Source organism: Parabacteroides sp. AF18-52, assembly GCF_003479145.1.
In the GTDB taxonomy this organism is placed as follows: Bacteria; Bacteroidota; Bacteroidia; order Bacteroidales; family Tannerellaceae; genus Parabacteroides; species Parabacteroides faecis.
The window spans coordinates 1-115,343 of the sequence record NZ_QUGR01000009.1 but is presented as its reverse complement, the minus strand read 5'-3'; the positions used below and the strand labels follow the sequence as shown (position 1 = coordinate 115,343).

At 43.4% G+C, this 115,343-nt stretch carries 87 protein-coding genes and 1 tRNA gene (1 of these 88 running past the window's edge); 48 read left to right on the top strand and 40 right to left on the bottom strand.

Annotated features, from left to right (window positions below):
* Positions 1–776 carry the 3' portion of a bifunctional 2-polyprenyl-6-hydroxyphenol methylase/3-demethylubiquinol 3-O-methyltransferase UbiG gene (locus DWX23_RS15760; protein ID WP_122375167.1) on the top strand. Its footprint begins 7 nt before the window's first position, so 776 of the gene's 783 nt are visible here — the last part of the coding sequence; the start codon falls outside the window, past its left edge; the stop codon is at positions 774–776.
* Here the strand turns inward: DWX23_RS15760 and DWX23_RS15755 are convergent.
* Complete coding sequence (locus tag DWX23_RS15755) at positions 756–1,760, bottom strand: PAS domain-containing sensor histidine kinase (RefSeq protein ID WP_122375166.1); 1,005 nt, start codon at positions 1,758–1,760, stop codon at positions 756–758. The two genes, DWX23_RS15760 and DWX23_RS15755, sit on opposite strands and share 21 nt — an antisense overlap.
* A gap of 201 nt (positions 1,761–1,961) precedes the next feature.
* Here DWX23_RS15755 and DWX23_RS25170 point away from each other — a divergent pair, with 201 nt between their 5' ends.
* Positions 1,962–2,777 carry an ABC transporter permease gene (locus DWX23_RS25170; RefSeq protein WP_233587633.1) on the top strand — a complete coding sequence of 272 codons (816 nt, stop codon included), beginning with the start codon at positions 1,962–1,964 and terminating at the stop codon, positions 2,775–2,777.
* Between the two features lie 53 nt (positions 2,778–2,830).
* On the top strand, positions 2,831–4,330 hold the full coding sequence (locus tag DWX23_RS25165) for an ABC transporter permease (protein ID WP_370450102.1): 1,500 nt from the start codon (positions 2,831–2,833) through the stop codon (positions 4,328–4,330).
* Between the two features lie 69 nt (positions 4,331–4,399).
* Here DWX23_RS25165 and DWX23_RS15745 read toward each other — a convergent pair.
* Positions 4,400–4,483 (bottom strand) — tRNA-Leu (locus DWX23_RS15745).
* A 175-nt stretch (positions 4,484–4,658) separates the two neighbouring features.
* On the opposite strand from DWX23_RS15745, the gene DWX23_RS15740 reads away from it, so the two are divergent.
* Positions 4,659–5,741 carry a mannose-1-phosphate guanylyltransferase gene (locus tag DWX23_RS15740; RefSeq protein ID WP_122351982.1) on the top strand — a complete coding sequence of 361 codons (1,083 nt, stop codon included), beginning with the start codon at positions 4,659–4,661 and terminating at the stop codon, positions 5,739–5,741.
* Here DWX23_RS15740 and DWX23_RS15735 read toward each other — a convergent pair.
* The 5 genes from DWX23_RS15735 to aroQ form a co-directional block, all read right to left on the bottom strand.
* Positions 5,734–6,957, bottom strand: coding sequence for an ABC transporter permease (locus tag DWX23_RS15735; protein WP_122375165.1), 1,224 nt, complete (start codon positions 6,955–6,957; stop codon positions 5,734–5,736). The genes DWX23_RS15740 and DWX23_RS15735 overlap by 8 nt on opposite strands.
* Before the next feature lie 12 nt (positions 6,958–6,969).
* Positions 6,970–7,305, bottom strand: a complete 336-nt coding sequence (gene rbfA, locus DWX23_RS15730; RefSeq protein ID WP_122351980.1) for a 30S ribosome-binding factor RbfA — start codon at positions 7,303–7,305, stop codon at positions 6,970–6,972.
* 12 nt (positions 7,306–7,317) lie between these two features.
* Positions 7,318–7,944 (bottom strand): O-methyltransferase, encoded by a 627-nt coding sequence (locus DWX23_RS15725; RefSeq protein ID WP_122351979.1) that lies wholly within the window; start codon positions 7,942–7,944, stop codon positions 7,318–7,320.
* Between the two features lie 126 nt (positions 7,945–8,070).
* Positions 8,071–9,522: a pyruvate kinase gene (pyk, locus tag DWX23_RS15720; protein WP_122351978.1), complete on the bottom strand. Its 1,452-nt coding sequence runs from the start codon at positions 9,520–9,522 to the stop codon at positions 8,071–8,073.
* A gap of 148 nt (positions 9,523–9,670) precedes the next feature.
* Positions 9,671–10,105 carry a type II 3-dehydroquinate dehydratase gene (gene aroQ, locus DWX23_RS15715; protein ID WP_122375241.1) on the bottom strand — a complete coding sequence of 145 codons (435 nt, stop codon included), beginning with the start codon at positions 10,103–10,105 and terminating at the stop codon, positions 9,671–9,673.
* Between the two features lie 99 nt (positions 10,106–10,204).
* Between aroQ and xerD the strand changes: the two genes are divergently transcribed.
* Positions 10,205–11,110, top strand: coding sequence for a site-specific tyrosine recombinase XerD (gene xerD / locus DWX23_RS15710; protein ID WP_122351977.1), 906 nt, complete (start codon positions 10,205–10,207; stop codon positions 11,108–11,110).
* Positions 11,111–11,122: 12 nt separating this feature from the next.
* Here xerD and DWX23_RS15705 read toward each other — a convergent pair whose 3' ends face one another.
* Together DWX23_RS15705 and hflX are read right to left on the bottom strand one after the other, a co-directional pair.
* Complete coding sequence (locus tag DWX23_RS15705) at positions 11,123–13,123, bottom strand: DUF4954 family protein (protein ID WP_122375164.1); 2,001 nt, start codon at positions 13,121–13,123, stop codon at positions 11,123–11,125.
* Between the two features lie 36 nt (positions 13,124–13,159).
* Entirely contained in the window at positions 13,160–14,371 is a 1,212-nt protein-coding gene (hflX, locus tag DWX23_RS15700; RefSeq protein WP_122351975.1) for a GTPase HflX, read from the bottom strand.
* Positions 14,372–14,441: 70 nt separating this feature from the next.
* Between hflX and DWX23_RS15695 the strand changes: the two genes are divergently transcribed.
* The 12 genes from DWX23_RS15695 (at position 14,442) to DWX23_RS15640 (ending at position 29,639) form a co-directional block, all read left to right on the top strand.
* Positions 14,442–16,214 carry a T9SS type A sorting domain-containing protein gene (locus DWX23_RS15695; RefSeq protein ID WP_122375163.1) on the top strand — a complete coding sequence of 591 codons (1,773 nt, stop codon included), beginning with the start codon at positions 14,442–14,444 and terminating at the stop codon, positions 16,212–16,214.
* A gap of 55 nt (positions 16,215–16,269) precedes the next feature.
* Positions 16,270–16,482 carry a hypothetical protein gene (locus DWX23_RS15690; RefSeq protein ID WP_122351973.1) on the top strand — a complete coding sequence of 71 codons (213 nt, stop codon included), beginning with the start codon at positions 16,270–16,272 and terminating at the stop codon, positions 16,480–16,482.
* Positions 16,483–16,752: 270 nt separating this feature from the next.
* The gene (locus DWX23_RS15685) at positions 16,753–17,115 is read left to right on the top strand and encodes a BlaI/MecI/CopY family transcriptional regulator (protein ID WP_122351972.1); all 363 of its coding nucleotides are present in this window, start codon (positions 16,753–16,755) and stop codon (positions 17,113–17,115) included.
* 21 nt (positions 17,116–17,136) lie between these two features.
* Positions 17,137–19,143: a M56 family metallopeptidase gene (locus tag DWX23_RS15680; RefSeq protein WP_122375162.1), complete on the top strand. Its 2,007-nt coding sequence runs from the start codon at positions 17,137–17,139 to the stop codon at positions 19,141–19,143.
* A 21-nt stretch (positions 19,144–19,164) separates the two neighbouring features.
* Positions 19,165–20,730: a tetratricopeptide repeat protein gene (locus tag DWX23_RS15675; protein ID WP_122375161.1), complete on the top strand. Its 1,566-nt coding sequence runs from the start codon at positions 19,165–19,167 to the stop codon at positions 20,728–20,730.
* Between the two features lie 15 nt (positions 20,731–20,745).
* Entirely contained in the window at positions 20,746–22,272 is a 1,527-nt protein-coding gene (locus tag DWX23_RS15670) for a tetratricopeptide repeat protein (protein WP_233587629.1), read from the top strand.
* 54 nt (positions 22,273–22,326) lie between these two features.
* Entirely contained in the window at positions 22,327–23,502 is a 1,176-nt protein-coding gene (locus DWX23_RS15665; RefSeq protein ID WP_122351967.1) for a 6-bladed beta-propeller, read from the top strand.
* A 34-nt stretch (positions 23,503–23,536) separates the two neighbouring features.
* Positions 23,537–24,754: a TlpA disulfide reductase family protein gene (locus DWX23_RS15660; protein WP_122375239.1), complete on the top strand. Its 1,218-nt coding sequence runs from the start codon at positions 23,537–23,539 to the stop codon at positions 24,752–24,754.
* A gap of 25 nt (positions 24,755–24,779) precedes the next feature.
* A complete protein-coding gene (locus DWX23_RS15655; protein WP_122375238.1) occupies positions 24,780–25,976 on the top strand; it encodes a 6-bladed beta-propeller in 1,197 nt (398 codons plus the stop codon).
* 1 nt (position 25,977) lies between these two features.
* Positions 25,978–26,547, top strand: a complete 570-nt coding sequence (locus tag DWX23_RS15650) for a hypothetical protein (RefSeq protein WP_122375160.1) — start codon at positions 25,978–25,980, stop codon at positions 26,545–26,547.
* Between the two features lie 982 nt (positions 26,548–27,529).
* Positions 27,530–28,504, top strand: a complete 975-nt coding sequence (locus tag DWX23_RS15645; RefSeq protein WP_122375159.1) for an Rpn family recombination-promoting nuclease/putative transposase — start codon at positions 27,530–27,532, stop codon at positions 28,502–28,504.
* A gap of 619 nt (positions 28,505–29,123) precedes the next feature.
* Entirely contained in the window at positions 29,124–29,639 is a 516-nt protein-coding gene (locus DWX23_RS15640; protein WP_122375158.1) for a hypothetical protein, read from the top strand.
* Here the strand turns inward: DWX23_RS15640 and DWX23_RS15635 are convergent.
* The gene (locus DWX23_RS15635) at positions 29,583–33,605 is read right to left on the bottom strand and encodes a glycoside hydrolase family 2 TIM barrel-domain containing protein (protein WP_122375157.1); all 4,023 of its coding nucleotides are present in this window, start codon (positions 33,603–33,605) and stop codon (positions 29,583–29,585) included. The genes DWX23_RS15640 and DWX23_RS15635 overlap by 57 nt on opposite strands.
* A 159-nt stretch (positions 33,606–33,764) precedes the next feature.
* Between DWX23_RS15635 and DWX23_RS15630 the strand changes: the two genes are divergently transcribed.
* From DWX23_RS15630 to DWX23_RS15620, 3 genes are read left to right on the top strand one after another with little or no spacing between them, the layout of a single operon-like run.
* The gene (locus tag DWX23_RS15630) at positions 33,765–35,975 is read left to right on the top strand and encodes a patatin-like phospholipase family protein (RefSeq protein ID WP_122351965.1); all 2,211 of its coding nucleotides are present in this window, start codon (positions 33,765–33,767) and stop codon (positions 35,973–35,975) included.
* 51 nt (positions 35,976–36,026) lie between these two features.
* Positions 36,027–37,436 (top strand): sialate O-acetylesterase, encoded by a 1,410-nt coding sequence (locus DWX23_RS15625; protein WP_122375156.1) that lies wholly within the window; start codon positions 36,027–36,029, stop codon positions 37,434–37,436.
* 40 nt (positions 37,437–37,476) lie between these two features.
* Complete coding sequence (locus DWX23_RS15620) at positions 37,477–38,148, top strand: DUF2461 domain-containing protein (protein WP_122375155.1); 672 nt, start codon at positions 37,477–37,479, stop codon at positions 38,146–38,148.
* A gap of 104 nt (positions 38,149–38,252) precedes the next feature.
* On the opposite strand, the gene DWX23_RS15615 is transcribed toward DWX23_RS15620, so the two are convergent.
* From DWX23_RS15615 to DWX23_RS15580, 8 genes are all read right to left on the bottom strand, one after another.
* On the bottom strand, positions 38,253–39,848 hold the full coding sequence (locus tag DWX23_RS15615; RefSeq protein WP_122375154.1) for an alpha-L-fucosidase: 1,596 nt from the start codon (positions 39,846–39,848) through the stop codon (positions 38,253–38,255).
* Positions 39,849–39,951: 103 nt separating this feature from the next.
* Positions 39,952–42,453, bottom strand: coding sequence for a PQQ-binding-like beta-propeller repeat protein (locus DWX23_RS15610; protein ID WP_233587628.1), 2,502 nt, complete (start codon positions 42,451–42,453; stop codon positions 39,952–39,954).
* Positions 42,454–42,498: 45 nt separating this feature from the next.
* Positions 42,499–43,560 (bottom strand): alkaline phosphatase, encoded by a 1,062-nt coding sequence (locus DWX23_RS15605; RefSeq protein ID WP_122375153.1) that lies wholly within the window; start codon positions 43,558–43,560, stop codon positions 42,499–42,501.
* A 107-nt stretch (positions 43,561–43,667) separates the two neighbouring features.
* Complete coding sequence (locus DWX23_RS15600) at positions 43,668–45,446, bottom strand: RagB/SusD family nutrient uptake outer membrane protein (RefSeq protein ID WP_122375152.1); 1,779 nt, start codon at positions 45,444–45,446, stop codon at positions 43,668–43,670.
* Positions 45,447–45,473: 27 nt separating this feature from the next.
* Positions 45,474–48,902, bottom strand: a complete 3,429-nt coding sequence (locus DWX23_RS15595) for a TonB-dependent receptor (RefSeq protein ID WP_122375151.1) — start codon at positions 48,900–48,902, stop codon at positions 45,474–45,476.
* Positions 48,903–49,088: 186 nt separating this feature from the next.
* A complete protein-coding gene (locus DWX23_RS15590; protein WP_122375150.1) occupies positions 49,089–50,072 on the bottom strand; it encodes a FecR family protein in 984 nt (327 codons plus the stop codon).
* An 89-nt stretch (positions 50,073–50,161) separates the two neighbouring features.
* The gene (locus tag DWX23_RS15585; protein WP_122375149.1) at positions 50,162–50,743 is read right to left on the bottom strand and encodes an RNA polymerase sigma factor; all 582 of its coding nucleotides are present in this window, start codon (positions 50,741–50,743) and stop codon (positions 50,162–50,164) included.
* A gap of 166 nt (positions 50,744–50,909) precedes the next feature.
* On the bottom strand, positions 50,910–52,118 hold the full coding sequence (locus DWX23_RS15580) for a hexokinase (protein WP_122375148.1): 1,209 nt from the start codon (positions 52,116–52,118) through the stop codon (positions 50,910–50,912).
* Between the two features lie 367 nt (positions 52,119–52,485).
* On the opposite strand from DWX23_RS15580, the gene DWX23_RS15575 reads away from it, so the two are divergent.
* Positions 52,486–52,893, top strand: coding sequence for a DUF3836 domain-containing protein (locus tag DWX23_RS15575; RefSeq protein ID WP_122351954.1), 408 nt, complete (start codon positions 52,486–52,488; stop codon positions 52,891–52,893).
* Positions 52,894–53,002: 109 nt separating this feature from the next.
* On the opposite strand, the gene DWX23_RS15570 is transcribed toward DWX23_RS15575, so the two are convergent.
* The gene (locus tag DWX23_RS15570; protein ID WP_075559306.1) at positions 53,003–54,367 is read right to left on the bottom strand and encodes a TrpB-like pyridoxal phosphate-dependent enzyme; all 1,365 of its coding nucleotides are present in this window, start codon (positions 54,365–54,367) and stop codon (positions 53,003–53,005) included.
* A gap of 156 nt (positions 54,368–54,523) precedes the next feature.
* Between DWX23_RS15570 and DWX23_RS15565 the strand changes: the two genes are divergently transcribed.
* The 9 genes from DWX23_RS15565 to DWX23_RS15525 all read left to right on the top strand — a co-directional run bounded on the left by DWX23_RS15565 (position 54,524) and on the right by DWX23_RS15525 (position 68,035).
* Positions 54,524–55,750: a hypothetical protein gene (locus DWX23_RS15565; protein ID WP_122351953.1), complete on the top strand. Its 1,227-nt coding sequence runs from the start codon at positions 54,524–54,526 to the stop codon at positions 55,748–55,750.
* A gap of 15 nt (positions 55,751–55,765) precedes the next feature.
* Positions 55,766–56,995, top strand: coding sequence for a DcaP family trimeric outer membrane transporter (locus DWX23_RS15560; RefSeq protein WP_122375147.1), 1,230 nt, complete (start codon positions 55,766–55,768; stop codon positions 56,993–56,995).
* A complete protein-coding gene (locus DWX23_RS15555) occupies positions 56,992–57,879 on the top strand; it encodes an SDR family oxidoreductase (RefSeq protein ID WP_199673301.1) in 888 nt (295 codons plus the stop codon). The genes DWX23_RS15560 and DWX23_RS15555 overlap by 4 nt, the downstream gene beginning before the upstream one ends.
* Positions 57,880–57,899: 20 nt before the next feature.
* Entirely contained in the window at positions 57,900–59,087 is a 1,188-nt protein-coding gene (locus DWX23_RS15550; protein WP_122351950.1) for a phosphoribosylaminoimidazolecarboxamide formyltransferase, read from the top strand.
* A gap of 155 nt (positions 59,088–59,242) precedes the next feature.
* Positions 59,243–59,785, top strand: coding sequence for an RNA polymerase sigma-70 factor (locus DWX23_RS15545; RefSeq protein ID WP_158583151.1), 543 nt, complete (start codon positions 59,243–59,245; stop codon positions 59,783–59,785).
* A 74-nt stretch (positions 59,786–59,859) separates the two neighbouring features.
* Complete coding sequence (locus DWX23_RS15540; protein ID WP_122351948.1) at positions 59,860–60,837, top strand: FecR family protein; 978 nt, start codon at positions 59,860–59,862, stop codon at positions 60,835–60,837.
* A gap of 136 nt (positions 60,838–60,973) precedes the next feature.
* On the top strand, positions 60,974–64,390 hold the full coding sequence (locus tag DWX23_RS15535) for a TonB-dependent receptor (RefSeq protein WP_122351947.1): 3,417 nt from the start codon (positions 60,974–60,976) through the stop codon (positions 64,388–64,390).
* Between the two features lie 6 nt (positions 64,391–64,396).
* On the top strand, positions 64,397–66,316 hold the full coding sequence (locus DWX23_RS15530; RefSeq protein ID WP_122375145.1) for a RagB/SusD family nutrient uptake outer membrane protein: 1,920 nt from the start codon (positions 64,397–64,399) through the stop codon (positions 66,314–66,316).
* Between the two features lie 168 nt (positions 66,317–66,484).
* Entirely contained in the window at positions 66,485–68,035 is a 1,551-nt protein-coding gene (locus DWX23_RS15525) for a sulfatase-like hydrolase/transferase (RefSeq protein ID WP_122375144.1), read from the top strand.
* A 32-nt stretch (positions 68,036–68,067) separates the two neighbouring features.
* Here DWX23_RS15525 and DWX23_RS15520 read toward each other — a convergent pair whose 3' ends face one another.
* The 3 genes from DWX23_RS15520 to DWX23_RS15510 form a co-directional block, all read right to left on the bottom strand.
* On the bottom strand, positions 68,068–68,253 hold the full coding sequence (locus DWX23_RS15520; protein ID WP_229801203.1) for a hypothetical protein: 186 nt from the start codon (positions 68,251–68,253) through the stop codon (positions 68,068–68,070).
* Between the two features lie 67 nt (positions 68,254–68,320).
* Complete coding sequence (locus tag DWX23_RS15515) at positions 68,321–68,506, bottom strand: hypothetical protein (RefSeq protein WP_122375143.1); 186 nt, start codon at positions 68,504–68,506, stop codon at positions 68,321–68,323.
* A gap of 169 nt (positions 68,507–68,675) precedes the next feature.
* On the bottom strand, positions 68,676–69,686 hold the full coding sequence (locus DWX23_RS15510) for an aspartate-semialdehyde dehydrogenase (protein WP_122375142.1): 1,011 nt from the start codon (positions 69,684–69,686) through the stop codon (positions 68,676–68,678).
* Between the two features lie 130 nt (positions 69,687–69,816).
* Here DWX23_RS15510 and DWX23_RS15505 point away from each other — a divergent pair, with 130 nt between their 5' ends.
* On the top strand, positions 69,817–72,189 hold the full coding sequence (locus tag DWX23_RS15505; RefSeq protein ID WP_122375141.1) for a lamin tail domain-containing protein: 2,373 nt from the start codon (positions 69,817–69,819) through the stop codon (positions 72,187–72,189).
* A gap of 160 nt (positions 72,190–72,349) precedes the next feature.
* Positions 72,350–72,688: a hypothetical protein gene (locus DWX23_RS15500; protein ID WP_122375140.1), complete on the top strand. Its 339-nt coding sequence runs from the start codon at positions 72,350–72,352 to the stop codon at positions 72,686–72,688.
* 59 nt (positions 72,689–72,747) lie between these two features.
* On the opposite strand, the gene DWX23_RS15495 is transcribed toward DWX23_RS15500, so the two are convergent.
* On the bottom strand, positions 72,748–73,899 hold the full coding sequence (locus DWX23_RS15495) for a clostripain-related cysteine peptidase (RefSeq protein WP_122375139.1): 1,152 nt from the start codon (positions 73,897–73,899) through the stop codon (positions 72,748–72,750).
* 120 nt (positions 73,900–74,019) lie between these two features.
* Between DWX23_RS15495 and DWX23_RS15490 the strand changes: the two genes are divergently transcribed.
* Together DWX23_RS15490 and DWX23_RS15485 are read left to right on the top strand one after the other, a co-directional pair.
* On the top strand, positions 74,020–74,580 hold the full coding sequence (locus DWX23_RS15490; protein WP_122351940.1) for a DUF3575 domain-containing protein: 561 nt from the start codon (positions 74,020–74,022) through the stop codon (positions 74,578–74,580).
* Between the two features lie 7 nt (positions 74,581–74,587).
* Entirely contained in the window at positions 74,588–75,118 is a 531-nt protein-coding gene (locus tag DWX23_RS15485) for a DUF3868 domain-containing protein (protein WP_122375138.1), read from the top strand.
* Between the two features lie 630 nt (positions 75,119–75,748).
* Here DWX23_RS15485 and DWX23_RS15480 read toward each other — a convergent pair.
* The 5 genes from DWX23_RS15480 to DWX23_RS15460 form a co-directional block, all read right to left on the bottom strand.
* On the bottom strand, positions 75,749–76,645 hold the full coding sequence (locus tag DWX23_RS15480) for a fimbrillin family protein (RefSeq protein ID WP_122375137.1): 897 nt from the start codon (positions 76,643–76,645) through the stop codon (positions 75,749–75,751).
* A 92-nt stretch (positions 76,646–76,737) separates the two neighbouring features.
* Positions 76,738–77,673 carry a fimbrillin family protein gene (locus DWX23_RS15475; protein ID WP_122375136.1) on the bottom strand — a complete coding sequence of 312 codons (936 nt, stop codon included), beginning with the start codon at positions 77,671–77,673 and terminating at the stop codon, positions 76,738–76,740.
* 49 nt (positions 77,674–77,722) lie between these two features.
* Positions 77,723–78,658, bottom strand: coding sequence for a DUF5119 domain-containing protein (locus DWX23_RS15470; RefSeq protein ID WP_233587626.1), 936 nt, complete (start codon positions 78,656–78,658; stop codon positions 77,723–77,725).
* A gap of 104 nt (positions 78,659–78,762) precedes the next feature.
* Positions 78,763–79,614, bottom strand: coding sequence for an AraC family transcriptional regulator (locus DWX23_RS15465; RefSeq protein ID WP_122375135.1), 852 nt, complete (start codon positions 79,612–79,614; stop codon positions 78,763–78,765).
* A gap of 9 nt (positions 79,615–79,623) precedes the next feature.
* Complete coding sequence (locus DWX23_RS15460; protein WP_122375134.1) at positions 79,624–81,153, bottom strand: glycoside hydrolase family 10 protein; 1,530 nt, start codon at positions 81,151–81,153, stop codon at positions 79,624–79,626.
* A 146-nt stretch (positions 81,154–81,299) separates the two neighbouring features.
* Between DWX23_RS15460 and uvrA the strand changes: the two genes are divergently transcribed.
* Positions 81,300–84,086 carry an excinuclease ABC subunit UvrA gene (uvrA, locus tag DWX23_RS15455; RefSeq protein WP_122375133.1) on the top strand — a complete coding sequence of 929 codons (2,787 nt, stop codon included), beginning with the start codon at positions 81,300–81,302 and terminating at the stop codon, positions 84,084–84,086.
* 137 nt (positions 84,087–84,223) lie between these two features.
* Positions 84,224–85,183 (top strand): Fic family protein, encoded by a 960-nt coding sequence (locus DWX23_RS15450; protein ID WP_233587625.1) that lies wholly within the window; start codon positions 84,224–84,226, stop codon positions 85,181–85,183.
* Positions 85,184–85,260: 77 nt separating this feature from the next.
* Here DWX23_RS15450 and DWX23_RS15445 read toward each other — a convergent pair whose 3' ends face one another.
* Positions 85,261–85,824: a DUF4840 domain-containing protein gene (locus tag DWX23_RS15445; protein ID WP_122375131.1), complete on the bottom strand. Its 564-nt coding sequence runs from the start codon at positions 85,822–85,824 to the stop codon at positions 85,261–85,263.
* Between the two features lie 219 nt (positions 85,825–86,043).
* A complete protein-coding gene (locus DWX23_RS15440; RefSeq protein WP_122375130.1) occupies positions 86,044–88,461 on the bottom strand; it encodes an ABC transporter permease in 2,418 nt (805 codons plus the stop codon).
* A 214-nt stretch (positions 88,462–88,675) separates the two neighbouring features.
* On the opposite strand from DWX23_RS15440, the gene DWX23_RS15435 reads away from it, so the two are divergent.
* Complete coding sequence (locus DWX23_RS15435) at positions 88,676–89,887, top strand: MFS transporter (protein ID WP_122375129.1); 1,212 nt, start codon at positions 88,676–88,678, stop codon at positions 89,885–89,887.
* A 9-nt stretch (positions 89,888–89,896) separates the two neighbouring features.
* Here the strand turns inward: DWX23_RS15435 and DWX23_RS15430 are convergent, their stop codons facing one another.
* Positions 89,897–90,790, bottom strand: coding sequence for a PfkB family carbohydrate kinase (locus DWX23_RS15430; RefSeq protein WP_122375235.1), 894 nt, complete (start codon positions 90,788–90,790; stop codon positions 89,897–89,899).
* A 108-nt stretch (positions 90,791–90,898) separates the two neighbouring features.
* On the opposite strand from DWX23_RS15430, the gene DWX23_RS15425 reads away from it, so the two are divergent.
* Entirely contained in the window at positions 90,899–91,864 is a 966-nt protein-coding gene (locus DWX23_RS15425; RefSeq protein ID WP_122375234.1) for a hypothetical protein, read from the top strand.
* 46 nt (positions 91,865–91,910) lie between these two features.
* Positions 91,911–94,286 carry a DUF2339 domain-containing protein gene (locus DWX23_RS15420; RefSeq protein ID WP_233587624.1) on the top strand — a complete coding sequence of 792 codons (2,376 nt, stop codon included), beginning with the start codon at positions 91,911–91,913 and terminating at the stop codon, positions 94,284–94,286.
* Between the two features lie 135 nt (positions 94,287–94,421).
* On the opposite strand, the gene murF is transcribed toward DWX23_RS15420, so the two are convergent.
* Positions 94,422–95,705, bottom strand: coding sequence for a UDP-N-acetylmuramoyl-tripeptide--D-alanyl-D-alanine ligase (gene murF, locus DWX23_RS15415; RefSeq protein ID WP_122375127.1), 1,284 nt, complete (start codon positions 95,703–95,705; stop codon positions 94,422–94,424).
* 119 nt (positions 95,706–95,824) lie between these two features.
* Here murF and folP point away from each other — a divergent pair, with 119 nt between their 5' ends.
* The 5 genes from folP to DWX23_RS15390 all read left to right on the top strand — a co-directional run bounded on the left by folP (position 95,825) and on the right by DWX23_RS15390 (position 101,083).
* The gene (folP, locus tag DWX23_RS15410) at positions 95,825–96,685 is read left to right on the top strand and encodes a dihydropteroate synthase (RefSeq protein ID WP_122375126.1); all 861 of its coding nucleotides are present in this window, start codon (positions 95,825–95,827) and stop codon (positions 96,683–96,685) included.
* Positions 96,686–96,689: 4 nt separating this feature from the next.
* Positions 96,690–97,475 (top strand): diadenylate cyclase CdaA, encoded by a 786-nt coding sequence (cdaA, locus tag DWX23_RS15405; RefSeq protein WP_122351924.1) that lies wholly within the window; start codon positions 96,690–96,692, stop codon positions 97,473–97,475.
* Between the two features lie 128 nt (positions 97,476–97,603).
* Complete coding sequence (gene pta / locus DWX23_RS15400; RefSeq protein ID WP_122351923.1) at positions 97,604–98,620, top strand: phosphate acetyltransferase; 1,017 nt, start codon at positions 97,604–97,606, stop codon at positions 98,618–98,620.
* A 22-nt stretch (positions 98,621–98,642) separates the two neighbouring features.
* Positions 98,643–99,842, top strand: a complete 1,200-nt coding sequence (locus DWX23_RS15395) for an acetate/propionate family kinase (RefSeq protein WP_122351922.1) — start codon at positions 98,643–98,645, stop codon at positions 99,840–99,842.
* 77 nt (positions 99,843–99,919) lie between these two features.
* Positions 99,920–101,083 carry a hypothetical protein gene (locus tag DWX23_RS15390; protein ID WP_122375125.1) on the top strand — a complete coding sequence of 388 codons (1,164 nt, stop codon included), beginning with the start codon at positions 99,920–99,922 and terminating at the stop codon, positions 101,081–101,083.
* Positions 101,084–101,234: 151 nt separating this feature from the next.
* Here the strand turns inward: DWX23_RS15390 and DWX23_RS15385 are convergent, their stop codons facing one another.
* The 6 genes from DWX23_RS15385 to DWX23_RS15360 form a co-directional block, all read right to left on the bottom strand.
* A complete protein-coding gene (locus DWX23_RS15385) occupies positions 101,235–102,002 on the bottom strand; it encodes a UDP-2,3-diacylglucosamine diphosphatase (protein WP_122351920.1) in 768 nt (255 codons plus the stop codon).
* Entirely contained in the window at positions 101,999–102,316 is a 318-nt protein-coding gene (locus tag DWX23_RS15380) for an SUF system Fe-S cluster assembly protein (RefSeq protein ID WP_009859980.1), read from the bottom strand. Before DWX23_RS15380 ends, DWX23_RS15385 begins: the two co-directional genes overlap by 4 nt.
* Positions 102,317–102,387: 71 nt before the next feature.
* Positions 102,388–103,074 carry a DNA repair protein RadC gene (gene radC, locus DWX23_RS15375; protein ID WP_122375124.1) on the bottom strand — a complete coding sequence of 229 codons (687 nt, stop codon included), beginning with the start codon at positions 103,072–103,074 and terminating at the stop codon, positions 102,388–102,390.
* Positions 103,075–103,142: 68 nt separating this feature from the next.
* A complete protein-coding gene (gene efp, locus DWX23_RS15370; protein WP_122351918.1) occupies positions 103,143–103,709 on the bottom strand; it encodes an elongation factor P in 567 nt (188 codons plus the stop codon).
* Between the two features lie 167 nt (positions 103,710–103,876).
* A complete protein-coding gene (locus tag DWX23_RS15365; protein ID WP_122351917.1) occupies positions 103,877–104,575 on the bottom strand; it encodes an LrgB family protein in 699 nt (232 codons plus the stop codon).
* Positions 104,568–104,918, bottom strand: a complete 351-nt coding sequence (locus tag DWX23_RS15360) for a CidA/LrgA family protein (protein ID WP_122351916.1) — start codon at positions 104,916–104,918, stop codon at positions 104,568–104,570. The genes DWX23_RS15365 and DWX23_RS15360 overlap by 8 nt, the downstream gene beginning before the upstream one ends.
* Before the next feature lie 797 nt (positions 104,919–105,715).
* Between DWX23_RS15360 and DWX23_RS25280 the strand changes: the two genes are divergently transcribed.
* Complete coding sequence (locus DWX23_RS25280) at positions 105,716–109,165, top strand: DUF6383 domain-containing protein (protein WP_147382544.1); 3,450 nt, start codon at positions 105,716–105,718, stop codon at positions 109,163–109,165.
* Positions 109,166–109,519: 354 nt separating this feature from the next.
* On the opposite strand, the gene mgtE is transcribed toward DWX23_RS25280, so the two are convergent.
* Together mgtE and rsmA are read right to left on the bottom strand one after the other, a co-directional pair.
* Positions 109,520–110,866, bottom strand: a complete 1,347-nt coding sequence (gene mgtE / locus DWX23_RS15350; RefSeq protein ID WP_122351914.1) for a magnesium transporter — start codon at positions 110,864–110,866, stop codon at positions 109,520–109,522.
* A gap of 12 nt (positions 110,867–110,878) precedes the next feature.
* Complete coding sequence (rsmA, locus tag DWX23_RS15345; protein WP_122375122.1) at positions 110,879–111,664, bottom strand: 16S rRNA (adenine(1518)-N(6)/adenine(1519)-N(6))-dimethyltransferase RsmA; 786 nt, start codon at positions 111,662–111,664, stop codon at positions 110,879–110,881.
* A gap of 96 nt (positions 111,665–111,760) precedes the next feature.
* On the opposite strand from rsmA, the gene DWX23_RS15340 reads away from it, so the two are divergent.
* The 3 genes from DWX23_RS15340 (at position 111,761) to DWX23_RS15330 (ending at position 115,294) form a co-directional block, all read left to right on the top strand.
* Complete coding sequence (locus DWX23_RS15340; RefSeq protein ID WP_122375121.1) at positions 111,761–112,780, top strand: lysylphosphatidylglycerol synthase transmembrane domain-containing protein; 1,020 nt, start codon at positions 111,761–111,763, stop codon at positions 112,778–112,780.
* Positions 112,781–112,922: 142 nt separating this feature from the next.
* Positions 112,923–114,377 carry an aminoacyl-histidine dipeptidase gene (locus DWX23_RS15335; protein WP_122375233.1) on the top strand — a complete coding sequence of 485 codons (1,455 nt, stop codon included), beginning with the start codon at positions 112,923–112,925 and terminating at the stop codon, positions 114,375–114,377.
* Between the two features lie 218 nt (positions 114,378–114,595).
* On the top strand, positions 114,596–115,294 hold the full coding sequence (locus DWX23_RS15330; protein ID WP_233587623.1) for a DUF4143 domain-containing protein: 699 nt from the start codon (positions 114,596–114,598) through the stop codon (positions 115,292–115,294).
* Positions 115,295–115,343: the final 49 nt, after the last annotated feature.

Sequence of the window (115,343 nt, the reverse complement as noted above, 5' to 3'; positions counted from 1 at the left end):
AACGACATATCAACCGTGAGCGTTATTTTGAAGAACAGGCACGGACTTCTAAAAAATATTATATTCCGTATATAGAAGAAATAATAGGAGATCTTCCCGATAAAGTGCTGGAAGTAGGTTGTGGAGAAGGAGGTAATTTGCTTCCTTTTGCCGAACAGGGTTGTGAAATTGTCGGAGTGGATATTGCTACTTTGCGAATTGAGCAGGCCCGGACTTTCTTCTCCCGAAAGAATCAAAAGGGACTATTTATAGCCTCTGATATTTTTCAGTTAAGAGACTTGAGAAAACATTTTCCTCTTATTCTGATACACGACGTGATTGAACATATCGGGGATAAATCTCAATTCCTGTCCGATATGAAAAGTTATCTGGTCTCTGATGGGATACTCTTTGTCGCTTTTCCCGCCTGGCAGATGCCGTTCGGTGGACATCAGCAGATTGCAGAAGGGAGAATTATTTCACATTTGCCTTTTATACATTTACTTCCTGAGATTCTCTATCGATGGCTGATGATACTATGTGGTGAAAAAGAAGATACAATAAAAGAACTATTGAGTATCAAGGAAACGAAATGTACCATTGAAATGTTTCGTAACGTTGTGCGACAGGCCGGGTACCGGATTATCGATCAACAATTGTATTTTATAAATCCGCATTACGAGACTAAGTTCGGGTTATCACCGAGGAAGTTGGGTAAACTTATTTCTTCTGTCCCGTATCTAAGGAATTTTTTTAGTACGAGTTGCTTTTATATATTAAGAAAAGCTGGTTTGTAGATGAGCCGGAAACGTCATGCTAAATACGGTTTTCTCTCCCGGTTCCGAGTTCACGGTAAGTTCTCCGCCGTGAAGCTGCATGATGCGTCGGGATAACGGAAGTCCTATGCCGCTTCCCTCTTTCTTGGTAGAATAGAACGGAGTGAATATATCATCCAGCCGGTCCTGCGGAATACCATCTCCGTTATCGGTTACTTGTATGAATGAACAGGCTGCTCCTTTTTCTGCTTCAACCTTGATCTCCGGCTGCGGATTATTTACCGTTGCCTGCAGGGCATTGCGGATCAGGTTGATCAATGCCAATGTTATCAAATTGGGATCGAGTGGAATCTCTACATTCTCCGATGAAATATAGCGGACATTCTCACTGCCCGGTTCCGAGTTCAATAATCGGTTGAGTTTATCGAACAGAGTACAGATCTTTACTTTGCTCTTGACCGGATCGGGTAAATGTGTTAACCGGTGATACGCATTCAGAAATGTGTTCAGTTGCTGTACCTGCTGGTTGATGGTTTGCAGGCCGTCGATCATTCCTTCTTTCCCATATTCATCGCTGTATTTGATCAGATCGGCAGACAAAGAGGCTATCGGTGTAATGGAATTTCTTATCTCATGTGTCAATACCCGGATGATACTCTCGTAATAAAAACGGCGTTCTTCCAGTTCGGTATGATTGTTTTCGAATTGAGCTATGATTCGGTTCATTTCCTGAAATAACTTGTTCAGGAATTTGTCATCATTCTTTTCCGTGAAGTGAGCATTGAAATCGTTATTATTGATTGCGCTGAAGAAGCTTTCCAGTTGTCGATCGGTTTTCTCCATTTTCCTCACCAGCATAATCGCCAGGGCTATAATTATGCAGATACAGACAAAAGCAAAAAAAAGAGAAGTCAGGCTGACCAAAAGCCATGCTCCTATAACCGAGAATAACACAATTCCTGTTATCCCGCCAACAATAGTCCGGTGTAGTCTGCGATTCAGCATATTTCTCGTTACAAATGTATAATTAAAATCTGTACAAAAAATGTAAAGCCTCCAGGTTTTAGCCGGACGTGTCATTTATAAATGAACCATTGGGGAAAATGTCTAAAAATTAGACGATTTAGACCTGCTTCAAGTAAAGTAGCGTTTTTTTGTTGGCAGGCAGGCGGAGACAGATTAGTTTTGGCAAAAAATAAGCGTATCATGAAGAATATCTCATTCAAAATAATCTTCCGGAGCTGGTGGCGTAACAAAACATTTACTGTTATCTCCATCCTCAGTCTTGCTGTTGGTATTGCTTGTACCAATCTGTTGGTAGCTTTTGTTATTCATGAGTATAATATAGAGTCGGAGAATCCGAACAAGGACAAAATGGTTGTGGTTAAACAGACCATTTCGGGAGCAGGAATGACGGCCTTTAATACTGTATCGCAGGATATTACTTCTCAATTACTCGAACATGTTTCGGAACTGGATAGAGTATGTCGTATTCATCCTTACTTCATGGTAAGCTACTGTAAGGTAGGAGAGAACTTTTTCAAAGACATTAAGGTGATAGAGTCGGATAGTTCTTTTCTTTCGTTTTTTCCTCAGGAAATAATAAGGGGGAGTTTTAAAGATGCCGAGCTTGGTCCGGATCGGGTAATCCTGTCAGAATCTTTTTCCAAACGTTTGTTCGGAGGGAGTGATCCGATAGGAGAAACAGTTCAGATGTTATTCGGACCTGGTGATTTTGGAGATGAAAAAGGTTTATTGACTTTTACCGTTTCCGCAGTAGTAAAGGATAACAGCCAGGCTGCTTTAGGCTTTGATGCTTTGTTTTTTGATAACCCCTCGTCAGGATTGAACTTCTTTCTGCTTAAGAATAATGTATCTGTACCTGACTTGCAGGCTAAAACAGCGAATCTGATCCTTCAAAGAAATGATGGGAGGGAAGAAATGATGGGAGGGATTTTAAGAATGAGTTTCTCACTATCAGGCAGGCTTGTTTTGATACGGTTTCGATCCCATCGTCTCTGAAGAAGCCAAATACGACTTTACTGTTTATTGCTCTTTTTTCAGCTATTCTGATCTTGGTTATTGCCTGCTTCAATTATATAAACCTAAGTTTTTCCCGTGTTTTTAAGCAATTATACTCCATGCACGTGCAAAAGTTGATGGGAGCAGGAAGTGGACAATTAAGTATGCAATTGTTTGCCGATACATTTATGACCGTAGGTTTCGGTTTTCTGATTGCACAATTGATACAGTTTGATCTGTTGGGGTTAATGAATCGCATCATGTCTATTCAGGTTCCGGTCAACTTCTTGTATAGTAACCAGATGTTGCCGGTTACGTTCGGATTTATTCTTCTGTTGGCATGTATCCCGGCTTTGTATATGAGTAGGCGCTTGCCAGAAATGTCGATTTCTATGTATAACAACTTTTACCGGGGAAAAGCCAGACGACGGATCATCACTTCATTGGCTGTTGCACAGTTTGCGATCTCGTTCATCCTGATAATCGGAAACTTTTCCGTACGGCAGCAGATATCGCTTTTATATGGTAAAGCTGAAAATTATAAAGATATTTATACTTTTTCGGTGGGTGATAATAAGACTTCCATGCTACGGTTGAAAGAAAATATCTCTCTTATTCCGGGCATACAGGCTGCGACATTGAGCAACGAGACGTATGAATGGCCTATCAGTGACTTTGCAGCAGATGGAAGTTATGAATCTTATACTTCTGAAGATGGAGGAGAGGAAATAATGGAAGTGATGGGGTATAAGCTATTGCAAGGTTTACCCTGGAAAGAGGCTGTAAAGCGATATCCGCATCCGGTCTATCTGAACCAAACGTGGGCTCAAAGTCTGTTCCCCGATGGAGAGATTCCTGTAGGCGGTCTTGTAAAAGAGTATGAACCCAGGTTGAAGGATCGTCCTCCTTTCGGTGACGATTATGTGATTGCCGGGGTAGTTGAGGATTATTTTAAACTTAATATATCTAATAGTCTTGAAACGCCTATTGATAAGGGGATCATCAGTTATGCCAGGGATGGTGTTCGCTTAAGTGTCCGTATCGATCCGGGGAATATTTCTGCAATAAAGCAAATCTATGGAGAATGGAATAAGTTATATCCCGGGAAGTATTTGGAACATGAGAGCTTGTATAATAAAGTATTAGGCAATAACAAAAAACTTTTTGAGTTATCCGACTTATTAATGATGTATTCCGTTATCAGTATCCTGCTTACCTGTTTCGGACTTTTCGGAATGGCATTGTATGCTATCGAACAACGGACAAAAGAGATCGGCATACGGAAAGTGAATGGTTCGACTACATGGCAGATCATGAAGTTACTCAACAGTCAGTTTATTATATGGATCGGAATCGCATTTGCCATTGCTGCCCCTGTTGCCTGGTGGTTGATCGGCGAATGGATGAAAAGCATTGTTTACCGGGCTGATTTTAGCATCTGGACATATATCCTCTCATTGTTTATTGTGTTAGTTATCACATTGTTGACTGTAAGCTGGCATAGTTTCAGAGCCGCATCCGGAAATCCGGTAAAGGCTTTGAGGGATGAGTAAGAAAGTAATTCTGTACAACAAAGAGGGGTAAAAAGAAAAACGGAGAAAGTTAAAAACTCTCTCCGTTAGTACCCAGAGCCGGGATCGAACCGGCATGGAAGTGAATCCACTGGTGTTTGAGACCAGCGCGTCTACCAATTCCGCCATCTGGGCATTTGTTTTTTTCTAATGCGTTGCAAAGGTACGCATATTTTTTATTTGTGCAAGCATTCAGCGCTTTTTTTTCAAATAATATATACGGAAAGGCTAATAATACTTTATAGGAGAATAAATCCCGGATTATTTCGTTAACTTTGTAAGAGTATAATTAAAAAACAACCTGTATATCATGAAAGATAATTATTGCGTTATCATGGGTGGAGGGATTGGCAGTCGCTTCTGGCCTTTTAGCAGAGAAAGTTATCCAAAACAATTTCTTGATTTTTTCGGAACCGGACGTTCCCTGTTGCAAATGACTTTCGATCGTTTTTCCAAGATCATCCCGATTGAAAATATTTTTATTGTAACGAATGAAACTTACGCAGACCTGATCAAGGAACAATTACCCGAATTGAAGGAAGATCAGATCCTGTTGGAACCGGCTCGTAGAAATACGGCTCCCTGTATTGCATACGCAGCCTACCATATAAAAGCATGTAATCCGAATGCCAATATCGTTGTTGCTCCTTCCGATCATCTGATACTGAAAGAAGATGTTTTTCTGAAAGATGTTCAGAAAGGGTTGGACTTTGTAAAGAATAATAACGCACTGGTTACGTTGGGTATCAAACCGAGCCGTCCGGAAACAGGTTATGGCTATATTCAAAGCAGTGATTCCATGTTAGGTGAGTTTACCAAGGTTAAGACCTTTACGGAAAAGCCAAACCTGGAATTGGCAAAAGTCTTTTATGAAAGTGGAGAGTTTTTCTGGAACTCTGGCCTGTTCCTGTGGAATGTAAATGCGATACTGGATGCATTTGCCAAATATCTTCCTGATATTGCCGTTCGTTTTGATTTGGGAAAAGACAAATTCAATACTGAAAACGAACGTGACTTTATACGTGAGAATTTCCCTTATTGCCTGAAGATATCTATCGATTACGGAATCATGGAAAAGGCTGATAACGTTTATATGTTGTGTACGGATTTCGGTTGGGCTGATCTGGGGACCTGGGGGTCGTTGTTCGATCTGGCACCGAAAGATGAAAACAATAATGCTGTATTGAAGAACAGTAATGCATTGCTCTATGAAAGTTCAGGAAATGTGATTGCCGTGGGTAATTCAAAAAGACTGGCTGTCATCCAGGGAGTAGAGGACTGTATCGTTGCTGAATCAGGAAATGTATTGCTTATCTGTAAAAAAAATGACGAACAGCGTATCAAGCAGTTTGTGGCGGATGCGCAGATAAAATACGGGAAAGAGTTTAATTAAACCATTTCTTCCCAAGATAATGTACGGGATACCAGGCGGCCATAAATCCAATGGCCGCTACCGTAATAAACGCCGTAAGTAAATCTGTAAATATTACACGTACGGGATAAGCATCTATAATAAACGCACCTGCAGTCTGTCCCAATTTGATAATACCGTATGTCTGTTGTAAAAGACATAATACCAAACCGATCACAATTCCTATCAATGCCCCGAAACCGGAAATCATCCAGCCTTCGAATAAGAATATACGGCGGATAAGACTATCGCTGGCACCCATGTTCCGAAGGGTACGCACATCGTCTTTTTTCTCGATCATCAGCATGGACAAGGAGCCTACGACATTAAATAAAGCAATTGCAAGTATAAATGAAAGAATCAGGAACGTCATCCATTTTTCCACCTGCATCATTTTAAATGAGGCTTCCTGTTGTTCATAACGATCCTGTACGGTGAACTGATCGCCTAAAATAGCTTTTATCTGTTTTCTGACCGAAGATATATCCGCACCGTCTGCAAGTTTCAGTTCGATGGAGCTAACCTCCTTGTCATACTTGAGCAATTGGCGTACCAATGAAAGAGGAAGTATCATATATCCCTCGTCATATACCTGTTGGTTAATCAGGAATACGCCGCCTATATAGGCATATTCCTGGTTGAAAGAAGAGGCCGGATTGGATAAATTGACCTTCTCATCTCGTTTGGGGACATATATTTCCAGAGGAGAAGCAAATCCCGGTTTGGCACCCAGCTTGGAGGATAGTCCGACACCCAATGTCGCATAATCTGCGACTTCATCTTTCAGGATAAAACTACCGTCTATCAGTATGCTGTCGATCTGTGTCAGATGACAGAAATTGTCATCTACTCCCTTGATAATGGCTATATCCTGTCGGTCGTGATAACGAACCAGTGCATTATCCTGCAGAACTTCTCCGAAATAGGCAATATCCGGTAATTGTTTTACCTTCTGAAATTCAGCCGTAGTCGGATCGAATACTTTACCGGTACGAGGGCTTATCTTCAACTCCGGATCGAAACTGCTGAACATTCCTGCCACCAGGTCATTGAATCCGTTATAAACCGACAGTGCGCAAACGACAGCGATCGTGGCAATGACCACACCGCAAACACATACCATCGAAATAATATTGATGGCATTGTGGGATTTCTTCGAAAAGAGGTACCGCTGGGCTATATAAAACGGAAGGTTCAAAGCTTGATTCTCTTATTTCTGCAACAGTTTGTCAATATTTTCAATATAATCCAGCGAGTCGTCGATGAAGAAACTCAGTTCCGGAATAATGCGGACCTGTTTCCCTATACGTTTTCCTAATTCGAAACGGATGGATTTGGTGTTTGTGCGGATCGCTTCAAGCAGTTCCTGTCCTTTTTCGGAAGGAAATATACTCAGGTAGGCTTTGGCAACACCCAGGTCGGGGCTGACACGCACGGCACTTACAGAAATCAACGTACCCGGCATAGCCTGGGTCTGTTTCTGGAAAATGTCGCCTAATTCTTTCTGGATCAGACGACCTATCTTATTCAGTCTTGTACTTTCCATATTGTTATCAATTTATTTTTTCCATATCATAGTCAGACCATCACGAAGCGGAAGGATCACTTTCTCCACCCGGGGGTCTTCCTTTATTTTATCATTAAAACTAAGTATCCCGATGGTTTGTTTATCTGACGGATGAGGTTTTTCCAAAACTTTACCATCCCACAGGGTGTTATCCGCCAGAATCAGGCCTCCCGGGCGTACTTTGGGAAATACCAGATCGTAATAATCGGAATATAAACGTTTGTCGGCATCAATGAAAACCAGGTCGAATGTCTCATCCAGTTCCGGTATGATCTCCATCGCATTGCCGATATGTAATTTTATTTTATCCTTATGAGGAGAGCGGGAGAGGTATTTCATAATAAAATCTTCCATCTCGTCGTTGATCTCCAGCGTGTGGATTAAAGCGTCATCTTCGGTCCCTTCAGCCATGCAAAGTGTGGCATAGCCCGTATATGTACCGATCTCCAGTACACGGCGGGGGCGAAGCATACGGCAAAACATTTTCAGTATACGTCCCTGCAGATGTCCGGACAACATACGCGGACGCAGCAAGTTTACATTGGCATCCCGGTTCAGTGAGGATAACAATGCACCTTCTTCGTCGCTATGAGAGAGAATGTATTCGTCTAATGTCATTTAATAAAGAATGTTTATGCCTCAAATATACAAAAAAAGATGTAGCAAAAGAATTCTTTGTCATGACGGATTCGCTCCGGGAAGACAAAAGGAACTTTTGCAACACCTTTTTCGGCTTTATTTTATTTATTCTTTAAAGGTCGGAAGGGAGTATTTACTTCCTGCATCCAGGACTTTTCCTACGTTATTGATTTCGAGGAAAGTTGTGCCTCCGCCTTCACCGAAGCTGCCGCTCAGGTAAGCAACCATGTCGTTGCGTGTGATACGTCCGCTCTTAATCAGTTCGTTCAACGCACTGTAGAAATATCCGCGGCGACTGTCATCCCACGGCTGATAAACAGCCCATACGCCGTATGACAAAGAAAGCATACGGGTCACACGTGAGTTGTAACAGATAGCAAATACTGTAGATGTACCACGGAATGCAGCCAGGTAACGGGCTGTACGTCCGGTATGGCTGTCAGTAATGATTGCTTTTACATGCAATTTATTGGACGATTTCACTGCTTGTTTTGCCAGGAATGAAGTAACATCCAGGTCGTTTCCTTCGATGGGAACACGGATATCGTTTGCAGCCAGTTTAGTCTTTTCTGCTTCACGGGCAACCTTTGTCATGGTTTGTACTGCTTCCAGCGGATATTTGCCGTAAGCCGTTTCGCCGCTAAGCATCAATGCGTCTGTGCGATAATAGATTGCATTGGCGATGTCGGTCACTTCCGCACGGGTAGGACGCGGGTTCTTGATCATGGAGTGAAGCATCTGGGTTGCAACGATCACCGGCTTTTTCACTTCCACGCATTTGCGGATCAGTACGCGCTGGATTCCCGGAATCTTTTCAGCGGGAACTTCGATACCCAGGTCACCACGAGCGATCATGATACCATACGCTACTTCCAGGATTTCGTCGATGTTGTCGACCCCTTCCTGGTTCTCGATCTTGGCAATGATCTTGATCGGACTTTTATGTTCGTCGAGGATATGTTGTATATCCAATACGTCTTGTTTATTTCTTACGAAAGAATGTGCGATGAAATCGAGATCATTCTCAATAGCCCAAAGGATATTCTTGCGGTCTTTGTCTGTCAATGAAGGGAGGTTGATGCGTACACCGGGAACATTTACGCTCTTGCGGCTTCCTAATATAGCATCATTTTCTACTTCGCAGACCATGTAGTCGTCGTGTTTCTCGATCACCTTCAATTCCAGATCTCCGTCGTCGATCAGGACATCACTGCCGATAGTCAGGTCACCGACAAAGTTTTTGTATGAAACATATATACAATCATGGGTAGTCTCTTTATCCGGGTCACCCATTATTTTAACTGTCTCTCCGGTTGTGAAAGGTATTGGCGCGCTGGCCATTGTAGTACGGACTTCCGGTCCTTTGGTGTCCATCAATATACCGATGCGGTCAGATACTTCGCGTACGTTTGTGACAACACGGTTCAAACCTTCTTCCATCATGTGAGCCGTATTCAGGCGCACAACATTCATTCCTGCGTTGTATAGTGAGCGGACAAATTCCACATCACAACGTTGATCAGAAATAGTAGCAACAATCTTCGTATGCTTTAACATATACCTTAAAATATTATAACCTATTATTTACCACTTTTGTAGTTGACAGTTGACAAGTGACAGTTGACAGTTTTTAACCGTCTGAACCAGTCGTTGCCGGACGTCAATTTTTAATAACCTTTTTCTTTATGCTTTTTTGAGTCAACCGTCACTTGTCAACCGTCGACTGTATAAACGCTTCGAGCGCTAACCGGTATGAATCCAGGCCGAATCCGAGGATAACTCCTTTACAGGCAGCCGATATCATCGATACATGACGGAACGATTCGCGTGCATGTACGTTCGAGATATGTACTTCTATTACCGGGGTGGTCACTGATTTTATGGCATCGTGTAATGCGATGGATGTATGTGTATATGCTCCCGCATTCATTATGATACCATCGTATTCAAAACCCACTTCATGGATTTTGTTTATCATCTCGCCTTCTATATTACTCTGAAAGTATGCTATTTCGCATTGAGGATACCGGGCGCGTAACTCGTCCAGGTAACCTTCGAAAGAAGCATTACCGTATACTGTTGGCTCACGTTTGCCCAACAGGTTAAGATTAGGACCGTTAATAATCTGAATCTTCTTCATTTGCTGTAACTTTATTACCTTTGCACCACCTTGTACGGGCTGAAAATATCCGGCAAAGGTAGTGATTTTATTTGACACATACATAATGACCTGTGTACAATGCAACAAGGAAAAGATATAATCAGCAAATATAAGACCTGGCTCCGGCTGGAAAAGTCTCTATCTGCCAATTCGATAGATGCTTACCTGACTGATCTCGATAAACTGACCCGTTTTATAGAAAGCGAAGGGAAAGAGTACGCAGATATCACCTATCAGGATTTACAGCAGTTCGTTGCCCAACTACGTGATATCGGTATACACCCGCGTTCGCAAGCCCGTATTATATCCGGTATAAAGTCATTTTACCGTTTCATGCTGCTGGACGACTATATAACAGTTGATCCGACGGAATTGTTGGAGTCGCCGAAGATCGGATTGAAACTTCCCGAGGTGCTGACAGTCAGTGAAATAAATGATATACTGGATTCTATCGATCTTTCTCTGCCGGAAGGACAGCGTAACCGGGCCATGCTGGAGGTTTTATACAGTTGCGGCCTACGTGTTTCGGAGTTGATCACCTTACGTTATTCGGATGTTTATTTCGATGAAGGATTTATCAAGGTGGAAGGGAAAGGAAGCAAGCAGAGGCTGGTTCCGATCTCCGACACGGCCATCCGTGAGATAAAGAACTATCTGTTGGACCGTAACGGGGTGGTAGTGAAGAAAGGGTTTGAAGATATTCTGTTTTTGAGTCGGCGGGGAACTGCCTTGTCACGTATCATGGTCTTTCATATTATTAAGCAGCAGACGGAGATGGCGGGGGTTCATAAAAATGTCAGCCCCCATACATTCAGACATTCTTTTGCTACCCATTTGTTGGAAGGAGGAGCTAATCTCCGCGCCATCCAGGATATGTTGGGACATGAAAAGATAACGACTACAGAAATATATACCCATATCGACCGGCAGTTCCTGCGTAAAGAAATACTGGAACATCATCCCCGGAGCCGTCCCCGGGAATGACTTCTTTTGTATTTATCCTTCCGGGTTACAGATACGGTTCATCCTTCCGATCAGTTCGTCTCCGAGTGCCCGCTTGGTGCTGATATGTTCTTTTACGGCTGTGACGAATGGGTTTTGTTCGAATGCTCCGCGCACGACTTCGAAGTCTTCTTCTTTTTCTTTGCGGGTGCCGTCTACACCGAAGCCGGTCATCGAGGTGAGAGAGAATTCCTTTTTAGCATCCTTATAAAGGAGTTCGTCCAGGCCGATAACGGATGATTTCCATATTTCAACCAGTTCGATGATTTTATCAGTTGTGATTTCGTTCAGCTGGATGCCGTAATATTCTTCTATCTTCCGGTACGCCCATGTCCACTCCATGTCATAGTATGACTGGTGCGTCAGATGGAAAAAGGCTTCTGCCATCTCCAGCGTATTTATTTGGCCGTTCTCGATATGCTCAATCAAACCGTCCAGTTGATCTTTGGGCAGGATCAACCCGGAGAGATCGACCCATTCTCCGGCTCCTTCGGCGGTGGTTGGAACCAGTTGTCTGCGAACCTCTTCAATGCTGCTGAATTGAGTACCTTCCAGTCTCTTGATAAGCGAATTACCCAGGAACTTGTTGATAGCCATCCTGTAGAACTTCAGTGCATTTTGCAGGGAAGAACCTTTGATGCGGGTATTCTGGTAATAATATATTTCCGAAGTCTCGCCGACAAGGGTTTGCAGGTTAGTCAGGATATCGACAGCCTTCAGCATTTTCTGGATGGTATACGGACTTAACAGATTGTAGTTGATCATATCCAGTCTGTTCGGGTCGGTCCGCTTGTCGCGCTTCGGCCATTTCTGGGCGTCGCGGATCGTACCGACACTCCGCAGGTTCACACCCGGCACCAGATAAGTCTCGTCATCTTTCTCGATCAGATAGGAGAAAGGCATGTCGGAAGTATCGCTATGATGGTGATGCCGTCCCATGACCAAAGAGAATGCGCCGATACGTGCCGGCCAGAGAATGTATGAATCGCTGGTCGTTTTGGAACCTCTTTCCACGATACCTTGGTGGATAGGCCCCAGTTTGTACATGTGGTTGCTCTGGTTTGAACCGCTTCCGGCATTCAGAAATGAATACATGCCCGCGATCAGCAAACTGCTTTTATGCATGGATACGGTGAACGGACCGGCAAAGATAGCGCAGGCTTCCCCGTTCTCAAAAGAACAGTTACTGAACAACAGAGAATCGTGAGCCGAAAAGTTATGTGTTACGTGGCATGCCTGCCCGATAAAACAACGGATAATTTTTGCCGCATCGGCAATTACCGCACCTGACGAGATGATGAAATCCTGGGCGATAACGCTGTCGCCGATATATACAGGGGCCTTTTCATTACTGTTCACCGTCCCGTTCTCCAGGCGTGTACAGTTCTCTATAGTCACATGTTTACCGATATTGACATTCCGGATCGTTCCGGTATTGATTATTTTGGAGTTCTCTCCGATTATCCCGTAATCGGAAGTAATCTTTCGGGTGTAACCGGCAATCAATTCCTGTAACCGTTCGATCAGTTTCGGGCGGTGGCGATAAAGTGCGATCACATAAGCCATCGGAGCCGAAAGCCAGTCGTAGATAGGCACCTCGCGTCCTCCGGTTTCATTCAGTACCGAAACCAGTACGTTATTACCGAATGAACTTTGCCCGTCTACGACGATCACATTGACATTCTCTATAAAACAATTGTCCTGGATGCGGTAGTTGGCAATATAATTGTGGGTATTCTCGATCAATACATTATCACCCAGCATACAGTTGTGCAATGTCGCATTTTTGAGTCCGCTATGCTTCCTTACTCCACCCGGTAAAGTAAATTCTTTTTCAAAAGCTCCTAGGATGACTGTACCTGAGAAGCGTACATTATATATATACTTTGTCTCGAAAACAACCGGGACTATCACATTTTCCCAGTTTTCTGCATGGCAACCCTGAGATTGCAGAAGCGCAATCTCTTCAGGCCGCAGGTTTCTGATTTTTTCCATTGGTCAACTTGTTTATATTCTTCCTGCCTTATTCCTCTATTCCTCGTCGTATTGCTGGAAGAGGAAATCATTGTATGGGAAACGGGTGATATGTATCTGCTTTACCCGTTCGTATAATAATGCTTTCAGTGCATCTATATTCGTCCGTTCCTTGGCTGAGATAAAGATGCAGTTGTCCTGTAACTTATTCATCCAGGTACGTTTCAGCTCGTCCAGGTCGATATTTTCGCGTGTTCGCGGAGTCAGGTCGTCTTCATCTTTCGGAACAAAGGTGAAGGCATCGATTTTGTTGAATACCATGATCATAGGCTTCTCCGTTTTATCGATCTCGGCCAGCGTCTTGTTCACAACTTCGATCTGTTCTTCAAAAGTCGGGTGGGAGATATCTACCACATGGACCAACAGATCGGCTTCGCGTACCTCGTCGAGTGTCGACTTGAACGATTCGACCAGTTCGGTGGGCAGTTTGCGGATAAAACCGACCGTGTCTGACAACAGGAACGGCAGGTTATCGACGATCACCTTTCTGACCGTGGTATCGAGTGTAGCAAACAGTTTGTTTTCGGCAAACACATCGCTTTTGCTCAGTTGGTTCATCAGCGTAGATTTACCGACGTTGGTATAGCCGACCAATGCGACACGGACCATCTTGCCACGGTTCTTTCGCTGTACGCTTTTCTGTTTGTCGATATCCACCAGGTCACGTTTCAGCTTGGCTATCTTATCCAGGATGATGCGTTTATCGGTCTCCAGCTGGGTTTCACCCGGTCCTCGCATACCTACGCCACCGCGCTGCCGCTCCAGGTGAGTCCACAAACGGGTCAGGCGCGGAAGCATATATTTATATTGTGCCAGTTCGACCTGCGTCTTTGCGTTGGCTGTCTGGGCGCGGCTGGCGAATATGTCGAGTATCAGGCTGGTGCGGTCGAGTATTTTCACCTGAAGTTCTTTCTCAATATTACGAAGCTGTTTAGGTGAGAGTTCGTCGTCGAAAATAACCAGTCCGATTTCATTCTCGATCACGTATTCTTTTATCTCCTGTAATTTCCCGGTTCCGACAAAGGTGACGGGATTCGGATAGTCCAGTTTCTGATAAAACTTTTTGACAGCATCAGCCCCGGCCGTATCGGCCAGGAATGCCAATTCGTCCAGATATTCTTTTACTTTCTGTTCGTTTTGCTCGGGGGTAATCAAACCAACGAGTACCGCTTTTTCTGTCAGTGCTTCTGATATAATAAATTCTTTCATGCAGCAAAGATAATCATTTCAATTATTTCTTTATATTTGCAAACACAATAACGATCAAAATAGTTTAGCTATGAAAAAGAAACATTTACGTGTGTTCCGACACATGGTTGTCGGTCTTTTCTGTTTAATGGTGCCATTCGCTTTCCAGGCACAGGTAACAAATCCCGAAACATGGAGTACTTTTGTACAAAGTGATGCTAATCCGTCAGTGATAGATACGTTCCGCTGGCAGTTGTTCACGCAGGCAGAACGTAATAACTGGAAGTATATTCTGAAAAACGGTGCGACCGTTTCTGAAGGTCAGCAGGGGTTGAAGATGCCGTTGTCTTCCTCTGTTGCTTTTGAAAAATATTCACTGTCTTGTTATGAAGAAGTGCACATGGTTGTAGGAGTTACGGTTCATTCATTGGTTCCGGGTGATACTTTGTACGCTGTATTCAGTAATAATTTAGGTATAAATAAAAGAGGAGCTTTATGTCCTTTCCCTTCTAAAAGTACTCATTATTCTATAGGTCTCAAGAATGGTCCGTACTATCTTGAATTGTTGGCTTCTGACCCTGGCGGTACTTCTGAAAACGGTTATTTTCAGATCGACAGCGTTTACAGCTACGGAACGATCTGTCAATACTCTCTTTTTTCAGGTCAGGGAAACTGGAACGATACACTTCGTTGGTCGCATCTTCCGCCTTTACGTTATCGAAGCGCTTTGATCGGTGGTGATGTAGAAGTTGATTCTGTTATACAATGTAAACAGGTATCACTGAGTGGTGGTAGTTTACATATTACAGAGAAAGGGCATCTTGTTGCAGATGAGCTTATCCTTTACCGGACTGATTTTCCACTGACAAACACTGACAAAGCACTGACATCTGCTGACAATCTACTGGCGGTTGTCGGTAAACTCTCTATTACCAAGCAGTTATCGGTTTGTTACACTTTCCCGGAAAAAGGCAAATGGTATTTCCTCTCTTTTCCTTTCGATGTGAGTATAAAAGGTATCGATAAGCGTTTTCAACTGAAAGATGGAAGTTTTTCCGGAAAAGGCAATTATTTATATGTGCAGGTTTATGATGGTGATAAACGTGCCCGTAATAAAAAAGCAACCGGTAACTGGACGGTACTTTCTCCGGCTGTCTCTGCCGATGAACTTGTCTTTGAAAAAGGAAAAGGTTATCTGGTTTCTTTAGATGCCGCTGCGTCTGATAATACGTTGACCTTTTCTGTCAGTTCTAATAATATTCCTGCTGACTTTGGCAAAACGTCAACTATTCCTGTTCGTGTTTCTTCCGTTGTTGATATCGATGAGGCGCACTACGGCTGGTATCTTTGCGGAAATCCTTTGCCGTCTCCATTATCATTGTCGCAAATCGCTTCCGATCCCGCACTGGACGGGAATATTTATCTTTATGACGGAACGGATTATAAATCCTATCCGATTGGCAGTGATTATGTTCTTCCCCCTTTCGCCGCTTTCTTTGTAAAAGCCTCGTCTGACACGGAGATAGACCTTACTTCCGGCGTATTATCGGAAAATGCTGTCCGTCTGAAAACCGGGTATACGCTATCTTCGTCCGGCGTGGAACCAGGCGGGGCTATTGTCCATTCTTCCCGCTTGCAGGAAGAAACGAAGGACTGTATGATAAGAGGAAAAGAGTTATACTTGTCCGGTCTTTCTGTCGGTGGTCTGGTCCAGGTCGTTGACTTTATGGGGCGTATCGTTTACCATCATTCTGTTTCACCGGGCTCTTCTGTCCTTTCTTTGCCTTTGCCTGCAGGTTTTTATATAATTAATATTGTTACGGATAGTTATCGTGCCCAACACAAATGCGTTCTGACCCAATGAAAAAATAAACTATCTTGTATCTTTGCCTGTTCAAAAGTGAAAAAGAGAATCCGTTATGAAAAGAATTAATATTACAACCGGTGTCCTGCTAGTTTATCTGATTGTTATGAGCGTATGGGGATGGCCCGGGAAGCAACCTGATCCGGACTGGGTACAGTATCTTTCGGTGATGGGAGTTTCCCTGTTCGTAATCTTCCTGCTACGCTATTTGCAGATCAAACGCATGAAGATGCGGGATAAGTGGAAAGAAGAGAACGGAAAAAAATAATATCCTCGACTATCTGTTTGTCCGGGTGTCTGCCGGTTTTGTTTTTCTGCCCGTATAATCTGTTGTCGACAGTGTCGAAAGCTTTGCCGACAGTGTCAACAATATTGCCGACAGCGTCGATTATTTTGCCGACGCTGTCGGTAACAACTTTCCTGCCGGATAAAATAAATATATGGTTATACTGATCTTTAACACTTATTATCCCTTTTTTATTTGCAGATATACGATATTTTCGTAGATTTGCGATACAATCGTAAATTGATAAGAATCATGGAAAAATTGACAATGCAGGAAGAAGAAGTAATGCGCTTGATTTGGCAGATTGGTCCTTGTTTCGTTAAAGATATATTGGCGAAATATGCAGACCCGAAACCGCCCTATACAACGCTCGCTTCTATTGTAAAGAATCTGGAACGTAAGAAGTATGTAAAGAACAAACGCTACGGCAATACGTATGAGTACACGCCGATGATACCGGAAAGTGAATACAAGCGTACTTTTATGAGCGGTGTTGTTCGTAACTACTTCGAGGACTCGTACAAGGAAATGGTCTCTTTCTTTGCTAAAGATCAGAAGATTTCGGCAGATGATCTGAAAGATATCATCGACCTGATAGAAAAAGGAAAAGAATAAACCTTTAAACACCTTATTACCATGACACCGGAATTTGCCTACTTTTTGAAGGTGAATGTAGCCTTTGTACTCTTTTACGCCTTCTACCGTCTGCTCTTTTACAAAGATACGTTCTTTAAATTGCGTCGGGTTTCACTCCTTGCTTTCTTTGGACTGGCATTGCTTTACCCGCTGCTGAATATCCAGGATTGGGTGAAGGAACAGGAGCCGATGACGGAAGTGATCATGATGTATTCGGCAATGATGCCGGAAGTGACGATCACTCCCGAAACAGTTGTCAAAACAGACTGGAAAGATATGCTTCTTTCGGCAAGTTCTTATATTTATTGGGGTGTCGTGGCTCTTTTATTCGTCCGCTTCTTTGTGCAGTTGACCAGCATCCTGCTGCTGGCTTACCGCAGTAAGCGGACCATTATTCACGGTGTCGAGGTTTACCGACTGGATAAACCCGCCGGCCCCTTTTCGTTCTTCCAAATGATATTCATACATCCGGAAAGCCATTCGGATAAAGAGATAGATGAGATACTTACACACGAATGCACCCATGTGTTCCAATGGCATTCGGTAGATGTGATGATTTGCGAGCTGATTACCGTCATATGCTGGGTGAATCCTTTTGCGTGGCTTTTGAAGCGCGAGGTACGCCATAATCTGGAATATTTGGCAGACAATACCGTTATCCAATCCGGATACGACTGCAAGAGCTATCAGTATCACCTGTTAGGACTTGCCCATCATTATCAGGCTGCAGCAACATTATATAATAGTTTTAACGTATTACATCTAAAAAACAGAATTAGTATGATGAACAAAAAAAGATCTCACGGGATCGGAAGAACAAAATACCTGATATTTATTCCCCTGGCAGCCTTTCTGATGCTGCTGAGCAACATCGAGGCGGTTGCCCGTATTACAAAGGAAATAGCTGCCGATGCTGTTGCCGAAGTAAAAGAGGCTACCGAGGTGAGAGTCACCCAAGGGGATAACGTGAAAGTGACAGGTCAGGTGATTGACGATTTTAACGCGCCGGTAATCGGTGCGTCAGTGATAATCAAAGGAACCAATGTCGGTACTATTACAGATACCAAAGGTAACTTTGCTCTTGAAACAACAAAGGATGCCGTCCTTAGTTTTTCTTTCCCCGGAATGAAGTCGAAAGAGGTATCGGTAAAGGATGTGTTGGGTAACCTGAAGGTACAGTTGTATTCGGATGGAAGTACACAAAGGAATCAACCGGTTCCTGCGACTGTTCCGGCTACTCCTCAGAAGCCGAGAGATCCTTCGGACCAGGTTTTTACGGTAGTAGAAGTCATGCCTGAATTTCCGGGTGGACAAGGTGCTTTGTTGCAATTCCTGGCAAGGAGTGTTAAATATCCGGTAATCGCTCAGGAAAATGGTATCCAGGGGCGTGTGACGGCTTCTTTTATAGTAGAAAAAGATGGCTCTATCTCTGATATAGAAGTAATTCGTGGCGTAGATCCGTCGCTTGATAAGGAGGCTGTCAGGGTTCTGTCTCAAATGCCTAATTGGAAACCGGGAACCCAGCGTGGTAAAGAGGTTGCCGTTAAATATACGGTTCCGGTGACTTTCCGTCTGCAGGGAAATGATAATAGCAAACCTGCTCCCAGCGGAGATCAGAAGGAGGATGATAACGGAATAATTGTTGTCGGTTATGGTGAGCAAAAAGCAACAGAATCGGTCGATGCTTCCAACCAGGTATTTGTAATGGTAGAGAAAATGCCGCAGTTCCCCGGTGGAGAGGATGCTCTCAGTCGCTTTATTGCAAAAACAGTACAGTATCCGATAGCTGCCCAGCAAAACGGCATCCAGGGACGTGTTATTTGTTCGTTCATTATCAATCCGGATGGAAGTATCAGCGATGCGGAAGTGACCCAGGGAGTCGATCCCTCTCTCGATAAAGAGGCTTTACGTGTGATCAATCAAATGCCTAAGTGGACTCCGGGCATGCAGCGCGGAAAGGCTGTAAAAGTAAAATATACGACGCCTGTAACATTCAGATTGCAGTAATTACTTAATACATAAGAGTAGATGATGCACAAATATACTGTTTTGCTTCTTCTCAGTGTCCTGCCCTTCATAGGGCAGGCACAGAGTTTATTGCTTCAGGAACTGGTGAATAAGAAGAAATTTCCCGAAGTGATTGCCCGGGCCGATAGTCTTACTCCGGCAGATTCTGCCGATTATGTTACTATGTCGGCTATCGGCCAGGCTTACGAAGGAATGTTGGAGTATGATAAAGCCTACCTGTATTATCAGCATTGTCTGCAAATGGATACGACAAATGCGGATGCTTTCACATCCGTTGCCCGGGTGGCAATGAATCTGGGAAAAGCATCTGTAGCCAAAGACTGTTTCCTGAAAGTGCTGGAAACAGATAGTACGGACTTTTATGCCAATTATCAGCTGGCCCGCTTATATTCGCAGGTCGGCGATTACGAGAATGCCGTGTTACAGTTCAACGTTTTGCGCGATCAGGATACGACAAAGATAAATCCTGTTATCTACCGGAATATAGCTGATTGCTATATGAAGATGAATGCCATACCGGCAGCTACGATCTGCTACTATCAGGCCTATAATGTGAACCGTGAAAATGCCGGACTGGCCAGTGCGTTGGTAAATTGCCTGTATCGGTTGGGCGGACCGAATGTGCTGGACGGATTAGCAGTCTGCGATACGGCATTGTATTATAACCCCGGAAATCAATCGTTACGCCGCAGTAAGGCAATGGGATTCTATATGAATAAGCAGTATGCCACAGCCGATACTTTATATGGCGATCTGCTGGCAGAAAGCGATACTTCTTTTTTGACATTGAAATATGGGGGTGCTTCGCGTTATCTGGCAGGGCGTGCCATGGATGCGATCGACCTGTTGGAATGGGCTTACCAGAAAGATACGACGGATGTGGAAACGACTCTGTTACTAGGTGCCGCTTTGGGTAAGACATACGACCGTAAACGTGCTTTCCAATTGTTCGATAAGGCGGAACAGTTGATGCAACCGAACGAGGCTCTGGTCAATCTGTTGCTGAATTCCCGCGCTGAGACCTTGTGGAAAGACGGTAAGCCGCGAGAGGCTGAGAAACTGTTGTATAAAGAGTGGCTTGCCAATAAGGACCGTTTGGACCTGTTGTTCCGTATCGAGCAGAAGTTTTCAAATTGGGGACCGAGTTATGAAGATGCGGAAGAGGAAAGGGATCGTGCTTTATTTATCAAGGTCACCTTCCTGAAAGAATGTTTCCTGACCGGAAAGACGTTGAAAGGATTCCATGTATACCGTCCTTTATTACAATATATGTATGAAGATGCTTTCTTTCAAAAGAAAGAAGAGTTGAGATTGATTGCTCCGGATGGAAAAAGAAGTAAACTGTCGGTGGATGAACTGAAATCTATCATTGATCGCTTGCCCGAAACCCCGGAAATCGAAAAACAACTTCAGGAGCAGATGGAGAAAAACTTCAAACAGAGAAAGAAAGCGGTGAATCCTAAGCTGGAGCCTATCGATGAGAACTCCGAAGCTTTTAAAGCAGGAATGCGGGCGGCTCAGAAATCTGCTGAAGAACAAGGATCGAAAGAAAAGAAGTCGGAATAATAAAATAGAATGGATATGACTAAGTTGATCAGGATGGTAGGTACGTTGTTATTTACCCTTACCTTTTGTATCTTTACATTACAGGCTCAGGAACTTTCCTTGCAAGAGTTGGTGAACAGAAAACAATTTCCAGAAGTACTTACCCGTGTAGATAGCCTGACAGCGGCAGATTCTGCGAGTTATGCAACCATGTCGGCTATCGGACAGGCGTATGAGGGCATGTTCCGGTATAAGGAAGCATACCGGTGTTTTCAACATTGTCTGTCGATGGATACAACAAATGTGGATGCGTTGAATGCACTTGCCCGTGCTGCTATTAATTATGGTAAGATTGCAGAAGCGGAACGTTGTTACGGAAAGGTGCTGGAAGCAGATAGCCTCAACTTTTATGCAAACAATCAGTTGGCACGTCTTTATTATCAGTTAGGCGATTATGGGAAAGCGATGGACTATTATCGTACATTGGCTTCGTATGAGAGTGATAATCCCACGATCCTGGCGGGTCTGGCCGACTGTCATATGAAAAAAGGCGGTATGAACATGTTGATCGCTTTGGAATTATATGCCCGTGCCATGGAAATCAATCCGGAGAATATCCGTGTCGCTTCTTCGCTGATCAATGCCTTGCTTTGGCAAGGAGATGGAAAGGGGGCATTGCAAGTCTGTGATACTGCCTTGTTTTATAACCCGGATAACCGGCAGATACGGCAGAGCCAGGGAATGGCCTTATATATGACAAAAAACTATCTGAAGGCAGATACCATTTACAGCAATCTGCTGGCAGAGGGAGATTCTTCTTTTATCAATCTGAAATATGCCGGTGCTTCCCGTTATATGTCCGGTCATGCACTGGATGCGGTGGAACCTTTGGAACTCGCTTACGAGATCGATTCGACGGATGTGGAAACGATTCTGCTGTACGGAGGTACATTGGGTAAGACTTATGACCGGCAACGGGCCTATGAATTGTTCGACAGGGCGGAAGAATGTATGAAGCCGAAGAAGTTCTTTGTCAATTTACTGGCGACTTTCAGGGGGAGTGCTCTGGAGCGGGACGGCCGTTTCAATGAAGCTGAAAAGGTGTATTATGAAGCCTGGAAAAAGGATCCGACACAGCTGAACCTGCTGTATGAGATCAATAAACATTACTGGCTAAGGGATTCGGAGATGTTTGATGATGAGAAGCGGTTGCAGAAAGCTCTTTTCAGCAAATATATCTATATGACTGAGTTGATGAAGAAAAATGAACCGAAGGAAAACCTGTTCGGCTTCCGTTATTTCCTGGAAGACTTATACAAGGAGGCTTTCTTCCGGGATATGAAGGAGTTGACCATGCTGGCTCCGGACGGAAGGAAGAGCAAACTGTCTATGGCTGACCTGCAGGGGTTGATCAATCAGCTTCCGGAGCCTTCAGACCTGGAGAAGAAACGTCGTGAACAAATGAAAGCAGCTATGAAAGAATACGAGAAAAAACATCAGAAGGAAATAGCTGCCAGAGATTCGGCGAAAGAAATTAAAATAGAAGGGAAAGCCGTCAAATAGGAATGGATGGCAAAACCGGGATCATACGGTATTAATCATTAAATCAGTACGGATATGGGAAAAAGTATCAGAATCACAGGAGTATGGTTGCTCGTATTGGCATTCTATATGCCGCTTATGGCACAAAAGAATATCGCTTTTGCGGATGGTGTAAATAAGCAGAAAGAGCTAAACTTGAGTGATGTAGCCTCCGGTGTGAGATACATCCCGTTGGAAACGACTACGGAGTCATTGCTGGATAAAGATATTCTGGATGTGACCTTTACTGCTGATTATCTGTTTGTCTGCGATTATGTTAATCTGTTCCAGTTTACGCCGGAAGGTAAATTTGTCCGTAAGATAGGAAAGGCGGGGGAAGGTCCGGGGGAATATACCCAGTCCATCATGGCTGTCACTTACGATGAAGATGCGAAGCAGATCTTTATGTCCGATTTCAGAAAAGGAAAGGTACTGGTTTATTCTTTTGACGGTAAATATTTGTATGATATTGAGACACAACGCGGCTCGATGACTACTTATAGGGATAAAACCGGTAATCTGTTCGGAGTAACCAATGAATACCTCTACTCGAAGGATAAAAGGGGAAAAGAACTGTTCGTATATAATACCAAAGGAAAGGAATTGTATAGCTTCCACTTCAGACCGGAAGAGGGAATCCGTTATCCGGGAATTATCTTCACGTATGGCATTCTCTACGACCATCAGGGAAGTACTTATTATAAGAATCCTTTGGAGACGACCATCTTTCGTTTGGAAGGGAAGAAAAGAATCCCGGTTTATAAACTGGATCTTTCCCAATATGAGAAATTGTCGGGCGAGAGTGATGCCGTCATCGTTGTTGACAAGAAAGCGAATACGGGAACCAACCTCCCCAATAAAGCTGCTGAGAAGAAGTTCAATTTCTTCAATATCGTGGAGACGGATCATGGAATGGGAATCGAGTATGCTCAGGAAAATGAACGTCGTTTTGCCTGGTATGACAAAGAAAATGGAACCCTTTGCCGTGTCCGTTCCCCGAAAGCCCAATGGGATGGCTTTACCGAGGATATGGAAGGCGGTTGTGCTATCTTTCCCCGTTTTATCAGGAATAATAAGATGATTGCCGTGTTGTCAGCCTCCATTCTTCTGGAGAAAGTAAAACCGGCTGATGCCAAAGGCTCTCTGGAAAAACTCCTGCCTGATCTGGTAGAAGATGATAATCAGGTGTTGGTAGTCGCTCAATTGAAATAAGAAGAACAATATGAATATGGGTAAACAGATTCGGATGACGAGTATATTACTGCTCGCTCTTATCTTTTGTATTCCCTGCATGGGGCAAAAGAAAAAGCTGGACACGGGTACGGCGGAGTACCTGAAAAAGGTGTTGGAAAAACTGGATGAGGTAAGTTCGGCAACTTATTATGAAGATGTGAAGGCGTGGGAACCGGGTGATACCATTCCGGTAGTGGCAGAGCGTCTATTCTGTAAAGAATATACAAATCCGAAAGATACTACTATCGGAAGTAGTTTCGTTATATTGAAAGGAACGGACACTACCCGTTTCGAATTTGGCTATAATGGTGAAGTGAATGTAACCACCTATCATGACAAGAAAGGGATCATGATCGATGATTTTACGCATAGGGATTTGCCATTCAGACTCGTATCACCTCCGTTTTTTAATTATACCAAAAGTATTGTTAACTATATCCTGGAGACGACCGATAGTATCTCGACCGATTTGAAAGAGTTCGACGATTACCGTTATTTGAAACTGGTTATCCATGAGGACAGGCAGGTCGAGTTCTTCGGAAAGGCTTATTATATTCCCAAGCCTCCGTTCGATTTTGGAGATCCTACTTCTGTCTATGAGCTATGGATCGGTAAATCAGATGACTTACCTTATAAATATCGGCGGGAAATGTCGCATAGCATTTCTTCTTCAGACTGTGTGGATGCGGAACTAAACAAGATCTCGATTTCCGATTTCGACCTGTTCAGCTATTTCCCGGAAGGTTATGAGATTAGGCGATATGGGGAAGTGAGGGATACGACGCGAAAGTCGGATCTCGTTGGTAAGAAAGCTCCGGATTGGGTATTGAAAGACGCTAATGAGAAGACAGTCTCGTTGTCTGATTATGACAAAAGCAAAGTGTTGGTCATTCAGTTGACGGGAATCGGTTGTGGACCGTGCATGGCATCCATCCCTTTTCTGAATAAGTTGAAAAAGGATTATAATACGGAAGATGTCGAAGTGGTTGCCATAGAAACATGGGTGCGGAAAGGACATGCCCTTCAGAATTATGTCGGCAGGCATAAAATAGGGTATACTTTTTTAGCTGCCAACGATGATGTCGTCGAGGCTTTTCAAACCGGAAGGGCAGTCCCTTTTTTTTTCATCCTCGATGGTCAGCGGATAATCAGAAAAGTCATACAGGGGTATAGTGCAGATACAACGGACGAGGAGATTATTGGCGTTATCAATGAATTACTATCGAAATAAGCGGGATAATCAATCAGATACGGTTATGAATAAGATCTATATATCTTTTATATTTTCTGCTAGTCTGCTCCTTGCGGCTTGTGGAGGAAAGAAATCCGGTGAAGAAGCCCTTTCGGAAACAGTATTTGATCCGGAATATCCGGTAACGATTTCTTTTGTGAAAGGTATTGAGACGGAGCAGGAAGTCTTGTTGAGTGAAATTGCCGAAAAGGTAAAGATTGTTCCGTTGGAAACGAAACCCGAATGTTTGGTGGCCAAAGTATCCCAAGGAATGATACAGATGGTGGATCATAATCTGTTCATTCCGTGCAGCGAAGGACTATTGCAATTTACAGATGACGGTAAGTTTGTCCGCTCGGTAGTCAAACGGGGGCAAGGACCAGGTGAATATAGCATAATCCGATTTATAGCGGCTAACGACAGACTGAAACAGATTTATATAATGGATAATGGAAGGATTCTTACCTATACAGTAGACGGCAACTATGCAGGGGAGTCTAAAATGCCTTTCTGCTGGCAGTTTACCTTGTTGGGAGATAGTACGTATGTCGGCTACTTCTATAATAATACAGGTCAGAAGAAAGATCGGCTTGTTCTGGTTAACCGGCAGGGAGAGACATTGAAAACTTACCCTCAATACGATCAGTTTACGATTGCCAATGGGTTGAATTATTATTTGTGGGGACGCTATGACCGTTATGTTTATTCTTTTAAGGAAGAAGCCTGTTGTAAAGAATATTATAATGATACGGTCTTTACGGTTACTTCGGAGCAACTTCAGCCTCGCTACATTCTCGATTTGGGAAAGTATAAGATACCGAAAGAAAGACGTTTTGAGATTTTGGAGGGAAACTGGCAAGCCTATTCTGAGCCTGCACAAGCCTATCTGCGGCCGGATTTCCACGAAACTTCCCAATGGGTGTTTCTCCCCTATACCTCCTGGGACGTTACTAACAAAGATGAGTCGCCTCGTCTGGCTCTGTATGATAAGAAGAAAAGAACTTGCTATAAGGTGAAAAACAACCGGATCAAGAATGATATGCAAGGCAGTTTGCCTTTTTATCCGGAAACGCGCATGGCAGATGATGTATTGCTTTATTATCTGGAAGCATCCGAAGTACTGGAATTGGCGGAAGAAGATCCTTCTATTCTTGAATATGAACAATTGAAAAATCTGAAGGAGGATGATAATCCGGTATTGATGATTGTTTATTTGAAGTGAGATGGTAAAATATTTTCAATTGATCGTATTATTTCTGTTAATGATTGGTTGTGACAACAAACAATCGTTTCCGGTTCGTCTTCATTATGAAGAGACAGAATCTCCGGCAAGTATTCAAAAAATAAAGTTATCCGGCGAATTACAAGGACTGGCGTATAATATTCGGATGGCACACTACAGGGATGGGGTTGTTTCCTATAAAATATTAAATGGACAACCCTTTGTGATTGAGGATACGGTGTTGTCGATTCGTATTGAAGCCGAACCGCTTCATGCACACGAAGTACGTTTTACTATTGAAGGGGAAAAAATAGTAGAGGAAAGAGTGGAAGTGGAGGATGTCTTACACAGTATCTTATTGGAAACATATTCTGCTGTCCCTTATTTCTCTAAGGATACAATCCCTCTTATCGGATATACGAGTGGTGCTTTATATGAGACTATGGTTGACGGTGAGTTAAGGCAGGGCGGCAGCTATTGTGATGTCCGTAATGCTAAACGGTCACCGAAGGAATGGCATAACGTGTTCGATATGAAAGAGTACATATGGTTTGATCTGATTATTGAGTGAGATGATGAAGATTGAACTCTTATCCCATTGCCCCGTTTTTATTTCGGTTTCGATATTCTATTTTTCAAAAACATCTACCATATCTGCCATATATCTTTATATGGCTTATAAATCAATTAATATATGAGTGGTGGTAGATGTAAAAACACCTATCACTTTTTACTTGTATCTACCATCTTTTTGTGTTATTTTTGCTCCCATTCCTTAGGAAAGTCGTAGAAATGGGAAAAGTCTCTTCAGGAGGTGCCAGTTTTTCTGCCTGAAAAACTTTAGTTTTCCAAGTAGGAAACAAAAGTTTCGTAGGCAGGAAACTATTGTTTTGTCCCTACGAAACTTTTTGTTCGTGTCGTTTAACGATTTTAGTTGACCACTTGGTGTCTTATGTATAATACAGGTAGACTCGGTTTGTACTTAATACTACTCCAGGTTGACCCTTTTTATTCTTATAGATGAATTGGGTAGACTTTATTATTCGACAAAAATAATCAAGCTCCCAATTATCTCTAAAAGAATTATGAAAAAAACACCGCTGAGGTTTGCCATGCTTCTTTCCTTCGGGCTTGGTTTTATCCTGTCTGACTTATCGTATTCAGCTTTTTTATCGCCTTATCCCTGTAGCTCACCCATCTTTTATTGAGTTCCCCTTTGCGTCCGGCCGCTTGGTAAGGAGTCATACCACCGTCCAAACTCCAATGGGGCGTTCATGGTTATAGAACTTTATGGCAGTTTTACGGCAAACTTTACCTCCGATATCTGAGTAAATACCATACCTCTAAGAAGCGTTCTTTATTGTATTGTTCACCCGTTCAGCAACGGCATTATCTTTCGGATTGCCGCCTTCTGTCATGCTGATAGATATCTTGCATTCTCCGTTGGCACATTGGTATATTGGCAAATTATTAATAAGATTATCCCTTATTATTTCTCGTTGTACATGAATAATACGTATATTTGTAGAGCTATTAACATAAAACACTTAATTATGAGAGAATTAGATCCTAAAGCTATGGCAGAGAATGAACGACAAGAGTTGCAAGACCGGTATATCCGCTTCGATTGGGCAGTGAAGCGCCTGTTGCGCCAGAAGGCCAACTTCGGTGTGCTCGAGGGTTTCCTTACCGTCATGCTGCGTGAAGAGGTCAAGATCCTTGAAATCCTCGAAAGCGAAGGCAACCGGGAGAGTGCCGACGACAAATTTAACCGTGTCGACATCAAGGCCAAGAACAGTAAAGGCGAGATCATCATCGTTGAAATACAGAACACCCGCGAAGTACATTATCTCGAACGCATCCTCTACGGTGTAGCCAAAGCCATTACCGAACATATCTCGCTGGGCGAAGGCTATCAGAATGTAAAGAAAGTCTACTCCATCAGCATCCTCTATTTCGACCTGGGTGTGGGGACGGATTATATCTACCACGGGCAAAACCATTTCACGGGAGTACATACCGGCGACCGCCTGCGAATTAACACCCGCGACCGTGATGCTGTGATCACCCGCCTGCCGGCGGAGATCTTCCCCGAATACATCTTGGTTCGCGTGAACGAGTTCGATAAAATAGCCATGACGCCGCTTGACGAATGGATCGAATATCTGAAAGACGGTACGATCCGCCCGGATACGACAGCTCCGGGTCTTCGTGAAGCCCGCGAGAAATTGAAATACTACTCCATGTCTGCGGTTGAACGACATGCCTACGATGAACATCTGAACGCGATCATGATCCAGAACGATGTGCTCGACACCGCCAAATGGGAAGGCCGGATCGAAGGGCTGGCCGAAGGGGAAGCTAAAGGAAAAATAGAAGGTCTTGCTGAGGGGAAAGCAGAAGGACTTGCTGAAGGGAAAGCGGAAGCTTTACGCCAAGCCGCAACCAATATGAAACGTATGGGGATGGCAGTTGCCAACATTGCCGGCTGTACGGGATTGTCGGCAGAGGAAATAGAGAAGTTATAGAAAAAGGTGAAACCTTTTTCAGTTGACAAGTGACAGTTGACAGGTAGGCTTCGCAGTCCAATAATGAGTCAATGTACCAATTTAGAAAAAAACCTTAGTTTTATGAAGGCGGTCCTCTTTCTGTCAGGATATGATAAACAGGTAGTAAGCCTGCAAAGTGGTAGTTGTGACAGATAAAATAAATCTGCGGTCGCTAATAGCTTTTTGCTCACTTCGATGGATAAGTTCCAGGTCACAATATCCGACATTTCAGAGATGAGCGTCATTCACTGAGACCAAACCTGAAGACTTCCATCTTATAGCCTGTCGTGCGCCACATCGTGTTTATCCCCCAAACAGAGGCATTTGTTGCGTAAATAGTGTTGTTTTGTTTATAATCCTCTTATTTCGGAAAATTATGACTGTTTTTCTTGTTGATTCGGAAAACCTCTTTACCCTTGCAACGATTCCGTAGTGGGCAGCGGCTCGCAATGAACAGTTTCAATTACATATTGTAAGCATTTTACGAAGATTATTCCTAACATAAAATCTAGCAAATTTTAAACACACCGGAGTAATGGACAGTAAATGCTTGCGCTGACTACGTATAAGTGTATCTACCATTTTATATGGGAGGATTATGTTATATAGTATAAGCGCAGGCACAGATAGCGGAAAGGCTGAAGGAGAACTGGGTAAATATCTGGGTGCCGGTATTTCTGCAGCTGCTAGTGGTTTGAGTAATTTCGAATTCCTTGCACAGGGTACAGCTGTAGTCAACCTGTCTACTCCTCAGTATCAGTTTGTTATTTCTGAAGTAAATACGGAAACAAACGAGATTACTTTCACAAACCGTGAAACAAAAGAAGGCTTTACATGCTTGTTGGATACAACAGCTACGGTCGGTGTATATAATGTAGTGAGTATAACAAAAACAGGAAATGCTGATCCTACAGCAGTTAAAGTGGCTAACCTGACTACTGTCGGTAAGTATGACTTTACTACTTCTATCAATATGACAGGTAAAAACAAAGCCCCGGCGGAATTACTGCCGGGGCTTTCGCTATTAATATATAAAGGAAAGTATCGTTCTATTCTCTTATTCACTCAGGATCGTAAGTTCTGCCCCTGTGGCAAAATCCTGTCCGTTTTGTGAGCTTAATGCTGTGAAACGGATATAACGTCCTTTTACCGGTTTGTCAAAGAGGACTTTCTTTTCATCCCGGTTATTGGCGAATATGCCTTTGCTAACAGGTTCCCCCCAGTTCTTGCCGTCCTGGCTTACCTGAATGGAATATTCTTTGATATTGCCATTGTTGCTGTCTTTGCGCGGCATATAGATAAAGCCTTTGAAAGCCTTCTCTTCACCGGCGTCCAGATCTACCCAGTGCGGATATTTTGCAACGGTAACAGAATACATACTGTGCCAGATCGTGTTCGGATCGCCGTCTACCAAATGCTTGGCATCCCCTTCACCCACTTCTTCACTGCTGGCATAAATCACTTCCGTCTGAATACTTTCCAGTTTGTTGAAAGTCTTCACCGACTTAATCTCCGGGTTATTCTTCAGCCAGGCTGTGATCGTTCCGCCTTCCCGCATAGGAATTGCTTCGGTATATTCTTTTGCTTTCTTATCCTTATTGATTGTGTAGCAGAAAACAGCCTCTTTGTCGATAGACGACAATTCAACCAACCCTGTACGGCTGCGGGTAATGGAGAAAGGAATGTCGCCGGCAGCCGATACCTGTGCTGCAGCCGACAAATCCGGTGAAGCCGGACGGATGATGAAACCGATATTGTTTTGTCCGGCAAACACACGGTCATGGATCAGTGGGCCGCCCTGACCGCAACTGTTGCCTCCCAGACCTGTAACGGCCAGGTCGAGATGCAGATACGTATCACCGGCTTTTGGTAATTGATACGGATGTCCTGCCAATGTCAGGTCGAGTGCTGTGTATTGTAATGCCGAAGTAGAGAGACGGTCGGTTGCTACAAAGATGGCTCCCTTACCTGCCTTGTCGGTCAGTGCACACCAGCGTACATCTTCGTGATTACCCATATCCTGGGGTTTCGGGAAGTTTACGAACTGATCGGCTACAGTCGAACGGTATGTTTCGATGAACTGTCCGGCTTTGCGGTCGGCGTAGTTTTCAACGGGACCTCGTCCGTAATAGGTGTAGTTTTCGTAACGTTGAGGAACTCTCATCACATACCCCAGACGCGGCAGAACCAGACTCGGGTTGTTGGAAGTAATGCTTGCCTGCAATTCGATGGAGCCGTCGCGGTAGATCGTCCATACCTGGTCGGTAGTGAATTTGAAGTCGTCTTCACCGAATACTTTGTCGGTCAGTTCTTCTACTTTATTTTTACCGCTCGATGTCCCGCCTAATATCTTGGCTGCATTAGGAGCTTGCGACTCAACGGTATAGAACAATGCGACAGCACCGTCTTTCCTCTTGATCATTTTGAAGGAAGTCGCTTTATGTTTCAGATTGTGCAGTCCGGCTTCAAACCAGCTTCCGTAGAACCAATTGTCGTTGTTGGTGAAGGCACGGAAAGCATCCAGTTTCGGACCGTTACCGTCGGTGATAATGGTTTCGCCTCCATAGTTCAGGCTGTAGATCGTTCCCGTTTCATTGTCGAATTTGGCGACGAAGTTATCTCCTTTGATTGTGAGGCGATGGTCGGCCTGTATCTCGATAACCGGTTCTCCGGCAGAGGCATTCGCCACTTCGCTGATCGCGGGTTTACCTGTTGCTGCTTTTACCGGGAGTTGTTCTTCCGCCATTACGTAGCCTTTTGGAGCCCATGGTGTATTGTCGTTCAACAGGAATTGGATTTTGACGAAATATTCGTTGTCGGCCTTCAATTTACTGTATGTATAAGGTACGGAAACCTGTACGCGGGTACGTGGTGCCACTTTGCCCGGATTCAGTGAACCGTTTTCCACTTCTTTGCCGTTTTCATAAAGCGACCATTTGACATCGTAGCCGGATAAGTCGTTGAAATAGTATTTGTTGAATATCTCGAAAAGACCTTTTTCCGTATTGACTTCCGATACACCGATATGCTGGTATACTTTCTTTACTTCATAATATTGCGGTTTCGGCTCCAGGTCGCCGAATACGATACCGTTCATTACGAACTGCCCGTCGTTCGGCGTATCACCGAAGTCACCTCCGTAAGCCAGATAACGTTTGCCATCCGGAGTGTAGTTATAGAGAGACTGGTCTACCCAGTCCCAGATAGCGCCGCCGCAGAAGAAATTGGTCGATTCCATGGCATCCCAATAGTCGATCAGGTTACCGCAGGCATTTCCCATCGAGTGGGCGTATTCAGAGATGTGGAACGGATATTTGATATCATAATCGCCTTTCACGGCACCGCGTACCCATGAGATGGAAGGGTATTGATTGGAGCCCATGTCTACGATATCATTATTTCGTTCATACTGGACGGGACGGGACAGGTCTACTTTCTTCAGTGCGTTGTAAGCTTCTACAAAATTCGGTCCCGGACCGGCTTCATTTCCTAATGACCAGATCACAATAGACGGGTTGTTGATATTGGCATGTACCATTTCCAATACACGGGCCACATGTGCATCCCTCCATTCTTTCGGATGAGACAGAGAGGCGGCACCATAATAGTATTCGTGCGATTCGATGTTTGCTTCATCTTCCAGGTAGAGCCCGTATTTATTACACAGATAATACCAGTACGGATCATCCGGATAGTGGGAGTTGCGGACATGGTTGATATTGGCACGTTTCATCAGCATGACTTCATCTTCCATCATTTTACGGGTGATGGCGTGGCCTACTGCCGGATTACTTTCGTGACGGTTGACACCTTTCAGTTTAACCGTTTTGCCGTTTACATAGTAGTAACGTCCTGCCAACCCGAATTCATCTTCCGAAGCAGGCGTGTCTTTGATCTCTACTTTGCGGAAGCCGACAATCGTGGAGAAGGTTTCTATCGTACGGCCTTTTTTGTCTTTCAGTTCTCCGACCAATGTATAGCGGTATGGCTGTTCTGCAGACCATTTATTCGGGTTTTGTATATTCAAAACAGCTTCGGTCCCGATTTCCTGTCCGGCTGCCAGTACAGGGACGGGAACAGATGCCGTTACATTTTCTACTTTTGTATTCTCATCGGAATATAGTTTGTTGGCATATAGCGAGTAGGTCAGTGAATAATCTTTGGCCGCCTTTTTCCCCAGATTGCGGATATCGGCGCAGATGGTCAGCGAACCGTCTGTGTAAGTCGCATTCAGGTCGGGAGTAGCGACCAGGTCGCGGACATGCAGTTGAGGAACGGCAGTCAACGAAACATTGCGGTAAATACCCGGCAGGCGGAACATATCCTGTGCTTCCAGGAACGAACCGTCCGAACAGCGATAGACCTCGGCTGCCACTATATTCGTCCCTTTTACCAAGTGGGGAGTGATATTGAAGCTGGCCGTATTGCGTGAGTTTTTGGAGAAACCTACATAGTGGCCGTTTATCCAGAGATAGAAGAAAGAATCCACTCCGTCGAAGTTGATAAAGACTTCTTTTCCTTCCCAGTCTTTGGGAATAGTGAACTCGCGGCGATAGGAACCTACTTCGTTACGGTGTTTGAAAGTCGTCCAGTTTTCGGGCGGCGTACGCATCACACCGCCGCGCCAATCGTCGACTGCCACTTTATGCTGGAAGATAACGGGCTGGTTCACATAGATAGGTGTCCCGTATTTCTGTGTCCCGTCTTTCTGAAGACCGACGATATTCCAGCTCGACGGTACGGGGATATTATCCCAACCCGATACGTCGAAGTTCGTCTGGTAGAAATCTTTCGGACGTTCTTCGGGAGTCGGTACCCAGTTGAATTTCCAGTCTCCGTTCAGCGATTGCCAGTAAGTACTGTTTTCCGGTAGTACTTTCCGGGCGCTTTCCTGATCCTGGAAAGAGAAGAAATAGGCATGGGGTTGTTCTTTGTTCAGCGCAATGTTTTCGGGCGATTCCCATTCATTCCCTTTTGGCGCTTGTTCTGTGGCATACTGGTAGCCTTTCAATGGCTCTACTATCGCATGACTTTGTAGGGTAAAGCAGCATAGTAACAGGCATAATGTACTTTTTTGCATATTGAGTGTTTTTCTATAGTGAGAATACTGGTTCAAAAGTAGTACATTTATCGGAGAGGATAATGGCTTATTTACTATTTTTATGTACTTATCGGCTTTGAAGTGATTTGTTTGCATCTTTGATATAAACCGATTACATTTGTCATAAATAGAGTGGAGATGAAAAAGTTACTATGCTTTTTGCTGATGGTGCTGGCTGTTTTGCCATCTTTAGCGGCCCAACGGAAGAAAGTCGGGGTTGTGCTTGGTGGCGGAGGAGCAAAAGGAGTAGCTCATATAGGCGTGTTGAAAGTGTTGGAGGAAGCTGGTATTCCGATCGATTACGTGGCGGGTACCAGTATGGGAGCTATTGTCGGAGGATTATATTCTATCGGATATACTCCGGCTGAAATAGATACAATGGTGTTGGAGCAGGATTGGACAATGCTGCTCAGCGACCGTATCAAACGGAATAGCCTGACTTTTCCGGAAAAAGAAAATTCCGAACGGTATATTCTATCCCTGCCTTTCGGAAAAGAAAAGAAAGACCGTGTCATCCAGGGAATGATCAAAGGGCAAAACCTGATGAATCTGTTTTCCAATCTGACAATCGGTTATCATGATTCCGTCGATTTCCAGAAGTTCAATATTCCTTTTGCCTGTGTCGCGGTGGATGCTGTCGACGGGAAGGATTATGTGTTCCGTAAAGGTAGCCTGCCGTTGGCAATGCGTGCCAGTATGGCGATACCGGCTGTGTTCGCTCCTGTCCGCCTGGATAGTATGGTCTTGATAGACGGCGGACTCAATGACAACTTTCCGGTTGATGTCGCCCGGCAGATGGGAGCCGATATCATTATCGGTGTGGATCTGGGAACCAGCGATTTGAAGAAGCTGGAAGCCCTGAATACGCCCGGTGATGTGGTAGGGCAGATCATCGCCCTGCATGGATATGAAAAATATGCGAAGAACAAGGAGCAGACAGACCTGTTACTCCGTCCGAATATGACATCTTATAATGCTGCCAGTTTCACTACGGTTGCGTTGGATACCCTGATCAGGCGTGGAGAACAGGAGGCTTATGCCCATTGGGACGAGATCATCGCATTGAAAGAGAAGATCGGGATAGCAGAAGATTTCCGTCCGGAAGAACACGGGCATTTCCGGAAGTCCTATCCGGCGTTGCCTACCGATAGCTTTTATATCCGTACTATTTCTTTTACCGGCACGGATCCGAGAGATGAGAAGTGGCTGATGAAGATCAGTGGCTTGCGTGAGAACAGCCGGATCACGTTGAAGGAACTTCACCATGCGATGTCTGTGCTGATCGGTTCCAATGCTTACTCCAATGTGAATTATATGTTGACGGGAGAGCAACAGCAGGATCTGGTACTGACGGCACAAAAGAAATCGGTTAGTTCCGTGAATCTTGGCCTGCGTTTCGATTCGGAAGAGATCATCGGTGTATTGGTGAATGCGACTTTCGATTACCGGGCACGTAACCATTCCAAGTTGGGATTTACCGGGCGTGTCGGGGGAAAAACCTCGTATGCCCGTCTGGATTATGCCATCGAAAGGAATCCGTTACGTAACCTGAACCTGGCTTACCAGTTCACTTATCAGGACCTGGATATTTACAGGAAAGGGCATAAAACGTTTAATACCAGTTACACCCATCATTTTGCCGAATTCGGCTATTCGGATATGAACTGGTTGAATTTCAAATTCAAACTGGGGTTACGTTATGAATATTACGATTATAATTCTTTCCTGTATACGGGGGATAACAACCAATTTGAAGTAAAGCCGGAGGGATTTATCAGTTATTTTGCGATGGCTCATCTGGAGACACTCGACCGGCGGTATTTTCCGACGAAAGGTGTTTCCCTGAAAGCCGATTATTCTGTATATACGGATAACTTTGTCAATTATAACGGACACGCTCCTTTCTCGGCTATCGGGTTGAATTTTACTTCCGTCATTCCTGTTACTGCTCATTTCAGCGTTCTCCCTTCTCTGTACGGACGTGTGCTGATCGGGGGAAATCTGGCGTATCCTTTTCTGAATGCGGTCGGCGGTGAGGCAGAGGGACGTTATGTTCCTCAGCAGTTGCCTTTTGCCGGGATCAACCGGATGGAGATATTCGATAATTCGGTTGTTGTAACCCGCTTGCATTTCCGGCAGCGGATTGCGGGGAATAACTATATTTCCCTGATCGGTAACTATGCGCTTCATCACAATGATTTCTTCCATCTGCTGAAAGGGAAAAGTGTATGGGGAGGAAGTCTGGGGTATGCTTATAATAGTATAGCTGGTCCGCTAAGCGCGAATTTCAGCATGTCGAATCAGAATACAAGCCTTCAGTTTTATCTGAATCTGGGGTTCACTTTCTGATTTTTGTTGTACATTTGTTAATCCGTTAATCAATCAAATACAGAGAAATACATGAAACTTACACGAATGATGGGAATGGCTGCCGGCCTTTCCTTATTGATGGCCGGTATGCAGGCTCAAATCAGTCTGCCGTCTGTTTTTGCCGACCATATGGTATTGCAGCAAAAGAGTGAAGTACCCGTATGGGGATGGGGAGATGCCAGTGCGACAGTGAAAGTGGTCGGCAGCTGGGCTCCGAAGGATACAGCGACGGCAACAGTCCGTTCGGACGGCAGTTGGGATACGACATTGAAGACGGCAGCCGCCGGAGGACCTTATACCCTGTCTGTTTTGGGTAATGGCAGTTGTGAATTGAAAGATGTAATGTTAGGGGAAGTCTGGCTTTGCAGCGGACAATCCAATATGGAGTGGACTCCGATGGCTAACATAGATAATCGCGACGAAGAGATAGCTGCTGCCGATTATCCGAATATCCGTTTCTTCCATATCCCCAAGCGTGGAGCCGCCACTCCGCAGAATAATTGCGAAGCGTCGTGGGCCACCTGTACACCCGATGTGATGAAGAATACCAGTGCTGTGGCATACTTTTTCGGGCGCGATCTGCAAAAAGACCTGAATGTCCCCATCGGTTTGATCGTTTCGGCATGGGGAGGAACTCCGGCCGAAGTATGGACGCCGGAAGAACTGGTAATGGATAATCCCCGCTTACGTGATGCGATGCCGGATAAGACCTACCCGTGGTGGCCGGTCGAACCGGGTGTGTTATATAACCAGATGATCAATCCGGTTACTCCTTATGCCCTGGCCGGTGCTATCTGGTACCAAGGTGAGTCCAACCGCGACCATCCGGATTCTTATGGAATCCTGATGAAAACAATGATCGAGAGCTGGCGGAAAAGTTTTAAGAAAGACTTCCCTTTCTATCTGGTACAGATCGCTCCTTTTACCTATAATGCCGGAGATAACGGTGCTGCTTTGGTTCGTGAAAATCAGGAATGGGTAGCACGTACGGTTCCGGGTTGCGGAATGGTGGCTATCTCCGACTGTGTAGCTGATCTGAAAAATATTCATCCGACAGACAAACAGAGTGTCGGACTTCGTCTGGCTAATCTGGCCTTAGGGAAAACATACGGGCGGCTTGAGTCCGGTTTTGAATCTCCGGTGTTCGAAGGGATGACAGTCAATAAAAATAAAGCCGTTATTTCTTTCCTTCATGCCGATAACGGGTTAATGTGTAAGGAGAAACAAATCGTTGGCTTCCGGATAGCTGGTGAAGACGGCGTCTTTGAGCCGGCAAAAGCGCAGATCAAAGAGAGTACGGTTGTCGTTTCTTCTCCCAAAGTGAAAAATCCGGTTATGGTGCAATATTGTTTTGATGATGCTACTGTCGGCAACCTGTTCAATAAAGAGGGATTGCCGGTTGCACCTTTCCGGACGGACAGAAACTGGGATAATGAATAATATAATTCCTTATCTTTGCTGATAAAATAAACAGCTATTTATGAATGCAGAAATTATACAATTCCTGAAGGAATTAAGTGTGAACAACAACCGTGAGTGGTTTCAGGCTAATAAAGACCGCTACGATGTGTTGCATAAAGCCTTTCTCGACGAGGTCCAGCAGGTGATTAACCGAATCGCTTTGTTCGACCCGCAGGTAGCAGGACTGGAAGCAAAGGATTGCCAGTTCCGTATTTACCGGGATTTGCGCTTCTCGCCGGACAAAACTCCTTATAAAGTCCATTTTGCAGCTTATATAGCGCAAGGCGGACGTGCCAGTGAGCGGGGAGGATATTATATTCATCTCGAACCGGGTAACTGCATGTTGTCGGGTGGTGTCTGGTGCCCTCCTCCCAAACTGTTGAAAATGCTTCGCCAGGATATATATGATCATATCGACGAATTTGTAAGTATTATCGAAAAGCCATCATTTAAGGAAGCATATCCGGTGATGGAAGGTGAAGTATTGAAGCGTATGCCGGCAGGTTATCCTGCTGATTTTAAATATGATGAAATTCTGCGGCATAAGGATTTTTGCTTTGCCGCTAATAAGCCGGATGAATTCTTTATGCAGGATGACTGGATGGAGCAGACGATCGAGATTTTCCAGGAACTTCTCCCTTTCAACAATTTCCTGAATTATACGGTGGATGAGTTTTTAGGAAGAGCATAATATCATTATCCTATATCGGAGGGTATCAAAAGATGTAGTCTGGAGCGGGATGCGGAGACTTTATCTTTTGATACCTTTTGATTATCTGGTAGGTTAGTGTCTGTTTATTGTATAGCCCCCTGCACCTCGAAAACAACAGCATAAGGGGTAGGGCGTTTATCGGGTATATCGAACGTTAACCTCTCATTATCCTGTCTGAAGTGGATCTTTTCATGGCTGCCTAGCATTTTGACTGAACGTATCTTGCCGGGATGTTCCTGCGATGTAAGTCCCAACGAAGGCAGATCGATACTACCCGTGGCCGGGTTGAGCACGAAAATATACAAGTTCTTCCCGTGTGTAGTGAAGCGTACTTCATCATGTCCGTAAGGAGCGCTATTTGCTGTGCGTGCATTGAAATTTTCCTTTTGAGCCTCTTTCATAACGTTGTCCTTATCGGCATTCACTATATTCCTTTCTATTTCCCGTTTGCACGAATTGAGATTATCACCGTAAATTACCCATGGTTTGCTGGCATAGATCGCCTTGTTGTTGATATTGATCCATTTGCCTACATCGTCCAGTATCTCTTTATGGTCGGGAGCAATCGTTCCGTCACCTTTCAATTCGACATTCAGGAGCATGTTGCCGTTTTTGCTGATAATGTCGCTTGTCAGTTCTATAATGGAACGGGCATTATGCATCAGCGGATTATCTTCTTTGTAAAACCAGTGGGTGAAGGTAAATATTCCATCCCAGGGATAAGGCAGAATTTCTTCCGCCACACCTGCTTCTATATCCTTGACCAACATTGGTTCTTTATCGACTTTTGCAATTCCGACGGCATCGATTTTACCATTACGTTTCAGGCTGTTATTGAATAGCGTACGGAATACTTCTTTTCCGTAATTGCCATATGGAAATCCGTAACCGTCTACCCATAACAGGTCGACATTATATTTTGTGACAAGTTCCTGCTGGCGGAGCATATAGTTCTTTTTTACTTCTACTTCGTATTCCGGAGTTCTTTTTTCCGGAGGAAGGCCATACAGTTGGGCTGGGTCGTAACCATCCCACCATTTTCCTTTTCCATCATCTTTAGTCATCCGGCCTTCGTAGGGAATGCCTTTATAAACACCCGATGTGTCAGCCCCGAATGCCGGTAACCACCAGCCCAGGAAACGGTCGTCGTGTGAACTGACTCCGAACGGTAGTTTATATTTGCGGGTCGACTTTTCGAAGAGACCTACAATGTCTTTGTGAGGCCCCATGTTTACTGAGTTCCAGGGATGGTAGGTAGACGCAAAGTTATCGAAATGATCGTGATGGTTGGCATGAACAACAATATATCTGGCACCGATCGATTTGAAATATCTGACAAGTTCATCGGTGTCCAGCCGTTCAGCTTTCCATTGATGGATAACTTCCGTGTATCCTTTCTGGGATTGTGGTCCGAAAGTTTTACGGTGATATTCATATGCGTTTTTACCGAATTGCTGTGAACCCACATCTTGCATGAACATATGCCGTGCATACCATCCTCCACCCAGTAAAGGAACGGATTGCGGTCCGATTGTTGCCCAAATACCGAACCGGGCATCAGTGTACCATTGGGGGAATTGATATTGCTTTTGTAATTCTTCCCAGGATAAATCGTTGTTTTGTGCAGAGGCCTGCAATAAGCAAAAGATACAGGCCAGTAGATAGATCGTTCGTTTCATACTTACATATAGATTGTTCTTTATTATAGTAAGAACATAATTGTTGATGTTTTTATTCTCATTTCTTCTAGTGACATTTTATTTTCATGGAGATGTAAAGGGCTTATTTTGAAATAAATCCATATACATTACCTGCAAAGTCTGATACAAACAAAGCATTTCCACTCACTGCCACCGTCGCCAATACGGGAGCACCCATTGCATGCTTCCACAACAACTGACCGTCTTTACGGTTCAGGGCATATAATGCACCATCAGATGCTCCCACGTAAACAATATCTCCGCTCAAAACCGGACTTGCTTCTACCGGTGAGGCCGGATCTCCTAAGGTAGGGACAGTATAGATCATGGCCCGTCCTGTCCGGAAACGCCATTTCACTTCCAGAGTATTGCGGTCAACTGCCACTACTCCGTTTTCTGCCGTACCGAAAATGATTTCATCATTCGTTACCAACGGAGTGGAAAGGTTCTTCAACTCGAAATCGTATGTTTTTTGTATTAACCGCTTGCCAGTCTTTGCATCGACAATAAATAACGAACGGTTCGAGATGGAATATATCAGCCCTCCATGCATGGCAGCCGAACTACCGAATCCATAACCTCCTCTGCTCCACAGCTTCTGTCCCGAACGGGCATCGTTGGCATAGGCCGCTTCCCAGAAAGCCTGGCCGACCAGTATACCGTTATTCACAGAAAATGTGGAGGAAGTACCATGTCCGGTATCCCAGTCTTTGTTCTGCCAAATCAACTCACCTGTTTTTGCCTGGAATGCACATAACGAACGACCCGTTCCGGCATAGACTACGCCATCGGACGTTACCAGTCCATTATCCAGCGGTACTTGCTTGTCCATCTCCAGATCTTTTTCCCATACCAGTTTTCCGGTTGCTGCATCCACAGCATACAGCCATCCGTTTATATCTTGTGCGAAAATGCAACCATCTTCTGCAGCAATGCTGCTGCGAACTGAATGTCTCAAAGGATACTGCCAGCGGATCTGTCCCGTTTGTGCATCCATACAAGTTACGGAAGCCTTACCAAGACCGTTGTCATCAAGTGAAGCTGCATATATGGCTCCTTTATAGATGAGTGGTGATGAGAAATAGATGTTGGCACCTATATTTTGCACCCAGGCTAATTGTAAAGGCAATTGTAAAGTATCTTTTAATTCTGGGACATGTGCGGCGTTTTGGAGCAGGTTTGTCCAATCCTCATTCACTTTTACCTGTGTATTTGTAGCATTTCGATAACAGAAGGAAGCGCTTTCTTGGGACACCTCCCCATTGGCAAAGGTTGCAGTCACTTTCACGGTCACAATTTGATTATCCAGTGAAGATGGAAGTGCTATATTATCACTCCAGTTAAAGTCGGAGTTTTGTTTTAACGGACGGTCTGATAAGTATTTTTTCCCCCGGCTAAAACAGCTATAAGAAACTTTCCGTACCGGAGATACTGATGAATAAGTATTGACGGACAAAGGAACCGTTCCGTCAGAGAGAGTTGCGGCCATTCCATTGTCAATAGAAGAAATGGTAACGGACTTGTCAATATACGGATAACGAATTTCAGAAGAGAGTTGTCCTTGCGGTCCTGTAGTCAACACACGGAATGAAGATGGAGAATGGTCGTAAGAACCACGTACATGTCCCGGTGAACAAATCATCAGTACGTCTGAACCGTCATAATGGTACATCCGGTCATGATGCCAATGTCCATAGATCCATGCTTTCAAATTATATTCAGTTAAATCAATAAATCCGGTTTCATTACTACCGAACCTGAAATGTCCGTCTCCGCTCATCACACTATGATTAAATGAAATTATCGGTTTGCCGGCCGGTACATACTTCAAATCGTTCTTCAACCACTGGCCGATACGTTCCTGCGTAAAATCAGGCTTACCGTCTCCCCCCGGCATTGGAGTGACAATGTAATGAATATTACCTACTTCAAACGAATAATATGCCGGTCCGAAATGATTCTCAAAAGATTCCTCGCCATACTTTCCACTGCCCAGGTCGTGATTTCCTATGCAATAAAAGACTTGTGACGCAGGCATATTTTCATTGTTCAAAAAGTACTTGTAAGAGGCAAATCCTTCACGTGCGACATCACCGGTATGAATAAGAAAGGCGATATCCTCATTTTCTACATAATCGCGCAAATCCTTAGAACTGGCAGCATATCCGTCGAGGGCTGTAAGGTAAGAATCATACATATGGGTATCAGAAATATGGATAAAGCGGTGGGTTCCATCGGATTTTATACTTTTCGGATTGGCAGGCTGAAGCTCAAAATCGTAGCTGTTCATATCATCTGCGATACGTTGATAATAAGTATCCGTGCGATATCCAGCCGGCAATGTAATATAAATAAAACGGGCATTGGCATGGCCGGACAACTCGAATTTCCCGTCTTTATCGGTTTGTACGACATTCAGTCCATCGGAGACAGATACGCCAGGAAGCACTTTCTCTCCCCGGTCATAGCGATGGTTTCCATTATTATCGACAAAAACATGTCCGGTATATTGCGCAGCTACACTGTATATATTGCAAGTCATAACAATAGCAAAAACACAGATGTTTCTTAATTTTTCTTTCATGAGAATTTTATGTTTTATAACTGATGTCTGTCTGTTAAGAGAAACTTAAAGTTTCAGAAGTTTTTTCATAATGTGAAATGAAGCAGTATTGTCTTTAAAACCCGAGAATAATTCAGCTCCCGGTCCGTAAGAGAAAAATGGAACCGGAGAGGCGGAATGTCCTCCGGTATTATATTTTACGGTGATTTCTTTTTTCTCATAATCACCGTTTGCAATTGTGACTCCTCCTGTTTCATGGTCTGCTGTGATTAATACCAGGGTATCTCCTTCTCGTTCTGCAAAGTCGAGAGCTATACCTACTGCATGATCGAAATCAAGCATTTCATTTACCATCCATTCTTTATCATTGTTATGCCCTGCCCAGTCTATCTGTGAACCTTCCACCATGAGGATAAATCCTTTTTTATTCTTACTCAGCAAATCGAGAGCCATTTGAGTCGCATCCGGAAGAAAATTGGTAGGACGTTCTTTTACCGGTTTTAAGCCGTCCTCAGCCATCAGTACTCCTAAATTACCATTTTCAACCGGTTGTACATCCTCCAGTGTATAGGCCATTTTATAACCTTTATCGGTGAGTTCCTTCGAAATGTTACGTCCGTCTTTTCTTTTCTCGAAGAATTTTAGCCCTCCTCCTATGAACAGGGAGATGTCACTATTCAGGAAGTCTTCTGCGATCTCCTCCTGCATCGACCGGACGGGCTGATGAGCCACGAATGAGGCGGGTGTCGCATCGGTTATGGAGCTGGTGGAAATTACTCCGGTCGACATACCTTTTAAGGTTGCCAGTCTGATAATGGAGTTCATAGGGATACTGTCAGCCGACATACCTACCATTCCATTATTTGTTTTTTCGCCGCAAGCGATAGCTGTTCCTCCTGCTGCGGAATCTGTAGTATATTTATTGGCTGAGTTTGTTTGCCTCAATCCGCTGAATGGACAGCGGTTAGTCATGTTCAGATATCCTCCGTTTTGAGTATAAGCGGCCTGTACCTGATTGATACCCATTCCATCTCCGATCAGGATGATAATATTTTTAGGTGAACGTGCAATTACCGCTGATGAAAAGAGCAGGAATAGAATAAGAAATAAAGAAATTTTGTTTTTCATGTTTATCTGATTTTTATTACGCTTCAATGTACATTACAAAAAGAAGGAGGAAATACCCAAAGTGTATTTATGTATGCCTTTGGGCATTCCTCCTTCAAGAGTGGATTTTAGTCCCAGCCCGGGTTTTGCTCCAGATTAGGATTGAGCGATAACTGTTCGGTCGGTAACGGTTTCAAATATAGTTTATCGTCCCAACGATATCCTACGCCGTCTGTCATGGTTTGATACAATTTTACATAGCGTTTGCCATTATAAACGGCTGTGGCTACATTCCCTCCGTCTATATCGAACATATGAGGGGAAGCAGAAGAACCATATACTGCATCATATTGCTTTCTGACTTCCTCCGATACTGTTATTCCATAGATGGAAAGAGGCGTTTCACACAATTTTCCGGCACGCCAGCGACATATATCACTCCATCTGAATCCTTCAGCATATAGTTCAACAAGTCTTTCTCTGCGAATTTCATATAATAGATCTGACAGGCTGTAACCATAATCCATCTTATACTGAGCAGGCGTTGGAGTTATATTGTTCATATCGAGCGGAGCTACTCCGGCTCTGTTTCTGAGTTTGTTTATAGTGATATCTATGTCTTCCTGTGTAATTTTACCTAATTCGGCTTGCGCTTCGGCATAGATTAACAAAACTTCCGCATATCGATACAGGAACCATTGTACATGGGCATTGTAAGCCAGTGTGTATTGTTCCGGATCTGGACTATGAAATTTCATTATGTTGAATCCTGTCGGTAAATTAGATGCTATAACAGGCGGGTTATTAGGAAGTGTAACGGTTCCGTCTGCATATTTATAAGGCAGGTATTCGCATTGTATCGTTTGATATAACCGACGGTCCCTATTCGCTATTTCTTGTGTCAGCGTGTTGTCACCCTGATAACTGTCGGAAACTCCGATCGGTTTTCCGTCTGTACATAAATACTGGTTTATCATCATTTTACTCATGCCGGATTTCTGACTTTCTTCCATATCACGTGACAAGGAGTTGACAACCAGTCCGGGAGCGTAAACACGTGCCAGTACACATTCTTTACTTGCTGATATATCTTCTGTTTGTGAAAACAGAGCTGCATAATCCAACGGATGAGCTTCGTCTACTTGCGGTGCATAAAATTTCATGGAGACAATGTCATAGCCACCATTTTCTATGATATATTTTGCAGCATCCGAGGCTTTTTGCAGAAGAGTAGTAGCCCGGCTATTCAAAGCCTTCTGATCACTTGTGTACTTTTCTAATGTACCTTCATGCAGGCATACTCTGGCCAGCTCCTGGTATGCAACATACTTATGTAGGCGTCCTGTTGCAACTTTGGAAGGTTCAGGAATGGTTTGACAAGCAAACTCAAGGTCGGCGATGATACTGTCTACAACCAGTGCACGTGGGTCGCGCTTTTTATAGATTAAAGATGTATCGCTCAATTGCATCTCTTTGTTGTACCATGGAACATCTCCAAAGCGTTTAACTTTACTGAAATAATCCAGTGCTCTGAAGAAACGTATCTCACCTACATATTGGTTGATAGTCGCCTCGTCTCCGGTTACTTTTTGATAGTTTGCCAGAAAATGGTTGAGACCTCGTATATTTTCCCATTTCCACCCATCATCTTTCTGAGGAACTACTGAATTGCCTGCCAGATAATCACTGATGGAGACTGTCGCTCTTATGTCTGTATCTTCATCCAGATGAGAACCTACTCCTCCTAAGGTTTCATAGAAACCATTGGCATATAGTTCCAGGTTTTTTGTTGAACTCCAAAAGTTTTCATCAGTAAAACTATCTGAGGGGTATTTATCTGTCACATCACAGGAGGGGAGGCTTGTTAACAGCACTGCGAAACCTGTTATTATATGTTTTGTATTCATATTCTTATTTTAATTAGGATACTGTGGTTAGAATTTAATATCGAGCCCTACGGAAAATGTCCGTTGTACCGGATATTTGTTATAGTCTAGTGTCTCCGGATCATATATCGGAGGGAGAGAGGTGATACAGAACAAATTCTGACCGCTGAAATATATTCTGGCTCTACTGATATAGGCTTTTTGTGTAAGCGCTTTGGGGATAGTATATCCCAGGGTCAGGTTTTTCAACCGTAAATATCCCGCGTTTACTTTATATCCGGTTTGAGTTTGCTGATTATAGCTGTTTCCCATACTTGGACGTGGTAAATAGGCACCGGGGTTTTCTGCAGTCCAGCTGTTTTCAACCGCCCAGTCTGTCGGTATTTGATAATTTTTGACCGACCCCCAGAAACCGTTACCGCCCGGGAAGAAGTCTTTGCGCCCTATTCCCTGGAAGAATAAATCCAGGTCGAAACCTTTATAGTCACCACCTAAAGTGATGCCATAATTAAAACGCGGTTCAGTGTTTCCGATAACAGACAAGTCTCCGTGATCTGATAGGGTTTTCTTGCCGTATGTAATTTGATTATCTCCATCCAGGTCTTTGAATTTTACATCGCCCGGCATCCATTGCCCACCATATATCTTAGACTGATCTATCCAGCCTGCCACATCTTCGGGTGATTCGAATAAACCAACAGTGGTATATCCCCATTTATCCCCGATCTTTTTTCCTTTGTACCAGGAATCTATATTGCCGGTCGGATTATAATATTTTGTGATTTCTGCCTGATAATCGGAGAGTACGAATCCAACCCGATAACTAAATCCGGAAGAGGTGCGGTCCTGCCAGTTTAAAGACAACTCCCAGCCCAGTGTTTTCATATCAGCGCTATTTACTTTGGGAGCGGATGTCCCTAAAGTAGCAGGGTAAGGTTGAGAGGGGGCTAACATGTCCAGTGTCATTCGGTTGTACCAGTCGAATGAACCGTTTAATCTGCTGTTCAAGAGAGAAAAATCGAACCCTATATCAAATTGATTGATAGTCTCCCATGTGTAGCTGTTACTAACTAGCCCTGGTACGGAAACTTTTGAAATTTTGGCTCCATTCATTAAATAGCCAAAGTTTGTATTAACCCCCATTCCCGGATAATACGAGAAGTTTCCGACACCGGATTGATTACCCAGTGAGCCGTACGATAGACGGATTTTCAGGTCGTCGAGAATGCTATGCGTTGATTCCATAAATTTCTCGCCGGATATTCTCCAGGCTGCAGAGACAGAAGGGAAGAAGGCATAACGGTGTCCGGAGGGAAACTTGGATGTCCCGTCGTATCGACCATTGAATGACAAATAATATTTATTATCGTAATTATAGTTGATTCGCGTGAATGCACCCTCTATTCCCCAACCTGTAGAGGCGTCATTTCGCGTGTAGGTCTCTCCGGAAGCCAAGCCGATATAAGGAACATCATTACTGATCAGTTTTTGTCTTTCTACTCCGAAGCCGCGGTTGGACTTTGTTTCGTTATTGTATCCGACCATAATGCTGAAATTATTTTTGGCTATGCTTTTGTCATATTGGGCATAGATATTGAATGCACCATAGTAATCGTTTTTCTGCGTGTTTTTTACACTGTTAGGAGTTGTCCATGGATACAATGCTTCCGTTCCCGGCAACCTTCGGTATTCATAGAATTCACGAACGAAGATGTCTTCGTCTTTGCTATAGTAATTGAAGGTATAATCTGCATTGATCGTCAATCCTTCGAAAGGTGTGATCTTAACGGCGCCGGTTAACCAGGCATCATTGATCTTTGTACGTCCGTGACCTCCTTGTTCTTGTATTGCTGCCGGATTTGTATCAGCCCCTTGTCCAGAGAAGTTTCCATCCGGATGTTTGATCGGCATGAATGGAGAGAGGTAATTCATGAATAGGTTACTCCATCCGCCCCAGATGCCGGGAGTCGGTAGATCCTGATCAGAATAGTTATACATTACTTTACCTGTAAGTTCCAGCCATTTAGTGATTTGTGAGCTGACTTTTACATTCGTATTCCACCGTTGATATGTGTCATTATAATATTTCATTAACCCACCGTTATTGTTGTAACTTTGCGATACATAATATTTTGTATTGTTCGTACCTCCCTGCATGGAAATATTGTAACGCTGATCGAAAGCCAGTGAATGAATGGTCTCTCCATACCAGTCGGTATTTCCACAGTAGGACCAGGCGGTAGGATCATTTAAGTGCTTGGGATCATTAGCTGCCGGGTCATAAAAGACTGCCGGGTTATTTTGAGGATCATTGTAGTAAGCTTTCACATAAGACATGTAAGTGTCGTTGTAAACCGGCTGTTGTCCTGCGTTCGCTGCTACCTGATTGATGTAGTTCGCCCAGTTCAGTGAGTTGGGTGTTCTTGCTACGGAAGTTGGCTGATGCACTCCCCAGTTTGCAGAGACGGAAATTGTTGCTTTATCGTTTTGATTTCCGTTTTTAGTGGTGATAAGGATTACGCCATATCCTCCGCGTGCTCCGTAAATAGCAGCCGAAGCAGCATCTTTCAATACGGATACGCTTTCCACATCCTGGGGACTGATCAGGTTGGGATCCATTTGTACACCATCGATGAGAATAAGAGGTCCTCTTCCATCTTCAATGGAAGTGCTTCCGCGAACATTGTAGCTGGATCCTTCTCCTGGCAGACCGGAGCCGGTCTTTACATTCAGGTTAGGGATAATACCTTGTAAACCTTGGCCCAGATTGGAGATAGGACGGCTGTTCAAAACATCTCCGCTTACCTGTGAGATCGCTCCGGTCAGGTTGGCTTTTTTCTGGGTACCATATCCGACTACTACTATTTCATTCAGATTCTGCGTATCTTCTGTCATCTTGATTTGATAAACAGATTGATTGTTAATGGTGATCTCTTTGCTGGTGTATCCGATATAAGATACCAGTAAAGTCATTCCCGGAGCAGCTTCTATACTAAAATTACCATCGATATCGGTAATTGTTCCGGTAGTCGTCCCTTTGATGGAAATATTGGCTCCGATGATCGGATCACCGTTTTGATCTTTGATTTGTCCAGTTCTGATTTTACTCTCTCCTGTCTTTTTCTGTGCAGGGGTGATCATAACTCTGTTTGAAGATATCGAGTATTGCAAATTTTTGGCGGGGAGAATCTTTTCCAATACTGTATCGATACTTCCGTCAGTTATTTTAATATTGACATTCGCGCGATTGTCAATATCGGCTTCACGATAAGAGAAGCGGTAAGGGGTTTGTTTCTCTATTTGTGAGAATACTGTTTTTAATGTTGCATTTTGTACTGATAAGGAGATTTGCTTGTTTTGCGCAAATGTCGGAACAGAAATAGCGAAAATAAATAATAACGCTATTATAAGTCGGTAATAATTAAAAGTATTACCTTTGTTCTTGAGGTTGTTTTCAAAATTTGATTTGTGAATCATAGATTTAATAAAATTTGTTGATACTTTACTTTTGGGTATTTGTGACTAAGTCACAAGTATTGACAATTAATAGGTCGGGGAAGGTGAGAGTTCTCCGGCCTTTGTTTTGTCACTACATTTCTGATAAATTTTAGTGTTTTTCAGGTTTTCTTCATAAGCATTCTTTTTTGTTAGACATATTCTTTCTTATTTAATAGAGATAGTATCTCCTTTTATTTTATAGGTGAATTGGAAATGTGCATGTAATACTTTCATGACTTCTGTCAGATCCTCTTTCTCGAATACACCGGTATAAAATTCGGAGAAGAGTTGTTCGTTTTCAATGTTGATAATTACTCCATATTTTCGTTCTATTTTGGCCAATACTACTGTTAATGGCTCGGTACGGAATGCCAGTTCAGTGGCACGCCAGGCTGTTTCGAATGTTGTATTGGTTTGTTCCACATTCAGTCTGCCTGTATTTTTATTGTAAATCGCTTTGTTGTTTGGTTCAAGAATAGTGGTCTGCCTGGGGGAAGTATTGGTATATAGGAATACTTTGCCTTCCACCAGTGTGACTTCAACTATGTCTTTTGATTCGTAAGCGAAGAAATTGAAAGATGTACCCAGTACCTCGACATCCATATATTGAGTGTTGACAATGAATTTTTTATCAGGATTTTTGGTTACCTGGAAGAAGCCTTCGCCATTGAATTTTACTTCTCTGTTTTGTATTCCGAAGTCTTGCCGGTAACTTAAAGTAGATTCGGAATTAAGTTGTACGGTCGTTCCATCCGGCAAAGTGATATTTGCCCGTTGGCCTTTATCGACCTGAGTTATAATTTCTCGTTCTCCTAATGTCTGCATTTGTTTATCATCTATCATTAAGAATACAGATAATCCGGTTGTAACTATAAGTAATATGGATACGGCGATTTTTGTCCATATATTAATGATATATTTTTTACGTGTTGCATGTATGCTCTTATGGATTTTATTCGAGATATCTCGAATCTCTGGAAAATTCATTTCCGGAGATAGCTGGTATTTATCCCATTGTTTTCTAAAAGCTTCTTTAAGTTCATTATTCTTGCAAAGATTAGATAACTCTTGTAAGTCTTCAGCTTCTTCTCTGGATATTGTCCCTTTCAGATACTTGTTTAGTAATATATCTATTTTGTTCTTGTTCATTGTACAATATTTATAAGTAATACGTGTGAGTATAGGTTTTGTAATATAACCTGTTTTATGTTTTATAACATAGACGTGTGAGCTGTCTGTTAATTGGAAAAGAAAAGTAGAAAGAGGATCAGAGAATCATTCAATGCTTTTTTTAATGTTTTCAAAGAAACCGACAACTGATTTCTTACCACCTGTTCGCTGATTCCTAATTGCTCGGCTACCTGGGTAGATGTCATCCCATGTTCTTTTATTAGTTCGAAGATTTCTTTTTGGCGTGGTGGCAGTTGTTGCTTGGCCTTTTCCAGGCGGGAGATAAATTCGTCGAGGTCTATCTTATGCTGTGTGGAGTCGTCAATAAGGTTCGAATTATTGGTAAATTCGATATAGTCAATTAACTCCGGTCTGTTTATTTGTTTCCTGTATTCACTGATCACTAAATTATGGGCTATCGTAAAAATGAATGATTTAAATGATAACTCCGGGTTGATCATTGTACGGTTTTCCCAAATACGGATAAATGTTTCTTGTGTGATGTCTGCGGTTTGGGCATGAGATTTGAGTGCCTCAAAAATGAATCCATATAGGTGAGGCAGATAGCTATTATAAAGCCGTGTGAAGGCTTTATAGGAATTATGCTTTAACTCTTCTACTAATTTTCTTTCTTCTGTGCTGCTAATCATCCCTTTCCCCTTGTAGTTTTCTCAGGTATTCTTTTAAATATTTATGACTGGTACGCAACAAAAGTAGCATTTCTAATGAGAATAGCGAATAAATTTGAATTAATAGTTTTTTAGGAGCAATAAACCGGGCTTGCCAAAAACTAAATGGGCAAACCCGGGCCTTCTTTTAAGATAATGCTGCAATAGCGGTACCTATTAGATTGGCATTGTTCATTTTATTAACGTGAACTTTTATATCACCTATACCAAGTTCGTTCAGTAGAATATCCAATTCTTCCATTACGAGCACATTATAATTCTTATCATTTCTGTTGAGGCTCCAGAACATACTGCCTTCAGCCACTAGGCAAACCTTTTTGATATCCTTGTTATATGAAACCAGTAAAGAGATCAGACCGGCCAGAGAGGAAGCTACCAGTTGCGCAGAACGGTTATAGATCCAATGGGCGACCTGTACATATTTATCTTTGTGGATATCCGGGTAATTCATGATGGTAGTTAGTTTCTGGGCATCGAACTTTTCTTCGAACTCATCGAGCGGGAAAGTCGATTTCAGTATTTCTCCCAGATACATGCCGGAAACAGCCTTTTCGAATCGTTGCATACCACGGCTGTCGGAGCAGGCATCGACCATTTCGTCGACCGTCGTCAGGAAAGGCGGATGGAAATTACCTGATTCCAGATTGACAGGGATCAATCCGTCTGCCTGTATGGAAGCAGGAAGTTTGGTGATCTTATCTGCAGGAATGAAAGTTGCCATGTTGGTTCCGGTTCCGACTATCAGTCCGATATAAGCATCATAGTTACTATCCGTAAGCCCGGCAAACAAACTGGCAACCGTATCGTTCAATACTTTTATGCTTGTGAATTTAGGTTCGTTCCGTTCATTGAGGTATTCGAGCAATGGTTTCCCTACCGGCTGTCCCAGCATTTCTTTGATGTGAACCCCCTTCGTCCAATGCAATAATTGAGCATCGCCGTCCGGAAGTGATTCAGCTGCATATGAAAAACAGTAACCTATTGGCATTTCTACGTCCCGTTTGATCTCTCCGATCGGATCAGCTAACTCTTTAAATAATTCCTCTCGGGTGAAACCTGGAGTTTTCATGACCGATAAATCCTTTTTCCATCCGTTCTCAGGATGAATCGTCGCTTTGTCGTTTGCGAAGTTAACGGTAGCGACACGGTAGTTGGTTCCTCCCAGGTCAAGAACCAATGCCTTACCGTTTATATTATTACTTTTTGGGGTAATGAATGTCGGGAGGCATTGTATTTCAGCATTGTCTTTTGCTAACCCCTCTTCTACTTTCTGTCGTAATGAAAGAGCGATCTCTTTCAATTGCTCTTTTTCCAGTTTAAAAATATTCCTCTCCATGATATATTGATTTAATAAGGTACTAATATCCTTCCTTTATTTGTAAATAACAAATGGAAGTAGATATTTAGTTCTAAAGAATGTGTAGGATGTTCAAAAAAACTCTTAATGTCAATTTGTAAGTTGTTGGTGATATTCTATTCGGTTATTAAGAAATATCAAATATAAAATAGCTTTATTCTGATGTTTTGAGTGCCCTTTCTTATAAATTGTAAGTTTGCTTTGTGATTTGTGTAAGTTTGATGTAGTTTAAAATAGTTAAATAACTTATTTTGACTATCAAAATGTCAGAAAATATTTGGTTTGTACCAGAAAACTATGTTCATTTGCACGCAATTTGAAAGTAATCTTATAAGTAATATATTTTATGAAAGCTTCAATTTTAAGAAAAGAAATTTTGTCACTTGTTGTTTTGTTCGTTTGTAGTCTGGCAATGAGTGCTGCGTCTCCCAGAAACTATCTTTATGATACGAAAGAGGAGAACGGAAAGATTGTTTCAAAAGTAGTATTCTTGCAGGAAGAAGGGCTTTTGAATAAACAGGTGAAATACGAATTCACCTATAATGATAACGGCAGAGTCGCTGAAAAGAAAGCGTATCGCTGGAATAAGACAAAAGAAACATGGGATCCTTATTATCTGATTTCTTATCAGTATAATGAAGATGGAAATATAACTTCCGAATACGGAATGTGGGACAAAAAGAAAAAAGATTATAGCCTGAACCAGCAAAAAATGATCGTTCCGGCTACAAGCTACGAAGAGATTTTCTCGTAAGAACCTATTTTAAAAACATTCATAGACACACACACGAAAGTGGCGCGAATAACAAAAGACGTGAGTCCCTGTTATTAGCGCCACTTTTATTTTGTAAAAGATTATCGTTTTATCCGATAATCTTTTCTAATTCTTCCAGATTCTTGGCAACATCTTCGTCTGTCACTTCATAATTGGTCAGGTCGCCTGCCAGATACTGGTCGTAAGCAGCCATATCGATCAAACCGTGACCGGAGAGATTGAACAGGATTGTGCGGGCTTTTCCTTCTTTCTTTGCTTCTTCTGCTTCACGGATAGCAACGGCTATTGCATGCGAAGATTCCGGAGCCGGGATAATGCCTTCGGCCTGTGCAAACATCGTTGCGGCTTTGAATGTATCCAATTGTTTTACGTCGGCAGCATTCATCAGCCCGTCTTTCATCAACTGGCTAACGATCGAACCGGCACCGTGATAACGCAACCCCCCTGCATGGATATTGGCAGGAGCGAAGTTGTGTCCTAATGTAAACATCGGAATCAGCGGAGTGTATCCGGCTTCGTCACCGAAGTCATACTGGAACTGTCCGCGTGTCAGTTTCGGGCAGGAAGCCGGTTCTGCAGCGATCACACGAATATCTTTACCTTCTGTCAGTTTATGACGCAGGAAGGGGAAGGTGATACCTGAGAAGTTCGAACCGCCACCGAAGCAACCGATTACCACATCCGGATATTCTCCGGCCATTTCCATCTGTTTTTCAGCTTCAAGACCGATCACGGTCTGGTGCAGCATCACGTGATTCAATACGCTACCCAATGTATATTTACAGTTAGGTACCTGCATAGCCAGTTCTACGGCTTCCGAGATGGCAGTACCCAGACTTCCCTGGTAGTTCGGATGGTCGGTCAGGATCTTACGTCCGGCTTTTGTACTCATACTCGGTGAAGCGATGACCTGTGCGCCGAAGGTCTGCATGATCGAACGGCGGTATGGTTTCTGGTGATAGCTGACCTTTACCATATAAACAGCCAGTTCCAGGCCGAAAGCCTTGGCTGCATAGGAAAGAGCGGCACCCCATTGTCCGGCACCTGTTTCAGTGGTGATATTGGTAACGCCCTCCTGCTTACAATAATAAGCCTGAGCGATAGCAGAGTTCAGTTTGTGTGAACCGATCGGGCTGACACTTTCGTTCTTAAAGTAAATATGTGCAGGAGTATCCAGCATCTTCTCCAGTCCGTAGGCACGAACCAGCGGAGTGGGACGCCATACCTTGTATAATTCGCGAACTTCTTCCGGTATTTCAATCCAGGCATCGGTCGTGTTCATTTCCTGATGCGAAGCCGCTTTGGAAAACAGGGGATAGAGATCCTCTTCTTTCATCGGTTGCTTGGTCTGCGGATTTAAAATAGGAAGTGGTTTGTTCTTCATATCAGCCACAATATTATACCAGGCTGTGGGTATGTCTTTCTCCTCCAATAAAAACTTTTTAGTACTCATAATTCTTTATGTAGTTTACATTATTAATCGATTTGGCCTTTAAGGCTTACAACTTGGAAGCAAAGTAACAAATAATATTTCATTCTTCAAATTGAATAAACAAAAATATATACCTTTGTGCCTTCAAATTAGACAAATAGATAACAAACAACAACAATGAAAAAGCTAGCTCTGCTACTGGTAAGTGCACTGACTTTGTTTTCCGCAACTGCCCAGAAGAAAAACTTCACTTACAAGTTTTATGGTTTTGTGCGTGGTGACTTGTTTTACAACACGCGTGCGAATATGGCTCCGGTAGACGGAAACTTCTACCTTTTCCCTTTGGATGAAAAACCTGATGCTGACGGGAAAGACCTGAATGCGACTCCAAATGGCAGTTTCTATACGTTTACATCCCGGTTGGGGATCAGTGTGACCGGTCCGAATGTCGGCTCGGCACGTACTTCCGCTTGTCTCGAGACGGATTTCGGTGGCTTTTCGTCGAGTACGACGATGTTACGTATCCGTCAGGCATGGGTTGCACTGGATTGGGATAAAAGCAATGTCTTGATCGGTCACACCTGGCATCCGCTGTTCGGCTCCGTTTTCCCGGATATGTTGAATCTCTCTACGGGAGCACCTTTTCAGCCGTTCAACCGCAGTCCGCAAATCCGCTATCAGTATAAAGCTGGTAAGGTGAAGCTCACAGCCTCTGCCATCTGGCAGCTGCAATATACGTCGAGCGGTCCGAAAGGGATGAGTGAGGATTATATAAAGAACAGTTGCGTGCCGGAATTTTATGTCGGAGCGGACTATACTTCCGATAACGGCTGGTTGGCAGGAGCAGGTGTCCACCTGATTTCCCTGAAACCACGTACGGTATCGGAGATAAATGACAAAGTTTATAAAGTAAATGAGCGGATGACGACATATTCCTATGAAGCTCACTTGAAATATACCGGACGTAATTATACCTTTGCAGCCAAAAGCCTGATGGCTTCCTGTCTGGACCAGACGGCTCTGATTGGTGGTTATGGTATCAGCTCTGTCGACCCGAAGACCGGTGAACAGGAATATACTCCTTTCCGCCATTCGACAACTTGGGCGAATTTTACCTATGGAACGAAATGGAAATCGGGACTTTTCGTGGGATATACCAAAAATCTCGGTACGGACGATGAGTTGACTGCGTCGAAAACTGTCTACGGTATGGGATTGGATATCGACCAGTTATTTACTGTAAATGTGAATTTATCATATAATTTACCTCACTGGCAGATCGGTCTGGAATATTCTCCGGCAACAGCCTGGTATGGTACGATCGACCAGAAGAATGGTAAAGTGGGAAACACCCACGCCGTAACCAACCACCGCATATTGGGATTGGTTATGTATTATTTCTAATTTGAACGCTTTTAAATGAGAACGAAGCTAGGTATGTTTTTATTGGCCGGATTATTGATGGCAACGTCCGGTTATGCACAGAAAAAGAATTTTTCGTACAAATTTTACGGACAGGTACGTGGCGACCTGTTTTACAACTCACGTGCCAATTCGGAAATAGTGGACGGCTTGTTCCATCTGTATCCGAAAGATGTCGATCCGGATGCTGACGGTAATGATTTGAATGCAACGGCCAATGGCAGTTTCTATCTGCTTTATTCCCGTTTGGGAATAGATGTTGCCGGTCCGAGTGTCGGTAAAGCGAAGACGACAGCCAAACTGGAGGTCGATTTTCGTGGTTCCGGGAGTAACTTTGCTATGATCCGTGTACGGCATGCCTATGTGAATCTCGATTGGGGTAAATCGGCTGTCTTGATCGGTCAGACCTGGCATCCGTTGTTCGGGGATATTTTCCCACAAATGCTAAATCTCTCTACGGGAGCACCATTCCAGCCTTTCAGCCGTAATCCGATGTTACGTTACCGGTATACGGATCAGGGCTGGAGCCTGACCGGAGCGGCGATCTGGCAGTTGCAGTATTTATCTACCGGTCCGAATGGAAAAAGCGAAGAATATATAAAGAACGGTTGCGTACCGGAATTTTATTTTGGAGCGGATTACAAAAAAGATAACTGGATGGCTGGCGTAGGAGCCGACATCCTGTCCATCGCACCGCGTGTCAAATCGACAGTGGGAGATAATGTATATAAGGTAAAGGAACGGGTTACTTCCGTCTCTTTTGAAGCCCATGCCCGCTATACGGATGAGAACTGGAAGATTTCGGCAAAGACGTTGCTAGGTTCCAATCTGGCTCACCTTTGTATGTTGGGTGGTTATGGCGTCAGCAGCATCGACAAGCGTACCGGCGAACAGGAATATACGCCTTACCGTCATTCGATGACCTGGCTGAATGTAGTGTACGGAAAGAAATGGCAACCGGGTCTGTTTGTCGGTTATCTGAAAAATTTGGGTGCGGGCAAGGACATTGTCGGACCGACTTATGGTGTCGGCCTGGAAGTCGACCAGGTATTTACCACTAATTTGCAGATGTCGTATGTCTTGCCTCATTGGAAGTTGGGAGTGGAGTATAGTCCGTCCCTGGCCTGGTATGGCGACAAGGATAAAATGCAGGCCGACGGACGTATCCATAGCACGCATTCAGTAACAAACCACCGTGTGTTAGGTGTATTAATATATTCATTCTGATGAAAACACTGATAATTGGAGCGAACGGTTTTACGGGAAGACGGATCTTACAGTCTCTGTCCCGCCAGGGAATCTATGAACTGACCGGCTGTTCCCTGCATGAGGATATTTTGCCTGGAAATAACTACCGGTTCGTTCAGGCAGATATGAATAATCATCCGGCAATTGACCGGTTGATCGCTGAAATCCGCCCGGATGTCGTGATAAACGGTTCCGCCTTATCTGTTCCCGATTATTGTGAGTCGCATCATGAGGAAGCGTACGCAGCTAATGTTTTGGCAGTAGAGAATATAGCCCGTTGCTGTGAAAAAGCGGGCAGCCGTTTTATCCATTTGTCGACCGATTTTGTATTTGACGGCAAGAAAGCGGAATTATATACTGAAACGGATACCCCGGCTCCTGTAAATTACTACGGTATATCTAAATATCAGGGAGAGCAGGCTGTTACGGCTAATTGCAGTAATTATGCAAATGTCCGCGTTGTTGTTGTTTACGGAAAAGCATTACCCGGGCAGCATGGCAATATCCTGCAACTGGTAAAGAATCGTCTGCGAGCCGGTCAGGAGATACGTGTCGTTTCCGATCAGTACCGTACACCTACCTGGGTACAGGATATTGTTGACGGAGTTGAGAAACTTATGCATATCTCTCAAAATGGAATCTGGCATATTTGTGGAGACGAATGTCTTTCGATAGCCGATATAGCCTATCGTGTAGCCGATTATTTCAAATTGGACCGTTCATTGATCGTGCCGGTCACTACGGAAGAGATGAACGAAGCGACCCCGCGTCCCCGTTTCAGCGGATTAAGTATCGAAAAGGCAAAACGTATATTGGGATACGCTCCTCATTCCCTGGAGGAAGGAATGGCAGAGATGAAATAGAATCATATATAACAAGCAATATGAGCACAGAAAACAAAAACTCTTTAGAACTGAAGTACGGCTGTAACCCTAACCAGAAGCCGTCGCGCATTTTTATGCAGCAGGGTGAATTGCCTATCGAGGTATTGAACGGCCGTCCCGGATACATCAATTTCATGGATGCCTTTAATAGTTGGCAGTTGGTAAAAGAACTGAAAGAGGCTACCGGACTGCCTGCAGCCGCATCTTTCAAGCATGTCAGTCCGGCCGGTGCAGCCGTAGGGATCGAGATGAGCGATACGTTGAAGAAAATCTATTTTGTAGACGATCTTCCGCTTACTCCTCTGGCAACTGCTTATGCCCGTGCCCGTGGTGCGGATCGTATGTCTTCTTACGGCGACTTTATCGCTTTGAGCGATACCTGCGACGAAGCGACGGCCCGTCTGATCAACCGCGAAGTATCGGATGGCGTCATTGCCCCCGACTATACTCCTGAAGCATTGGAGATTCTGAAAAATAAACGGAAAGGTACTTATAATGTCATCAAGATCGATCCGGCTTATAAACCGGCTCCGGTAGAACATAAGGATGTTTTCGGTATCACTTTCGAACAGGGACGTAACGAGATCAAGCTGGACGAAAGCCTGCTGACCAATATCCCGACCCAAAATAAAGATTTCCCGGAAGAGGCCAAACGTGACCTGATCATAGCCCTTATCACCCTGAAGTATACGCAGAGTAATTCTGTTTGCTATACAAAGGACGGACAGGCTATCGGTATCGGTGCCGGCCAGCAAAGTCGTATCCACTGTACCCGCCTGGCAGGAAACAAGGCTGATATTTGGTATCTGCGCCAGCATCCGAAAGTAATGAACCTGCCCTGGGTTGAAAAGATCCGCCGTGCGGACCGCGATAATACCATCGACGTATATATCAGCGACGACCATGAAGATGTATTGGCAGACGGTATCTGGGAACAGTTCTTTACTGAAAAGCCGGAAGTACTGACTCGCGAAGAAAAACGTGCCTGGTTGGATACTATGAACGGTGTATCTTTAGGTTCGGATGCTTTCTTTCCGTTCGGTGACAATATCGAACGTGCTCATAAGAGTGGCGTGGAATATATCGCACAGGCAGGCGGCTCGGTCCGTGACGACCATGTGATCGATACGTGTGATAAATATGGCATAACCATGGCGTTTACAGGTGTACGGTTGTTCCATCATTGATTGTTGCTTTTTCAGGAATAGATAAAGAAACCAGTGGCAGTAAATATATTGCTGTCACTGGTTTCTTCATTTTTATACTATATAGGTTGTAAATGATTCGTATAAAATTACTCCGTGTAATTGTATTTGTATTATATTTGTGTAGGAGATACTTTATGGAAAAAGATGTATTATATATAAAAGAACTTGCCCTGGGAAGTCATGACGCCTTTAAAAGGCTGTTTATGAACTATTTTCCCAAAGTCAAATATTTTATAGAGCATCTTGTTAAATCGGAGATAATAGCAGAGGAATTGGCCCAGGATGTATTTATGAAAATCTGGGAACGCCGGGAGCGGCTTGTCACTTTAGAATCATTTAATTCGTATGTTTACCGGATGGCCAAGAATGCCGCACTGAACCACTTGCGGCATAAATATATAGAAGAGAGTTATCTGGAAGATTATGAGGGGGAAACCGAACAGACTATTGAAGGTGATTTGTATGCCCGTGAAATGGAATTGCTGGAAAAACTAACTGTAGGTCGTATGCCGAAGAAGCGTAAGGCTATCTATGAAATGAGTAGAAGGGAAGGTTTATCGAACGACGAAATAGCAATACGGATGGGTATATCCAAGAAGACAGTAGAGAACCACTTGAATCTGGCATTGAAAGAAATCAGAAAGACCTTGCTTTTGTTTGCTTCTTTTTTCATCTGAAAATCTATTAAATAATTTTTTGGGTGCAGGACCGTTTTCGTGTGTCTTAATTTATAGATAACGGAAATTGTACCATGTCAAGAGTAGATCAGATTATAGAAAATTTCTTCAGGAAAGATCAGCCGGAAGATATCCGGAAACATTTCGTTCGTTGGTTTTTCCATCCTTCTTCATCGAAAGATAAAGAGGAAACCCTGCACGTACTTTGGGATACTCTCCAGGTAAAAGCAGATTCATCGACCGAGCGTTCCTATGAAACTGTCGAAAGACGGTTGGGATTCTCCAAACGGAAGGGAATACATAGTTCTTTCCGGAAATGGGGGCAGGTGGCTGCATTTCTGCTTCTTCCCTTATTGGGTGCGTGGGTATCCTGGTTATATCTACAGGATCGTCCTGTAGAGGAACTGGCTCTGGTGGAATGTTTTGTCCCGAAAGGAGAAATCCGGAATATCGTATTACCGGACCATTCGGTTGTCATCATCAATTCCGGGAGTACGCTTTTTTACCCGAGTGAATTTAAAGGTAAGAACCGTGATATCTATCTGAGCGGAGAAGCCAAATTTATGGTTACTCCTGATAAGAAGAAACCTTTTATCGTTAAGACCAACGATCTCTCGGTCGAGGCATTGGGTACTGTATTCAATATATCCTCTTATCCGGACAGGGAGAAGGTGACAGCTTCGCTTGCGGAAGGGAAGATAAAAGTTGATATAAGGTCCAGTCATGAAACATTTATTCTTGACCCTGATGAACAAGTTGTATTTGACAAGAACACAGGGGTAAGCGAACGGAAGCGTGCCCGGATGGATTACGTCCTTGCCTGGGAAAAAGGACAGATGATTTTCCAGAGTGCCTCTTTGTATTCCGTTATAAAAGAGATTGAACGACATTATGGTGTACAGGTTTATCTGAATGCCAGGGATTTGAATGATGAAAAGCTAACGGTTAAATTCCTGCATAATGAGACATTGGAGGAAGTTCTCTATACGTTGAAGCAAATTGTGGCAGGATTCAAATATAAAATAGAGGGAGACAAGGTATACATTTATTAATTATTAAAACAGAGAGAACCATGAAAAAAAGGACCGGAGAGTCTTGTTTGCAGCTCAACTCCCCGGTTTGAAATCAGAACACTTTTTATAGGCTTAATTACAAAAATAGTATTCAACAACAAAATTAATATTATTCATGAAAACGAATAACCTTTTATCTTGTAAATATTTATGCAAAATATTTATATATCTGTTTCTACTTTTCATAACCACTCATATATATGCACAAACGGTGAATATAACCGGACAAGATATCACATTGGCAAAGGTGTTTGAAGAGATTGAGAATCAAACAAAGTTGTCGGTGGCTTACAGCGAATCGACTATTGATAAGCATCATCGGGTATCTGTCGATATCAGGAATAAACCGGTGGATCAGGCTATGGATGTCATACTGAGCGGTACTGGGACTACTTTTTCTATTGAGGGAAAAAAGATCCTTATCAAACCGGTTCCGGTCATTCAGCAAGAGACGAAGAAGGTTGTAACCGGAACTGTTACGGATGAATTTGGAGAACCTGTTATCGGAGCCAATGTCGTGGAAAAAGGTACGAGCAATGGGACCGTTACCGATATCGACGGAAACTTTACTCTGCAGATTTCCGGTAATTCCGTATTGCAGGTCTCTTATATCGGATATATGCCGAGTGAAATTTCAACGAAGAACCGGGAACAGGTGAAAGTAAACCTGAAAGAAGATTCTCAAACGTTGGATGAAGTTGTCGTTGTCGGTTTCGGAACACAGAAGAAAGCAAACCTGACAGGGGCAGTCGGTTCTGTGAATATGGATAAGGTCTTGGGTGATAGGCCCGTTACCGGACTGGGGTCGGCTTTGCAGGGTGCGATACCCGGATTTACGGCCTCTACTTCAGCAGCTCCGGGAGGAGAAAACAAGTGGAATATCCGTGGGTTGGAATCTATTACCGGAGGTGCTCCGCTTATTTTGGTTGATAATGTGGTGTTTAATGATCTCTATTTGCTTAATCCGGCAGATATTGAAAGTGTATCTGTCTTGAAAGATGCCTCTTCCGCTGCCATTTACGGTGCGCGTGCCTCTTTCGGTGTTATTCTGATCACCACCAAAAAGGCAAAGAAGAACGAAACGCTGACGATCAATTATAACAACAATTTTGCTGTCTCTAAAGTCATGAATATACCGGAACCGGCATCTCCAGCCAATTTTATCAGGACATTACAGGAAGGTGGTTACACATCTATCTGGTCGGGGCAAAACCTGGAGACGTATATGGGGTTACTATCTGAATATAACGGGAATCCTTCTGCTTATCCGGCAGGATGGACGGAAGTGAACGGTACGAAGTATTTCCTGCGGGAAAACTCCGTCATGAAAGACATGTTTGAACCAGCTTGGAAACAAACACATAATATTTCGGCCCAGGGAGGAAGCGAAAGAATCAAGTACCGTTTGTCTTTGGGATATACCGATGAAAATGGGATTCTGGTAACTAATAAGGATGCGTTTACGCGAACGAATGTGACCGGTTATGTGAGTGGTGATATAACTTCATGGCTGACTACCTCTTTGGATATCAGTTATAATAATGGAAATAAGACATATCCGTTCATGGATGGTTCAAGTGAGTTGGGGAATTTATGGAAAACAAATCTTCCATCTTATCATCCGACAGGATCATTGCCTTACGGTACGGATGGGGAAGAGTATCTGGTTATGACTCCGGCGAATGTAATCAGGCAAACAGATAAAAAGCGGACAGTAACGGATAACACCCGCATCCTTTCCCGTTCGGTGTTGAAACCGTTCGATGGATTTGAAGCTGTGCTCGAGTATTCATATCAGGCAAGTTTTCAGGATATTGAATCGTATGCGAATTATTTCGAAATGCATCAGGGATTGGCAGAAAGTATCAAACCTTCCACCTCCACAACTCCTTTTACCCAGGAAAGAAAGACAACGAAATATACGACGATAAATGCTTTTGCCACTTATAATAAGACATTTATCAATACCCACAACATTTCCGCTCTTGCCGGGTTTAACCAGGAAAAGTCAGATTACAGATATTTGTATTCACAGGCTTATAACATGATCAGCAATGAATTGCCTTCGCTCAGTGGTTCGGATGGCGTGACGCCTCCGAAGACAAAGGACGATTATACGGAATATGCATTGCGAAGCGGATTCTTCCGGGCAAGTTATAATTACATGCAACGTTATTTTGTGGAAGTGAACGGGCGTTACGACCTTTCTTCTAAATTCCCGAAGGATTACCGGGGAGGATTTTTCCCTTCTGTCTCTGCAGGCTGGAGTATCGTGAATGAGCCTTTTATGGAGAAAGCGTCGTCCTTCTTATCTGCCTTGAAATTAAGAGGTTCTTACGGGACGTTAGGTAACCAGAACATCAGTGCCTACAGTTATTATCCTACAATGAGCGTGTCGAATGCTCCCTGGATATACGGCAATAATGTACCGAAGACACTGGAGGCTCCGGGTATGGTCCGTGCTAATTTTACCTGGGAGAAAGTGGAGTCGGTTAATGGTGGGCTTGATTTCGGTTTCCTGAATAACCGGCTGACCGGATCGTTCGATATCTACCGCCGCAATACGATCGGTATGTTAGGCCCTTCGGAAGAATTTCCTTCTGTGGCAGGTGCAAAAGCCCCTTTGCAGAATGCGGCTGACCTTAAATCGAAAGGATGGGAGTTGTCTTTATCCTGGAGAGACCGGATCGGTAAGGTGGATTACGGTGTAGCTTTCAATCTTTATGATTCCCGTTCTTATATCACTCGTTATAAAAACGATACGGGATTGTTTTATGACCGTAACGAAGCACAGGACGGTAAACGTTACCGGATCGGTATGGAGATAGGAGAAATCTGGGGATATGTGACGGACGGATTCTATACCGCTGATGATTTTATGGATAACGGGGCCTTGAAAGAAGGTGTGGTCCGGATCAACGGAGTCACTTCCCATGTCGGCGATATCAAATATAAGAATTTGCGGGATGACGAGAATAGTGTTAATGTGATCGATACAGGCGACAATACGGCAGATAATCCGGGTGACCGGAAGATTATCGGGAATAGCCAGGCACGTCTCCAGTATGGCCTGAACGGGTATGCGAACTGGAAAGGTCTCGGCCTTTCGTTTATTCTCCAGGGAGTAGGGAAGAGGGATGCCTGGATTGGCGGCGAGATCACTTTCCCGATGTCTAATCAGTACGGTACGGTTTATAAGCATCAGGTAGGCCAGATCTGGACAGAAGATAATCCGAATGCTTTTTACGGGCGTATCTATGAAAATGCCGGTAGTTCACAGGGGGCGAATCAACGTATCAGTGATAAATTCTTATACAATGCAGCTTATCTGCGGGTGAAGAATATTACGTTCAGCTATACCGTGCCGGATAAATATCTGCATGCGATCCGCCTGAAGAACCTGAAAGCTTTTGTGAGTGGCGAGAACCTGTTTACATTCGATCATTTACCGACAGGTATCGATCCGGAGAATTTGAGTTGGAATTATCCATATTCGAGAACGATTTCATTTGGTATCAACTTTAATCTATAAAGAGTTATGAAAAAGAATATTATATATCTGGCTTCTGCCTTTCTGCTTTCTTTTACCGGGTGTAATAATGACTATCTGGAATATTTCCCTAAAACCGAGTTGACGGAAGAGACGGCTTTTGTCACTTATGAGAACTTCAAAACATATACGTGGGGTTTGTATAGTATATTCCAGAATTCAGTGATGCGGCAATATCTGCAGCCGGACGCTGCGGTAAATACGGTTGTGGAAGGTGATGTGTATGCCAATTATCTGTATAACAGTAACAGTACGAATACACAGCATAACAACTGGCAATGGGATAATATCACGTCTACGATGAATATGGACGACAGTTGGAATTTCGATTATATCCGTCGGGTGAATATTATGTTGCGAAATATCGATAAGTCGGAAATGAATGAGACCGATAAAGAACATTGGCGTTCGGTAGGGCTTTTCTTCCGGGCATATCGTTATTACGATCTGCTGGCTCGTTATGGAGGTGTGCCCTGGCTGGAAGATGTGGTCGGCGACGAAGACGAAGATATATTATATGGTAAACGTTCATCCCGGGATGAAGTGGCTGGGAATATCCTTCGCGACCTGCAATATGCCGAGGGGCATATTAAAGAGAATGGGGAAGGAGTGAATACAAATACGATCAACCGTGATTGTGTAAGGGCTTTATTATCCCGTTTCTGCTTATTCGAAGGAACCTGGCGCAAATACCATGCTTTGGGTGGCAGTGAAACCTATTTGTCCGAATGTGAACGGGTTTCGAAATCGTTGCTCGATGCTTATCCTTCGATTGCCGCAAATTATGTTGATTTGTGGTCTTCGGATAATCTTTCCGGTTTTCCGGGAGTCATCTTGTACAAACAGTTTGAAAACGACCTGATCATGACTACGTTCCCGAGAGCGGAGCGAGGTGGTTCGCAGAAGTATGGGATGCATGCCCGTACGGTCGGAAGATATCTTTGCCAGGATGGCAAACCGATCTCGACCAGTAGTTTATATAAAGGAAAAGGTGCGGATGCAACTGTAAATGATGAGTTTTATAATCGTGATCATCGTTTATACTGGCGTTGTATTCCGCCTTACAGAACCAACAAGACAAATGGAAATCCGGTGACGGAGGATAATAAGAACTCCTGGTGGACAGAAGGTATGGATGAAAAGGACCGTTATTTTATTGATTATATGAATAAGATCAATGATGCCGACCATCAGTTCCCGTTGTACACCTGGCAACCTCAGTTTCTGTCTCGTGTTCCGATGATACAAACATCTCCCAACTCCTGGGGACCGATGCGTAATTATGGTGGTTATTATTTTTACATGTTCTATACTACCTACAATGAAGCGGCTATCCAGGCCGGCGGACAAAAAGCGGTTACCGATATGCCGATCTTCCATATTGAAGAGATCATGTTGAATTATGCCGAGGTCATGTATGAGCAGAATAAGTTCAGTCAGGCAATAGCCGATCTGACGATCAATAAATTGCGTACCCGTGCCAATGTTGCCCCGATGGTTGTTTCTGCTATCAATGCGTCATTCGATCCGGACAGGGATCCGCAGGTGGAACCGCTTGTCTGGGAAATCCGTCGTGAACGTATGGCCGAGCTGATGGGTGAAGGCTTTGGTTTCTATGATATCCGCCGTTGGAAGCGGGCTGATTATTTTATTAACCAGCGTCCTCTGGGTGTCAGGGTTGCTGCTGATGAGGTAGGTGAGTATTTTGGTGCCGGTTCTGTTTTTGTACAGGCTTCGGATGTGAATGCGGCAGCATCTGTTACTTCCGATGATATAGGCCGTGTAGTTTGTGTCGGAGATTATGTTTCACAAGGAAAAGGGTGGAAAGATTATTTCTATCTGAATCCGATACCTAAAACACAGTTGATCCTGAACACGAACCTGGAACAGAATCCGGGATGGAACTGATCGGTGTAAGGAAAACCTTAGATTAAATTATATAGATTAGACATGTACCCTGAGGTTGTATCGAAAGTTGGGACATTCCACAAACTTTTGGTACAACCTCGGTTTGTATGTGTTTTTTATCTGATATATTTGTATTTCATAGAGTGGGAGATATTTAATAAATGTAGTATGAATAGAAAGTTATCATTATCAAATATAGCATTATTGTCTGTTGGCATTTCATCTATGACGTGTCAGGCCCAAGCTCCGGCAAAGCCGAATGTGATTTATATCTATGCCGACGATATGGGGAAAGGAATGTTGTCCGCCTACGGTCAACGTCATTTTACGACCCCCAATATTGACCGAATGGTTACTAAAGGAACCTCTTTCGACAATGCCTATGGTTGTATGTTGTCGGCTCCGGCAAGAGCCTCATTGCTGACAGGCTACCATGATTGTCATCCGGATAAGTGGGTGATATCGAGGGGAGGTAAGTTCATTCCGGCAACGGATGATTTGTCATCGATACCTGCTGTGGAAAAGGAGATAAACGCTGAGGATATCCTGTTGGGTAAAGGTGATTATTATCTTCCCCAGGTGTTTAAACAGGCTGGTTATGTAACTGCCGAGATCGGTAAGCTGGAATGGGGGTTTACGGCTACCCGTAAACAGATGAAGGAGCATGGTTGGGATTATTATTATGGTTATCTGGATCATGTCCGCTGTCACGGATTCTATCCACCGTTCCTGTTCGACAACGGAGAGATTGTCACGATCGAAGGAAATACCCATAAGAATTGTGGAAAGAGTATAGAGAATGAAACGGAAACCGCTTACCTGGAGCGATGGAACAGGAACGGGAAAGCGGTTTATTCGCAGGATCTCTTTTTAGATAAGATACTGTCTTTTATCCGTGCGAATAAGGATAAACCTTTTTTCCTGTTTCACCCGACACAGTTGCCGCACGGACCGGTCGCTATCCCTGCGGTGCATCCGGAACTGGCGAATAATCCGGAACTGACATCGATAGAGAAAGAATATGCTTCCATGGTCAAATTGCTGGATGATAATGTGGGAGCGATCATGAATGAACTCCGCCGATTGGGACTGGATAAGAATACGATCCTTGTTTTTGCTGCCGATAATGGCCATGAAACGTATTATTCGCAGAAAGGACGGTGTGAGAAACCATACAGGAATATGCAAACAGGAACGCTGTTCGACGACTATACGGATAAATATTACAGCGACCTGGCAGGAGATATCTTTAACGGTAATGCCGGTATGGCAGGTCTGAAACGGAGTAATCTGGATGGCGGCGTACATATTCCGCTGATCTTTTATGGGGAAGGGATAATCCCTGCCGGGATAAAGAGTCAGGAACTGGTTTCCAATTATGATTTTTTGCCGACAATGGCAGAGATGCTTCAGGTATCGCTTCCGGTAAAGAAGGATGGCATTTCTTTCCTCCCTACTCTGGTAAAAGGAGAAAAAATACCGGCCGGGCGATATGTGGTATTCGGCTCCAACTACGGTCCGGGCATTCTGACCGGCGAAGGCTGGAAGCTGCGTTATTACCGGGCAAAAGATGTCTTTGAATTGTACAACCTGAAAGACGATCCGCAGGAGCGTCATGACTTGTCAGGGCAATATCCTGAAAAGGTAGAAAAACTAAAGAAGATACTACTGAAGGAATGCGATGAAAACATTGACAATGGAATCAACAAAGCCGGATAGAAATGAAAAGGGACGGTCTCCGACAGACCGTCCTATTCAAGTAACCATTTCCAGATGGGGATAACGGTGATCTTTTTTCCATCTTCCATAATCGTTTCTTCTTCGTCTCGAGTGATAATGAATAATTTATCTACGTACATGACTTTGGCTATTTTTAATAAAGCAGTCACTTCCCGTTTGCGTGTTGTTTCATCTTTCAGACTGTATGATACCTGCACAGCCAATTTTTGTGTTGGTATATAAAAGTCGACTTCAATATTCTGATGATAAAAGTAAAGTTCATCTTCATATTTCTTCTTTCAGTAAATGTTGTATTTGTTGATACATCAGATAAGATTTACCGGCGCGGCGAAGACCAACAAATACGTAATTTAGCTGATCTGATAAATGAATATCTCGTTCAGTCAATGTTATCTTCTCGGTGAATTGCTGATATTCAATGATTAGAGATTTAATTACATTCTTTTCCATACTGCTGTATCTTTGATATAAGACAAATATAGTGCAATTTTATCGATTATAGAAGATAGAAAGGCTCCTGTTTTATCGATTATAAAAGATACTTTTGTTTTATATTAAACAAAAAGGGACGATCTGTTGAAGACCGTCCCTTTCCATATATAGAAAGATTATAAAGTTGTTATCCTATGTTTTTTACCTTGATCAGGTATTCAGCGATCTGAACAGCGTTCAGGGCAGCACCTTTCTTGATCTGGTCGCTCACAGTCCAGAATGTCAGACCGTTCGGGTTGCTGATATCCTTACGGATACGGCCTACGTAAACCGGTTCTTTGTCGGCTACGAACAAAGGCATCGGATAGTCTTTGTTTGCCGGATCATCCTGCAGGATGATACCTTCGCCTTCAGCGAAAGCCTTGCGGGCTTCTTCCACGCTGATCGGACGCTCTGTCTCGATCCAGGTTGCTTCGCTATGAGCACGCATAACCGGAACACGTACACAGGTTGCGCTCACTTTGATATCTGAGTGCATGATCTTGCGTGTTTCGTTATACATCTTCATTTCTTCTTTCGTATAACCGTTATCAGTGAATACATCTACGTGAGGGATCACGTTGTATGCCAGTTGATAAGCGAATTTTTCTACTGTAGGTTCTTCGCCCTTCAAGAGTTGTTCGTACTGTTTGATCAGTTCTGCCATAGCTGTTGCGCCTGCACCGCTGGCTGCCTGATAAGTGGATACATGTACACGCTTGATATGCGATACCTTTTCGATTGCCTTCAATGCAACGACCATCTGGATGGTAGTACAGTTCGGATTGGCAATGATACCGCGAGGACGATTCAGTGCATCTTCCGGGTTCACTTCAGGAACTACCAAAGGTACATCGTTATCCATGCGGAATGCGCTGGAGTTGTCGATCATCACAGTGCCATGTTTTGTAATGGTTTCTGCAAATTCGACAGATGTACTGCCACCGGCCGAAACAAAAGCAACATCGATTCCCTTAAAGTCGTCGTTATGCTTAAGCTCCTTAACGGTGTACTGTTTACCACGGAAGGTATAAACACGTCCGGCACTGCGAGATGAGCCAAAAAGCACAAGCTCATCCATTGGGAAGTTTCTTTCGTCGAGTACGCGCAGGAATTCTTGTCCTACAGCTCCACTCACACCAACAATTGCTACTTTCATTTTGAGCACTAATTAAAATTGTATTTAAAAAAAATGTTATAACTTTACAGCATCCAAAATCAAGACACGTGGATAGTTGTAAGCTATTAGCGTGCAAAGATAGATAATTTTATAACAAAACTATATAGCTATGAAACAATTTATTCTATTTATCCTTGTATTACTTCCTGTTTGTGCATTTGCACAGTTCACTGAGACGTTTGATGGTCCGGAGATTAATTCGGCTAATCCCTGGAAAGGCGGATTGGAGAAGTTCACGATCAATAACGATGGATGGCTACAATTGAATGGACTAAAAAACGAAGCAGGAAAAGCCGGATTACATTGTGTGATACCTTATGCTTCCAACATGCAATGGGAGTTTGATGTATATATGGAAGAGATTCCGAGCGAAAAAAACTATCTCCGCCTCTATTTGTATATGGCGGGTGATGATACATATTATTATGTGCAAATCGGGCATGACGGGGAGAAAAAGATTAGTCTCCGGACAAATGAAAAAAAAGAATTATTTCCTCTTAAGGAAAGTGGTTTTACTGAAAAGCCAGTACTTCTTCATATAAAAGTTACTTTAGAGAATGATAAAGTATGGACTTTATATTCCCGCAAACAAGAGGATTCTTATTACCGGTTGGAGGGTACTACCGGTAAATATAAGATAAAAGCCACGCAGGAAAGCGGAGAGCTGACGCTTAATATCGAATATACTAAAACTCGTTATCGTCATTTTGCAATAGATAACCTGAATGTTTCCTATAATATTACTCCTACCGATACAATACCCTCCGGAGAGCCTGTTGATCCTGACCCCGAAGATCCGACGTCTCCGGTTGTATCACCAAAGCTTCTTTCTATACAACCGTTGAGCTTATGTGAACTTCAATTTGCGTTCGACCAACCTGTTGATATAGGTGAAGCCTGTTTTATGGTATCCGGTATTGGGAAAGCTGACCGTATAGCATATGCTGATGAGCAAACGAAAACTATGGTAAATACTAAATATCCGGGAGAGATGATTGCCGGTATTAATTATACAGTTTCCTATAATGGTATTGCTGATATGGAAGGGAATAAACTGACTCCTTTTTCGGAGGATTTTGTGTTGGAAGAAAAGGGTGGGGAAGAAGTGACTTCCGGTTCTGTCTGTATCAATGAAATAATGGCTGATCCCAAAGGCTTGAAAGAGTTGCCGGAAACTGAATATGTAGAATTGTATAATACTACGGAACATAACGTATCTCTTTCCGGTTGGCAATTTTCATATGGTGGAAAAGCAAAACCTATGACAGCCTTTGAAATTCCCTCAAAAAGCTATGCAGTACTTTATCGTTCCGGCAGGGATATCGTGGTTGATCCTTCAGCTGTAAAGGTTCCGTTGGATAATTTCCCGTCTGCATTGGCGAATACAGGAAAGTTGTTGCAATTGCTTGACGGCGATAACAACCTGATCGATGAAGTAACATATGAAAAAGCCACTCCCGGTAAATCCTGGGAGCGTTCTTCTTCCGGCTGGCATCTCTCTTCCGATCTGCGTGGGGGTACTCCTGGCTCTGCTAATTCATCAGGCGAGGGAGAGGAAAAGCCAAATGAACCTGTTACACCTGACGAACCCGATGAACCGGATACTCCGGATGAGCCGTCTCTCCCTGATATAACTGTCGAGCCGGGGGAGTTTGTTATCAACGAACTTCTTCCCAATCCTTTTACCGGTGGTAGTGAATATATCGAACTGTATAACCGTTCGGGACATGCTTTGCCGGTATCCGGTTTATCGATTGCTGTCCGTAAGGCTGATGGAACGTTGAATACCCGTTATCCGCTATCTTCTGTTACCTCGGTGATTGAATCTGACGGTTATGTACTACTGACAAAGAACCTGTCGGGTGTCACCGATTTTTATACAATCTTGTCCCCCTCTTCTCTGTTTGAGGTACCCAAACTCCCCATACTGGCAAATACTTCTTCTACACTCGTGTTATTTCGGACGAAAGATGAAGTTGTGATCGATGAGGTTTCTTATTCTTCCAAATGGCATGCTTCCTCCGTGAAAGACCAGAAAGGCGTAGCTCTTGAACGGATCGACCCTGAGGCAGAAACACAATCGGCTGCAAACTGGACCTCTGCTTCGGCCACTGCCGGTTATGGAACACCCGGTTATCGAAATTCTCAATCGGATATTTCTTCTCCGGATGATCCTGATAGTCCGGATGAACCTACCGGTATTGAGGTTCCACAGTGGGATGAGAGTTCCGGTCATTATACCATATCTTATTATCTCGACCAGCCGGGATATAGCTGCCGTGTCTTTATCTTCAATCTGGCCGGTATCCGTGTTGCCGAAATTGCCAACCATGAACTGTTAGGCATGAAAGGACAGTTGACCTGGGACGGCTATGCCTTATCCGGGAAGCAACTGCAAACAGGCATTTATATTTTCTATGCCGAGTTATATCATACTACCGGCACAGTGAAAAGATATAAACATATATTCCCGGCCCGGTAAAAAAGTGTGGATAAGTCGTTCATTAATAAATCACTTTATGTTTGTTGGAGATATTTGGAAGCTTTACATTTGTATGTCTCCGATGGGCATAGAGCCTTAATCGAAATAATTGTAATGCCTATGAATGAAGAAGAATTTAAAACAAAAGGAGGAATAATCTATGGATAATATAGAATATTTGAATTCATATCCTGAATATCGGAACTTGTTCCCAACACAGAAAATGTATGATGATTTCGTACGCTTTATGGATATGGATGAAGAAGAACGTCATCTTTTTTCAGAAGAAAATAAAAAACGAATAGAAGCAATGTCACCGGAAGAACGTGAAGAAGATTGGAATAATGTGGTTAAAGGTACTGAGTTGTTGATAGAATTTGCCAAAGAGGAAATACCTAAATTAGCTTACGAAAAGAAGATGCTGGAAGCATCGAAGAAGCAAAATAAAGTAACTTGGGAAGATATCCGCAAAAAGATAAATAATATTGCGAGCCTGTAAATAGGATAAAAGTCGCTATGAAAGACTATAAAGTCTCGTCATAGCGACTCTGTTTTTTATTAATAAACCGCCTTATACCATGCAAGCCGCTTGTACCATTCTGATAACCTTATAAGGGAAGGCTGGGGTACGAAAACTGACAGACCTGAAAAGTGCTCGATTTTCCTAGGTCCATTTGATTGATTAAATTTGCCTAATGCATCATAATAAGAATATGGAGTGGCATATTTGCTGACAACCACTTTCTCCATGCTGGTGGTGAAACGTTCGTATTGTTCGCTGCTTGCCAAATATTTGATGAAGTCATCGAAATCATACAGCATATGAGGCTCGTTGGTAGTGAGGTATTCCAATATCTGCATATCAGTTAATGGAAGAGCATAGATGTCTTCTTCTGTTTTTTCTTTTAATATGTCGTTGACAACCTGAGCTAGCTCATCCAATTCGCTAGTTTTTATCAGAGACACAGTGCCGAATGAAGCCCAACCGTTATCGCTGTAATAGTCATAAAAACTTTTGGTAACTTGTTCCAGATCTGCTTTTTCTTTGAATAGGGCGGGCAGGAAATCTTCGTAAGGAAATCCGCGTGCGAGTACTTCCGTTGGCGATCCGAGAAGGTAGTCAGTCTTGTCTTTCAACTCATAAGCACACTCGATGCCGCTCATATAACAAGCATCGAAAAGCATGAAATCGAAATGAAAACCTTCTAAAGCCTCGTTTAATTCGGTTATTTCCATATTTTTCCCACCTTCGGCACCGAAGGAACGTAAAGAAGAGAAATTTGTCGGAAGCCAGGAAGTACCGTGACTGGATAATATCAAGCCATAACTTTTGGCAGGAAACAATTCTATAGTTTCCTTGATCACACTGTGCATCGTCTCCGGTAAGATCGCACTTTGATTTTCGTAAAAGCGGAGAGTGTCTGTTATCACTTTTCCGTTTTTATCTTCTTTTATCTGAAACAGATAAGATTTACTTTTATTTTCTGAATAATATATGACAAGATTCCCCCAGTTTCGTTCTTTATCGGATGCCACTTTCATCATTTGATAGATGTTTGCACGTATGTCGCTTCCGAGATTACCACCGGCAATCATATAGGCTAGTATCGTACGTTGTGGCGTTCCTTTCGGAATCTCGATCTCTTCTTTATTGCAACTACCCAGTAATAGAGCAAAGAGGAAACTATAAATGATAAATTTGATTTTCATGCCTTGTTTTTTATCGTAACAAAGTTACGCATAATTTGTTTGCATCTAATTATTTATATTTCTTTTTTCTATCTTTGTGTGCTAATTGATTTTAAAGCATGTAGAGAAAAAGAAATTAATATGAAAAAAATACTATTTATCGCATTGCTTTTGTGTTGTCTGGGCTGGGAGGGAAAGGCGCAGACTGTGGCTGTCAAGTCCAATATCCTGTACGATGCAACCGCAACGGTGAATCTGGGCGTAGAAGTGGGATTCAATCAACACTGGTCGCTGGATATTTCCGGGAACTATAACGGATGGGATATCGTGAGCGACAAATCGTGGAAGCATTGGATGGTACAACCCGAAGCCCGCTACTGGCTGCACGAAAAGTTTAACGGTCATTACTTTGGGCTTCATGGTATTTATATCGATTACGACATTGCCAATTCGAACTTCATGTCGGTGATGAAAAAGAAATTTGCCTACGACGGTAACGGATATGGCGGTGGTCTCTCTTACGGATATCAGTTGTATCTTTCTCCGCATTGGAACATCGAATTTTCAGCAGGAGTCGGTTTTGTTCATTTTGAATACGATAAATCGGCTTACCCTGCAGACGGCGAATCTGCTTATAAGTACCGTAATAACTACTTCGGACCGACCAAGCTCGGTGTTAGTATTGTATATATAATTAAATAAGTGAACGATGAAAACTCCGGTCTATATATTCCTTTTTCTGTTGATTATGCAGTTGTGCCCTATGCAGTTGCAGTCGCAGACACAAGCGCAGGCTACAGTTTACAATGGCCTGGTTAATATCAAACAAAACAAGGCTGAAGTAGAGCACGGCCGTTTGAAGTTGGATATGGATCTTTTACTGAGTGGCGTGTCCGTCGGACGTTATCAGACATTGTTGCTGACTCCGGTATTGCGTCAGGGGAACAATTCGTTTCGTTTGGCTCCTATCCGCATCAATGGGGCGAATAAGCAAAAAATGTATGAACGCATGGTCGCTTTTGAAGGAAAGCAGGTAGCGGATGGAGATGCTTATGTCGTCTTGAAAAGCAATCCGACCTTATTGCAGGAGGTCAGTTATAAAAAAGAGTTTTCTTTCCAGCCATGGATGGAAGAGGCTGAGTTGATCCTTGTCGGTGAGCTGAATAATTACGATGGTATTCCGGTTCAGACGTATACGAATATCCTGACCGATCATTTTTATATTCAGATGGCTGAGTAATACATAGTAAAACTGCCTTTAACCGTTCATTGTTCATCTTTTTTGCAATCATCCTTTGATAATTAAACGGTGATGGGTGAATAGTTGGGTGAACGGTTTCGTAAAAAAGGTGAACGATTGGCGTAAACCATTCACCTTGTCTTTTTAGGGCTTCTTATGTTTAGCCTGTATGTTATTAATCACTACGTGGAAAGTCCGGACTGATTAAGCCGGATGTCATAATCTTTTTGCTTAACGACCTTCGTTGTTAAGCTTGATGAGCGACGTCGCAAACCTTAACGACCTTGGTCGCAAAGCTTGACGATGGTGGTGTCCGGATCTGTAAGTCATAACTACGGAGTTAGTAGATAGTAGGTTTGATGGTAAAAGATGCCGTCTAAAAAGATAGTATTGAGTTGCCCGGATAACTATTTATAAGAAGGTGAACGGTTTAGAGGTGACTGTTCACCCTTTAATCAAACCGTTCACCCCGATCATTCACCTATAAGCCAGTAATAATCAAAAGATGACTGTAAAAGGTGAAGGGTTGAATGATGTATTATTCAAATTCGCTAGTATATCAATTCTGATGAATACAAGCTTTGAATGGTTTTATCTTTGGGTGAATCCTAAATGGATAAGAATAATCGTTTAGAAATAAACCGTTTCGTCGCTTGTGCCGCCATCCTGCCAGGGAGTGATGCTGCCTGAGATGCTGATATCCTGTGCCTGTATGGTGAAAGAGTAGGTTTGTTTTTTCCCTCCTTCAAAAGCCTTTTGGGATTCGATGCGATAATCCTTGCCACTCATTCGGACGATGAAAACAGGTTTCTCTATCGGATAAAGAAGGTGGTTTGTTACGAGTGTTATTTCGTTCGGTGTCATTGCTTCGTTCAGATTGTCAATAAGCGTGTAAGGTGTTATTGAGGCGGCTGCGCTTAGCTTACCGGTTTGTACGTTTAACTGTATGGTGGAGGGATAATTCTCCATCGAAATACTTTGTAGAATCAGATCTTCTTTAATATCATCCGCTTTCTTGAATTTAAGAGTGATGGCGGATAGGATATGGTTGAAAGATAGATTGACTGGGGTATCTCTCAGTGTTTTGTCAAGATTCAATACGGGGGTTGCCCACATGATATCGTCTTGTTTTTTTAGGTCAAACGGGATATTCGAAGGAGCGGCAGTTGCTGCTTCGGTATATGGGTAGTAGGCGTAAATGTTGAGTAAGGTGTCGGGGTTGACAGGGTAGTGAGCATGGTAGTCAGTGATTAATTGGGAGTCGGAGGATTTGGTATAAAGCTTGTTGTTTAAATCCTTACGTATGCCGGTATTGGTGATGTCCTCGTTGATTTTGTGCCCCCAACTAAAAATACCTACTTGAGAACTTTCGGGTAATGTCGTTCCATCAATAAGAGTTTTAGAGGTTATGATCTTTTCTCCGAAATGTATTTCGGTATTGTCAAGAACTGCAATGTCTCTTTCGTTTCCGTTATTACAGCTTAAAAATACAATGAGGAATGTAATAAGATAAATAATGGGTTTCATTTATTCTTGCAGTTTAAAAGGATAATTGTCTATATGTAGGAAGAGGATGTGCCAAAAGTCGATTATTGGCACATTCTCTATTAATGTTTTTATTATTCAGTTGTACCTTCACCTGATATTGGATCACCCCATGGATTTATCGTTGCATTAGCACTAGCTTCTTTTGCATTAAATGTGATAGATATATTGTATTGTTTGCCTTCAACTGTTTTTTCACTATCACTACCATTTATTTTTACTTTTGATACAGTGAATGAACCTTTGCTTGTTGTAATATCAAGAGTAATATCTTTACCTGGTTCAATCATTAATGCATCCGCATCATTTGTTGTAGAACCACTAGAAGAAATGGTATAACTCCCTCCAGCAAAAGCTGAAATTCCTGTAGCTGCTTTATCCGTAGTATAGGCTATAGTTCCATCACTTAATTTCATTGTTGCTGGTAATTCAGCTCCTTTTACTGTAAGAGAGGTTACTTGATCATCAGCAGGATAACCCGTTCCTTGTTTGAAAGTAAATTTGATTAATGCTAATTTATGGCTGAATGTTAATTTAAGGTCGCTTGTCGCTGAGCCTCTTGCCCCGGCATTGAGTTCATTAGATAAGAGAACATCCTCTTTTCCTGTTATGCTGGTAAAAGTCACGACTCCTGAGTCGTCAACTGAACCTTTAGGATAAAATCCAATGAAATATGCATTTTCTCCTGTGGGTTTGTAATATTGTTTTTGTGAGTTAAATATGTTCGTAGAAGCATCTACAATGTCGACTTCGATTGGAGTAGTTTCCCAATTTGTTGTACCAGCATCTGCAGTTTTGGCATCTTTACGTAGGATTTGTACTCCCTCTAGAGCGTTACCAGTTACTGCTGCTTTTGTTTCGACTTCTGCTTTTAACACATTTGCTGTGATATTAATTTCAGAGCCTTTTTCAATTTCATTGATAGGATCGTTTCCACTCTCGCTTGTACAAGCGGTCATTGCTGCAACAGTTGCAGCAATTGAAATCATACTTAATACTAATGTTTTCATAATTATAAAATTAAATTGTTTGAACTCTTTTGATTGTTTATTATTTGGATTATTCAATGACCATGTCGTCACCGGCAGAAACTTCCCAGTTGTTGATCTTTACAGTGAAGGAAGCATCTTTTTCTACCGTTACGGATACATTTACATTGATATTATTTCCTTCCGTATTGCCTATCGATTCTCCTAAATCGAGCGTTGCGGAAGAGGTACTGCCGTCATTGAGGGTGAAATCCAGCTTTACCTCGTTTGTGGGGGTAGGGGGAGGGGTTTCTCCATGTTTGGGGGCGGTTCCTAATATCATAATGTTTGCTTTAACTCCTTCCTTTGAAGGAGCGGTTTCAAAGTTTACTTTTGTTGTTTTTTCCGGTACGATCTCTTGTTTACTCAGGTTGAAAGCGGCAGGTACTCCTGCTAATTCACCCTTACATTCTTTTATGTACTCCATACCGTCGACTTTTATGTCGATCGTTACTTCGCGGATCAATGAAGCCATGCTGAACTCACGTGTGTTGCTGATCCCTTCGTTAGCTTCCACCTCCAATTCGTCAATAGCTATTCCATAAAAAGGAATACGTCCTGATGTCGTATATCCGGTTGCTTTCGTTGCCGGAATGTATGCTTCTGCCGTTTCGAATGTATTCATATTGCGGAATGCGATATTGTCGGCATCACAATTGAAAACCAGTAAGCGGTATTTGTCCGGTGGTAAGGTGAATTTCAGTCCGCCGGCATCGCCTTCGATCTGTGTCATCGCACCCTGTTCCAGGGGATAGAAGCAGTAACGTACTTTCTTTGGACTCTCGTGGCCGCTCAAGGCCTGTTCCCATTTCAGCGAATATGAGATAAAACCGTAGGAGGACTGTTCCGGCTCTTCCTTTGTACTGCATTTAATGAAACATGTAATGATCATTAATATGCAAGCGGCAATTCCGCATGAGCAACCTATCTCTCCTTTTATCATCACCGAATATTCTTTGAAATTCAATTCCTTTTGTTTCTGTCGCAAATATATCGGGAAAAAACATGCAGAAAATTGCTTTTTCTATTCAATAAGTTGTAAAAAGTGCGAAAGCTGTTGATTTTTGCTGCTTATTCTTCTTTATTCGTCCGTAAGGCACGGGGAGACATGCCGAAATTGGCACGGCAGAAATGGGAAAAGTTGGAAAGTGATTCGAAACCATACTTATAGCTGATTTCGGAGATCGACATATCGGTAGTGGTAAGATCGTTCTGGATATCTTCACATTTCTTTTTCAGCATCCATTGGTAAGCGGGTTCGCCGAATGTCTCTTTGAATAGACGGCGGAAAGTCGGCGTGCTGTAGCCACCCATCTGTGCGAAGGTTTCCACATCTTTTGCCTTCATATAATTCTGCATAATGAAATAACGGAAGCTCTTGCTGTACCGGTAAATCGGAGAGTAGAAAGCAGAGAGTTCTTTTAATGTATAGTAGCAGTTGAGCAGGTACACCAGTTCTGTCCGTTTGGCATTCAGGAAACCGGAGCACAACAGGTCGTCGTTCAGATACATTCTGATCCCTTCCACGAAATATTGCAAAGGCGGACACATATTCATCACGACCGGTTCGATGCGTGAAGTCTCTGCGATGCTTGCTCCTTTATTAAAACGTTCGTTGCAGACATTCATCGGTCGCTCGAACAGATACAAGATACATTCGGCGGCTTCAAGTATTTTAAATTCGACCTTTGAACCGATCGGTTGCAGGATAAACTGTCCTTCGTGGAAGACTGTGTCGGGATGTTCTTCACTGTTGACCTGTACACTCCCTTTCAGCAGAAAATAGAGTGTATTCTGCAGGCAACGTTCCCGAGGAATGATGATTCCCTTGGGATAAGAACGATATTTAAAGATGTGTTTCCTGTATTCAGGACAGGAGCCACAATCCGTGAACTTGCTATATCTCAGGTCGGAAGAGAACATAGACAATCATTATAATTTTACCTTGATACTTTTACCTTCGCTTTCGTTATGGAAACGATCGACAGCGGTCACAATATAGCGATATTTTTTCTTTCCGTTATTATAAGGCATTAAAAATCTTGTGTCCCGGGTGATTTTTGCTATTTTGGCCGGGTTGCTGAGATCGACCGGTTCTTTATCTTCGAAACAGTAAACGACAAAGTAGGAGGCAAGCTCCGGATTTGTAGGACTTTGCTCTGCTTGCCAGTGCAGCATGTAGCCATCCTGGGTCCATTCTTTTTTCAATTTCTTCACCTCCTGCGGAGCCCGGTTATGCATGTGGGTATAAGCCGGGATCAATGCCGGATAACGGTGGTAGTTCCTTTTCAGGCTGTCCGCCACGCCTTTGTTATTCCATAACAGTTCGTTGGCCGGCCAGAAGCAGTTACCTTTTACTTTCGACAGCGAACGTTCGTAGAGCATTTTACGTGTCAGCTGGTCGGCTTTCATCGTGCGTGCCACGTCCTGACCGATATAAAGGTGAGGACCTGCCGGGGTTGCGTTCTTGTTCCACCATTGGATCAGGGTGATATAGTCGGCTGCCGAATGGCCTATCTCCCAGTATATCTGTGGCATGTTATAGTCGATCCAGCCTTCTTTTACCCAATGCAGGATATCTGCATAAAGGTCGTCGTAGTTCTGCAAGCCGTTGGTGTTGCTGCCGGAATTGTCGGGTGTGCTTTTCTTGTTCCGGTAGATGCCGAACGGGCTGATGCCGAAACGTACCCAGGGTTTGGTCAGGAGTATCGTCCGTTTCAGTTCGCTGATCAAGGTGTTCACGTTCTCCCGGCGCCAGTCGCCGCGCTGTGCTTCCGTATATCCTTTATTCAGACCGTATTTGCGGAAACTGTTATCATCGGGGAAAGGCATTCCGGGGGCGGGATAGGGATAGAAATAGTCGTCCATGTGGATGGCATCCACGTCGTAACGGCTGACGATATCGCGTACCACCTTGCAGATGAACTCACGGTTCTGAGGAAGTCCCGGGTCGAACAGGATCTGCTTATTATAGGTAACGAACCATTCCGGATGCTGGTTGTAAATATGAGAGTCGGCAAACCGGGTGTTACCTGCCGTGCTGGCACGGTAAGGGTTCAGCCAGGCATGGAACTCCATGTTCCGTTTGTGGCATTCTTTGATCAGGAATTCCATTACGTCGAAATCGCCTGCCGGGGCGACGCCTTGCTGGCCGGTATAAAAGCGGCTCCAGGGTTCGATGTCCGATTTATAGAAAGCATCCGCTTCGGGACGGACCTGGAAGATGATGGCATTGATACCGCAGGATTGCAGGTAATTCAACTTGCGCACAAAATCTTTCCGCATCTGCGCCGGGGTCATGTCTTTATATTCTCCCTGAAAGGCTGTCTGTATCCAGGCTCCCCTGAATTCCCGTTTGTCTTTTCCTTCTGTTTGACGAACAGGCAATTGGCGTGTAGTCGAACAGGAGGTAACTACACAAAGGAACACTGCCAGAAGCAGGCGGATATACTGATTGTTCATGAATCTTGTCTGGTTTGAGATTATTGTAACACTTTCTTCATTTTGGGGCAAAGATAATAAATAATAACAAACCCGAATACCTTGATACTAAGAATCGGGTTCTCGTTTCTTTTTGCTATTTTTGTATCCTTATTAGGAAAAGATTTATGTCTGAAAATAATTCTATATTTATCAAAGGGGCTCGTGTCAATAATCTGAAGGACATTGATGTAGAGATCCCACGCGACAAGCTGGTCGTCATAACCGGATTATCCGGCAGCGGGAAATCATCACTTGCTTTCGATACGTTATATGCCGAGGGGCAGCGCCGCTATGTGGAAAGCCTTTCTTCTTATGCCCGCCAGTTCCTGGGGCGTATGAGCAAGCCGGAGTGTGATTATATCAAAGGTATTCCGCCGGCCATCGCTATCGAACAGAAAGTGAATACCCGTAACCCGCGTTCAACAGTGGGGACATCTACGGAAATTTATGAATACCTGCGGTTGCTTTATGCCCGGATCGGCAAGACGATCTCGCCCGTGTCGGGCATGGAGGTGAAGAAGCACCAGGTGAAAGATATCATTACCGAGGTCCTGTCGTATCCGGCGGGAACCCGTTTTGCCGTATTCGCCCCGGTCGTTTTGCCGGAAGGCCGGAGCATGAAGGAACAGTTGGAGATCCTGCAGAAAGAGGGATATACCCGTTTGTCGATCGACGATACGGCTTACCGTATTCAGGAAGTGATGGCAGACGAGGCCTTACTCGCTTCCCAAAATATCGAACTGCTGATCGACCGTTTGGCTGTTTCGGACGACAAGACCTTGAAGAGCCGCCTTGCCGACTCGGCGGAAACGGCATTCTTTGAAGGGCATGATACCTGCATTATCCGTATTTATGCTACCGAGGGTACGGTGGTGAAAGAATATTCGAAGAAGTTCGAGGCGGATGGTATTACGTTCATCGAACCGACCGATATGATGTTCAGCTTCAACAACCCGTTGGGTGCCTGTCCGGTCTGCGAAGGATTCGGTAAGGTGCTGGGTATCGACGAGAATCTGGTTGTGCCGGATAAGAGCTTGTCGGTTTTCCAGGGGGCGGTAGTCTGCTGGAAAGGCGAAGTGATGGGAGAGTGGCTGAAAGAGTTCATTGCCAAGAGTGAGAAATACAACTTCCCGATTCATCGCCCTTATTACGACCTGACGCAGAAGGAAAAAGATCTGCTGTGGCATGGGGCCCGGGGATTGCATGGGATCGATGACTTCTTCAAATTCGTGGAAGAGAATCTGTATAAAATACAATACCGTGTGATGCAGGCACGTTACCGTGGAAAGACGACCTGTCCTTCCTGTAAAGGTGCACGTCTGAAGCCGGAAGCGCTTTACGTGAAAGTCGGGGGAAAGAATATCTCCGAACTGGTATCGCTGCCTATCACGGAAGCAAAAGCCTTTTTCGATAATCTGGTACTGGACGAAACGGATGCGGCTGTGGCCAAACGTCTGTTGACGGAGATCATGAACCGCCTGCAGTTCCTGCTGGATGTAGGATTGGGATATCTGACGCTTGACCGCCTTTCGGCCTCTTTGTCGGGTGGTGAGAGCCAGCGTATCAACCTGGCAACCTCGTTGGGTAGTAGTCTGGTCGGTTCCTTATATATATTGGATGAGCCGAGTATCGGACTGCATTCGAGGGATACTGATTTGCTTATAAAAGTGTTGCGTCAGTTGCAGGCGCTGGGTAATACCGTTGTCGTGGTGGAACATGACGAAGATATCATCCGTTCTGCCGATTATATTATCGATATAGGTCCGAAGGCGGGACGTCTGGGTGGCGAAGTGGTTTATCAGGGGGATGTCAACAACCTGCAGACCAGTAGTAACAGCCATACGGTACGTTATCTGACGGGTGAAGATAAGATAGAAGTTCCTACTTTCCGCCGTTTGTGGAATAATTATATAGAAGTAAAAGGGGCACGCAAAAATAACCTGAAAGGGATCGATGTGAAGTTTCCGCTGAATGTGATGACGGTGGTTACCGGTGTCAGCGGTTCGGGAAAGAGTTCATTGGTACGTGACATCTTCTATGAAGGAGTAAAGCATTATCTGGATGAGGCCGCCCGTCTGATGGTGGACTGTTCGGGTCTGGAAGGTGATATGAAGATGATCGAGGGGATCGAGTTTGTCGATCAGAACTCGATCGGTAAGAGTTCGCGTTCCAATCCGGTGACTTATATCGGTGCTTACGACGAGATCCGTAAGTTATTCGGCGAACAACCGTTGGCGAAACAATTAGGATATACGGCAGCCTATTTCTCTTTTAATAAGGAAGGCGGCCGTTGCGAAGAGTGTAAAGGTGACGGGCGTATTACGGTAGAGATGCAGTTTATGGCAGATATTACATTGGTTTGTGAAAGCTGTCATGGAAAGCGTTTTAAACAGGATGTGCTGGATGTGGAATATTTCGGTGTGAATATTTATGACATGCTGGAAATGACAGTCAATCAGGCTATTGAATTTTTTGAACAACATACCGGGTCGCAGGAAAAGAAGATCATCAAGAAGCTGAAGCCGTTGCAGGATGTCGGTTTGGGTTATATCAAGCTGGGACAGACTTCTTCAACCTTGTCCGGTGGTGAGAACCAGCGTGTGAAGCTGGCCTATTATCTGGGACAGGAAAAGCAGCAGCCGACCTTGTTCGTGTTTGACGAACCGACTACCGGCCTGCATTTTCATGATATAAAGACCTTGTTAAAGGCATTTAACGCGCTGATCGACAAAGGTCATACGGTCGTGATCATCGAACATAATATGGATGTGATCAAATGTGCCGATTATCTGGTCGATCTGGGTCCGGAAGGCGGTAACGCAGGTGGTTATCTGGTTTGTGCCGGAACGCCGGAAGAGGTGGCTATGTGTCCGGAATCGTATACAGGTAAATATTTAAAAGAAAAATTATAGAGAAGCAATCCGACAGAGATTATTCCATATTAAGAATCCCTTTCCGGTTTAATGTTAATTTACATTACGGGAAGGGTTTTTTTATGTTTGCATAAATATATTCCCTATCTTTGATACTATCAAATGATACTATCACAATGAAACCTCCTTATAAAATAACACCTTATATATTGGCAAGGGTTGCTTCGATTTCAGAAAAACTAGGTGAAATAAAAGCAGCCTGTTTACATAGGCCTCCTACTGAATTGAGAAAAAAGAACAGGATTCGCACTATCCACTCATCTCTTGTCATTGAAGGAAATACATTATCTTTCGATCAGGTTACGTCAATATTGGAAAACAAACGCGTAATAGCCCCATTGAGGGATATTACTGAAGTGAAAAATGCAATCCGTACTTATGAAAATATCGAACTTTTTGATCCTTTCAGTATAGAATCCTTATGTGAGGCACATCGGATATTGATGGATGGATTGGTTGAAAACGCAGGAAGGTTAAGGAGTAAATCTGTTGGTATCATAAAAGGGGAACAGTTGGCACATGTCGCTCCTTCAGGAACTCTTGTTAAATCGCTGTTGAATGATTTATTCCATTATTTGAAAAATGATGATGAAATATTGCTGGTCAAGAGTTGTGTTTTTCATTATGAGTTTGAATTTATTCATCCTTTTCTCGATGGAAACGGAAGAATGGGACGTCTGTGGCAAAGTGTTATTTTGATAAAGTATAATCCGGTATTCGGATATTTACCGGTAGAATCTCTTATTAAAGAAAATCAGGAAGAGTATTATCGGACATTAGCTATTGCAGATTCAAAAGGAGAATCTACTGTTTTTATTGAATTTATGCTAAGAATAGTGGAAGAGTCGCTTGAAGAATTATTACAGTCGCAGAATGTGACACTTTCGGGTCGGGACAGGATTGCATTGTTCCGGGAGCATATAAAAGATGGAACCTTTACTCGTAAAGATTATCTGAGGTATTTTAAAGAGCTATCAACCGCTACTGCCAGCCGCGATTTAAAAGAGGCGGTTGAAAGTAATCTGTTGCGGAAGGAAGGTGAGAAAAGTTTAACGCGCTATAAATATATAATGTAGAATCTGTCGTCATACTATAAAAAAACGGAGAATGCTCTCAATGAAACATTCTCCGTTTATATTGGATAGAGTTAGTCTTATTTTTTCTTCATATCAAATGATAAGTCCATCGGAGTGAAAGGGAAATCGGCTCCGCCGACTTTTACGCTGGCTGCTTTCAAAGCGAACTTCAAGTTCTTGTCGCTTACTGCATAGGAAGCTGTCTTTTCTGTTTCGATAGTAACTTCAACACCAGCCACATCGATTTTTAATGGTTCCGGTTTTAAAGTCATTACAACTGAATCTTTTGCAGCATTCATTGTTGCTGTATAGTTTATTTTGTAATTCAGTGAATCGCCAATCGCTTTGATGATGGGCTTTGATGCTTCTTCACCCAGAAGTTCTACTACTAATGCTTGATAAGGGAATTTTTCAAACTGAATTGAGTCATTTGCAACTTTAAGTTCCAATTCTGTTGCTGTAGGATCTGCTTCTGTTGCTTTAGCTTCTTTTGTATAAGTCATCTTTCCTGTAAATTCGCCATTAACATCTTCTACAGTTCCTACTGTCGGAGTGTTATCGTCATCATCACTACAAGAAGCAAAAGTTAAACCAACTACTGCTAACATCATCACAAGCGACCATTTCAACGTCTTTTTCATTTTTCTTTTATTTTAGTGTTAATAAATTATGTACGACTAATAAGATGATAGAAGTTGCAAAAAGGCTGCATCTCTATTGAATAATAAATGAGAAAAATAATATATTTAAATGTAAGACATTGATATGTAGCTGCTTTTAAAATGTTTTTTATTTGAATTGTTTCAGAACTTTTTGGTTGAAGACCCATTCCGAGGTATAGACTTTTCCATCATTTAGTTTTAATCGCTTTTTACAACATCTGCCGGATTTCCGTTTGCGGCCCGAACCACTTGTCCTAAAACTGTCAGTATAACTAACAAGATAGTAACCAGCAGGATACTTATAAACATCCAGAGTTGGATATGAACGCTCAGCGGATATTGTTCCAGCCATTTTTGAACGAACAGATAGCCGACAGGTAAGGCGATGACATTGGCTGTCAAAGTGATGATTGTGTATTCTTTCAAGAACATATCAATGATCTCACGAGACGTGGCTCCCATCACTTTGCGGATGGCTATTTCCTTCTTTCGCTGCTGCATATTGGACGAAGAAATAGAATAAATACCAAAGATGGAAATTAATGCGCATAAAACGGCCAGTAAGGTGAATAACCGGAGACTGGCGTTTTCGGTGCGGGTCAGTATTTCCAGCTGATCGTTGACTGTCATTGTCTCGCTCAACGGAAATCCTTCAGGGGTTATACGACTGATCAATTCCTTTACGGCTTTTAAAGCTTCTTTTTCCTTTCCGGGTAAAGTCCGTAAATATAAATAGTAATCATAGAAATTCCAATATTCAATGACTGTGGGAGGTATTGGGTTTCGAAGGCTTAGGCCGTGGAAATCTTTTACGACTCCTACTATCTCAAAATAAAGGGGAGGTGTATCGTCCGTCCCTCTTAGGATATAGTCTTTTCTGCTAATCATTTTTCCGATCGGATCGGTGGTGCCAAGCAGATGGGCCATTTGTTCGTTGATAAGTATTTTATGGCATCCGATACCGGACGGATCATCCGATTGCATGTCTGTATCTTCCAGATAACGTCCTTTCTGTAATGTTATTTTCATCTTTTGTGCGAAGTCTATGCCAGCCTGGATCATCTGGATCTCATAAGAAGCATTGGCCGGTTTGTTTTCCCATCCTATTTCTTTTTCGGTGTGCCAGTTATCATGACTTAGCCGGAAATTTCCTCCGCGTATGCAATCGGTAATACTTGGTATTTGTTTTATCTCATCAATGAATTGTGAGTAGATTTGTGAGGATATATTAACCTGTATAAGGTTGTCGGTATCAAATCCCATCGCTGTATTTTTCATCCGGTTGATTTGCAGGAATAATATTTGTGCGGTAAACATGAAGCCGACACAAATACCTAACTGTAGTCCGATACTGATTTTACGGATCCATTCATTGTTGGCCGTATGGAATGATTGGGGACCTGCTTTGAAATCGTTTGATTGCTTATGGATAAAGCGGCTGATGATAAGCAGGACGATTGATGACAGAAGAGTCCAGCCGAATATTCCCGTTTGTAATAAGTCTATAAATAATTCCTGTTTTTGAATAGACGTATCCAATAGTTGTTCGATATAAGGAGTTGTCAGCTCTATCAGGGAGACCCCGACTAACAAGGCTAACAGCACCTGGATAGAAATTTCAATGATGATCTGGCAGAACAAATTCTTTTTTACTGCTCCCAGAGAGGTTCGTAGCTTAAATTCGCGGGAACGTTCAAAGATGCGGTTGACCTGTAAGTTGATAAAATTGAACAGGGAACAGAATAGCAATAATAATCCGGAAATAACAAAGGTCCGGATATAGTTTAGATTGAAGGACATCTCCGCCCCCAATTGGTATCTTGTTTTTGTGATAGGGGTTATTTCGATATATAAATTGGGGTTTAACTGATTTTTTATCGAATAGGTGCGTAGCTTCCGACTGAATGCTTTTACATCTGTATTTTCATGGAGGCATACATACATTTCATTAGGTGGATAATTCCAGTAATATTCCGGCGAACGGCTGGTATAATGGCTTTTATCGACTTGGATACTATAATAGCCGTCTGCCTGAAAGATGCTGTTTGAGGGAGGATTTTCAATAACGGCTGTTATTGTCTGTGTAAATTTATTCTGGTCGGTGAGTGTTTTACCAATTGCCTCTTCCGGGGTTTTCCAGTATTTCAAGGCAAATCTGCGGGTTACCATCAGATTCGTTTTTGTTCCATCTTCGGTTGTCGGGATGGGATCTGTTATGTTTCCGGCTATAACTTTGGGAGGAAAAAGCCGGGTATAGCTCTGATTCACCCATTTAAATAAGGGGGTACCGATTGTTTTATTATCAGAAGTGTATATGCCCCCGGCATTAGATAAAGTAGCGGCATATTTGACTTCGGGGAAGTTTTCATTTAATTCAGCGCATAAAATGACTGGAGCACCCGGCAGCATTTTCCCTGTTTGTTTGTCGATCGTATATATATTATAGATATGTTCCGATTCCGGGTAAAAGCTGTCGTAAGATGTTTCATATCTATACCAATAGTATCCAACGGTGAAAAAGGTCAATCCGATTGCTAATCCTAATATGCTGATGCAGGATTGCGTTTTGTATTTTAGTAGGTTTCTGAAACCTATTTTGAAGTAGTGTTTGATCATGATGATAATATATTAAATGATAATAACCAAAAAGTGTGCCATGTGTTAATTATGTGTAGTATAGTGGTTTATCTTAGACGCGTATCTCTCTTGTAAGTGCTTTATCGCACGTTTTACGTTCAAAAACGCACGATTCTGTCTTTTTGTTTTACAGATTGCTACCCGACATAACGAAAATATGCCTACTTTTATCTGTTCAAAAAAATCTGACGAAATGAATTCTACCAACCATGCTGTTTATCCGAAAGAGCGCATACGTTTCGCCGTTCTTTCTTTTTTTCTGGCCCAGGGACTTTGTTTTTCGAGCTGGGCGAGTCGTATTCCTGATATCAAGGAGATCTTTACTGTAAATGATGCCTTATACTGGGGGATTGTATTATTTATGATCCCGGTAGGGAAATTTGTTGCGATTCCGCTGGCGGGTTATCTGGTGTCGAAACTGGGGAGCCGAATCATGGTGCAGATCAGTATTATGGGGTACGCTTTGTCATTGTTTGCGATAGGGACGGCTTTGAATATTTATATGCTTGGTGTGTTCTTGTTCTGTTTCGGGGTGTTCTGGAACTTATGCGATATATCGTTGAATACGCAGGGAATAGGTATCGAGCGGCTTTACGGGCGGACCATCATGGCTTCTTTTCACGGAGGATGGAGTCTGGCTGCCTGTATGGGGGCTTTGATCGGTTTTATTATGATCGTTTCAGATGTCACTCCGTTCTGGCATTTTACGTTGATTGCTGTATTGATCCTGTTGCTGACCATGGTAAGCCGTAAATATTTGCAGGAAGATGTTGCCTCTGCGGAGGTACAGGAAGAGCCTGTTGCCGACAAGTCGGAGAAATGGCAATATATCAGGAAGCCGGAGATGCTGCTGATCAAATTAGGACTCGTCGGCTTGTTTGCATTGGTGGTGGAGAGTGCGATGTTCGACTGGAGCGGCGTTTATTTTGAATCGGTATTGCAGGTACCTAAGTCTTTACAGATCGGGTTCCTGGTGTTTATGGTGATGATGACTGTAGGGCGTTTTCTGGCTAATTATGCATACCGGATATACGGAAAGCAACGGGTGTTGCAATTGTCGGGAGCTTTTATTTTTATAGGTTTCTTTATTTCGGCATTATTGGGTAGTACGTTCGATTCTATGGCAGTGAAAGTAATCGTGAACTCTTTCGGATTTATGTTGGTCGGACTGGGAATATCCAGCATGGTTCCTACTATTTATAGTTTGGTCGGTGCCAAGTCGAAAACACCTGTGGGAATAGCTCTTACTATTCTTTCCAGTATCAGTTTTATCGGTTCGCTCATTGCACCGTTGCTGATCGGAGCTATTTCACAGGCATTCAATATGGAATATGCCTATATGGTAGTCGGTCTGCTGGGGCTTTGCATTCTGTTGATGACGACATTCAGCAAGGCGTTTAAATGATCCGGAGATTTAAATCTCCGGAAATCGTTGTTCTGCCGTTTCCATACAATGGATTACTGCCTCTTTTGTGCCACTGAAAGGGCCGGAAGCCTCTATCTTGAGGGTCGACATTGCAGCAGCAAAACGACCGGCCTCTTCTATGGATGCTCCTTTGGCGCGCTGATACAGGTAACCGGTCATATAGGTATCGCCGCAGCCGGTAGCATCTACTACTTCCCTAGGTTTGTAAGCCGGTATCTTATGGAACGTTTTCCCGTCATATATAACGGAGCCGAGACTCCCCAATGTGATCAATACCTCTTTCACTCCCCAGTCGTACATTATCCGGGCGGCACCTGCCACATCATCATGCCCTGTCAGAACCTCCATCTCATGCTCGTTCGCTTTCAGGAAATGGATATATTTTAAAGCCTCTTCTTTTTCAGTCCAGTCGACGGCATATACTTTCTTATCACGGACTTCGCGCAGATATCCTTGTGAGTCGGCGGACACAAGTCCTTTTTCAGCCATGAATCTTACAACATCTAAAGAGAAGTCGTCAGCCAGCAGACTCCCCAGGTGAATGATCCGTGCCTGTATATCTTTCAGATAATCGACCGTGAACGGATCCGCTTTTGCCAGAACCCGTTGCGTACGGTTATCCTGATTCTCGCCGTAGATATTTTCGAAATAGACAGAATGCTTACTGGGCATAACAGAAACGTCGATCCCCTCGGACCTTAATCTGTCTACTTCTTTCATTTCTGTTTCAGCCAAAGCTGTGACCAACGAATAATCGATATCGTTGAAATGTTTGATTGCATGCGAGAAGTAAAATGCGGTTCCTCCCGCCATGTGTACTGTGTTTTTAGGGGTCACTATTTTATCTAGTGTGATGTGACCTATACAACAAAGATCGTGCATATTATAATATTGTTGATAACTGTACAAAAGTAGTCAAAAATGAGCATAGGTAGGAAAGCTTCTTTATTTTTATTATTTTTGTCTACTGCAATTCTTAAAATTGATGTTATGAGTAAAGACCTGATTTACGAAACGTTAATCAGCGCGATCAGAGAGAAGATACCCCACAAAGCGACCTTAACCAATGCACTTGTTGAATTACTGTGCATAGAACGAGAAGCCGTATATCGCCGTATGAGGGGCGATGTCGCTTTTTCTTTTACGGAGATAGCAGCCATCTCCAATAAGTTCGGGATCTCGTTGGATAGTCTGGTCGGAGGATGGGCGACAAAGAGCCGTCCTTATCAGCTGAGCCTGGTGGAGTACGTAGATCCTATAGAGGATGATTTTAAAATGTGGGGAATGTACAATGAACGTTTGTGGGGGGCACGCAACGATCCTTCTTCAAACAGTGTGGAGTGTATGAATGTACTTCCTGCTACCTTTTTGCTGGATTATGAATATATAATCCGTTTCTATTTGTGTAAATGGTATAATCAATATGGACATTCAGATAAGGCAGTTCATTTCAGGGAGATAGAACCTTCGGAGAAATTATTGAAAGTGCAGCGGGAGACTGCCACTGCAGCGAAATATCTCAGGAAAACATCTTACGTAATGGATCCTTTAATTTTCCAGTATATTGTGAATGATATTCTTTATTGCCGCAGCATCCATCTGATAGATGAAGAAAGTGTCCGTCTTTTAAAGCAGGATTTGCTTTGTTTTCTGGATAATATAGAAGTTCTGGCAGCCCGTGGCATGTATCGTGAAACGGGTAATCCGGTACTGTTTTATATTTCAAATATCAATTTCGATGCCAGTTACAGTTATCTGGAGGCGCAAAACTACCGGCTCAGTATTATTCGTGCGTTTATATTGAATACGGTTGTATCATTGGATCTGAAAGCCTACGAAATTGTCCGTCATTGGTTGCAATCTTTGCTGAAATCATCTACTATGATATCTGTCAGCGGAGAGCAACAGCGTATTTTGTTCTTTGAGAAGCAAAGGAAGATCATAGATAGCCTGTAATCATAAATAAATCTGTATATTAGTAGCGTCCTTTAAATGTAAGCCCATGGAAATTCTACTCATTATACTGATCGTGGTTGTGTGGATCAGCCTCTATTCTCATATAAGTAAGATGAATACTCATACGGATTCCTTACGGAAAGATCTGTATAGTTTGCGGAAGCATATCGAAGCTCAGTTGGATGAACTCCGGAAGCAGCAGGCGGTGTCTCTGGCCGGAGAAAGGTCTGTAGAGGATATTCCTAAAGAAAAAATTCAAGAAACTATTGAAAAAACAGTAGAGATATCTGTCGAAAAAGCAAAGGAAGTGATCGTTCAGGAACCTTTGGTCGAAAAGATTATTCCTCCTGTTATGCAGGAGGTAGAGAAGCCTGTTGAAAGTCGGCCGGAAGAACCGGGTTCTTCTGTGAATGTTAAAGAGAAAAAGGTAGTACCTGAGCCTGTTATCAAGCCTTTTGGAATTGTCAAAGAGAAGAAGAAGGTCGATTATGAAAAGTATATCGGAGAGAATCTGTTTGGAAAGATCGGCATTCTGGTGCTGGTTGTCGGCATGGGATTGTTTGTCAAATATGCGATCGACAAGAACTGGATCAACGAGGTGTTCCGTACGGTACTCGGATTTGCAGTCGGCGGCGGATTACTGCTTTTATCCCAGAAGCTTAAAAAGACGTATCGAACGTTCAGTTCCCTCCTGGCAGGAGGTGCTTTTGCGATTTTCTATGTGACGGTAGGAATGGCTTATCATTATTATGGCTTGTTCAGTCAGACGGCAGCTTTTATCATACTGGTGGCATTGACGGCTTTCATGTCGCTTCTCTCTGTTTTGTACGACCGGCGTGAGTTGGCAGTTATTGCATTGGCAGGAGGTTTTATAGCTCCATTCCTGGTCAGTAACGGGATGGGTAATTATCTGGTGCTGTTCACTTATATGACGATATTGAATATGGGGATGTTCGGCTTGGCATTGTATAAGAAATGGGGAGAATTGCCGCTTATCTGTTTTGTCGCTACCTATGTGATCATGCTCGGATATTCGCTGGTGGCGGATTTGGATATTGCCCGTAGCGCACAACTGTTTCACCTGTTGCTTTTCTCAACGTTGTACTACCTGATATTCCTGTTGCCTGTCGTATCGGTGCTGCGTACGGATAATAAGAAGGTAAATCAATTACTGGTAATGACGGTCGTGTTGAATAACTTCCTGTATCTCTTTTTTACTCTATGGTTTTTGCATGAATTGCAGTTACCTTATAATATCAAAGGAGCGTTCACTATATTTATAGCGTTTATCAATGGCGGTATCGCTTTTGCCGTGCGTAAACGGGCGGCAGACAAAGGATTGTTACTTGCTCTTCTGACCGGAATGTTTTTTACTTTTATCTCGATCAGCATTCCGATTCAGCTGGAAGGTACTTTTATAACCTTGCTGTGGGCAACGGAAATGGTGGTGATCCTTTGGCTTTTCAGTCGGTTCCGGCAACCGGTATATGCTTGTTTTACATATATATTGTTCTGTCTGACAATCATCTCGTATCTGATGGATCTGGAGAATGCGTTATCTGATGGTCTCGTTTCTTCGTTGTTCCTGAATGGAACGTTTGCTACCGGGATTTTTACCGGTCTGGCGTTCGGTGTTTTTGCCTGGTTAATGGAACGGAAGAAAGCTTTATTCACGGACTTATCGAAGATACCATATACTCCGTTTAGTGCGATTGCCTGGTTGGTAGGATGCGGTATTATCTATCTTTCGTTTATTGTAGACTTTTATTTGCATATTACATATGCACCTTTAGCCGAGTGTGCTTGCCTGGCATTTACTTGTCTGGCATTGTTGTTGTTGCTGGCTGGATTGAGATTGCGTTTTGCGATCGGTTATTATACGATTGTTTATGCGATAGCAGCCGGACTTTCCGTCTGTTTATTCGTGCTATTGTCGTCGATTGTCAATGAGTATAGCAATACTTTGTTGTTTATATTGCAGTGGGGGGCATTGGTGATTGTGATTGTACATCTGTTTTTGCTGGCCGGGTATTATTATCGTTTATATAATTTCCGGCAAAAAAGTGCGGATTGGATGACCTCGTTCATTGCGATCGCTTCTACTGTCCTGTTTACTGTTGCCGTTAATAATATGTTGCGTCTGACCGGTTGGGAGGAAGAAGCGAGTGCGGCTTTGTCCATTTCCCTGAGTATTGCCGGATTTATCCAGATGTCATTAGGCATGCGTTTGCATCTGAGGATACTGCGTATGATAAGCCTGGCTGTTTTCGGAATAGTTCTGTTGAAGCTGGTCATTGTCGACCTTTGGCTGTTGCCGACGGTAGGGAAGATTATTGTCTTTATTATGTTAGGAGTTATCTTGCTTGTCTTGTCTTTCCTCTATCAGAAGCTAAAGAAGGCATTGTTTATTGATAACGAATAGGAACTGTTTGCTTGCCGATAATTATGGTAAGACCTGGCGATAATTGTCGACAAGTTTACTCACAATTATCGACAAGCTTGTTGACAATTGTCGGCAAGCAGATAGAATGGTTACGATCAAGTTGAAAAAACTGGTTTATAAAAATTCAATAGTTTTTTCCAGTGCCATTCCATGAGAACCTTTGATCAGGATATGATATCCTTTCAACGGGCCTGCTTTTAATGCTTCGATTAATTCTTCTGTTGTCGAGTAAGTGGCAAATTCTTTTCCGGCTTTTACGAAATGTTCTCCGCAGAGAAAAACTTTGTCGAATTTACCGGCTTTGATCTCTGCTACAGCTTCGGCATGCAGTTCGTCACTGGAAGGGCCCAGTTCACGCATATCTCCCAGGATCACGGCTTTGGGTGATACCGGCATGGCGGCGAAGTTCTCCAGTGCAACTTTCATGCTGCTGGGGTTTGCATTGTAAGCATCGATAAGTAACGTGTTATTAGCCGTCTTTTTTAGTTGTGAGCGGTTGTTTGTCGGTTCGTATGCGGCAATGGCGCGACTGATTCGTTCTGCCGGGATCTTAAAATAGCGGCCTACGGCAACAGTTACCAGCACATTGTCCAAATTATATGCACCTATCAGGTGCGTATCAACTGTATGGATTTTACCTTGTTGTTTCCAGTCGAAAGTAAGGTACGGGTTACAACTGATCACGTGACCCGAAGCAAATGAAGTATGGTCAGCCCCGTAGGTGATCTGTTCGATCCCTTTGGCTATTCCCTGCAGATCTTTATTCTCTTTTTTGATGAATATCTTCCCTTTTGTACGGCGGATATAATCGTAAAGCTCTCCTTTCGTTTTTACCACTCCTTCAAAAGATCCGAAACCTTCCAGGTGTGCACGGCCGACATTTGTGATGATACCGTAGTTGGGGAGGGCTATTTCTACCAGTTCCTTGATATCTCCCGGATGGCTTGCACCCATTTCGATGACGGCCATTTCATGATCGTGCGTTAACCGGAGCAAAGTAAGAGGAACCCCGATATGATTGTTCAGGTTCCCTTCCGTATAGAGTAGGTTGAATTTGGTGGACAGGACGGCTGCCAGCAATTCTTTGGTAGTAGTTTTTCCGTTGGTTCCGGTAATCCCGATAATGGGAATGCCCAATATCTTACGATGGCGGTGAGCTAATTGCTGTAAGGCCTTTAATACATCGTCTACCAGGATGGTGCGTTCTCCTGTGACATAATCCGGATTATCGATGACAGCATAAGCGCAACCCGTATCGAGTGCTTTTGCTGCATATTGGTTGCCGTCGAATCTTTCTCCTTTCAAGGCAAAGAAGATCGAACCACGCGGACAATTACGGCTGTCTGTCGTTATTTGCGGATGGTGTATAAATAATTCGTACAGTTCTGAAATACCCATAGCTTTTTTTCGTTTGGTGATTATTTGGTGAGCAAAAGTAGTAATTAAATGAAGAATGAGGAATGAAGAATGAAGATTTAAGTGATAATCGTGTATCTTTGCTGGAAATATAAGTTGGAATGTTAGATAAAACGCTCAATATGAAGGGAACACTGGTGTCTCTGTCCACACCGGTGGTGATGGGAATTTTAAATGTTACCCCAGATTCTTTTTATGCCGATAGCCGGAAACAGACGGAGGCTGCTATTGAAGAACGGATACGGACCATTTTATCGGAAGGGGCACAGATCATCGATATAGGCGGCTATTCATCCCGTCCGGATGCGGCTGAAGTCTCACCGGAAGAGGAGATGGAGCGACTGGCTTTCGCATTGGAGATATTGAATGCACATTATCCGGAAGCAATCGTTTCCGTAGATACTTTCCGTGCCGGTGTTGCCCGGGAATGCGTGGAGGAGTACGGGGTGGCTATGATCAACGATATATCCGGCGGTGAATTGGATGCCGGAATGTTTGCTACGGTAGCAAATCTGAAAGTTCCTTATATTATGATGCATATGCGTGGAACTCCCCAAACGATGCAGCAGTATACCGGTTATACGGATATGATGGAAGAGATCATGCTCTATTTTGCCTCGAAAGTCCGTGAACTTCGTTTGTTGGGAGTCAATGATATTATTCTTGATCCCGGTTTCGGATTTAGTAAAAACGTCGATCAGAATTATCAGCTGATGAATCATCTGCAGGAATTCGGTGTATTCGGTCTGCCATTGCTCGTCGGTATATCCCGTAAAAGCATGATATATAAATATCTGGGAGGTTCTCCGGCAGAAAGTCTGAATGGTACGACGGTCCTGAATACGATCGCTTTGATGAACGGGGCGGATATCCTCCGTGTTCATGATGTAAAAGCGGCTGTCGAGGCTGTAAAGCTGGTTACTAAAACTGTCAATTGTCAATTGTCAACTATCAACTCATAATATTATGTGGATGCATTTCGGAGTAAAAGACCTGATCGATGTACTGCTGGTAGCCTTTTTCCTGTATCAGACTTACAAACTGATGAAGAGTTCGGGTACATTGGCTATCTTTAGCGGGGTCGTTTCATTTATTATTGTGTGGATCCTGGTTTCCCAGGTATTGGAAATGCGTTTGATGGGCGCCATACTGGATAAGTTTATCAGTGTCGGTTTTGTCGTGCTGGTGATCCTGTTTCAGGATGAGATCCGGCGTTTCCTGATGGCGTTGGGGTCTCATCGGGGATGGAAATTTCTGGGGAAACTTTTCTCCAAACGTAATGTGAATAACGAACAGGAAGGAAAGTATGTCGCTCCGGTAGTTTTGGCTTGTATGAATATGGCCCGTAAAAAAACCGGTGCCCTGATCGTGATCCAGCAGGACGTCAACCTGTCGGTGTATGAACATACCGGTGAGATGTTCAATGCAGATGTGAATGCCCGTCTGATAGAAAATATCTTCTTTAAAAATAGTCCTTTGCATGATGGTGCCATGATCATTGCCGACGGACGTATCAAGGCTGCCGGTTGTATTTTACCGGTTGCACAGAATGCCAGTTTGCCGAAAGACCTGGGATTACGTCACCGTTCCGCATTGGGGATGTCTCTTGAGACCGATGCGTTGATTATTATAGTTTCGGAAGAGCGGGGTAAAATATCTGTGGCCCACAATGGCAAACTGGAGATTAATATTTCAGCCGAAGACCTGCAACAAATCTTGTCCGGTGAGCGTGAAGTCGTGAATTACTGTTAAATCTTCTGAAAGTGGCAGCTCCGGTTGCAAATCTTTTGTGCTTTTTGCAAACTCTATGTTGCATTTTGCCTACTTTTGTACCCGCAAACAGTAGCAATTACTAAATTCTATAAAAAATATCTTCCGCTATGGACTTAATGCAAGAGATTATTGCACGCGCTAAAGCTGACAAGCAGCGCATCGTTCTTCCTGAAGGAACAGAAGAAAGAACACTGAAAGCCGCCGACCGTTTATTGGCCGATGGAGTTGCTGACATCATTCTGATCGGAAATCCGGCTGAGATTTCTTCCCTGGCAGCAAACTACGGTCTGAACCACATCGGACAGGCTACTATTGTTGACCCTAAAAATCATGAAAAGAAAGCTGCTTATGCTGACCTGCTTTTCCAGCTGCGTCAGAAAAAAGGTATGACTCCTGAAAAGGCTGCCGTTCTGGTAGAAGATCCTTTATTCCTTGCTTGCCTGATGATCAAGGCAGGTGATGCTGACGGTGAAATTGCCGGAGCCCAGAATACAACAGGTAATGTGCTTCGTCCTGCCTTGCAGATCGTTAAGACTGCTCCGGGCATGAGTTGCGTATCCGGTGCTTTCCTTATGTTCACAAAGAAACCGGAATATGGCAAAGAGGGTTTGCTCGTATTTGCCGACTGTGCTGTGATGCCGAATCCTACAGCTTCGGAATTGGCTAGCATTGCTATTGCTACAGCCGCTACGGCTCGTGATATCGTTGGTGTGGAACCACGTGTTGCTATGTTGAGCTTTTCAACAAAAGGGAGTGCATCTCATGAAATGGTAGACAAAGTCGTTGAGGCTACACGTCTGGCAAAAGAAATGGCACCTGAACTGAAGATCGACGGCGAATTGCAGTCTGATGCCGCTTTGGTAGAATCGGTTGCTTCATTGAAAGCTCCGGGTAGCGAAGTGGCCGGTAAGGCTAACGTATTGGTATTCCCGACACTGGAAGTTGGTAATATCGCTTATAAACTGGTTCAACGTCTGGGTGACGCAGAAGCAGTAGGTCCGATCCTTCAGGGTATGGCTGCTCCTGTCAACGACCTGTCACGCGGTTGTTCAGTAGATGATATCTATAAGATGGTTGCTATCGCCAGCAATCAGTCTATCGGCTTAAAGGCTGCTAAAAAGTAAAAAAAGACACAACAAGAAAGATATGAAGATATTAGTATTAAATTGCGGAAGTTCGTCTGTTAAGTACAAGTTGTTCAATATGGACACACATGAGGTACTGGCACAGGGCGGCGTAGAGAAACTGGGTTTGCCGGGTTCTTTCCTGAAATTCACTCAGCCGGATGGCACAAAAGTGATCCTGGAGAAAGAATTGCCTGAGCATAATGCAGCTATCGAGTTTATCCTGAGCGTGCTGACTGACGATCAATACGGCTGTATCAAGTCGTTTAACGAAATTGATGCTGTAGGTCATCGTGTGGTACACGGTGGTGAAGCATTCAGCAGTAGTGTGGAGATTACTTCGGAAGTGATCGGTAAAATGGTTGAGTGCATCGACCTGGCACCGCTTCACAACCCGCCAAACCTGAAAGGTATCCGTGCCATGAGTGCATTGATCCCGGGAATCCGTCAGGTGGGTGTATTCGATACTGCTTTCCACCAGACAATGCCTGATTATGCTTATATGTACGGTCTGCCTTATTCTCTTTATAAGAAATACGGTATCCGTCGTTATGGCTTCCACGGAACCAGTCATCGCTACGTTTCAAAACGTGCTTGTGAAATCCTGGGTGTTCCTTATGAAGAACAGAAGATCATCACGGCTCACGTTGGCAACGGCGGTTCAATCGCTGCTGTAAAGAACGGTAAGAGTGTCGATACTTCTATGGGGCTGACTCCGGTAGAAGGTCTGTTGATGGGAACACGTTGCGGTGATGTGGATGCGGGTGCACTTACATTCATCATGGACAAGGAAAAGCTGGATGCTAAAGGTTTGTCTGACCTGATCAACAAACAGAGTGGTGTGCAGGGACTTTCCGGCATTTCTTCCGATATGCGTGAGATCGAAGCTGCTGTTGCCGAAGGCGACAAACGGGCTATCATGGCATTGAACATTTACAACTATCGCATCAAAAAATATATCGGTGCTTATGCTGCTGCTATGGGTGGTTGCGATATCCTGGTATGGACTGGCGGTGTAGGTGAAAACCAATGGGCTACTCGTCGTGTTGTATGCGAAAATATGGAATTCATGGGCATGAAGATCGATGTTCAGAAGAACGACGGTATGCGTGGTGAAGAAATGGTGATCAGTACTCCGGACAGTAAGGTAACAATTATCGTTGTACCGACTGACGAAGAATATATGATCGCTTCCGATACAATGGATATATTAGGTAAATAAATAGATACCGGATATGAATCAGGAGACCGAAGGAATGGTGTATAACTATCCTCCGGTCTTTTTATACCATAAATACTATGTTGAAGATCCTCCCTGTTTTACAATCTCTATTCAGGAATAAAAAGTACCTGGCCTTGTTGATCCTGGCAGGCTTGCTGATCAAATTATTGATGCTACCCTTTTTTCCTGAGCCGGGTGATTATACATTCTTTTTGAAACCGTGGGTCGAATTTATCCGGTCGCATGGTTATTGGCAGGCATTTCGTTTTGAATTTGCTAATTATTCACCGGCTTATTTATATTTTTTGTTGGGAATAGCCAAACTGGGAGGAGAACCGCTTATTCCGATCAAGCTGGTATCGATTTGTTTTGAATATGTTGCAGCTTGGTTTATAGGGGGAATTGCCTATCAGAAGTATAAGGAAGATTGGGTGAGATGGTGTGCTTTAGCAGTAGTTCCGCTGTTGCCGACAGTTCTGATCAATAGCTCTTACTGGGGGCAATGCGATTCGGTGTATGCCTCATTTCTGGTGGGGAGTATTTATTTTGTATTAAGAAAGCGGTCATTCCTTTCCATTCTGTTTTTGGGAATTTCGTTCTCTTTTAAGCTTCAGGCTGTCCTTCTTTTCCCGTTTTATTTTGTATTGTTGTTGAAAAACAGGGTCAAATGGTATTATTTTCTGTTGGTACCGGCTGTTTATTTGATTTCATTGTTACCGGCATACTGTGCAGGGCGACCGCTGACGGAGCTGTTGTCTGTTTTCATCTCCCAGTCCGAATATTATGATTCACTTTCGTTACAGTTTCCGAATCTGTATATGTGGATCAGTGACGATCATTATGAGACGGTTAAATGGATCGGCATTCTCCTTACATGCCTGTTTGCTCTCCTGACAGGGGGATTGCTGGCTAAAAAGTATAGGGCGCAGTTAACGAATGATTATCTGGTTCGTCTGGCTCTTCTTTCTGCAGTGATTTTTCCTTTTTTGTTGCCGGGTATGCACGAACGGTATATGTATGTGGGTGATCTGTTGGCAGTTGCTTATATTATGTATTTCCCCCGTAAGTTCTACAATGCTTTAGGAATTCCCCTTATCTCTTTATTTTCATATGCTCTTTGTACTTCATTGAATGAGTCTTTGATCCGTTATCTGGGTGTTCCCGTAACTATCTTTTATATATGCGTTATAGGCCTGTTGATACGGGACTTTTATTTGTCTTCCCTGAAAGAGGATAAATAAATTACTCCCTTTTTAGGTAAATCCCGAGAAAACTATGTAAATTGCAGGCGAAAAAATAATTACTAATCCTCACAGCTTACAAAACACAGGATTAGTGTTTAGACTGCTCCGACACCGGTTGGAGCAGTTTTTTTATGCTCTCATGTGAGGCTTATTCTGTTTCGAACTGTTCCAGGAAGAGATTTTCCCCGTCCCAAACGATATAGGAGAAAAGAGTCATCCAGTCGCCGGCTATCAGCAGGCGGGAAGTGCGGGAGAGCATCAGGTCGAGCATGATATGGCGATGCCCGAAAATGAAGAAGTTGATATCCGGATGCGTTTTCAGGTAGTCTTTAGCGAATAGAACCAGATATTCAGCTGACTCACCTTTATATTCGAGTGCATTTTCTTTTTCCAGTCCGCTTTTACGGCTGCTCAATGACCAACCGAGGGCAAAGCCGAAGGTCCAGCGGGGATGAATGCCTCCGTAGAGCCACTGGCAGAATTTATTACGGAAAAGGGCACGGATAAAACGGAAGGCTTTGCTGCGATAGTCTACTTCGTCACCGTGACCCAGAAAGAAGCGTTTGCCTAGCAGGTCGGTGGTCAGTACGTCGCGGTGGATAATTGCACCGATCTCATTCGGCAGGTAGTCGAACATCCAGATATCGTGATTACCGATGAATATATGGATTTCTATCCCGCTGTCCGAAAGTTCGGCCAGTTTACCGAGGAAGCGGGTGAATCCTTTGGGTACGACATATTTATATTCGTACCAATAGTCGAACATATCCCCCAGAAAATAGATGGCCATAGCCTCGTCTTTGATGCTGTCGAGCCAACGTACCAGCTTTTTCTCGACTGCCAGCGGGTCTTTATGAAACCGAGCGCCCAGATGGGCGTCCGATGCAAAAAATATTTTCTTTCGGGATGAATTCATAAGAAGCCGAGTTCCAGTTTTGCCTCTTCCGACATCATATCCTTATCCCATTCCGGTTCGAAAACGAGATTGACTTCCACATTATTTACACCGTCTACCGATTCTACTTTCATGCGGACATCTTCCAGGATAAAATCGGCTGCCGGACAATTCGGGGCAGTCAGGGTCATATCTATACGGACGTTTTTTTCGTCGTCTATGTCTACTTTATATATCAGGCCGAGATCGAATACGTTGACCGGAATTTCAGGGTCGTATACTGTTTTCAGCATGGCGACAATCGCTTCTTCTGTTTGGAGGAATTCGTTGTTCATCTTCTTTTAATTTGAATGCAAATATACATTAATATCTTCTATATACTAAACCATAGAAAAGAGAAAATGTTCTACAGGGCCAGTCGACCCTCGTCTGCATAGCTGAAGTAACTTTCCTCGCAGAGGATTATGTGATCCAGTAAATTAATTTCTAACAGTTCGGCTGCTTTATGCAGGCGTTTGGTCAGGGAGTCATCCTGTGAACTCGGACGGGTGTTACCGGACGGGTGGTTATGGCATAGGATAATGCCTGTTGCCAGTGCGGTGATAGCCATTTTCAGAATGATGCGCAGGTCGGCGGAAGTTTCTCCGATGCCACCTTGACTGATCCTGGTTTTTCCGATTACTTTTCCGGCACGATTGGTCAGTGCGATCCATAACTCTTCGTATGGCAGATCGCAGAGTAACGGATGGAATAAGGCATAGGCATCATGGCTGCTCCGGATCGATTGGCGGAAGATAGGATCTGCAAGATTACGTCGTTTGCCTAATTCGAGAGCTGCACAGATCGTGATAGCTTTAGCTTCGCCGATACCTTTGAAACCTGATATAAGTTCCTGGATAGTCAGTTTTGCCAACGCGTTCAGATTGTTGTCTACTGTGTTGAGGATACGTTGTGAAAGTTGTACGGCTGTTTCGTTACTGTTGCCCGAGCTGATCAGGATGGCTAAAAGCTCTGCTTCACTAAGGGAGGAAACGCCTTTGAGTAACATTTTTTCGCGTGGGCGGTCTTCTTCTGCCCATTCTTTTATTTTCATAGTTATATATTGTTTTGGTGAAGAAAAACAGAGGGACGGCTTTTTGACCGTCCCTGCATTATATCATATTATTCACGGATACGTCCTACGTAAGAACCGTCTGTCGTGTTGATTTCGATAATTTCGCCTTCGTTGATGAACAGCGGAACACGAACTTCAGCACCGGATTCAACTGTAGCCGGTTTCAATGTGTTAGTTGCAGTATCGCCTTTTACACCCGGTTCGGTATAAGTGATCTTCAACTGAACTTTTGTAGGCATATCTGCGAAAAGAACAGTTTCTGTCGATGCATCGGAAACAACTTCAACGATCTGGCCTTCTATCATATAGTCAACGCCATTGATCAGTTCCTTGTCGATGATTACATCTTCGTAAGTTTCCTGGTTCATGAAGTGGAAATGATCGCCTTCACGATATGTATATTGATAAGGACGACGTTCTACACGTACGTCTTCCAGTTTTTCACCAATATTGAAACGGCGTTCGATCTGGCCTCCTTTTACTACATCTTTTAATGTAGTACGCATAATTGTGTTTCCTTTTCCCGGTTTTACGTGAAGGAAGTCAACACAGAAATACAGTTTGCCATCCAAACGAATACAAGTTCCTTTTTTAATGTCTTGTGAATTAATCATACGAAATATTTTTATTTATAATGTTTTTTTGAATTGTCTTCGGTCATTTTCGGGTACAAAAGTAGTGTTTTCCTCTTAAAGTACCAATAAGCGGCAATCTTTTTCTTTAGAAATGAGTTGCAAATCAGTCTGATATGATTTGCAGGGGGATAAAAGGAGGATTTATTCTAAAACAAGGAAATGATAAAACTGATAACAGGGACCAGAATCGCAGTCATGATTCCCATCAGCCCGATCGCTAATCCGCTCAAAGCGCCTTCAATGGCACCGATCTGAATGGCGACTGAAGTACCCAGTCCGTGTGAAGAGGCTCCGAGGGCCAATCCTTTGGCAATCCGGCTTTCTATTCCGAGTACTTTCATTACAAACGGACCGACAATACTGCCGAATATACCTACTGCTACAACGATCACTGCTGTCAGTGAAGGGATTCCTCCTGCCTTTTCAGCGATCCCCATCGCGATAGGAGTTGTGACCGACTTCGGTTGGAGCGAGGCGATCAATGCCTGGTCGGCTCCCATCAGATCGCCGATTACGATGACACTGACGATACCTACGATTGCTCCGACGAATACGGAAGTGAGGATGGAAATTACATTCCCTTTCAAGTACCGTACCTGGTCATAGAGGACGAAACCCAATGCTACGACCGAAGGCCCCAGCATGAAATGGATCAGATGGCTCCCTTTCTGAAAAGATTCGTATTCTATGCCCATTGTTTTCAGAACAAGTATGATTACGAATATGGAAGTCAACAACGGATTCAGCAGGCTGATACGTGTCTTTTTGTATAAAGCGAGTGCTGCCAGGTAAGTACCGATCACTAAAGTGAGTGCAAATACTTCGGAATGTACCAGATTATTCATTGCTTTCACCCTCCTTTCCGAGTTTTTGCTGAATAAGGGCAACACTGGCAATCACCAGAATGGTGCTGACAACGGAAGCAGTCAAGATTACTGCCCAATATTGTGAGATAATGCCGAGAGAACTCATCAGTCCGACACCGGCAGGCAGGAAGAACAACCCCATATTCTCAGTCAGGATCGTCGATAACTTCTTTACATTTGCCGGCTTTACCAATTTGAATGCCAGTGCCAGGAATAACAATACCATACCGATGACACTTCCCGGGATAAAGCCATCGATGAAAGAACTGATAAATTCTCCGGTAAAATAGAAGAACAGAATGTAAAATGCCTGTTTTAGCATATTTCTTTGCTGTTTTATTAGTCACTGCAAAGATAACAGCTTTACAGGAAATATGTTCTATAACATATTAATTTAACATATCCAATCCTCTACAAGGCTGCTGTAATCTTCCTCATGTTTATAGTTCAATTATTTCTAAATATGAGCGTTAACTCTGTCCTCCCGGGCTTGACCCGGGATCGCATCCTATACTGATAATCAACACTCAGTATGAGATGGCGGGTCAAGGCCGCCAGGACAGAAAGAGAGCCGCCATGATAGGATAAAGGTTCACCTTTTCCTAATTTTGTAGCAGATTAATTCCGCCAACGGGTTCTTATCATTCTTTCTTTATTTCCCCCGAAAAACAGGCTAAATTCCATCTTTTAACAATCCCTTGCGGAAAGTTGAAAAAACAGGTATTGAAACACAGCGTATTATGAAATGCGTACGGGTATATATCTATATATGTAATAATAGTTGAAAATACAGTATGAAAGGTTGAATATTATAGGATAGAATATAAAAATCAAATGACGAAATTAAACGTTCCTTTTTTCTCGCCAGCAAAGTTAGACATAAGTTTTAAACCTACAATTCTTTCCCATAATTTTTTTTCAATCCTATCCTCTTTCTTATCAATTGAATAGCAATTAGAGTACAAAAATCGTACTTCTTATTACCAAGGCAAGATACTACCTAAAAAATGGCGAGAAAAAAGGAACGTTTAATCTAGTCATTTACTCTCAGAGACGTTCCAAATCCAAGGTTAAAAGGCTTTTTAAGTAACACTATTATTAATATTAAATTAAACGATTATGAACAAAAAGTTTTCTACGCTTTTGATGGCGGGTATGCTGGTCGCAGGCTCGTCATTTAATGTTAATGCGGCAGACGTTAAAGTGAATGGGGCACCGCTGAAGGTAGAACCTTTCGGAGGCACCAAAAGCGGTGTCTTTATTGTCAAAGATGCTGACAACGACGGTAAGATTAGTGCTGCGGACTACCTTCTTAAAGCAACTAAGACTAAGGCCGGACAGTTGACTTACTCTGTGGTTGATTTAGGTACGGAAGATCTCAGCACTCTGACAGATAAAGAACTGGATGCACTTCTTTGGAATTTTAAAGAAGATATCATTACTGAAGGTGGTAGTGGTACACCGGGTGCTGCTGCAGGAACTAAACACTACTACTATTCTTTGGAAAGCAAAGCAACCGCAGTTCCTTTGGCTTTTAAAGTTAATGTTAATCCTTTTGTTTGTGTAGATAAGGCAGAGGAGTCAAAATTTGACAATGGCAAGACCCAGATTTGGTTCATGTCAAAAGTTGGTGATGGCAAGACTCAGATTAAAGCAGCTGATAAAAACGCTCAGTTGTTTTTGTATTATACCGGTGCCGCTACTTCCGGTGGCAACCAATTATTGACAGGTAGTTCAACGGCTGGTGCAGATGGGTTCACATTGGGTGGTCCGAGTTCTTCAGATAACTTCCTTCTTGCAACCTTAGGTGAAAGGGAGATTCTAGGAGAGAATGTCGCTGAAGAACTGAATGATATGAAGGGCGGTAGAGGTTTCATGTTCTCGTTTGCTAATAGCACATATAATAGCAAAGAAGTCTATGACAATATCTTCAAGGATCTGGATCTGAGAGCGTTCTATGTGGATGAGGATCTGGATCCGAATGGCGCTGCTGATGAAACTGAAGATTTCATGCCGACGGATTCTCTCGCTTGGCAAGCCAATGGTGCACATTATGCTATCCCTGCCGGTATCTATTTGGCTTCAGACTGGAGCGCATTGGATAGAAAAGATGCCGAAGATAAAGAAACGTTGAACACTTTCCGTATCACAAGTAAAGAACAGTTCAGCAAGATGACTTTCGTGGCTATTCATCCGCAAAGCTATACCAAGCTGACAGACGCTGGCCGCACTAATGGTGGCGGTTTCTTGCTGAAAACCGTAAAAGGTAGCGACATGAACTTCTATGATAAGAAGGGTGTGGATAAACTGGAAGTAACAAACAATACAGACATCCATAATGCAGCTTTGATGTCTAAAAAAGATGAAGTGTTCGTAGGTAACGCTTGTTTCACTGCCACGGTGAAGAATCCGCTGACAGAAAATGAACAATATGAGTTGACTGTCGCTGACGCTCGTTTGGATGTTGCTAAAAACGGTACTCATGCTAATAAATCTGTAACTGTTACAGTACGTACCAGCACTAATAATGTGAATGATCCTGCCGGAGATCCTTATCTGATGTCTGGTGTGGGAACTGATGTCGTAGCATTGAAAGCCGTTCCTTCAACAACATTGGCCGACGCTACAAGCCTGTTACACAACGATGCTACTCCGGCTATTTATGCAATCAAGTTTGTTAGCGGTGCAGAAGAAGCTGCCAATGAAGAGGTTTCTGAATATGGACAGTATTTGACATTGGAGTCAGATAATACAAATCCTAGTTCGCCGAACGACTTTACATTTGCTGCTATGCCGAGTGTAAATGACGGAGCTAATGAAAACGACCCATTGTATCAGTTCGTAATCACAGGTGTTAAAGACAATGATAACGATCCGGATCACAAAAGAGAAACTGTCGAGATTACAAACCGTCTGACTGGTGCATCAGTTTGGGCAGTATTGTATGCCGAAAAGAAATTGGGTGACGATATCTATACGGTATATCCGTCTGTTAAAGATGGTATGCCACGTGACCAAAAGTTAAGAATTGCTCATACTGATGCTAATGGAAATTTTGTTTGGGATAATTCTTTGGAATTCAGAGGTATGCTAGTTCAGTTGATTGAAAAGAAAGATGTAAAGAAATTTGATACTTTCGAAACAGCTGAAAGCGAAGAAGGTTTGTTTACTTTCGAATTTGCCAAGACTGCTGAAGCAAACGACAGATTGTATGCAGCAGCAGCAAGGGATAAGAAGACCGGTAAGATTGAAATCTTTAATAATGGAAGCAGAGATGAGGTTGTAACATCTAAGACTGCTGACCAGTTCGAACTGATCCGTGTAAAAGAAGCTGGTAATGATAAGAAAGATAAAGTTTCTTACATCCTGAACGATTTCGTTTATATCCAGAATAATAACGTTGTTACTTCTCCGATTGAAAAGGATACAGTTGCTTTCTATACTTATAATGTAAGATTTTTTGCTCCGGATGAAGATGATGTATATTACCTGAATGGAGGAAATTTATCACTGACCGAGAAAGAGTACATTATCAAATACAATCTGGATGGTTCTGTATCTCTGGTAGAAAAAAAGACTGGAACTACTTCAAATGTTGACTTCGGAAGCGCTATAAACTATTTGGCAGTAGCTGATGCTGTACAGGATGAAGAGACAGAAGAAACAGAAAGAGTTGATGTAGCAGCATGGGAAAATGCTCTGTATTATGATTATAAGAACGATTACAACGAACTACCGGTTAAGACCTTCTTGGTACCTGAAAAGGTATATGGTTCATTAGAAGCTCTTCCGCAGACAACAGAATTCAAGAATACAGACAACTATGGTGGTTACCTGTTCATGAAGGATGAATTTGCAGCTGTGGTCAATCCGTTTGAAACTATGATATTCCGTTTGGATACAGTAGATACAGACAAGAATATACCTTCATTCTACATTCGCACGGAAGATAAGGCGAAGTTCTTGTATTTCGCTACAGACTCAGCTGACAGTAAACGAGTAGCTGACTGGAGAAAATATACATTTGCAAAAGATAATGAAGACTATGCTACACGCTTAATCTTTAAAGATGCAAGCATCGTCAGCCTGCAGGATGCTGATACATTGCAGACAATGGTTGACGGCAAGCTGACTAAGGTAGCTGTAAAAGAAAACAAAGTGACAGGTGTTAAGGGTGGCTTGAATAACTTCAAGTTCCAGGTAATCGAATCCGGTGACGGAGACGGTACTTATGTAATCCGTAACGCAGCAGAAAGAGCTTATGTAATTTCCGTCAACGGTAATCTGACATTAGGTGCTGAAATAAAAGCCGCTGCTCGTTTCGAAGTAGATCCTACCATAACAGTAGCTAACGAAAGCATCGATGCTTCCAGTATCCAGGTTATTGCCGCTAACGGTGCCGTAATCGTTAAGGGTGCTGCCGGTAAGACTGTTACAATCAGCAATGTATTGGGTCAGAAAGTTGCTAGCACTGTTGTTACTTCAGATGAAGCTACCATCGCTGCTCCTGCCGGTGTAGTTGTAGTAGCAGTAGAAGGCGAAGCTGCTGTAAAAGCAATCGTAAAATAAGAAATTATTTATAATCAATAAATTTAAATTGACTGCGTGTCGTAGGGGTGGGTTCACCCACCTCCATGACAAGTATCCTGCGACAGGCGAACAAGCGGTCAGCATTAATACTAAAGTAATGAAATAAAGTTCTTCTGTTCTAACTCTGTGAAGAGCGAAAAACAGACAAAAAAAGCCCCGGGGGATTTCCTCCGGGGCTTTATTGGTTAGAAAAAGGTGAAATATTTTTTAGATGACAGTTGACAAGTGACAGTTGATAGTAAGGCTTCGCGATCGAATGTAGAAAGATATGAGTCAACGTTACAATAATAGAAAATATTGAACCCAAATGACAGGTATTGTAGGGGGGCGCCCTTATGTCAATGCCGAAGAGATGAACATATAAATCATCATTCCTATAATGTCGTTGGTGATTGTGATAAATGGTCCTGTAGCCAGAGCCGGATCGATTTTCAACCGGTCGAGCGTCATCGGTACAAGCGTCCCGAAGATACTGGCAAACATAACGACAGAAAACAAGCTTAATGAAACCGAGGCCGTGATCCCTTTATCCCCCAGCATAAAGAAATTGTAAATGAATACGACCAGACTGATAATACTGGCATTGATGAGCGCAACGATGCCTTCTTTCAGTATCTGCGGAAGAATATTGTCCTGTTTCAACGAATTATTAGCCAAACCCTGTACCACGATGGCAGAAGACTGTATCCCGACATTTCCTCCCGTACCACCGATCAGCGGGATGAACAGCGCCATCTTTGGGTTGCTTGCCAGATTCCCTTCGAAACCGCCGAGAATGACCGAATTCGCCAGTCCGCCGATCATGCCGATCAACAGCCAGGGCAGGCGTGCCGCTGTTTGAGTAAATACGTTGTCCGAAGTTTCCACGTCTTGCGAGATACCGGAAGCCAACTGGTAGTCACGTTCATGTTGTTCACGTACTTCATCCATTACGTCGTCGATCGTGATTCGTCCGACCAGGCGTCCGATGCTGTCTACTACCGGAAGTGCTACAAGGTCGTATTTCTCAATCGTTTCGGCAACCTCCTCGATGCTGTCGCTGTCGCGGACAGAGATCGGCTCCTTTTTCATCACATGTTTGATCTTTGAAACGGAAGGGTTAGTGATCAGCCGTTGCAGGGGGAGGACGCCTTTCAGACGTTCGTCGTCGTCTATTACATATACATAATAGATTTCGTCCATATCTTCCGCCTGCTTACGCATTTCGTCGATACATTGCGGCATGCTCCAGTTCTCGTTGACCACGATCATTTCCGTACCCATCAAACCACCGGCGGTGTCTTCATCATATTTCAACAGGTCGACAATATCGCCCGCTTGTTCGACGTCTTCGATGTGCGAGAGGATCTCTTCCTGTGTATCTTCGTCCAACTCACGCATCAGGTCTACCGCATCGTCGGTCTCCATGTTGTCGACGAAGCGTTTGGCGATCAGTTCGTTGGGTAGCTCTTTCAGTAATTTATGGCGGTCTTCTTCGTCCAGTTCCATCAAGACGTCGGCGGCCTTGTCGCCATCCATCAGCAGATACAGATAGATCGCTTCCTGAAGGTTCAGCTCCTGGTATAACTCGGCGATATCCGCCGGATATAAATCGTGGAGCAACGCTTGTGCTTTAGCATCGTTTTTTTCAGTAATGATGCTTTTCAGGTTGTCGATATAGTCTCTCGTCAGTTCGATCATGCCTGTTTTCTTTTAGATGTTTTTCAGATGGCGGTCTGCAATCAATGTCAGTTCGACAAATTGTTCCACCGAAAGCTGTTCGGGGCGTTTGTCGAAAATCGGGAGCGCATAGTCCGGACAGTCTTTCCCTAATAGCGGCTTCATTGAATTCCGGAGTGTCTTACGGCGCTGATTGAAAGATGTCTTGACCACCGTCTTGAATAATTTCTCGTCACATCCCAGTTCTTTCCGGTCGTTCCGTACCATCCGGATAACCGCACTTTTTACTTTTGGGGGTGGGTCGAAGACAAATTCACTGACCGTAAATAGATATTCCACTGTGTACCAGGCTTGCAGAAGAACACTGAGAATACCGTAGGTCTTACTGCCCGGTCCGGCGGCCAGGCGTTCGGCTACCTCTTTCTGGATCATACCCGAACAACAAGGAACGTGATCCTTATAATCGAGCACTTTGAAAAATATCTGACTGGATATATTATAAGGATAATTTCCGATCACACAGAACTGGCCGGGGAAAAGTTTCGACAGGTCCAACCGGAGGAAATCTTCTGCCAGGATACGCCCTTCGAGTGCCGGAAAGTTCTGCTCCAGATAATCGACCGACTCCATATCCAGTTCTACCACTGTCAGGTCGTGACCCGCTTCCAGCAGATATTGGGTAAGCACACCCATGCCGGGACCGATCTCCAGAACCGGTAAATCTTTGTAGTCCGACAACGTATCGGCAATACGCTGTGCGATCTGTAAATCCTTCAGGAAGTGCTGTCCTAATGCTTTCTTTGGCTTAACTAATCTCATCCGGTTATTTGATGTAAAATGTTTGTATTAAAATATAATGCTTATCTTTGCGGGTGCACAAAAATACAACAAATAATTTAAAGTATCCTACGTAGAATGAATTTTAAGAGTATCCTACAAACGTTTGTCAAGATATTTTTACCCTTAGCTTTTGGCTGTTTGCTGCTTTGGTTTTTGTATAGCAACATGGATGTTACCGAGATATGGCGCGTCATCCGTGAAGGGGTAAGATATGATATCATCTTGGTTTCTTTACTGTTCGGTTTGTTTGCCAATGTGGTTCGCGGATTGCGTTGGGGACTGTTGATCTCATCGCTGGGTGATCGTTTCAAGATGAGCAATATCATTTATGCCGTATTGGGAAACTATGCCGTAAATATGGTGTTGCCGCGTGTCGGGGAAGTCTGGCGCTGCGGAATTATCACTAAATATGACAAGATACCTTTTACCAAGCTGTTCGGAACCTTGCTGATCGACCGTGTGAGTGATACGATCGTTGTCGGATCGATCACTTTGCTGATCTTTATTTTCAATTTCGACTTCTTTATCAGCTTCTTTGCCAGGAACCCGGCCTTGCTGGAAGGCTTTCAGAAAATGTTCGATTCGATATGGATTTACGTGGGTGCAGTAATTTTAGTCGCCGGAATTTGGTTTGTTTTCAAATATATGAGTAACTTTACGCTGGTACAAAAAGCAAAAGCGTTGTTACTGAATGTATGGGACGGAATGAAGAGTATCTGGCTGTTGAAGCAGAAAGGTCGTTTCCTGATTCAGACATTGATGATCTGGGGAGGTTATTTCTGTTATTTCTATATAACTTTCTACGCTTTTGACTTTACCCGTGATCTGGGGATAACGGTCGGGCTGATCGCTTTTACGATGAGTAGTATCGGTGTTGCAGTCCCGGTACAGGCCGGTATCGGAGCCTGGCATTTTATGGTGATCGCTACCTTGGTCTGTTTTGGTGTCAATGAAAATGATGCTGCAGCTTTTGCCCTGGTGGTACATACGGTGCAGACTGCCTGGACGGTGATATGCGGTCTGTTCGGTATCGTGGCTTTGCCGCTCACCAACAGAGATAACAGCAAAGAAGAGCTGGCAGTCGAAAAGCAATAGTAGGCTGTTAACTGTTAAAATTTTCCGTTTGTTATCCTTTTTGTAGAATAAGTTTGTTACTAATATATTATTAATCATGTTGACAACAGGCAGTTGCAGTTTTATCTGTCAGCAGTCATTGCCAACTTTCAACTTAGAAATTATGTCAGCAGAAATCAAGAATCTTTCCCCACAGCATGTATGGGGTTATTTCTATGACCTTACACAGATCCCACGTCCTACCGGACACATGGAAGCAGTAACCCGTTTTGTGGAAGCTTTCGGAAAAGGATTGGGATTGGAAACCCTACGGGATGGAGTTGGAAACGTTTTGATCCGTAAACCGGCTACTCCCGGAATGGAAGGCCGCAAAACAGTTATCCTACAGTCCCATCTGGATATGGTACCCCAAAAAAACGCCTCTGTAAAACACGATTTTCTGACTGATCCTATTGATGCTTATATAGACGGTGATTGGGTAACTGCCCGTGAAACGACATTGGGAGCCGATAATGGTATCGGTGCGTCACTGGCAATGGCGGTGCTTTCCGATACGACTATCAAGCACGGACCGATAGAAGCCCTTTTCACTATCGATGAAGAAGAAGGGATGGATGGCGCTTTCGGTTTGAAACCCGGTTTCCTGAAAGGTGAAACATTGATCAACTGTGACTCGGAAGAGGAAGGTGAGCTGTTTGTCGGTTGTGCCGGCGGTGCGGACCTGAATATTTCGATCCAGTTTAAAGAAGATACTTATATTCCGGAAGGCGATGTGGCTGTAAAGTTGAGCTTGACGGGGTTGAAAGGCGGCCATTCCGGTGTGGATATTCATTTGGGACGCGCCAATGCGAATAAACTGATCTTCCGTTTTCTGAAAGAAGCTGTTTGTGATTATGGTGCCCGGCTGTCGTCTATTGAAGGCGGTTCGTTGCGTAACGCGATTCCGCGGGAGGCTTTTGCCGTGATCACGATTCCGGGGGATAATGTGGAAGCTTTGTGGGAACTGGTAGCTGACTACCGGGATATGTTCCGTGAAGAATATGCCGGTATCGAAAATAATATCGACTTTGTTGCTGATATGACCGACCTGCCTGCTACATTGATTCCGGAAGAAATTCAGGATGATATTATCAATGCGATCGAAGGTTGCCAGAATGGTGTGATCAGTATGTTGAGAGATTTCCCCGGAACGGTGGAATCTTCTTCCAACTTGGCAATTGTCAAATCGTCGAATGAGTTGATTGAAATAAAGATATTGGTGCGTAGTTCTTCCGAAAGTCGTAAGGCTTCCGTATGTTCCAGTCTTGAAAGTGTTTTCTCTTTGGCTGGCGCTAAGGTGGAATATGGTGGTGCTTATGGCGGATGGCAACCGAATATCAATTCTCCGATTCTGAATGTGATGCAGAAAATATATGAAGAGATGTTCGGTAAGAAGCCGTCGGTAAAGGTAATGCATGCCGGTTTGGAATGTGGTATCATTCAGGAATCTTATCCTGCGATGGATATGATCTCTATCGGACCGGATCTGGAACATCCGCATTCGCCGGATGAAAGGGTGAGTATCCCGTCTGTGCAGAAGGTGTGGGATTTCATTGTTGCTACGCTGGAAAGGATTTAAAGATAGTTTATATATCTTCTCTGGAAAATAAGAGGAGAGATGTCAAGACAGGACTTCCGGATAGGAAAGGTAGAACTTTCATATTTGGGAGTCCTGTCTTTTTTATAGGAAAGAACTTCTCCTTGTTTGCCTATGTTTTGGTGCAAAATACGTTTTGTTTTGCCTATATTTTAGAACAAAAACGGGTGTGTTTTGCCTATGTTTTAAAACAAATAGCCTTGTTTAATATTTATACATTGATAGGAGGGATGCCGGAAGTTGTAAGTAATTATGCCTTTGATGGTGATATTGTTTCTTTAAATAGAGTTTATGAAACCATGTTGGAAGGATACCGTGATGATGTGGAGAAATATGCAAAAGGAGGAGTGCTGTCTGACGTGATTCGTTATATATTGACAGAAGGATGGGCTTTTGCCGGACAAAGTATCACGTTAGGAAGTTTTGCCGGATCTCCTTATAAAGCGCGTGAGGTAGGGGAGGCTTTTCGGACATTGGCAAAAACGCTTTTGTTAGAGTTGGTTTATCCTACTACTTCAGCCTCGGTCCCGCTTGTCTCCGATTTGAAACGGTCGCCGAAGCTGCTCTGGCTGGATACGGGACTGGTGAATTATGCAGCAGGTTTGCAGAAAGAGATTTTTGGGGCCTCTGATATTACGGATGCGTGGAGAGGGATGATTGCCGAGCAGGTGGTAGGGCAGGAATTGCTGGCCCTGTCGAACAAGGTTTCCCAACGGCGGCATTTTTGGATGAGAGGGAAAGTCGGTTCTTCTGCCGAAGTTGACTTTGTTTATTTGTATGATTCGAAAATTATTCCTGTGGAAGTAAAATCCGGTCATAATGCGAAATTAAGATCTATCCATTCTTTTATGGATGAAGCACCGCATGAGTGGGCGGTTCGCGTTTGGAGGAGGCTGTAATTTAAACTGTGTCAGCAAAGCAAACAAATAAAGTATTAACTTTGCTAAC

Coding starts and splice junctions, on each gene's coding strand:
- DWX23_RS15645 (WP_122375159.1), top strand. CDS start 27,530: ATGAGAGAATTAGATCCTAAAGCTATGGCAGAGAATGAACGACAAGAG.
- DWX23_RS15675 (WP_122375161.1), top strand. CDS start 19,165: ATGATGCACAAATATACTGTTTTGCTTCTTCTCAGTGTCCTGCCCTTC.
- DWX23_RS15570 (WP_075559306.1), bottom strand. CDS start 54,367: ATGAGTACTAAAAAGTTTTTATTGGAGGAGAAAGACATACCCACAGCC.
- DWX23_RS15360 (WP_122351916.1), bottom strand. CDS start 104,918: ATGCTAAAACAGGCATTTTACATTCTGTTCTTCTATTTTACCGGAGAA.
- DWX23_RS15610 (WP_233587628.1), bottom strand. CDS start 42,453: ATGAAAGAAAAATTAAGAAACATCTGTGTTTTTGCTATTGTTATGACT.
- DWX23_RS15650 (WP_122375160.1), top strand. CDS start 25,978: ATGGTAAAATATTTTCAATTGATCGTATTATTTCTGTTAATGATTGGT.
- DWX23_RS25170 (WP_233587633.1), top strand. CDS start 1,962: ATGAAGAATATCTCATTCAAAATAATCTTCCGGAGCTGGTGGCGTAAC.
- DWX23_RS15475 (WP_122375136.1), bottom strand. CDS start 77,673: ATGAAAACATTAGTATTAAGTATGATTTCAATTGCTGCAACTGTTGCA.
- DWX23_RS15665 (WP_122351967.1), top strand. CDS start 22,327: ATGGGAAAAAGTATCAGAATCACAGGAGTATGGTTGCTCGTATTGGCA.
- pyk (WP_122351978.1), bottom strand. CDS start 9,522: ATGTTAAAGCATACGAAGATTGTTGCTACTATTTCTGATCAACGTTGT.
- DWX23_RS15530 (WP_122375145.1), top strand. CDS start 64,397: ATGAAAAAGAATATTATATATCTGGCTTCTGCCTTTCTGCTTTCTTTT.
- DWX23_RS15445 (WP_122375131.1), bottom strand. CDS start 85,824: ATGAAAAAGACGTTGAAATGGTCGCTTGTGATGATGTTAGCAGTAGTT.
- DWX23_RS15640 (WP_122375158.1), top strand. CDS start 29,124: ATGTTATATAGTATAAGCGCAGGCACAGATAGCGGAAAGGCTGAAGGA.
- DWX23_RS15525 (WP_122375144.1), top strand. CDS start 66,485: ATGAATAGAAAGTTATCATTATCAAATATAGCATTATTGTCTGTTGGC.
- DWX23_RS15480 (WP_122375137.1), bottom strand. CDS start 76,645: ATGAAACCCATTATTTATCTTATTACATTCCTCATTGTATTTTTAAGC.
- DWX23_RS15450 (WP_233587625.1), top strand. CDS start 84,224: ATGAAACCTCCTTATAAAATAACACCTTATATATTGGCAAGGGTTGCT.
- DWX23_RS15585 (WP_122375149.1), bottom strand. CDS start 50,743: ATGATTAGCAGCACAGAAGAAAGAAAATTAGTAGAAGAGTTAAAGCAT.
- DWX23_RS15430 (WP_122375235.1), bottom strand. CDS start 90,790: ATGCACGATCTTTGTTGTATAGGTCACATCACACTAGATAAAATAGTG.
- DWX23_RS15460 (WP_122375134.1), bottom strand. CDS start 81,153: ATGAACAATCAGTATATCCGCCTGCTTCTGGCAGTGTTCCTTTGTGTA.
- DWX23_RS15565 (WP_122351953.1), top strand. CDS start 54,524: ATGAAAAAGCTAGCTCTGCTACTGGTAAGTGCACTGACTTTGTTTTCC.
- DWX23_RS15660 (WP_122375239.1), top strand. CDS start 23,537: ATGACGAGTATATTACTGCTCGCTCTTATCTTTTGTATTCCCTGCATG.
- rbfA (WP_122351980.1), bottom strand. CDS start 7,305: ATGGAAAGTACAAGACTGAATAAGATAGGTCGTCTGATCCAGAAAGAA.
- cdaA (WP_122351924.1), top strand. CDS start 96,690: ATGTGGATGCATTTCGGAGTAAAAGACCTGATCGATGTACTGCTGGTA.
- DWX23_RS15485 (WP_122375138.1), top strand. CDS start 74,588: ATGAAAACTCCGGTCTATATATTCCTTTTTCTGTTGATTATGCAGTTG.
- radC (WP_122375124.1), bottom strand. CDS start 103,074: ATGAAAATAAAAGAATGGGCAGAAGAAGACCGCCCACGCGAAAAAATG.
- DWX23_RS15420 (WP_233587624.1), top strand. CDS start 91,911: ATGGAAATTCTACTCATTATACTGATCGTGGTTGTGTGGATCAGCCTC.
- DWX23_RS15535 (WP_122351947.1), top strand. CDS start 60,974: ATGAAAACGAATAACCTTTTATCTTGTAAATATTTATGCAAAATATTT.
- DWX23_RS15670 (WP_233587629.1), top strand. CDS start 20,746: ATGACTAAGTTGATCAGGATGGTAGGTACGTTGTTATTTACCCTTACC.
- murF (WP_122375127.1), bottom strand. CDS start 95,705: ATGGGTATTTCAGAACTGTACGAATTATTTATACACCATCCGCAAATA.
- DWX23_RS15625 (WP_122375156.1), top strand. CDS start 36,027: ATGAAACTTACACGAATGATGGGAATGGCTGCCGGCCTTTCCTTATTG.
- DWX23_RS15590 (WP_122375150.1), bottom strand. CDS start 50,072: ATGAACAAGAACAAAATAGATATATTACTAAACAAGTATCTGAAAGGG.
- DWX23_RS15495 (WP_122375139.1), bottom strand. CDS start 73,899: ATGAAAATCAAATTTATCATTTATAGTTTCCTCTTTGCTCTATTACTG.
- DWX23_RS15575 (WP_122351954.1), top strand. CDS start 52,486: ATGAAAGCTTCAATTTTAAGAAAAGAAATTTTGTCACTTGTTGTTTTG.
- pta (WP_122351923.1), top strand. CDS start 97,604: ATGGACTTAATGCAAGAGATTATTGCACGCGCTAAAGCTGACAAGCAG.
- DWX23_RS15560 (WP_122375147.1), top strand. CDS start 55,766: ATGAGAACGAAGCTAGGTATGTTTTTATTGGCCGGATTATTGATGGCA.
- DWX23_RS15615 (WP_122375154.1), bottom strand. CDS start 39,848: ATGAAACGAACGATCTATCTACTGGCCTGTATCTTTTGCTTATTGCAG.
- DWX23_RS15335 (WP_122375233.1), top strand. CDS start 112,923: ATGTCAGCAGAAATCAAGAATCTTTCCCCACAGCATGTATGGGGTTAT.
- DWX23_RS25280 (WP_147382544.1), top strand. CDS start 105,716: ATGAACAAAAAGTTTTCTACGCTTTTGATGGCGGGTATGCTGGTCGCA.
- DWX23_RS15545 (WP_158583151.1), top strand. CDS start 59,243: ATGGAAAAAGATGTATTATATATAAAAGAACTTGCCCTGGGAAGTCAT.
- DWX23_RS15725 (WP_122351979.1), bottom strand. CDS start 7,944: ATGACATTAGACGAATACATTCTCTCTCATAGCGACGAAGAAGGTGCA.
- xerD (WP_122351977.1), top strand. CDS start 10,205: ATGCAACAAGGAAAAGATATAATCAGCAAATATAAGACCTGGCTCCGG.
- hflX (WP_122351975.1), bottom strand. CDS start 14,371: ATGAAAGAATTTATTATATCAGAAGCACTGACAGAAAAAGCGGTACTC.
- DWX23_RS15395 (WP_122351922.1), top strand. CDS start 98,643: ATGAAGATATTAGTATTAAATTGCGGAAGTTCGTCTGTTAAGTACAAG.
- DWX23_RS15435 (WP_122375129.1), top strand. CDS start 88,676: ATGAATTCTACCAACCATGCTGTTTATCCGAAAGAGCGCATACGTTTC.
- DWX23_RS15490 (WP_122351940.1), top strand. CDS start 74,020: ATGAAAAAAATACTATTTATCGCATTGCTTTTGTGTTGTCTGGGCTGG.
- DWX23_RS15595 (WP_122375151.1), bottom strand. CDS start 48,902: ATGATTCACAAATCAAATTTTGAAAACAACCTCAAGAACAAAGGTAAT.
- uvrA (WP_122375133.1), top strand. CDS start 81,300: ATGTCTGAAAATAATTCTATATTTATCAAAGGGGCTCGTGTCAATAAT.
- DWX23_RS15510 (WP_122375142.1), bottom strand. CDS start 69,686: ATGAAAGTAGCAATTGTTGGTGTGAGTGGAGCTGTAGGACAAGAATTC.
- DWX23_RS15505 (WP_122375141.1), top strand. CDS start 69,817: ATGAAACAATTTATTCTATTTATCCTTGTATTACTTCCTGTTTGTGCA.
- DWX23_RS15580 (WP_122375148.1), bottom strand. CDS start 52,118: ATGGAGAGGAATATTTTTAAACTGGAAAAAGAGCAATTGAAAGAGATC.
- DWX23_RS15500 (WP_122375140.1), top strand. CDS start 72,350: ATGGATAATATAGAATATTTGAATTCATATCCTGAATATCGGAACTTG.
- DWX23_RS15620 (WP_122375155.1), top strand. CDS start 37,477: ATGAATGCAGAAATTATACAATTCCTGAAGGAATTAAGTGTGAACAAC.
- DWX23_RS15365 (WP_122351917.1), bottom strand. CDS start 104,575: ATGAATAATCTGGTACATTCCGAAGTATTTGCACTCACTTTAGTGATC.
- DWX23_RS15380 (WP_009859980.1), bottom strand. CDS start 102,316: ATGAACAACGAATTCCTCCAAACAGAAGAAGCGATTGTCGCCATGCTG.
- DWX23_RS15755 (WP_122375166.1), bottom strand. CDS start 1,760: ATGCTGAATCGCAGACTACACCGGACTATTGTTGGCGGGATAACAGGA.
- DWX23_RS15550 (WP_122351950.1), top strand. CDS start 57,900: ATGAGCACAGAAAACAAAAACTCTTTAGAACTGAAGTACGGCTGTAAC.
- DWX23_RS15680 (WP_122375162.1), top strand. CDS start 17,137: ATGACACCGGAATTTGCCTACTTTTTGAAGGTGAATGTAGCCTTTGTA.
- DWX23_RS15440 (WP_122375130.1), bottom strand. CDS start 88,461: ATGATCAAACACTACTTCAAAATAGGTTTCAGAAACCTACTAAAATAC.
- DWX23_RS15385 (WP_122351920.1), bottom strand. CDS start 102,002: ATGAATTCATCCCGAAAGAAAATATTTTTTGCATCGGACGCCCATCTG.
- DWX23_RS15515 (WP_122375143.1), bottom strand. CDS start 68,506: ATGGAAAAGAATGTAATTAAATCTCTAATCATTGAATATCAGCAATTC.
- aroQ (WP_122375241.1), bottom strand. CDS start 10,105: ATGAAGAAGATTCAGATTATTAACGGTCCTAATCTTAACCTGTTGGGC.
- DWX23_RS15740 (WP_122351982.1), top strand. CDS start 4,659: ATGAAAGATAATTATTGCGTTATCATGGGTGGAGGGATTGGCAGTCGC.
- DWX23_RS15635 (WP_122375157.1), bottom strand. CDS start 33,605: ATGCAAAAAAGTACATTATGCCTGTTACTATGCTGCTTTACCCTACAA.
- DWX23_RS15390 (WP_122375125.1), top strand. CDS start 99,920: ATGTTGAAGATCCTCCCTGTTTTACAATCTCTATTCAGGAATAAAAAG.
- DWX23_RS15690 (WP_122351973.1), top strand. CDS start 16,270: ATGAAAAGAATTAATATTACAACCGGTGTCCTGCTAGTTTATCTGATT.
- DWX23_RS15695 (WP_122375163.1), top strand. CDS start 14,442: ATGAAAAAGAAACATTTACGTGTGTTCCGACACATGGTTGTCGGTCTT.
- DWX23_RS15685 (WP_122351972.1), top strand. CDS start 16,753: ATGGAAAAATTGACAATGCAGGAAGAAGAAGTAATGCGCTTGATTTGG.
- DWX23_RS15605 (WP_122375153.1), bottom strand. CDS start 43,560: ATGAAAAACAAAATTTCTTTATTTCTTATTCTATTCCTGCTCTTTTCA.
- DWX23_RS15705 (WP_122375164.1), bottom strand. CDS start 13,123: ATGGAAAAAATCAGAAACCTGCGGCCTGAAGAGATTGCGCTTCTGCAA.
- mgtE (WP_122351914.1), bottom strand. CDS start 110,866: ATGATCGAACTGACGAGAGACTATATCGACAACCTGAAAAGCATCATT.
- DWX23_RS15630 (WP_122351965.1), top strand. CDS start 33,765: ATGAAAAAGTTACTATGCTTTTTGCTGATGGTGCTGGCTGTTTTGCCA.
- efp (WP_122351918.1), bottom strand. CDS start 103,709: ATGATTAATTCACAAGACATTAAAAAAGGAACTTGTATTCGTTTGGAT.
- DWX23_RS15600 (WP_122375152.1), bottom strand. CDS start 45,446: ATGAATACAAAACATATAATAACAGGTTTCGCAGTGCTGTTAACAAGC.
- DWX23_RS15340 (WP_122375121.1), top strand. CDS start 111,761: ATGAATTTTAAGAGTATCCTACAAACGTTTGTCAAGATATTTTTACCC.
- DWX23_RS15465 (WP_122375135.1), bottom strand. CDS start 79,614: ATGTTCTCTTCCGACCTGAGATATAGCAAGTTCACGGATTGTGGCTCC.
- rsmA (WP_122375122.1), bottom strand. CDS start 111,664: ATGAGATTAGTTAAGCCAAAGAAAGCATTAGGACAGCACTTCCTGAAG.
- folP (WP_122375126.1), top strand. CDS start 95,825: ATGTTAGATAAAACGCTCAATATGAAGGGAACACTGGTGTCTCTGTCC.
- DWX23_RS15425 (WP_122375234.1), top strand. CDS start 90,899: ATGAGTAAAGACCTGATTTACGAAACGTTAATCAGCGCGATCAGAGAG.
- DWX23_RS15655 (WP_122375238.1), top strand. CDS start 24,780: ATGAATAAGATCTATATATCTTTTATATTTTCTGCTAGTCTGCTCCTT.
- DWX23_RS15540 (WP_122351948.1), top strand. CDS start 59,860: ATGTCAAGAGTAGATCAGATTATAGAAAATTTCTTCAGGAAAGATCAG.